The organism is Microcella pacifica (genome assembly GCF_009371975.2).
In the GTDB taxonomy this organism is placed as follows: Bacteria; Actinomycetota; Actinomycetes; order Actinomycetales; family Microbacteriaceae; genus Microcella; species Microcella pacifica.
This window is the reverse complement of record NZ_VIKT02000006.1, coordinates 8,422-122,817: the sequence shown is the minus strand read 5'-3', so window position 1 is coordinate 122,817 and position 114,396 is coordinate 8,422. Positions and strand designations below refer to the sequence as shown.

Sequence of the window (114,396 nt, the reverse complement as noted above, 5' to 3'; positions counted from 1 at the left end):
CGCGTCGACCACGACCGCGTGCGAACCTCGAGAGTTCATCGACGAACAGGAGCCGCTTCCTTGACTGGATAGGTCAACGCCGCGCGACACACACCACCGGTTCGCGCCGCCGAGACCCTCCCCTCACCGCCTCAACGGGCACCGCAACCGAGCCAGACGGCTCCGGCACGGCCCGCTGACCAGCACGGTGAACCGTCAGGTCGCGTCGAGCATCGTCCGCGACCCCGCTTACGGTCGCCGACGATGAAAGGACCGCACACCGTGCCTCCCAGCACCGTGCCGAGCACCACCCCCGCCGCGCCGAGCACCCCCCTCCCGACCAGCCCCACCGTCCCTCTGCTCGTCGACGTCGACACGGGCATCGACGACTCGCTCGCCCTGCTCTACCTGCTCGCGAGCCCCGAAGCCGAGATCCTCGGCATCACGTGCACGGCCGGCAACGTGCCCGCCCGACAGGTGGCGATCAACAACCTCGCGTGGCTCGACCTGTGCGACGCGCCCGAGATCGAAGTGGCCCTCGGCAGCGAAGTGCCCGTGCTCGCCCCGCTCATGACGACGGAGGAGACCCACGGCCCGCAGGGCATCGGCTATGCCGAGCTGCCCGCGCCGACGCGCACGATCAGCGAGCGCCACGCCACCGAGGTGTGGATCGAGACGGCCCGGGCGCATCCCGGTGAGGTGGTCGGCCTCGTGACCGGCCCGCTCACGAACCTCGCGCTCGCCCTGCGCCTCGAGCCGGAGCTGCCCCGCCTGCTTAAGCGCCTCGTGATCATGGGCGGCGCCTTCCACCACTCCGGCAACACGACGCCCGTGAGCGAGTGGAACATCGCCGTCGACCCCGAGAGCGCGAAGATGGTGTTCGACGCGTTCAGCGGCCTGCCCGCCGACCGCCGCCCCATCGTGTGCGCGCTCGACGTGACCGAACGCATCGAGATGAAGCCGGAGCATCTGCGTCGCATCGCCGACCAGATCGGTGATGAGGATGCTGCGCTCACGCCCGACAGCGCCTTCGGTTCCCGGTCTCGCGCCCGCAACCCCGTGCTGCGGCACCTCACCGACGCGGTGCGGTTCTACTTCGAATTCCACGTGACCCATGACCAGGGCTGGCTCGCCCACATGCACGACCCGTTCGCCGCCGCCGTCGCCCTGCACCCCGAGCTCGCGACCCTGCGCGCAGCGACCGTCGACGTCGAGCTCGGGGGCACCCTCGCGCGAGGCCAGACCATCGCCGACTTCGCGGGCCTGTGGGGCCGCGACCCCAACGCCGCGATCGTGGTCGACACCGACCCCGCGGCGTTCTTCGACCACCTCATCGAGCGCGTCTCCGCCCTGGCGACGCGCGTCGGCGAGGCGGAGGAGGGTGGTGAGCGGCAGCCGTGAGGCCCACGCCCGTCACCCTTTCCACCCCCGCGGCATGGCGCCGCACGTCATCGAGTGCAAGGAGGCATTCATGAGCAGCACCACCAGCGCAGCGGTTGATCCCAACCGCACGCGCAACCGTATTTTCGTCGGGTTGGGGGCCGCCGTCATCGTGGCGACGTACCTCTACCTCATCCTCGCCCAGCCGACCGAGCTGGCCGAGGGCGGTCTCGGCACCTCGGCGCTCATCGCGCTGGCCGGGTACCTCATCGGAGCCGCGCTCATCGCGGTCGGGGCGATCCACCGACTGCCGACGGCGACCCTGAGCCTCATCCCCATCGCGATCGTCATCAACATCGCGGTCGGTCAGCTCGCGGCGACCCTCGGCCTGCCGGTGTACCTCGACTCGATCGGCACGGTGCTCGTAGGCGTGCTCGCCGGCCCCGCCGCCGGCGCGGTCACGGGTGCGCTGACGAACGTCATCTGGGGTCTCACCATCGGACCGATCGCGCTGCCCTTCGCGGTGACCGCGGTCGTCATCGGTGTGCTCGCGGGCTACGCGGCTCGACTCGGCATGTTCCGCCGGTTCTACCTCGCGCCGGTCGCGGGCTTCGTGACGGGCATCGTCGCGGCGCTCGTCTCGGCTCCCATCGCGGCGTTCATCTTCGGTGGTGCGACGAGCGGCGGCACGGGTGCTCTCGTGGCGGCGTTCCAGGCGTTCGGCAACTCGCTGCTCGCCTCGACGACGCTGCAGGGTCTGCTGAGCGACCCGCTCGACAAGACGATCACGTTCACGGTCGTCGTGCTGATCCTGTTCGCCCTGCCGGGCAGGTTGCGCAGCAGGTTCCCGTTCGTGCGGCAGTACAACGTGTTCGGCAAGGTGACCCCGGTCGCCCCCGCCGAGCCGGCCGCACCGAAGGCCTGAGCCGCCCACCGGCGGCCTCGACCCCTTCGGGATAACCAGACAGGACAGCACGAAGCGATGACGACGACGACCCTCTACCTGGAGCGCACCTCTGCTCTGCACCGCCTGAACCCCGTGACGAAGCTCGTGGCTCTGCTCTCGATCATCCTCGCGGTCTTCGCGGTGCCGCACTGGTGGATTCCCCTGGGGATCGTCGCCGTCGTCATCGTGCCTGCCGCCGTACTCGGTCGAGTCGGCGGCAGGCTGCTGCGCCTGTTCCTCATTCTTCTTCTGCCGCTCCTGGTGGTGCTGTTCCTCATCCAGGGCCTGTTCTACCCGGACGGCTCCACGGTGCTGTGGGAGTGGGGCCTCGCCCAGCTCACCACCGAGGGGCTGCTGTTCGCGATCACCATCGGCTCGCGCCTCACGGCCCTCGTGCTCGGCTCGCTCGTCTTCGTGCTCACGACTGACCCGGCCCGCCTCATGAGCGCCCTCACGCAGGTGGGCATGAGCCCCAAGATCGCGTACGTGATCAGCGCGAGCCTGCAGATCATTCCGGCCTTCCAGGCGCGTGCGCAGAGCATCCTGCTCGCCCAGCAGGCCAGGGGTCTCGCGATCGTCGGCAGCCCCCTCAAGCGGGCGCGCGCCCTGCTGCCCCTGCTGGGGCCCCTCATTCTGGGCATGATCACCGACGTCGACGAACGGTCGACGGCCATGGAGGCGCGCGCGTTCGGCGCGACGCCGAAGCCGACGAGCCTCATCATCGTGCCCGACCCGGTCGGCGAGCGCGTGGCTCGCTGGCTGATGTTCCTCAGTGCGATCGCCGTGGTCGTGCTCGTCGTCGTGGGGGTGATCGCGTGACCGAGCGCGAGAGCGTTAAGGAGGCGACGATGGCGAATGCGAATGCGCCCATGATCGAGCTGAGCGGCGTCGGCTTCGCCTACGAGGATGCCGAGCGCTTCACGCTCGCGAACCTCGACCTGCGCATCGATGCCGGAACAGTGACGGGCATCGTCGGCGCATCCGGGGCGGGCAAGACGACCCTGGCGAAGACGATCGCCGGGTTCATCCCGCTCAACGAGGGCGGCACGTACCGGGGCGCCGCGAGCGTCGCCGGCCGTGTGCTCGCCGAGGGAACGCTCTCCGAAGCGGCGGCGGCCGTGGGGCTCGTGACGCAGAACCCGTTCAACCAGATCTCGGGCGCACGCTTCACCGTGCGCGAGGAGCTCGCGTTCGGGCTCGAGAACCGCTCGGTGCCGCGCGACGAGATGGAGCGCCGCGTCGACGAGGTGGCCGCGCGCCTGCGCCTGGAGCCGCTGCTCGACCGCTCGCCGTACGCGCTCTCGGGCGGGCAGATGCAGCTCGTCGCGATCGCTTCGATGGTCATCATGCAGCCGCCCGTGCTCGTCATGGACGAGCCGACCTCGCAGCTCGACCCGGCCGGCACGCGCCTCGTCTACGACGTGCTGAGCACCCTGAGCGACGGCGGCACGACCGTCGTCATCATCGAGCACAAGACCGAGCTGCTGCACGAGCACTGCGACTCGATCGCCGTGCTCGCCGGCGGGCTCATCGTGCAGCACGGCACCCCCGGCGCGGTGCTCGCCGACGACCGGCTCACGAGCTGGGGGGTCGGCGAGACGCGCGTCACGACAGCGGCGAGACTCGCACGCGAGCGCGGGCTGCTGCCCGTCGAGCGCGCCCTGCCGATCGGGGTCGATGATGCCGTCGAGGCGTTCTCGACGCAGACGGGAGCGGCGTCGTGAGCGAGAGCGGGCACGCGGAATCGGCGGGCGCGGCGGCAGGCGCGGCAGCCGGCGCTGCGGCGGATGCATCGTCAGCCGGCGACATCGCGATCAGCGTGCGCGGGCTCGTGCACACCTACCCCTCCGGCGTCACGGCGCTGCAGGGCGTCGACCTCGACGTCGCCCCCGGCGAACGCGTCGCCATCGTCGGCCAAAACGGCGCAGGCAAGACGACCCTCGTGCGCCACCTCAACGGCATGGTGCGGCCGACGGAGGGCGAGGTGCGCATCGGCGACTGGTCGACGACGGAGAAGTCGATCGCCGAGCTCGCGCACCGCGTGGGCTACGTCTTCCAGAACCCCGACGAGCAGATCTTCGCCCGCACGGTCGCGACCGACGTGGGCTTCGGCCCCAAGAACCTCGGGTTCGACGAGGAGCGCGCGCAGCGGGCTGTCTCCGACGCGCTCGAGGCCGTGGGTCTCGCGCACGAGGCCGACGTGCACCCCCACCACCTGTCGCTGAGCGAGCGCAAGCGCATCGCGATCGCCGCGGTGCTCGCCATGCAGACGCCCATCGTCGTGCTCGACGAGCCGACCACCGGTCAGGACGACGCGGGCGTGCAGCTCATCGCCGCCATCGTCGGCTCCCTCATCGCGCAGGGCCGCACGGTCGTCGCGATCACGCACGACATGGACTTCTGCATCGAGAACTTCGACCGCGTCGTCGTCATGGCGCAGGGCGAGGTGCGCGCCGACGGCCCGGCCGAGGAGGTCTTCGCCGACGTCGCCGCGCTCGAGGCCGCGGCCGTCGAACCCCCGCAGCTGCTGCGGGTGGCGCGGGCACTCGGCTGGAGCGGAACGCCGCGGGATGCTCGCGCCTTCGTCGACCAGCTGGCTCAGCAGCGCGGCTCCGGGTCGAGCGCATGAGCGGGCTCACCTTGCTCGCGCTGCTCGCGAGCGGCTTCCTCGGCGTGAGCGACTTTCTCGGCGGCGTGCTGTCGCGGCGCATCCCGCTCATGGTCGTTCTGCTCGTCTCGCAGGTCGTCGCTGCGATCGCGCTGAGCACGCGCCTGATCGTCGAGCCCTTCGACCCGAACGCCTCCGACGCCATTCTGTGGGGCGTCATCGGCGGCGCCGCGACCGCGGTCGGCGTCTCGTGCCTGTTCCGCGGCCTCGCGATCGGCACGATGGGCGTCGTCGCGCCCATCACGTCGCTCAGCGTGGCCGTTCCGGTCATCGTGGGTCTCGCCGGCGGGGACCCGGTGTCGTGGCTGCTCGGCATCGGCCTCGCCGTCGCCGTCGTCGGCACGGTGCTGGCCTCGGGGCCGGAGGTGCGCGCCGGAGCGCTGGAGGGCCGCCGCAATCGTCTTCTCTCCGTCGTGTTCGCCGTGCTCTCGGCGTTCGGCTTCGGCCTCGCCAACGTGTCGGTCGCCTACGGCAGCGTGCAGGGCGTCAGCACGACGCTCGTCGTCAACATGCTCGTCGTGCTCGGCCTCTACCTCGTCGGGTTCTCCATCTGGGTGCACATCCGCCTGCGCGGTGCGGCGGCCCGCCTGCACGCGGGGCAGACGGCGAGCCCCGCCCTGCTGCCGGTGCCCATCCGCGCGCGCGACTGGGTCGGCATGGCGGCGATCGGCGTGCTCGGCTACGCGGCCCAGCTCTCCTTCGCGCTCGCGAGTCTGGACGGCGCGCTGAGTGTCGTCGCGGTGCTCGCGTCGCTGTACCCGGTCGTCACGGTGCTGCTCGGCTGGAAGCTGCTCGGGGAGCGTCTGCTACGCATCCAGATCGCGGGCGTCGCCATGGTCTTCCTCGGGGTCTCGACGATCGCGGCCTCCGCCTAGCGCGAAGCAGCGGGGCCGCGCGGCCGTATCCTCGAAAGCACCATGGCTGCTCCCGCGTCGACACCGCTGACCGTCGACGCCCCGGCACAGCGCGCGCGCCGCTGGCGGCCCGAGATCCAGGCCCTGCGAGCCTTCGCGGTCGTCGCGGTCATCCTGTACCACGCCTGGCCGGCGCGCATGCCGGGCGGGTACATCGGCGTCGACGTGTTCTTCGTCGTCTCGGGGTACCTGATCCTCGGGCACCTGGGGCATCGGCTCATCTCCACCGGTCGACTCGACCTGGCCGACTTCTGGGCTCGGCGCATGCGGAGGCTGGCTCCTGCGGCGCTGCTCGTGCTCGGGTGCACGGGCGCCGCCGTCGTGGCCGTCGTGCCCCTCAGCCTGCAGGACGAGCAGCTCGCCCAGCTCGCGGCGAGCGCCGTGGCCCTCGGCAACTGGGCGCTCCTCGCGCAGGAGGCCGACTACCTGCAGGCTGGTCAGGCCGTCGCGCCCGGGCAGCACTTCTGGTCGCTCAGCATCGAGGAGCAGCTCTACGTGGCCGCGCCCCTCCTGCTGCTCGCCACCGTGCTGCTCGTCTCCGCGGTCGCCCGAAGACGCGCCCAGACCGCTCGGCCAACTCAGCCCGCGCAGCCGGACGCGCAACGAGAGCTGCGTCTGCGCCGCGGCGTGGTGCTCAGCATCGTGATTGGAGCGCTCGCGCTCAGCATCGCCCTGTCGACGCTCGCCGTCGCCACGGGGCAGCCCGACGCCTTCCTCGGCACGGGTGGCCGCGTCTGGGAGTTCGCCGCCGGCGGGGTGCTCGCGCTGCTCACCCGCCGGGGGCCAGGTCGAGTGGGACATGCTTCCCCGCTCGACGGGCAGGCACGGCAGCAGGCAGAGCAGGCAGAGAACGCGGGGCGAGCACGGTCGGCGGCGCGCTGGGCCGGTTGGATCCTCCTCGGCGCGAGCACCCTGCTGTACGGCCCCGAGACTCCCTTCCCCGGCGTCGGCGCCCTGCCCGTCGTTGCGGGCACCCTCCTCATCATCGCGGCCGGCACACCCTTGCAGCCTCGGGGCATCGCGTGGCTCGCCGCATGGCGCCCCGTGCAGTGGGTCGGCGGTGTCTCCTACGCCGCCTACCTGTGGCACTGGCCGCTCATCGTGCTGCTGCCCTGGGTGACGCTGCATCCGTTGACGGCGCTCGAGAAGGTGGCCATCGTTGCGGCCACGCTCGTGCTCGCGTGGCTCAGCACGCGCTGGATCGAGAACCCCGTGCGGTTCGGTGCCGCATCGCGGGCGCCGTCGCTGCGGGTGATCGGCATCGGGGGTCTCGCGAGCCTGCTCGTCGCCGGCGCCCTCTGGGGCGGCGCTCAGACGGCGCAGGCGCGCGCGGCAGGTGCGGGGGATGCGGCCGAGGTCACGCGTGGCCTCGGGTTCCCGCCGTCACAGGACCCCGCTGCGCCCGACCCGTCGGCCGAGGCGCCCCTTAGCCCCGCGGAGTGCTTCGGTGCACCCGCCCTCACGAACCCCGCGTGCGACGGTGTGCTCGAGGCCACGGGGTTCACCCCGACGGTCGAAGCCGCCTCCGGGGATCGCGCGATCATCTACTCCTCCGACTGCCGCACGAGTCTCGACAGCGACGAGGTGCTCGACTGCGCCTTCGGGCCGGTCGACGGGCGCCCCGTCGTGCTCGTCGGCGACTCGCACTCCGCCGTCTGGTTTCCGGCTCTCGAGCCGATCGCCGAGCGCGAGGGCTGGCGCCTCACCGTCTACTTCCGCGGCGCCTGCGCCTTCTCGACGGCCGACCGCGGCAGCGCCCAGAACAGGGCCCGCACCGAGGCGTGCCTGCGCTGGGTCGATGGCGTCTCCGCGCGGCTCGCCGAGGGCGATGCCCCCGACCTCGTCCTCACGGCCGCCTCCACGGGGGCCACCTACCGCGACGCCGACGGCGAGGAGTCCGCCGAGGCGGGCGTCGACGGCTTCATCGAGGCATGGCGCCCTCTCATCGATCGCGGCTCCCGGCTCGTCGTGCTCGCCGAGCCGCCTCTTCTCGGCGACGACGGCGAGCGGTGCCAGCTCGCTCGACCCGAGAATCCGCTACCGTGCTCGCCCGCGCGCGCGAGCGCACTGGACTTCAGCGACCTGGCGGTCGAGGCCGGGCGGGAGCTCGACGCGGTGATCCTCGACCTGCGCGACGCGTTCTGCACGCCGACCGTGTGCCCGACGGTCATCGGCGGTGCGCTCGTCTACCGCGACGCCGACCATTTCACGGCGACCTATGGGGCGACCCTCACGGCGGCCGTCGACGAGCGGCTGCAAGCGGCGGGGCTCCTGCAGTAGTCGCTCGCACTCTCGGCCGGCGCGCCGCCGTCGGGTGCCTCTCATGCACGCACGACAGCGCATCCCCGCATTCTTGTGGCATATCGCCAAGCCTTCCCGCCTCCCTCTGGTCGATAGGCTGACATCGTGACCGACTCTGCCCCCGCCCCCGCCCCCGACCTGTCGACGACGGCCGGCAAGATCGCCGACCTCAAGGTGCGTTACCACGAGGCCGTGACCGCGAGCGGCGAGGCCGCGATCGAGAAGCAGCACGCCAAGGGCAAGATGACCGCCCGCGAGCGCATCGACACGCTTCTCGACCACGGCAGCTTCGTCGAGCTCGACGAGTTCGTGCGGCACCGCACGCACGCCTTCGGCATGGGCGCCAAGCGACCGTACGGCGATGCGGTCGTCACGGGCACCGGCACGATCCACGGTCGCCAGGTGGCCGTCTACAGCCAGGACTTCACGATCTTCGGCGGCTCGCTCGGCGAAGTCGCGGGCGAGAAGATCATCAAGGTCATGGAGCTCGCCCTCAAGACGGGCGTGCCCATCATCGGCATTCTCGACTCGGGCGGAGCGCGCATCCAGGAGGGCGTCGTCGCGCTCGGCAAGTACGGCGAGATCTTCCGCCGCAACACGGCGGCGAGCGGCGTGATCCCGCAGATCTCGATCATCTGCGGGCCCGCCGCGGGCGGCGCCGTGTACTCCCCCGCTCTCACCGACTTCGTCATCATGGTCGACAAGACGAGCCAGATGTTCGTCACCGGCCCCGACGTCATCAAGACCGTCACGGGCGAGGACGTCGGCATGGAGGAGCTGGGCGGCGCGCTCACCCACAACCGCACCTCCGGCGTCTCGCACTACCTCGCGAGCGACGAGAGCGACGCCTTCGACTACGCACGGGCCCTGCTGAGCTACCTGCCCGACAACAACCTCGCCGAGCTGCCGCAGTACGAATCCTCGGCCGAGCTCGAGATCACCGACGCCGATCGCCGGCTCAACACGATGGTGCCCGACAGCCCCAACCAGCCGTACGACGTCGTCGACATCATCGACCACGTCGTCGACGACGGCTCCTTCCTCGAGGTGCAGCCCCTCTTCGCCCCCAACATCGTCGTGGGCTTCGCTCGCGTGGAGGGCCGCAGCGTCGGGGTCATCGCCAACCAGCCCAACGCGATGGCGGGCACGCTCAACATCGACGCGGGCGAGAAGGCCAGCCGCTTCGTGCGCTTCTGCGACGCCTTCTCGATTCCCGTGCTCACCCTCGTCGACGTGCCCGGATACCTGCCCGGCACCGATCAGGAGTGGCAGGGCGTCATCCGCCGCGGCGCAAAGCTGCTCTACGCCTACGCCGAGGCCACCGTGCCGCTCATCACCGTCATCACCCGCAAGGCCTATGGCGGCGCCTACATCGTCATGGGCTCCAAGCAGCTCGGAGCCGACATGAACCTCGCCTGGCCCACCGCCGAGATCGCCGTCATGGGCGGGCAGGGCGCGGTGAACATCCTGTACCGCAACGAGATCAAGGCGGCCGAAGCAGCCGGTGAGGATGTCGCGGCCGTGCGCGCACGGCTCGCGAACGAGTACACGTACGACGTGGCGAGCCCGTTCCTCGCCGCCGAGCGCGGTGAGTTGGATGGCATCATCGAGCCTGCCGCCACTCGCGTGTCGATCATCAAGGCGCTGCGGGCTCTCAAGACGAAGCGCGCGAGCCTGCCGGCGAAGAAGCACGGGAACATCCCGCTGTGACCGGCGACGAGTCAGCGGTCTCGGCCGAGAGCGAGACGGCGCCCCGCGTCACGGTCCTCACGGGTAGCCCGACCGAGGTCGAGCTCGCCGCCGCCCACGCCGTGATCAGCGCCGTGCTCGCCGAGCAGCACGAGCGCGGAGTGGAACGCGTGGAGCCGCCCATCGACCAGTGGTCGTCGCGCGCGCACGCCCTGCGCCAGCCGCTCGCCCCCGGGCCCGGCGCCTGGGCGGCCTCGCGCCGCATGCGCGGCTGAGCCCCGCACCGTGCGCCCGACACCCTGAACCCCGTACCCTGTGTCCCGCGCCCTGAGCCCTGAGCCCTGAGCACGGTGCTCTGACCCCCCCCCGAACGAGGGGTTTGTCCCCCGTTCTCACGGACATACCCCTCGTACTACCCCCGTTTTCCGGGGTTCTTGTCCCCCGTTCTTGCGAAATTGTCCCCTAGGTGTCCCCCAAAGTGACGACTGTCCTCCGGCAGGAGGAGTGGCAGAGTACTTATTGCTAGGTGTCGCTCATGGAGCACACCGCCCATCACACGCCGCTCGGGTAAGCGGCGAGAGATTGGGGGGCGAGTTAGGTTGACATTCGGGTTGTCGATCTAACTCGATACGTAGCGAAGGGCCGGAGTTGGGTACTCCGGCCCTTCGATCGTTAACGGGCCCGCGTGCGGCGTCAGCGCACGAAGGCGCTGTGAACCACGCCCCGCATCGACGCCGGTCGGCGTGAGCGCGCTACGGGGCGGACGTCGGCGCCGAGGATGGCACCGAGACCGGCGCCGCCGAGAGAGACCGCGGAATCTCGAGCCAGAGCGCGACCTCTTCGTCGTCTTCGTCGTCCTCGTACCCCGAGCCCGCGTCGTCGTAGCCGTGACTGCCGTACCGGTCGGCGGCGGTGGCCAACCCTGCGAGCTCCGGCACGGGGCTCAACCCGACCACCGTCACCGCGATATCGGACTCGGCGGGAGCCGTGCGCGCGATGACCCGCTGCGCGCTCGTCGTGCGCAGTGCTTCGGCGAGAGTGTTGAGCACGGCATCCCGAGAGCGATCGTCAAGGTCGTCGAGTCCGCCCTCATCGAAGAGCGTGACCGCCACACCGCGCCGCCGCGCCGCCATGACCTCGTGGCGCATCGCATCGTTGAGCAGGCTGCGACCGCGGATCTCGTCACGGATGGCGCCCTCGAGGTTGAGGCACTCCTGACGCTGCTCGTCGGTCAGCTCGCCACCCGTCGACTCGATGATGCGCAGCATGGGCGCGGCCATCGTGCCCGTCTGGCCCAGCCGGAACTGCCGCTCGTACAGGTGGGCCTCCTGCGCCGCCTGCCAATCGGTCGCCTCGCGCTCGGCCTGTGCGAACCGAGCAGCATCGCGCGACGCCTTGAGCATCGCGACCGAGAGGATGTGCGACACGGCGACCCACGACACGCTGCCGATGGCGCCCGTGCCGAGCAGGAGCACGACGCCCCCCATTCCGCCGCCCCAGATCACCGTCTGCACGACGAGCGCCACGATGCCCGCCCAGGCGTAGCTGTGGCGCCGGCGCGTCGACGTGATCGTCATGAGCGTGCCGATCGCCGCCACGTACCAGGTCGAGTAGCCGAGCCCGCCCTCGCGAGCCGGGTCGAGCTGCGGCGTGACGAGCAGCGTCATGAGGACGCAGACGAGGACGTTGCTCGCGGCCATCCAGTGCGGCATGCGCGAGGGACCCGAGGGCAGGAGGCTCACCGTCGACATGAGCGCGTACAGGATCATCGCGATCATGACCGGCAGCGGATTCGCGGGGATGTCGATCGCGTAGAGGCCCAGCACGATGATGTAGCCCGAGAAGAGCGCCGCCATCGTGACGACGAGGGCCCGGGGCACGCCGATTCTCATCGATCGACCTCCTCGCGCAGATCGCCCTCGAGATCTGCCGTCGCGTCCTCGGTCGGCACGAGCACCGGCCAGGTCAGCAGGATCGTGGTGCCCTTGCCCGGTGCGGACTCCAACTGCGCGTGACCGCCGGCGTTGATCGTGCGGGCCAGGATCGAGCGCTGCACGCCCAGACGACCCTCGGCGACCGCCGAGGGGTCGAACCCGGCACCCGAGTCGCCGATCTCGATCTCGATCATGCCGCCCTCTGCGCCGCTGATGCGCACCCAGCGCTTCACCTCCGGCCCGCCGGCGTGCTGCACGCTGTTGACCATCGCCTGCACGGCGGCCGAGTACAGGGCCTCCGCCTGCGCAGCGGGGATGATGCGCGTGTCGATGGAGCGCATCCGGATCGAGAACGGAGACTGCATGCCGCGCGCAGCCTCGACGATGCGATCGCACAGCGACCGGAATCGCACCGTGCTGCCGTCGTCGGGTGTCACGAGCGCGGCCTCGCGCAGGTGGCGCATCGCGTTGGAGGCCATGGCGCTCGCGAGCCTCTTCTCCTGCGGCCCCTCGGCCCGAGCCGCCGAGAGCAGGGTCGTGAGCACGCTGTCATGCACGATCGAGTCGACCTGCACGCGCTCCACCTCCGTCGCGTGCTGGCGCACGGCCCGCGAGTAGCGGTCGAGGGCCATGCCCTGCGCGTCGTCGACCGAGCTCGCCGCCGCGCGCAGCATCGTCACGAGCACGAGCACGGCCCCACCGAGGATGATCGCGTAGACCGCGTTGAAGAGCCCGAGCTGCCACGGCCCGCCGCCGCCCTCCGGCAGCGCGCGGATCACACCGTAGATCGTCGGCACGATGAACAGGTAGATCGTGGCGCCGCGGACCGTGAACCCGATCGCCGCCGCGGCGGTCGCCACCGTCGTCAGCTGGTACAGCCAGTGGTCGCCGCGCTGCGCGACCTCCGGGTCGGCGAGGAAGAAGGGCCAGGTGAGCAGGGCGACGACGTACACGCCCGCGACGATGCGGTTCGCTCCGACCACGAACCGCTTCAGGGTCGTGCACAGGAGCGAGAAGACGAGGGAGCCGAACAGCAAGGAGACCGTGATCGCCGACCAGAGGGGCTGGCCCAGCGAGTACTGGCCGAGCAGGGTCGGCACGGCCTGCAGGCCGAACACGATGCCGAACCAGGCCACCGATCGCGAGATGACGGTGTCGACGCGCTTGCGACTGATCGGGTTGCGCGGCTGCTTCGACACGCTCAGCGCGGTCGGGGCAGCGACCTCAGGCCGACTCATCACCGTCCGGGTCGAGGCCCGGCAGAATGCCGTCCTCCACCGCGCGGCGCAGCAGGTCGACCTTCGTCGGCGCCGGACGGCCGACCTCGACGTACTTCGCCCGAATACGGTCGAGGTACTCGCGAGCCGTCGAGTAGCCGATACCGAGCTGCTGGGCGGCGAGCTTGAGCGGCAGCCCGGAGGCGTAGAGGTGCAGGATCTCGCGCTCGCGCCGCCCGAGCTGCGCCTTCGCGAAGTCGCGGTCGGCATCGATCGCGCTCGCCCACTCGAGGTTGTTGAGCACTTCGCCGCGCGCGACCGTCTCCGCCGCGGCGATGACCGCGCGGGTCGCCGACGACTTGGGGATCACGCCGGCCGCACCCGCGGCGAGCGCCTCGCGCACGCTCGCGACGCGATCGGCGATGGAGTGCACGAGCACGGCCGAGCCGGTGGCCTGCACCGACTTGACGTTGTCGGTCACGCTCGAGCCGTCGCCGAGGGAGAGGTCGAGGACGACCACGTCGACCTCGCGACCGTCGAGGTTCTCGACGAACTCGGGAACGGTCGCCGCCGAGAGCACGAAGTCGAAGCCTGCATTCGTGAACGCCGCCTGCAGCCCGAGGCGCACCGATTCGTGGTCGTCGACGACGGCGACGCGCACTGCGCTCTCGGTCTCGGCAACCACGTATCTGCCCATCTTCTGTCGGGATCAGTGCTCAGCGCACTCCGGTGGGGGACGATCGGGTGCTCTGCTGCCTTCATCGTAGCGGCAGGGGGCCGCCTCCCTCGGGGCACGGCGCGCCCGAAGGGCGAACACCGCGCAAGAATGATGAAACCGAATCAGTCCCGAATGAGCGTCGCGACAGCCTCGACGTGGTGCGTGTGCGGGAACAGATCGAAGGCCCGGATGCGCGCCAGCCGGTAGCCGTGCGCCTCGGCGAGAGCGACATCCCGTGCGAGCGCCACCGGATCGCACGCCACGTACACGAGTTGCGCGGGAGCCAGCCGACCGAGAGCGGCCATGACGTCGACACCCGCACCCGACCGCGGCGGGTCGAGCACGACAGTCGCGCCGTCGAGCGGCGAACGGTCTCCCGCGGTGCGCTCCTGCAGCGCCCGCAGCCAGCGGTCGACGCGGCCCGACTCGGCGCCGGCACCCAGCCACTCGGCGAGGTTCTCCGAGGCGTGATCGGTCGCGCGCGGGTCGGCCTCGACGCTCGTGATGCGCGTCGAGGGGCCGAAACGGTCGGCGACCGCCGCTGCGAGCAGACCCACCCCGCCGTACAGGTCGAGGTTCCCCGCCCGAGGGTCGAACAGCTCGACGTCCACGGCGTCCTGCACGGCGCGCGTGAGCGTCGCCGGAGCCTCGCGGTGCACCTGCCAGAACCCGGTGTCGTCGAGCGCGAAGGAACGGTCACCGACGCGCTCGTGGATGACCGTCGGCTTCTGCTCGCCGATGACGAGCCGCGCGTCCGAGCCGTTCGGCACGAGCACATCGACGGTGTCGAACCCCGAGAAGCGCTCCTCGAACGGCGTCGCGGCCTGCACCGCGTCGGTCGCGAGCGGAGCATCCGTCACCGGGATCACCGTGTGCGAGCGCGCCGCCATGGGCCCCAACCGGCCCTCCTCGTCCACGTGCAGGCGGATGCGCGTGCGCCAGCCGAGACCGCCACGATCGTCGTCCCCGGGCAGAGCCTCCACCTCGACATCGACCTCGAGGCCGGCCATGCGCTGCAGGGCCTCGACGAGGATGCCGCGCTTGAGCTCGCGCTGATGAGCGAGTGCGATGTGGCCGAACTCGGCGCCGCCCGCACGGCGACCCGGCGGGTTCTCGATGCCGGCCGCGCTCCACACGTGGGGTCGACGATGCTCGCTCGGCTCGAGCACCTCCACCGTGTCGGCGCGCCAGAAGCTCTTCTTGCGGTCGTCGCTGATGCGCGCTCGAACCGTCTCGCCCGGGATCGCGTCGCTCACGAACACGACGCGGCCATCGAGGCGCCCGACGGCGACACCGCCGTGCGCCATGCGCTCGAGCGTCAGCTCGACGTCACGGCCTGCATTCTCTCCCACAGTGCTCCTCACCCACGCTGCGCTTCTCGATCCACGCTGTTCAGCCAATCCCACCAGCCTACGAGGCCAGCGCAACTCGGGGGCGATCGAGTGTGAGGGTTCGCCCAGGTGCGTAGCATCGGCAGGGTGCGCCTGTACCTCGCCTCCACCTCCCCGGCCCGCCTCGCCACCCTCCGCGCTGCGGGTATCGAGCCCGTCGCGATCGCACCGGGCGTCGACGAGGAGGCCGCCGTGGCCGAGGCGGAGGCGCGCACGGGCCGCGCCCTCGAGCCAGCCGAGCTCGTGCAGCTGCTCGCCCGGCTCAAGTGCGAGGCCGTCCTCGATCCCGAGGTGCTCGCCGCCGCCGGCCTCGAACCGGTCGACCTCGACGGCTTCCTCTTCGGCGGCGACTCGGCCTTCGAGCTCGACGGCACCATCTACGGCAAGCCCCACGAGCCGCACATCGCCCGCGAGCGGTGGCTGCAGCAGCGCGGGCGCAGCGGGGTGCTGCACTCGGGCCACTGGCTCATCGACCACCGCGGCGGTGCGGTGCGTGCGGCGGTGGGCCGAGCATCCCGTGCCGTCGTGCACTTCGCCGACGACATCGAGACGTACGAGATCGACGCCTACATCGCTACCGGCGAGCCGCTGAAAGTCGCCGGAGCGTTCACGATCGACGCGCGCGGGGCCGGATTCATCGACCGCATCGAGGGCGACCCGCACACGGTGGTCGGGCTGTCGATCCCCCTGCTGCGCCGACTCGTGCACGAGCTCGGCGGGCGCTGGACGGAGCTCTGGAACCGCTGAGCCGTCGACTCGCGCAGCGTAGTCGCCAAGTGCTCGCGCATCCTTTTGTGGACCATGCCCAAACCGCGGCGCCCCGCCCGGCAATAGGCTGAGGGATCATGGCCCGCATCAGCAAGGTTCTCATCGCCAATCGCGGCGAAATCGCCGTCCGCGTCATCCGCGCCGCCCGCGACGCCGGTCTCGGCACGGTCGCCGTCTACGCCGACCAGGATCGGGATGCCCGGCACGTGCGCCTCGCCGACGAGGCGTACGCCCTCGGCGGGTCGACGAGCGCCGAGACGTACCTCGTCGTCGACAAGATCCTCAGCGTCGCCCGCCGCTCGGGCGCCGACGCCGTGCACCCCGGCTACGGCTTCCTCGCCGAGAACGCCGACTTCGCGCGCGCCGTCATCGACGCCGGGCTCATCTGGATCGGGCCCAGCCCCGAGGCGATCGAGAAGCTCGGCGACAAGGTGAGCGCGCGGCACATCGCCGAGAAAGTCGGTGCGCCCCTGGCGCCCGGCACGCTCAACCCCGTGAGCGGCGCCGATGAGGTGCTCGCGTTCGTCGACGAGCACGGCCTGCCCGTCGCCATCAAGGCCGCGTTCGGAGGCGGCGGCCGCGGCCTCAAGGTCGCCCGCACGCGCGAGGAGGTCGCCGAGCAGTTCGACTCGGCCACCCGCGAGGCCGTCGCAGCCTTCGGCCGCGGGGAGTGCTTCGTCGAGAAGTACCTCGACAAGCCGCGCCACGTCGAGACCCAGTGCCTCGCCGACGCGCACGGGAACGTCGTCGTCATCTCCACGCGCGACTGCTCCCTGCAGCGCCGCCACCAGAAGCTCGTCGAGGAGGCGCCCGCGCCGTTCCTCACCGAGGAGCAGACGTCGTTGCTGTACTCGTCGTCGAAGGCGATCCTGCGCGAGGTCGGCTACCTCGGTGCCGGCACGTGCGAGTTCCTCATCGGCTCCGACGGTACCGTCTCGTTCCTCGAGGTCAACACGCGCCTCCAGGTGGAGCACCCCGTCTCGGAGGAGGTCACGGGCATCGACCTCGTGCGCGAGCAGTTCCGCCTCGCCGAAGGTGAGGAGATCGGCTACGACGACCCCGTCGCCCGCGGGCACTCAATCGAGTTCCGCATCAACGGGGAGGACCCCGGGCTGAACTTCATGCCCATGCCGGGCCCCGTGCACGCCCTGCGCTTCCCCGGCGGCCCCGGAGTGCGCGTCGACTCGGGTGTCACGACCGGCGACGTCATCTCGGGCGCGTTCGACTCGCTGCTCGCCAAGCTCATCGTCACCGGCAAGACGCGTGAGGATGCCCTCGAGCGCTCCCGCAGGGCCCTCGCCGAGTTCGAGGTGGCCGGCCTGCCCACCGTGCTGCCCTTCCACCGCGCGATCGTCGACGACCCGGCCTTCGCGCCCGCCGACGGCGCCCCGTTCACCGTCTTCACGCGCTGGATCGAGACGGAGTTCGACAACCAGCTCGAGCCCTGGAGCGGCTCGCTCGCCGAGCCGACCGCCGAGCCCGCACCGCGGCACACCGTGGTCGTCGAGGTCGGCGGCAAGCGGCTGGAAGTGTCACTGCCGGAGACGCTCATGCCGAGCGGAGCATCCCGCACCGCGACCGCCCTCGCGGCACCGCCCAAGCGCCGCACGGGCGTCGGCGTGGCGGCGGCCGCCGGCGGCGACGCCGTCGCGAGCCCCATGCAGGCGACCGTCGTGAAGCTCGCCGTGACGGAAGGGGACCACGTGGTGGCGGGCGACCTCGTGGTCGTGCTCGAGGCTATGAAGATGGAGCAGCCGATGACCGCGCACAAGGACGGCACGGTCAGCTCGATCGGCGTCTCGGTCGGCGAGACCGTCGCGGGCGGGCACGTGCTGCTCACCATCGCCGACGCGTAGGCCGCCGCGCCGAGCCACCCCGCAGCGCGGAGTGCGCTACTCGCGGGCGACGTGCATCGCGCGCGCAGCATCCGTGATGCCGCCCGAGAGGGAGGGGTACACGCTGTAGGCGCGCGCGAGCTGGTCCACCGTGAGCCGGTGCTCGACCGCGAGGGCGATCGGCAGGATGAGCTCGGAGGCCCGCGGGCCCACCACGACCCCGCCGATGACGGTGCCCGAGGTCTTCGCGGCGATCAGCTTGATGAAGCCGTCGGTGACGCCCTGCATCTTCGCGCGCGGGTTCGTCTCGAGCATGAGCTTGTGCACGATGCCGCGCGTCTCGCCGTCCTCGATCTGCTTCTGCGAGAACCCCACGGTCGCGATCTCGGGCGACGTGAAGATGTTGGATGTCACGTTCCGCAGCTTGATCGGCGTGACCGCGTCACCCATCGCGTGGTACACCGCCGTGCGGCCCTGCATCGACGCGACCGAGGCGAGCGGCAGCGAGTCGGAGCAGTCGCCGACCGCGTACACGCTCGGCATGGAGGTGCGCGCCACCCGGTTGACCTTCACGTGCCCCGAGTCGGTGAGTTGCACGCCCGCCTCCTCCAGGCCGATGCCAGCCGTGTTGGGCACCGAGCCGACGGCCATGAGCACGTGCGAGGCCTCGAGCGTCTCGCCGTCGGTGAGCGTCACGGTGACGCCCTCGCCCGTGTTGACGACCGACTGGGCGCGCGAGTTGGCGAGCAGCGTCATGCCGTTGCGGCGGAACACCGCCTCGATGAGGGCGGCCGCATCGGCGTCCTCCCCCGGCAGGACCTGGTCACGGCTCGAGACGAGCGTGACCTTCGCGCCGAGCGCCGTGTACGCCGAGGCGAACTCGGCGCCCGTCACGCCCGAACCGACGACGATGAGGTGCTCGGGCACGTCGGGCAGCCCGTAGAGCTGAGTCCAGGTGAGGATGCGCTCGCCATCCGGCTTCGCGGTCGGCAGCTCGCGCGGTGACGCCCCGACGGCGACGACGACGGTGTCGGCGTCGCACTGGTCGAAGTCCTTGCGCTTGCTGCCGCTCCCGGCCGAGACGACGACGCGCTGCGGCCCCTCGAGGCGCCCGTCGCCGATGATGATGCGCACGCCCGCGGCCTCCAGCTGCTCGCGCATGTCGTCGGACTGGTCCTGCGCGAGCCGCAGCAGCCGCTGGTTGACCTGCGTGAGGTTGACGGCGACCTCGGGCTTGGACGCGCGGCCCGACTCGCCGCGCGCGAAGAACTGCACGCCCAGGTCGGTGGCGTCGGAGATCGCGGTGGCGGCGTCGGCCGTGGCAATGAGCGTCTTGGAGGGGACGACGTCGGTGAGCACGGCGGCGCCTCCGACGCCGACGCGCTCGATGAGGGTGACGTCGGCGCCGAGCTGCGCGCCCGTGAGGGCCGCCTCGTAGCCGCCGGGGCCCCCGCCCAGGACGACGATGCGCTGCGTGCGGTCGAAGGAAGTAGCCATTGCTCCATTGTGGCACCGAGCATCCGGCGTCTCTCGTTCAGCACCGCCTGCGCGAACGCGCGCGACTGAGCACAGCCCCGCTCACCCGCGCATCACTACCATGAGGGCATGTCCCACCACGCACCGCACAACCCTCTCGACGACCCCTCCGCCGACCCGTTCGAGGTCGCCGCCCAGGCTGCCGCGCAACTCGCCGAGGTTACCGGCGTCGAGCGCCACGACATCGCCCTCACCCTCGGCTCCGGCTGGGCGAAGGCCGCCGACCTCATCGGCGAGACGACGCACACGATCGCCGCCTCCGACATCGCCGGCTTCTCGAAGCCCGCGCTCGAGGGCCACGTCGGCACCCTGCGCTCGATCCTGCTGCCGAGCGGCAAGCGCGCCCTCGTCATCGGCGCCCGCACCCACTACTACGAGGGCCACGGCGTTCGGCGCGTCGTGCACTCGGTGCGCACGGCGGCCGCGGCGGGAGCATCCACGATGATCCTCACGAACGGCGCCGGAGGCATCAAGCCGCACTGGACCCCCGGCACTCCCGTGCTCATCAGCGACCACCTGAACCTCACGGGCGACTCGCCCCTCGAGGGGGCCACCTTCATCGACCTGACCGACCTCTATTCGCAACGGCTGCGCGACCTCGCCCGCACGGTCGACGCCGACCTCGACGAGGGCGTCTACGTGCAGAACCGCGGGCCGCATTACGAGACTCCCGCCGAAGTGCAGATGGCGAAGACGCTCGGCGGCCACATCGTGGGCATGTCGACGGCGCTCGAGGCGATCGCCGCGCGCCAGGCGGGTATGGAGGTGCTGGGCCTCTCGCTCATCACGAACCTCGCGGCGGGCATCTCGCCGAACCCGCTCAGTCACCAGGAGGTCATCGAGGCAGGTCGGGATGCTGAGCCGGTGATCAGCGCCCTCCTCGCGCGCATCGTGGCCGAACTGTAGGGCCGGGCACCATGACGCACCTCGACGACGCCAAGAACTGGCTCGCGCAAGACCCTGACCCGATCACGCGAGACGAGCTCGCAGCCCTCATCGACGGCGCCGAGCTCGGCGAGGCGACCGCGATCGCGGGGCTGCGCGACCGCTTCGGCTCACGGCTCGCGTTCGGCACGGCCGGGCTGCGCGGCGAGCTCGGCGCTGGGCCGAACCGCATGAACCGCGTGCTCGTCGCGCAGGCGGCCGCGGGGCTCGCGCGGTTCCTCCTCGACCGGGCGGACCGCCCCGAGGGCGGCGCACCGAGCGTCGTCATCGGCTTCGACGGCCGTACCAACAGCGACGTGTTCGCGCGCGACAGCGCCGAGATCATGGCGGGCGCGGGCGTGCGGGTGACCCTTCTGCCGCGCATGCTGCCGACCCCTGTGCTGGCCTTCGCCGTGCGCCATCTCGACGTGAGCGCGGGCGTCATGGTGACGGCGAGCCACAACCCGCCGCGCGACAACGGCTACAAGGTGTACCTCGGCGACGACGACCAGGGGGCGCAGATCGTGCCGCCGAGCGACGGGCTCATCCACGAGGCGATCCTCGAGGTGGCCCGCAGCGTCGCCGTGGGCGACCTGCCCCGTTCGAGCGAGTTCGAGGTGGCGGGCGAGAGCGTGCTCGACGCGTACGTCGAGCGCACGGCGGCGATCGCGGGTGGCGAGCAGCGCGAACCCTTTGTGGCTGTGCCCTTCGTGTACACCCCGATGCACGGCGTCGGGTGGGAGGTCTCCCAGCGCGTCTTCGCCGCCGCAGGCCTGGGCGAGCCGACGGTCGTCGCCGAGCAGGTGGAGCCCGACGGCGGCTTCCCGACCGTGTCGTTCCCCAACCCGGAGGAGCCGGGTGCCCTCGACCTCGCGATCGCCACGGCGAACCGCGCGGGCGCCGAGCTCATCATCGCGCACGACCCGGACGCCGACCGACTCGCGGTCGCCGTGCCGCGCCCCGAGTCGGCGACGGCGGACAGCGCCGGATGGCGGCGTCTCAGTGGCAACGAGGTCGGCGCCCTGCTGGGATGGCGGGCCGCGGAGCGTCTGCAGCGCGAGGGGCAGGACGGCGCACTCGCAGCATCCCTCGTCTCCTCTCCTGCTCTCGGTGCGATCGCGCGCCACTACGGCCTCGACTACCGCGACACGCTCACGGGCTTCAAGTGGATCTCGCGCACCCCCCGCCTGCGCTTCGGCTACGAGGAGGCGCTCGGCTACCTCGTGAACCCGGGCACCGTGCGCGACAAGGACGGCATCTCGGCCTCGGTCGAGTTCCTCACGATGGTCGGCGAGCTCGCCGCGGCCGGCCGCACCCTCACCGACCGCCAGAACGACTTCGACGCTCTGTTCGGGGCGTTCGCGAGCGCCCAGGTGTCGCTGCGGGTGACCGACCTGAGCCGCATCGGCCAGATCATGTCGGCTCTGCGCGAGCAGGCGCCCGCCGAGATCGGCGGCGTGCGGGTGAGGGAGGTCGACGACTTCATCCGCGGCTTCGGCGACTACCCGCCCGGCGACATTCTGCGGTTCTGGATGCACGGCGGCGCCCGCGTCATCGTGCGGCCGAGCGGCACCGAGCCCAAAGTGAAGGTCTACATCGACGCGTCGAGCGAGCAGGGCTCGGTGACCGAGCGCCGTGCGGCCGCGCAGGCCGAGGTCGCCGCGCTCGAAGCCGGCATGCGCGCCCTCGTCGCCTGAGCCGCGGCACCACGCTCCTCCGCGACGCAGAGCCTAGGGTGGAGGGGTGACCCGCGCCCCGCTGCTGCCGCCCGCCGTCGCGGGAATCTGGTTCGCGGCGCTGCTGCTGTGGTCGGCGGGGCTGGGGGTCTCGGCGCTCGCCCTGCCCGGCGGCTCGACCCTCACCTCGGTCGCCGTGGCGCTCGGCGCGGTCGGGCTCGCCACCCTCTACAACCGCCGCGGCGCCGACCGGCTCGACCGCACGGCGGCGGTCGCGACGATCGTCATCTCGACGGCGAGCGCGCTCGCCACGGTGGGCATCATCGCCCTCATCAACGTGGGCCCCGCTCGACCGATCGGCACTCTCGACGTGGTCTCGGCCGCGATCGTGACCGTGACGGCGGCTGCGGCCGCCGCATCCACCTCGGTGCTCATCCGCCCGCACGTCGACGCGTTCGCCGCCCACATCTGGGCGGGCATCGGCGGGGTCGGCCTCGGCGTGCCGCTCATGGTCGCGGGCGTCTCGCCGGCGTTCGTCATGGCCGCCGCGGTGGGGCTCGGCATCGCCGACCGTGCGCACTACGCGCGCGTCGCCCGCGAGCTGGAGGTTCGCGCGCAGATCGAGCGCGAGATGATCGAGCGCGGCCAGGCGCAGGGGCGCAACATCGGCGTCTCCGGGCTGCCCGGCCTGCCGCTGTTCGTGACCGCACCAGCCGATACCCGCCCGTGGTCGCGCCGCGAGCGCCGGGCGACGATCGCCCTCGGCATCGCCGCGCTGACCCTTGTCGTCGTCGCGTGGACGGTGGGCATTGTGCTCGCCGAGGAGGGCGTGCTGCGGCAGGGCCAGGGCTTCGCGGTCGCCTCGCTCGGCGCCGCGGCACTGCTCGCGCAGTCGGTGCTGCTGCTGCGCCGTTGGCCCGAGCTGCGCGTGGTCGCCTGGGCCAGCATCGGGATGCTCGGCATCGCCTCGACCGCCATCATCGTCTCCCCCGCCGACGCCGTGTACTTCTCGGCGCTCGCGCTGCAGTCCGTCGCGGTCGCCCTCGCCGTGGGGTGGTCGCACCACGCCGTGCGCGGTTCCGGCCCCGCCGGAGCGGCGATGGTCGCGACGACCGCGGCGATCGCGTGGTGGATCGGCATCGCGAGCACGGGCGGAATCCTGCTCGCCTTCGTCGCCGTCGTGACGGTGCTCGTCTCGCTGCGCAGAAAGGTACGCCCATGACCACCGCATCCCCGACTCCCGAGCCCTCGGGCTCTGACGCGGACTCCCTGCTGGAGCGCATCTCCCGCGCGCCGGGCCGCAGAGCCGGCATCGTCGCGGCCGTTGTGGCCGTCGTGCTCCTCCTGGTGCCCGCGCTCGAGCTCGTGCTCCTCGACGAGAGAACTGACCCGGTCCCCGCCGTGCAGATCTTCCTAGGGCTCAATGCGATCGCGCTGCTCGGCTTTCTGCCGCTCCTGCACGCGGCGCACGCCGCGACGGCGCGCACCGGACGGCCCGGCTGGCTGCTCCCGGTCGCCTACCTCGTGCTGCTCATCCGACCGGTCGTGCTCGTGATCGAGATCGCCAACGCCCCGACAGCGGTCTTCGCCGGCCTCGGGTTCTTCTACGCCCTCCTCGGCACCACGGGCGTCGCCGCGGGTCTCGCCGCGGTCGCCCTGCAACCGACGCACGACGCTCAGGGCGAGCCGGTCGGCAGCCCGCTGCGCTCCCTCGTCGTCGGCGTCGGCGCGGGGCTCCTCGTGGCCCTCACGCTCTTCGCGTTCGCCCCCTATGTCGCGCCCCTGACGGCTCTCGGCCTCGCGGTCGCCCTGTCACTGCGCAAGCCGCCGCTGCCACCGGACCCCTGGGAGCAGCGCGGCGAGAAGGACTAGAACGGACAGCCTTCCTGAACTTCGGAGTGACATGAGCCTGGTTCGCCCCACTCCGAAGTTGTGGAAGGGGCGCAACAGTGCGGAACGAGCGGGGCCCGCTACCCGACCGCGTCGGTCAGCTTCTGCGTGAGCTCATCGGTGTCGAAGTAGTTGTGCACGACGACGACGTCGGCGTGCGTGCGCCCGATCGCCTCGACGAACTCCTCGCTCGTGAGGATCACCTGGGCGTCGGCGGCGACGCGCGCGACCGAGTCGATGTCAGCGGCGACCACGGTCGCGGTCACGCCGAGCCGTTGCAGCACGCGCTCGGCGTTCACCTTGAGGATGCCGCTCGAGCCGATGCCGGCACCGCAGATGGCGACGATCTTCACGCCGACACCTCCCTGACCCGCGGCATCACGACACGCGGCGTCATGACACTCGGCGGCCTTCGAGGATGGCGCGAGCATCCTCACGATTCGTCGCTCGGGCGAGCGCCTGGATGGCCGCCGAGTCGTTGAAGGCGTTCGCGAGGTCGGCGACGGCGCTCAGGTGGGCGTCGGCGGCGACCCCGGCGAGGCCGATGACGACGGAGACCGGGTCGTTGTGCGCGTGACCGAACTCGACCGGCTCGGCGAGCGTGACGACCGAAAGTCCGTCCTGGCGCACCTCGGGGCCGGGGCGCGCGTGCGCCAGAGCGAGGCCGGGCGCGATGACGATGTACGGGCCGTGGGTCTCCACGAGGCGCAGCATCGCCTCCGTGTACTCGGCGGTCGTGCAGCCGCTGTCGACGAGGGCGTCGCCGGCCAGGCGCACGGCGGCGCGCCAGTCGGCGGCGTGCGCCTGCAGCACGATGGCGCGGTCGGCGAGGGAGGGCAGACTCATGCGTGCTCCTCGAAGCCGGCGATGATCGTGTCCATGAGCGCCTCGCGGTCCTCGACGGGGAGGAAGGCCGCCTGGGCGGCGTTCAGCTGCAGGGCGAGGATGTCGTCGAGGTCGTAGTCGAAGGTCTCGGCGACGAGGCGCAGCTCGCGGCTGAGGGTCGTGGCGCTCATGAGGCGGTTGTCGGTGTTGACGGTGACGCGGAACCCGAGCTGGGTGAACAGGTCGAGCGGGTGGTCCTCCATCGCGTCGCCCCACGCGGCGATCGCGCCGGTCTGCAGGTTCGAGCTGGGGCTCGTCTCGAGCGCGATGCCGCGGTCTTTCACCCACTCGGCGATGCGGCCGAGGCTCGCGCGCGTCATCTCGCCCTCGTCGACGAGCGTGATGTCTTCGAGCAGGCGCACGCCGTGGCCGAGGCGCAGGGCGTGGCCGTCGCGCAGCGCCCCGCGGATGCTCTCGATGCCGTCCGCCTCGCCGGCGTGGATCGTGACGGGGAAGAACTCGTCGGCGAGCAGCTCGAACGCGTCGCGCATACGAGAGGGCGGGAACCCTGCTTCGGCGCCCGCGATGTCGAAGCCGACCGTGCCCGTGTCGCGGTGACGCAGCGCGAGCTGGGCGATCTCGAGGCCGCGATCGGCGTGGCGCATGGCGCTGACCAGCTGGCCGACGCGGAGGCTCGTGCCGGCGCCGCGCGCCGCCTCGACGCCCTCGTCCAGGCCCTGCTGCACGGCCTCGACTGCCTCGTCGAGGCTCAGGCCCTGCTGCAGGTGCTGCTCGGGGGCCCAGCGGATCTCGCCCCACACGACGCCATCCGCCGCCAGGTCTTCGACGAACTCGCGGGCGACGCGCACGAGGGCGTCGCGGGTCTGCATGACGGCGATCGTGACGTCGAACGTCGTGAGGTACTGCACGAGCGACCCCGAGTTGGCCTGCGTGGCGAACCACTCGCCGAGCGACTCGGCGTCGGTGGCGCCCGCGGGAAGCTCGTAGCCGATCTCGGCCGCGAGCTCGACGATCGTCGCGGGGCGCAGGCCGCCGTCGAGGTGGTCGTGCAGCGACACCTTCGGCAGCGCCTCCAGGGCGAGGTCGGTGCCGGGAAGGAGGTTCTGCGTCGCCGTTGTCATGCTCCCAACCTACCGGTCGTTACCTCCCTGTGACCCCCGGTATCCACCCGAGTGCCTGCGAGATGTCTCGGGCGGCACTGCGAGCCTGTTGCACGACCTGGGTGTGCGCGACGGTGCTGAAGCTCGTGCTCACGTACGGCACGGTGAGCGCGGCGATCGTCGCGCCGGTAGCACCGCGCACGGCGGCCACGACGTCGGTGATGCCGGGCTGCAGAGCGTCGGCCCGCACGAGCTCGTCGCGGTCGCCCGCGAGCACCTCCCCCGTCGCGGTGCCCGCGACGTCGAACAGCGCGCCGACCCGCACCCGGTAGCCGAAGTCAGCGGGCGACTCCACCTGCGCGACGACCCGTACGCGGTCGCCTTCGAGCACGGCGAGGTTGCACGACTGCCGCACGCTGTCGGCGAGCTCGCGCATGATCGGCAGCGCCACGGCCTCCAGGCCCCGCAGGGGCGCATGCCGGTGAGCGAGGTCGAACAGCCGCGTGCCGAGCAGGTACCGACCGCCACGCTCGCGCACGAGGTAGCCGCGCCTCTCGAGGGAGACGAGCACGCGGAATATCTGACCGACACTGCGCCCCGTGGCCTCGGCGATCTCCGACTGCGCGAGCCCCGCTGGCTCGTCGGCGAGCAGCTCGAGAATGTCGAGCGCCTTGTCGAGCGCCGGTACCGCGTAGCCGGGCTGCGTCACCGGTCCGCGCCCATGACGGCGAGCATCCGTCTGGCGATATCGCGATCGATGTCGTCGGGCACCGGCTGGGCGCCGGGAGCGAGCGATGCCGCGCTCGTCGCGACACGCTCCAGGGAGAGCGCCTGCAGCAGGAAGCCGAGGTCCATCGCCTCGAGCGAGTTGCCCTTGGGCTCGCGCCCGGCGAGGTTGACCATGCGACCCTCGGCGAGCAGGATCACGTGGCGCCCACCTGGCAGGTCCACGCGCTCGATCGCCTCGTCGAGCACCGTGCGCGCGGTGGACCGCGCGTACAGGGCGGCCACGTCGATCTCCCAGGGCACGTGACCGGCGTTGGCGAGCACGGTGCCGTCGGCGAGCCGGTCGAGCACGGCGGGTGTGACGACGTCGGGATGCCCGGTCGCGGTGACGACGACCTCCGCCCACTCGGCGAGCTCCTCGATCGGGCCGACCCGGTAGCCGTCCCACGCGGCCTCGAAGGCGACGAGCTCGTCGATCTCGGCGACGGCGACCTTGCCGCCCATCGCCCGCAGGTACTGCGCGATGCCGCGACCGCACCAGCCGTAGCCGGCGACGAGGAAGCGTCGGCCGGCGAGGCGCAGGTTGGTGATGCGCATGAGGCTCTCGACGACGGACTGGCCGACGGAGTGCTTGTTCTCGCCGATCGCCTTGAGGCGCGAGTCGTTGATGACGAGCATGGGGAACGGGATGCTCTGCGCAAGCTCGGCGCGCAGCCGCAGCCCTCCGCTCGTCGTCTCCTCCGTTCCGCCGATGATGCCGGTGCCGCCCGTCGGGTCTCCCCCGGAGACGGCCGCGGGGTCGACGCGAGCGGCGGCGAGCGCGGCGAGGTCTGCCCCGTTGTCGAGCAGGATGCTCGGCCGCGCCGCATCGACGGCGGCGACGTTCGCGTGGTGGTCGTCGAGGGTGTCGGCGCGCCGCCCGTGCACGGTCATGCCGAGGGTGCGCAGGTAGGCGACCACGTCGTCCTGCGTCGAGCCGTGGTTGCCGGTCGCGACGATCTCGGCGCCGCCGGTCTGGAGGGTCTCGAGCAGCACCGCCGTCTTGGGCTCGAGGTGCAGGCTCATGCCGATGAGGTGGCCGTCGAAGGGTCGGCTCGCCGCGAGGGCGTCGCGCGCCTCGGCGAGCAGGGGCATGCGCGAGCGGATCCAGTCGATGCGGGCAGCGCCGCGGGCGGCGAGCGCCGCCGAGTCCGGCGCCTCCGCTGCGCCGTGGTTGATGCGGGCGGGTCTGCTCGTGCTGCTGTCCGTGCTCATGAGCGCACTCTACACAGGTGCAAGACGCTTTCATATATGCAGAATGTCGCTAGGCTGGGCCCATGCCTGAGAAGATCATCCTGGACTGCGACCCCGGCCACGACGACGCGGTCGCCCTCATGCTCGCCCACGGCTCGCCCGACATCGAGCTGCTCGCCGTCACGACCGTCATGGGCAACCAGACGATCGAGAAGGTGACGCGCAACGCGCTCGCCGTCGCCCGCGTCATCGGCCTCGACTCGGTGCCGTTCGCCCGCGGGTCGGAGCGTCCGCTCGTGCGCGAGGTCGAGACGGCTCCCGACATCCACGGGGAGTCGGGGCTCGACGGGCCCGTGCTGCCCGAACCGGCCATCGAGCTCGACGGCCGCCACGCCGTCGACCTGATCATCGACACCGTCATGGCGCACGAGCCCGGCACCGTCACGCTCGTGCCGACCGGCGCCCTCACCAACATCGCGCTCGCCGTGCGGCGCGAGCCGCGCATCGTCGAGCGGGTCAAGCAGGTCGTGCTCATGGGCGGCGGCGTGCACATCGGCAACTGGAGCGCCACGAGCGAGTTCAACATCGTCATCGACCCGGAGGCCGCGCACATCGTGTTCACGGCGGGCTGGCCGCTGACGATGGTCGGGCTCGACGTCACGCACCAGGCACTCGCGACCGACGAGGTCGCGGCCCGCATCGCCGCGATCGGCACCGGCCCGGCCCGCTTCACGGGCGAGCTGCTGGAGTTCTTCGCGCACTCGTACCAGGACGCCCAGGGCTTCGACCACCCTCCCGTGCACGACCCCTGCGCCGTGGCCTACGTCATCGACCCGAGCATCGTGCGCACGGTGCGGGCCCCGCTCGACGTCGAGCTCACCGGCACGCTCACCCTCGGCATGACGGTGGCCGACCTGCGGGCACCGGCGCCGGAGAGCTGCCCCACCCAGGTCGCGATGGACCTCGACGCCGACCGCTTCTGGGACCTCGTGATCGACGCCCTCGAGCGCATCGGCGCGGTGGAGCTCTAGCGGCCCGCGCCCGTCGCCGGCGGGTCGACGAGTGAGCCGAGCAGGCCGATGAGCGCCTGCTCGACGAGTGCGGGCGGCAACGCCTCGATGAGCGCCGTGAGCCCGGCCGCCTCCTCGGGCAGCGAGCCGTCGGGCCCGATGCCCGCCTGCGCGAGGACGCTGGAGAGCACGGCGGGGTCGAGGTCGGCGTCGGCCGAGCCGGCACTCGCGAGACTCGCGAGCAGCTCGGCGGGGAGCGCCTCGAGCACGGGCGCGGCGTCGGCCGGGGGCAGGCCGCGAACCTCGTCGGCCGCCTCGCGCAGAGCGGCCACGAGCGGCTCGAGCACCCCGGCGGTGACGGGCGTCACCGTGACGTGGGTGCTGCGCGGCAGCAGCGTGCCGTCGGACTGCGTGAACCCCGGCTGCTGCTGCAGCAGCCACCCGTGGCGCCGCACCACGTCCGCCCAGCGGTGCGGGTCGACGCGCTCCTCCGCCGGTCGGCCCGCATCGGTGACGACCGCGAAGAGCGGCCCCACCGGTTCGCCGAGGATCGTGAGGCCGTCGATGCTCTCGATCGCGCCACGCAGAGCTCTGGTCGCCTCGAGCGTGCGCGCGACGAGCTCCGCGTATCCCTCGTCTCCCAGCCGCCGGGTGATCGCCCAGGCCGCCGCCAGGACGCCCGCCGAGCGCGAGCCCAGCATCGTGGGATTGACCACGGGGTACCCCGGCCAGCCCGTCGTCGCGAAGTACTGCGCGTCTCGGCGCCGCCGATCGCGGTGCAGGAGGAGGCTCGCACCCTTGGGCACGTAGCCGTACTTGTGCAGGTCGGCGGAGATGCTCGTGACGCCGGGCAGGCGGAAGTCCCACGGTGCCACGTCGGGCCACCACGGCAGCGCCAGCCCGCCGATGCACGCGTCGACGTGGCACGAGAGCCCGTGCTCGCGGGCGGCCGCGGCGACCTCCGCGATGGGGTCGAGTGCCGCGTGCGGATACGACGGCGCCGAGACGACGACGAGCGCGACATCGGGGCCGAGCCTCGCGATGATGTCGTCGGCGCGCACGGCGCCGGTGGCGACATCCACGGGCACGAGGTCGAGCTCGAGGCCGAAGTAGTGCGCGGCCTTGTGGAAGGCCGCGTGGGCCGTCGTCGGCGCGACGAGCCGCGGGCGCGCGTGCTCGCCATTCTCCCGGCGCCACAGGTCGCGCGCGGTCTTGACGGCGAGCAGGCAGCTCTCGGTGCCGCCCGTCGTCACCGTGCCGACGACCTCGTCGTCACCGTGCGTGATGCTCCGACCGAAGGCGACGAGATCGGATTCCAGTCGGGCGACGGAGGGGAACACGGTCGGGTCGAGCCCGTTGACGGACTGGAACAGACGGATGGCGGAGGCCGCGAGCTCATCGAGCTCGGCCGAGCCAGAGTCGTAGACGTACGAGAGCACTCGACCGCCGTGCGTGGGCGCGTCACCGGCCCGCAGTCCCTCCAGCTCGGCGAGGATCTCGCGCGGCTGCGGCCCAGCACCGGTCATCGCGCGCTCCCCGCTTCGCCACCATCGCTCGCACGGACGCCCGACGGCGCAGGGACGTCGATGTCGCTGCGGCTCAGTCCGTAGCCACGCAGAACCAGGATGCTCAGCGCCACGAGCACGGCCGGGATCACGCTGAACGCCATGACGATGCCGAGCGTCGCACTCGCGGGCTGCACGACGACGACGTCCGCCGTCGACTCGAGGTAGCCGGTCGCCCCGAGGACGAGCGCGAGGAGGGTCGCGCCGAGCGCCATGCCCGCGGTCTCCCCCGCCGTCCACACGCCGCTCACGACGCCGGCGCGCTCCCGGCCCCGCCGTCGACCGTCGTGGGCGATGACGTCGGGCAGCATCGCGAGCGGAAGCGCCTGCATGCCCGCGTAGGCGGCTCCCGCGATGCCGACGGGCACGTAGATCCACGGGCCGGGGGCGATCACCGCGACGACGATGCTGAGCGCCGCGACGCCGAACAGCAGCGACGCGGCGAGGTAGCTGCGCTCCTTGCCGAAGCGCCGGGCGAGACGACCCCACACGGGGGTGACGAGCACGGCCGGCGCGATGAGCGCGAGGAAGAGGAGCGTCACAGCGTCCTCGCTCACGAGAACCCACGTGGCGACGTACTGCGCGGCGGCGAGCATGAGACCCGTCGCGAGGGCCTGCAGCACGAAGCCGCCGAGCAGCCGCCGCAGCGGCCGGCTCTCCCGCAGCGCGACGATCGCCTGACGATACGCGTCGGCGACCCTCGCCGGGGCCGGCTCGACGACCGCGACGCCACGAGGCGCGGTGAACGACGAGGCCGTGAGCCCGAGGGAGATGACGAGCCCCGCGACCACGCCCATGAGGAGGTAGCCGAGCCGCGGGTCGTCGCCGAGACCGCGCAGCACGGGGCCTCCCGCGCCGAACAGGAGGATCGCGACTGTCAGGACGACGACGCGCCAGGTGAGGAGGCGCGTGCGGCCGTCGTAGTCGCCGGAGATCTCGACAGGGAGGGCGATATAGGGCACCTGGAAGAGGCTGAAGGCGGTGGTGGAGAGCACGAAGGCGATGAGCACCCACAGCGCGGCAAGGCTGCCGGTGAGCTCAGCCGGCACGGCGAAGGTCGCCGCGAAGAACACCGGGAGGCTCAGCGCGCCGACGAGCATGAGCGTGCGGCGGGTTCCCGAGCGCTGGCGCATACGGTCGCTCAGCGCGCCGATGACAGGGTCGATGATGACGTCCCACAGCTTGGCGAGAGTGACGATGAGCCCCGCGACAAGCGCGGTGATGCCGAGCGAATCGGTCATGTAGTAGAGGAGCACGAGGCCGGGCAGAGTGCCGAACCCTCCCGTGCCGAGCGAGCCGATCGCGTAGCCGGCGACCGTGCGCCTCGTGAGCGACGGGTGGTGCGGAGTCGGGCGCTGCGCTGCGGTCCTCGAGGGCATGCTGCGAGCTTATCGGCGGGGCGGGATGCCCGGCACGGGCTGCTCGATCACGCGGGCTACTCGACTGGCCCTACTCGACGACGCCCGCGATGAGCGGGCCGCCCGTGTGCACCTCGTCGCCCGCCGAGCCGATGCGGTAGGCGCCCTCGAGCGCCTCGAGCGCGCGGGCGAACCGGCCCGCGTCGGAGGTCAGCATCGTGAAGAGCGGCTGCCCCGCCTCGACCGTGTCGCCCGGCTTGGCGTGCAGGTCGATGCCTGCGCTGTGGTCGACCGGGTCCTCCTTGCGCGCACGCCCGGCGCCGAGGCGCCACGCGGCGATGCCGAAGGGCAGGGCCTCCTGCTCGACGAGCACCCCTGAGGTCTCGGCGTGCACGGTGTGGGACTCCGGGGCGACGGGGAGCGGAGCATCCGGGTCGCCGCCCTGCGCCGCGATCATGCCGCGCCAGGCATCCATCGCGCGGCCGTCCTGCAACGCCGCTTCGACGTCGGCATCGGTGACGCCCGCGAGCTCGAGCATGTGCCGCGCGAGCTCGACCGTGAGCTCGACCACGTCGGCAGGCCCGCCGCCCGCGAGCACCTCGACCGATTCACGCACCTCGTTGGCGTTGCCGATCGCGAGACCGAGCGGCACGTTCATGTTGGTGAGCACGGCGCGCGTCGCCACCCCGGCGTCCTCGCCGAGCCGCACCATGACCTGGGCGAGCTCGCGCGACTTCTCGATGTCTTTCAGGAACGCGCCAGAGCCGAACTTCACGTCGAGCACGAGCGCGGCGGTGCCCTCGGCGATCTTCTTCGACATGATCGACGAGGCGATGAGCGGAATGCACTCGACAGTGCCGGTGATGTCGCGCAACGAGTAGAGCTTGCCGTCGGCGGGAGCGAGGCCCGAACCGGCCGCGCACACGACGGCGCCCACATCGTCGAGCTGCCGCATCATCTCATCGACCGTGATGCTGGCACGCCAGCCCGGGATGCTCTCGAGCTTGTCGAGCGTGCCCCCGGTGTGGCCCAGCCCGCGGCCGGAGAGCTGCGGCACGGCGACGCCGAACGAGGCGACCAGCGGCGCGAGGGGCAGCGTGATCTTGTCGCCGACCCCGCCGGTCGAGTGCTTGTCTGTGGTCTTCTTGTCGAGGCCCGAGAAGTCGAGGCGCGTGCCGGAGGCGACCATCGCCAGGGTGAGCGCGCTGACCTCCTCGCGCTCCATGCCGTTGAGGAAGATCGCCATCGTCATGGCCGACATCTGCTCGTCGGCGATGTAGCCACGGGTATAGGCGTCGACCATCCAGTCGATCTGGGCCGTCGTCAGGGTGCCGCGGTCGCGCTTGGTGCGGATGAGGTCGACGACGTCGAACGGCTCAAGGGCCATGGGTGGTGCTCCTGTTAGTCGTGGGTTGAGCGATAGGTCTCGAGGGTGCGGGGGCCGAAGGCGTCGGGCAGCACCTCGTCGATGGTCTTGATGCCGGAGACGGTCTCCAGCAGCATGCCTTCGGCGGAGTGCTCGTACAGCAGCTGGCGGCAGCGCCCGCAGGGCATGAGCGCACCGCCGTCACCGTCGACGCACGTGAAGGCGACGAGACGACCGCCGCCGGTCATGTGCAGGGTGGAGACGAGAGCGCACTCGGCGCACAGCGTGAGGCCGTACGAGGCGTTCTCGACGTTGCACCCTGCGATCACGCGGCCGTCGTCGACGATCGCGGCCACGCCGACGGGGAACTCCGAGTACGGCACATAGGCCTTCGTCATCGCGTCGAGGGCGACCTCGCGAAGGCCATCCCAGTCGATGTCAGCCATGGTGGCCTCCCCCTATTTGATGTACGGCTTGCCGGAGGCCGCTGGCGGGCGGGACATGCCCACGAGCCCGGCGACCGCGAAGATCGTGACGATGTACGGCAGCATGAGCATGAACTCGCTCGGCACCGGCGACCCGACGATCGAGAGCGTCGACTGCAGGTTCGTCGCGAAGCCGAACAGCAGCGCCGCGAGCGTCGCCCGAATCGGATCCCATCGACCGAAGATGACCGCCGCGAGGGCGATGAAGCCCGCACCGTTGGTCATCTCCTTGGCGAAGGAGCCGACGGCCGCGAGGGTGAAGAACGCACCTCCACCACCGGCGATGGCACCCGCGAGGAGGACGTTCCAGAACCGCGTGGCCTTGACGTTGATGCCGACGGTGTCGGCGGCCTTCGGGTGCTCGCCCACGGAGCGCAGGCGCAGACCCCAGCGGGTCTTGAACAGCGCGAACCACACGGTGGGCACGAGCACGAACATGATGTAGACGATGAGCGTCTGGTTGAACAGGATCGGCCCGAGCACCGGGATGTCGCTCAGCAGCGGGATCGCGACCCTCTCGAACTTGTCTGGTGAGTTGAAGAGCTCCGGGTTGTCGACCATGTACGTCGAGTAGAAGAAGCTCGTCAGACCGATGACGAGAACGTTGAGCACGACGCCGACGATCACCTGGTCGACGAGGTACTTGATGGCGAACGAGGCGAGGATGACCGACACGAGCGCCCCGGCGATCATCGCTCCCAGCAGACCGAGCATGGGCTGCCCCGTGAGCGTGCCGATCATCGCGGCGACGAACGCGCCCGCGAGCAGCTGCGCCTCGATCGCGATGTTGACGACGCCGACGCGCTCGGAGATCACGCCGCCGAGCGCTCCGAAGATGAGCGGCGTGCTCACGGTGAGCGCACCGGCGAGGAGCCCGACGAGGGGGACGGTCGCCCCTGCTGCGGCCCACGTGAGGAACCCGAGCAGGAAGACGAGCGCGAACACGGTCGTGAGCCACAGCGGTACCTTGCGGGCCGCGCGCACGAGCAGGAACGCGCCGACGGCCGCAGCCGCCATGAGGATCACCGCGACGATGCCGGTCGCATAGGAGGGCAGGATGAGCGCGGGCAACTGGATGGCGTCGCGGCCATCGCTGAGGCGGTAGGTGGTGTCGCCGCCGCGGCCGAGGCCGAGGAAGAGCGCCGCCCCGATGACGGTGAAGATCGCGAACGCGATGGGCGCCTTCCAGCTGCGCACGGTCACGGACGTGCTCTCAGCGGTCGACGGGGCGGGGGTCGTGGTCACGGCGCTCATCGGGCCGCCTCCTTCGTGCGGGAGATCGACGGGACTCGCCAGCGGAACGAGGAATCCGGGGTCGGCAATCGGAAGATCGCACGCACGAGGGGCGGTGCGGCGATGAAGAGCACGATGAACGACTGCACGACGAGGACGATGTCGACGGGAATGCCCTCGGCCGCCTGCATCGTGTAGCTGCCGGCCTTCAGAGCACCGAAGAGGATGCCCGCGAAGAACACTCCCCAGGGCTTCGAGCGGCCCAGCAGGGCGACGGTGATGGCGTCGAACCCGATGCCTGCGTCGAGGCCGGCGGCGAAGCCGCCGGTGAAGTTGCCGAGCACCTGGTAGACGCCCGCGAGGCCGACGAGGGCTCCCGCGATGAGCATGACCTTGACGTAGACGCTGCCCACGTTGATGCCGGCGACGCGCGCCGCGTGGGGGTTTTCGCCGACGGCGCGAAACTGGAAGCCCATCGCCGAGCGGTTGAGCAGGTACCAGACGTAGATCGTGGCGAGCACGACGAGGATGAAGCCCAGGTTGAGGTTGTACTGCGGCCCGAGGAGGTCGGGGAACACCGCGGTCTCGAGCATGGGGCCGCTCTTGGGGTTGTTCTGGCCGGGAGCCTGGAGCGCCCCCTCGGTACGCAGAAGGTAGGAGACGAGATAGAACGCCACGTAGTTGAGCATGATCGTGACGATCACCTCATGCGCTCCCGTGCGCGCCTTGAGCAGACCGACGAGCCCGCCCCACAGAGCGCCGCCGATGATGCCGACCACGAGCGCCACGATGAGGTGGATCACGGGCGGCATCGGGATGTACGCGCCGACGTAGCCCGCCGCAGCCGCCGCGATGAGCATCTGGCCACGGCCACCGATGTTGAACAGGCCGACCCGGAAGGCGAGGGCGACGCCGAGGCCGGCCGCGATGAGCGGCGTGGCGTTGGCGAGCGTCTCGGTGATGGGGCGGAAGGCCGCGACGAGGTCGTCGGGGCGCAGGTAGTTGAAGATCGAGCCGCGGAAGAGCGCTGCGTAGGCTCCACCGACCGCGTCGGCGATGGCGCGCAACGTGTCGGCGGGGCGGGAGAAGAAGTAGCCGGCAGCCTCCTGCACACCCTCGTCGGTCATGACGATGAGGAGGCCGCCAAAGATGAGCGCGAGCAGGACGGCGAGGACGGAGATCGCGGCGCTGCCGCCGAAGATCTCCTTGAGGATCTGCGTGCTGCGCGGAGGCGGCGGCACGTCGCTCGCACCGTGCTGCGCGCCGGCGGCATCCGTCGTTTCCGGCGTGAGGGGCTCGGCACCGGCCGTGTCGGCCGGGTGCCCCTTCGCCGAGGGGGAGGCCGCCGCGCCGCCGAGCGCCGCGTCCTTCGGGTCGTTGGTGTTGCTCACGCCGCCACCTCCGCGGGGGTCTCTCCGGCCATCATGAGCCCGAGCACGTCGCGCGGGGTGTCGCCGGGAACGATGCCGATGATGCGACCGCGGTACATGACCGCGATGCGATCGGCGAGGGCCGTCACTTCGTCGAGCTCGGTCGACACGACGATGACGGGCACGCCCTCATCGCGCGTCGCGACGATGCGCTTGTGCACGAACTCGATCGAGCCGACGTCGAGCCCGCGCGTGGGCTGGGCCGCGATGAGCAGGCTGAGCTCGCGGCTGAGCTCGCGCGCCAGCACCACCTTCTGCTGATTGCCGCCCGAGAGGCTGCCAGCGGGCGAGGTGATGCCCTGCGTGCGCACGTCGAACTCTTCCACGCGCTCGGTCGCGAACTGGGCGAGGTGCGCGAGCTGTAGCGTGCCGCGCTTCACGAAGGGCGCCCCGGTCGAGCGATCGAGCATGAGGTTCTCGGCGATCGTGAACGTGCCCACGAGGCCGTCCTCGGTGCGATCCTCCGGCACGAACCCGACACCGGCGTCGAGCACGCCCCGCGTGCCGCGCTCCAGCAGCTCGGTGCCATCGAGCGTCACCGAGCCGCTCACGTGCGACTGCAGACCCATGATCGCCTCGGTGAGCTCGGTCTGCCCATTGCCCTGCACGCCGGCGATGGCGAGGATCTCGCCCTTCCGGATCGTGAACGAGACGTCGTTGACGAGGATCTGGCCGATCGAGTCGGTGACCGTGAGGCCCGACACGATGAGAGCGTCGTCGCCGGCTTTCGCGGGTGCCTTGTCGACGGTGAGATCGACGGCGCGGCCCACCATGAGGGAGGCGAGCTCGGCGTTGGTCGCGGTCGGCTCGGCCTCGCCGACGACCTTCCCCAGCCGGATGACGGTGATGCGGTCGGCGACCTCGCGCACCTCGCGCAGCTTGTGGGTGATGAAGACGATCGAGGTGCCCTCGTCCTTGAGCTGGCGCATGATCTCCATGAGCTCGTCCGTCTCCTGCGGCGTGAGCACGGCCGTGGGCTCGTCGAAGACGAGCACGTTCGCGTTGCGGGAGAGGGCCTTGATGATCTCGACGCGCTGCTGCACGCCCACGGGGAGGTCTTCGATGCGGGCATCCGGATCGATGTCGAAGCCGAAGCGCTGCGAGATCTCGCGCACGGTCGCGCGGGCCGCCTCGAGGTCGAGCCGACCGCCGAACTGCGTGGACTCGTGACCGAGCATGACGTTCTCGGCGACGGTGAAGACGGGGATGAGCATGAAGTGCTGGTGCACCATGCCGATGCCGGCCGCCATGGCGTCTCCCGGCCCCGAGAAGTGCTGCACCTCGTCGTCGAGGAGGATCTGCCCCTCCTCGGCCTGGTAGAGGCCGTAGAGCACGTTCATGAGGGTCGACTTGCCCGCGCCGTTCTCCCCGAGCAGGGCGTGGATCTCGCCGGGCTCGACGGTGAGGTCGATGTGGTCGTTGGCGACGAGCGCGCCGAAGCGCTTGGTGATGCCTCGCAGCTCGAGTTTCATCTCTCGGCCTTCCTGCGCCGTCGAGATGCGGCGCTGCTGTGCAACCGGTGAGGCTCGCGGGCGTCGCGCAGGGCGACGTCGGTGTGCCTGTCAGATTCCACTGTAAGGGAGCAGGGCGACACGAATCTGAGCGATTCAGTGCTCATGTGAGCGCTTCGCGCTCCGGTGATCCCGGGATGCCCGGCAACGCATCGAGGGAGGCCAGCAGCGCTGACCTCCCTCGATGTGACGCGACTGAGGGGCCGTAGCCCCTCGCCGACTACTGGCCCGGCGTGGCGGGCGAGGTGACCTCGATCGAGCCGTCGATGATGCCGGCGATGACCTCATCGATCTGACCCGAGAGCTCGGCGTCGACGAGCGACTCGAAGTCGTGGAACGACGCGAGACCGACGCCCTCGTTCTCGAGCGTCCCCACGTACGGGCTGTTCTCGAAGTCGCCGTTCGCCGCAGCGATCACGACGTCGTAGACACCCACAGCGATGTTCTTGAGCACCGAGGTGAGCAGCAGGTCGGCGACCGAGGGGTCGGAGACGTAGACGTCGGAGTCGACACCGATCAGGGCGATGTCGCGGCCGGAGTCGCGGATCGCCTCAGCGGCGCTCTGGTAGATCGGGCCACCGACGGGCAGGAGCACGTCGACGTTCTGGTCGATGAGACCCTGAGCCGTCGTGAGCGCCTCGGTGCCGGGGGCGAAGCCACCGGTGAAGGCACCGGTCTGAGCCTCGAAGTCCCAGCCGAGCGCCTGGACGTCGGTGCCGTTGACCTCGTTGTGGTACTCGACGCCCTGGACGAAGCCGTCCATGAAGATCGTCACCGGCGGGATCTGGATGCCGCCGAAGGTGCCGACGACGCCGGTCTCCGAGTAGCTGGCCGCCGCGTAGCCGGCGAGGAACGCCGCCTGGACGGTGTCGAACTGGATGGGCTTGACGTTGTCGCCCTCGACGAACTCGTCGATGATGGCGAAGTTGATGTCGGGGTTCGCGGCCGACGCGTTGGCCGTGGCCTCGGCGAGCAGGAAGCCGACCGTGATGATGATGTCGCAGCCCTCGGCGACGAGGCCCTCGACGTTGGGCTCGTAGGCGTTCTCGTCAGCCGACTCGACGGCGTTGAACTCCACGCCGAGCTCGGCGGCGGCCTCCTCGAGACCGTTGAATGCCGCCTCGTTGAACGAGCGGTCGTCGAAGCCTCCGGCGTCCGACACCATGCAGGGATAGAAGTCGAGCGCCTCGGTCTCCTCGGGAGCCTCCTCCTCGGGAGCTGCCGCGCAGCCGGCGAGCACGAGCGCGCTCGCACCGAGCAGGGCGAGCCCGCTGAACGCGCGCTTACGGGTGGTGTTGATCACTGTGTCCTCCAAAATTGCCGCCCCGCTACCGATGGCGGGACTCATGGGGCCACGTTAGCGAACGGGAGGCCCGCTCAGCAGGGCCGAAGGGCCCAGGTGACCGAAGCGTTACGAATCCGCGACGAGACCGTCATGTGCCGGAAATCCGCGGGATTCCAGGGGTCCCGGTGCGCTCGTGCGTGCGCGCGTGCTCGAATGAGCAAGGCCGCGACGGTCGTCGACGCCTCGCCCGCCGACCGCGACAGCACCGCGCGTGCTAGAGGAGCGCGTGCTAGAGCAGGTCGTCGCGACCGGACTGCTTGATCGCGTCGACGACCGACTTGACGCGCTGAGCGTTCTCGCGCGTGGTCACGAGCAGGGCATCCGACGTATCGACCACGACGATGTCCTGCACGCCGATGAGCGAGATGAGGCGGGAGGTGCGCGAGACGACGACGCCGCTCGAGGAGTCGGCGAGGACGCGCGCGCCCTCACCGAGGATCGCCAGATCGCCCACGCGGCCGTTCGAGAGCAGCTTGGCGAGCGAGGAAAAGTCGCCGACGTCGTCCCACGGGAAGGTGCCGCGCACGACCGCGAGCCGACCTCCCGCCGCCGCGGGCTCGGCCACGGAGTAGTCGATCGCGATCTTCAGCAGACCCGGCCAGACCGCGTCGACGACCTGCGAGCGCACGGGGGTGTCCCACGCCGCCGCGATGCGCACGAGGCCCGTGTGCAGCTCGGGCTGCGACTGCGCGAGCTCCTCGAGCAGCCGGTCGGCGCGCGCGATGAACATGCCGCCGTTCCACAGGTACTCCCCCGAGGCGACGTACTCGGTCGCCGTGGCGAGGTCGGGCTTCTCGACGAAGCGCGTCACGAGCTGCGCGTGCGGGGCCCCCTCGATGGCGAGCGGTTCGCCGCAGCAGATGTAGCCGAAGCCGACGGAGGGCTCCGTGGGGGTCATCCCGATCGTCGTGACGTACCCCTCCCGCGCGACGGCCACCGCCTCGCTCACCGCGTGACGGAAGGCGACGGCATCGCCGATCACGTGATCGGCCGCGAAGGAGCCGATCACGACCTCGGGGTTGCGCCGCACGAGGATCGCCGCGGCGAGGCCGATCGCAGCCGAGGAGTCCTTCGGCTCGCTCTCGAGCACGATGTTCGCGTCCGTCAGCTCCGGCAGCTGCGCCTCCACGGCCGCGCGGTGCGCCCGACCCGTGACGACCATGATGCCGTCGCTGCCGGTGAGCGGCAGCACGCGATTCCAGGTATCGCGCAGCAGTGTGTGGCCGCTGCCTGTCAGGTCGTGCAGAAACTTGGGGGCCTCCGCACGGGAGAGCGGCCACAGGCGGGAGCCGACGCCGCCCGCCGGGATCACCGCGTGGAAGTCCGGCAGCGCAGTGGCAGTCGCTCGCATGCCCGTCACCCTATCGGCAACCGCCGTTCACGAAGGGGCCACCTGGCGCGCGGAGCATGGGCTCAGCGAAGGCCGGTGAAGGGATGCCCGACATGCGTGTAGCCGTGGTGAGTGAGAGCTTCCTGCCGACCGTGAACGGGGTCACGACCTCCGTCGCCCGCGTGCTCGAGCACCTACAGCGCCGCGGCCACGAGGCCCTCGTCATCGCCCCCGCCGCCGGTTCCCCGAGCGAGTACGCCGGCGCCGCCGTGCACGAAGTGCCCGCTGTGCTGTACCGCCGCTTCCCCGTCGGCATCCCCACCCCGCTCGTGCACCGCACGCTCGCCGACTTCGCCCCCGACGTCGTGCACGCCGCCTCACCATTCCTCCTCGGCGCGCACGCCATCGGCGAGGCCTCGCGCCTGGGCATCCCGAGCGTCGCCGTCTTCCAGACCGACGTCGCCGGCTACGCGCGCCGCAACCGGCTCAGCGCCGCCGAGGGCTTCGCCTGGCGCGTGGTGAACCTCGTGCACGACAAGGCCGACCTCACGCTCGCCCCCTCGAGCGCCGCCATGAGCGACCTCGCGGCGGCCGGCGTGCAGCGCCTCGCTAGGTGGGGCCGCGGCGTCGACCTCGACGGTTACCACCCGCGCACGCGGTTCGAGCCCGAGGTCGCGCAGCTGCGGCGCTCGTGGGCGCCGAACGACGAGCTCATCGTCGGCTACGTCGGGCGGCTCGCACCCGAGAAGCAGGTCGAAGCGTTCTCGGCGCTGCGCGGTGTGCCGGGCATCCGGATCGTCATCGTCGGCGGCGGCCCCTCCGAGTCGAGCGTGCGCCGCGCGCTCGCCGGCATGCCCGTCACCTTCACCGGTCCGCTGCACGGTCGCGAGCTCGCGCGCGCCTACGCCGCCTTCGACGTGTTCGCGCACACGGGCACCGAGGAGACGTTCGGTCAGACCATTCAAGAGGCGCAGGCGAGCGGCACACCCGTGATCGCACCTCGCTCCGGCGGGCCGATCGACCTCATCGAGCACGGCGTGAGCGGCCTGCTCACCGATCCCGACGACCCCCGATCCCTCGCCCGTGCGGTGACCGCCCTCACGGGCGACGCCGGCCGCCGCGCGCGTCTCGGCGAGGCGGGTCGCCGATCGGTGCTCGGGCGCACCTGGGAGTCGTTCGGTGACCAGCTGCTCTCGCACTACGAGAGCGTCGGCGCGCGCGGCCCCGTGCTGACGCGAGCACTCAGAAAAGTCGACGTAGACTGACCTCTATCGGCGGCCACCAGTCGAGAAAACGGAGTCCGAAGGACCCCGCGAGCACGTTCTGACGCGGAGCGCGCTCGTCGTCACCGTTCCCCAAGGAGGGTTTCTCGTGCCAGCGAAGGCAATGCCCGCAACAGAAGGGGCTGCCGCAGCGGACAGCTCTTCGGCGACCATGACCGTGCCAGCACCCCGACCGTCGGTGATCCCCGGCGGCACGCTGTACCGGGGCAATGAGGGCATGTGGTCGTGGGTCCTGCACCGCATCACCGGCGTGGCCATCTACTTCTTCCTGCTCGTGCACATTCTCGACACGGCACTCGTGCGGGTGAGCCCGGAGGCCTACAACGCGGTCATCGGCGCCTACAAGACGCCGCTCATGGGCATCGCCGAGCTCGGCCTCGTCGCGGCCGTCGTCTTCCACGCGTTCAACGGGCTGCGCATCATCCTCGTGGACTTCTGGGGCGTCGGCACTCGCCACCAGAAGGCGATGTTCTACATCGTCATCGCCCTGAGCGTCGTCGTGATGGCCGCCTTCACGCCGCGCCACCTCATCAGCGTGTTCGGAGGCTGACCATGACCACCACGGACGTTTCGCAGCTCGACGCTCCTCGCAGCCCCCACGCCCGCACCCGCCGAGGCATCAACCTCGAGAAGTGGGGATGGATCTACATGCGCGTCTCGGGAGTGATCCTGGTCGTGCTGATCTTCGGGCACCTCTTCGTGAACCTCGTGCTCGGTGACGGTGTCAGCCAGATCGATTTCGCCTTCGTCGCGGGCAAGCTCTCCGACCCGTTCTGGCAGTGGTACGACTTCTTCCTGCTGTGGTTCGCCCTCATCCACGGCTCGAACGGCATGCGGACCATCATCAACGACTACGTGTCCGCTCCGCGGGTGCGCACCATCCTCCTGGGGGCACTCGCCTCGTCCGCAGCAGTGCTGCTCATCCTCGGCACTCTGGTGATCTTCACCTTCGACCCCTGCCCAGCCGGCGCCGATCCCGCCCTCGTCGCATCCTTCTGTGGAGACCTTTCGTGAGCCCTGATTCCGCCAGCACCCTCGCCCCCGCACCCACGACGGTGCACCAGCACCAGTTCGACGTCGTCATCGTCGGCGCCGGTGGCGCGGGCATGCGCGCCGCCATCGAGGCCGGGCCCAACGCGAAGACCGCCGTCATCTCGAAGCTGTACCCCACGCGCTCGCACACGGGGGCCGCGCAGGGCGGCATGGCCGCCGCCCTCGCGAACGTCGAGGAGGACAGCTGGGAGTGGCACACCTTCGACACGGTCAAGGGGGGCGACTACCTCGTCGACCAGGACGCGGCGGAGATCCTCGCGAAGGAGGCCATCGACGCGATCATCGACCTCGAGAACATGGGACTGCCGTTCAACCGCACCCCCGAGGGCAAGATCGACCAGCGCCGCTTCGGCGGGCATACGCGCGACCACGGCAAGGCGCCCGTCCGTCGAGCCTGCTACGCCGCCGACCGCACGGGGCACATGATCCTGCAGACGCTGTTCCAGAACTGCGTCAAGCTCGGCATCGAGTTCTACAACGAGTTCTACGTGCTCGACCTCGTCATGAGCGAGGGTCGTGCCGCGGGAGTCGTCGCCTACGAGCTCGCGACCGGCGATCTGCACGTCTTCCACGCCAAGAGCATTGTCTTCGCCACCGGCGGCTTCGGCAAGATCTACAAGACCACCTCGAACGCCCACACGCTCACGGGCGACGGCGTTGGCATCATCTGGCGCAAGGGCATCCCGCTCGAGGACATGGAGTTCTTCCAGTTCCACCCGACCGGGCTCGCGGGACTCGGCATCCTCCTCACCGAGGGTGCGCGCGGCGAGGGCGCGATCCTGCGCAACGCGAGCGGCGAGCGCTTCATGGAGCGCTACGCCCCCACCATCAAGGACCTCGCGCCGCGCGACATCATCTCGCGCTGCATGGTGCAGGAGGTCGCGGAGGGTCGCGGAGCAGGGCCCGAGAAGGACTACGTGCTGCTCGACTGCACGCACCTCGGCGCCGAAGTGCTCGAGACCAAGCTGCCCGACATCACGGAATTCGCCCGCACCTACCTCGGCGTCGACCCCGTGCACGAGCCCGTGCCGGTCATGCCGACGGCGCACTACGCGATGGGTGGCATTCCGACCAACATCAAGGCCGAGGTGCTCGCCGACAACAACACCGTCATCCCCGGCCTCTACGCGGCCGGCGAGTGCGCGTGCGTGTCGGTGCACGGCTCCAACCGTCTCGGCACGAACTCTCTGCTCGACATCAACGTGTTCGGCAAGCGCGCCGGCACGTACGCGGTCGAGTACGCGAACCAGGCCGAGTTCGCTCCCCTGCCCGACGACCCCGCCAAGGAGGTGCGCGAGCTCGTGGAGCGCATCCGCACCGCCGACGGCTCGGAGCGCATCGCCGCGCTGCGTCGGGAGCTTCAGGAGGAGATGGACCGCAACGCTCAGGTGTTCCGCACCGACGAATCGCTCGGCGAGGTGACCCAGACGATCGCGAAGCTGCGCGACAAGTACCAGAACATCGGCATCCAGGACCGCGGCAAGCGCTTCAACACCGACCTGCTCGAGGCGATCGAGCTGGGATTCCTGCTCGACATCGCCGAGGTCGTCGTCTACTCGGCGCGCAACCGCAAGGAGAGTCGCGGCGGCCACATGCGCGACGACTTCCCCGACCGGAACGACGCCGACTACATGCAGCACACGATGGCCTACCTCACGGGCGACCCGCGCTCGGGCGTCGCCGAGGACCACATTCGACTGGACTGGAAGCCGGTCACGATCACGCACTACCAGCCCATGGAGAGGAAGTACTGATGGCGACCGCCGCCCCCGAAGCTCCCGCAGCGGACTCCGCTGCCGTGCAGGCCTTCACCGTCACCCTCATCGTGCGCCGCTTCAACCCGGAGCAGGACACCGAGCCGTACTGGGAGGACTTCGACGTCGAGATGTACTCGACCGATCGAGTTCTCGACGCCCTCCACAAGATCAAGTGGGATCAGGATGGCACGCTCGCCTTCCGGCGATCGTGCGCCCACGGCATCTGCGGCTCCGACGCCATGCGCATCAACGGGCGCAACCGGCTCGCGTGCAAGACCCTCATCAAGGATCTCGACATCACGAAGCCGATCTACGTCGAGGCGATCAAGGGCCTGCCGCTCGAGAAGGACCTCATCGTCGACATGGAGCCGTTCTTCGAGTCGTACCGCCAGGTGCAGCCATTCCTTATGGCGAACTCGAAGCCCGACAAGGAGCGCATCCAGTCGATCGAGGAGCGCGCCCGCTTCGACGACACGACCAAGTGCATCCTGTGCGCCGCGTGCACCTCGTCGTGCCCCGTGTTCTGGACCGACGGGCAGTACTTCGGCCCCGCCGCGATCGTCAACGCCCACCGCTTCATCTTCGACAGCCGCGACGACAACGCTCAGGTGCGCCTCGACATCCTCAACGACAAGGAGGGCGTCTGGCGCTGCCGCACGACCTTCAACTGCACCGAGGCCTGCCCGCGCGGCATCGAGGTCACCAAGGCGATCGCCGAGGTCAAGCAGGCGATCCTGAAGGGCGCCCCGTAGGCTTCTTCCATGCCTCGCACGTCCGCCTCCCGCGCCCCGCTGGAGCCTGATAAGGAGGAGTCGCCGTCGTTCAAGGACCGCGCGATGGGGCTCCTGACGACCGTCCTGCAGTCCCGACCGGTGCGCGTCGTGCAGCACTACACGGCGAAGCGCGGGCCCATCCTGGCGTCGGGCTTGGCGTTCCAGGCGATCTTCGCCGTCTTCGCGGCCCTGTGGATCGGCTTCGCGATCGCCGGTGTCGTGATCGCGACGAACCTCGGGCTGCGCGACTCGCTCATCGACGTGCTCGCTCAGACGGTGCCGGGTCTCATCACGACGGACAGCCAGGAGGGCATCGTCGACCCGGAGGATCTGCTCGCGGCGAGCGTGGACGCCTTCAGCTGGCAGGGCGCGATCGCGGCCGTGGTGCTGCTGCTCGCCGCGCTCAACTGGCTGGCCTCGGCGCGCGAGGCGGTGCGCTCGATCTTCGATCTGCCGCTCCTGGACCAGAATGTCGCCCTGCTGAAGCTCAAGGACCTCGGTCTCGCGGTCGGCTTCGGCGCCCTGCTGGTGCTCTCCGCAGTGCTCTCGGTCGTGAGCACGCTAGCGTTGGACACCGTGCTCGAATGGGTGGGCATCCGCGATTCGACGACGAGCACCGTCGTCGGCCGCATCATCACCCTGGGCGTCATGTTCCTGCTCGACGCGGTCGTGCTCGCCGCACTGTACCGGGTGCTCGCGGGCGTGCGCATCCCGCTGCGCCGGCTGCGGCAGGGCGCCCTCATCGGCGCGGTCGCCCTGGGCGGCCTCAAGGTGCTCGGTAACAGCCTGCTGGGTGGCGCGAGCAACAACCCGCTCATCGCGAGCTTCGCCGTCTTCATCGGTCTGCTCATCTGGTTCAACCTGGTGTGCCAGGTCGTGCTCGCGGCAGCCGCGTGGGTCGCCGTCGGCATCAAGGACGACCGCATCGTGCTCGACGAGGACTACCTCGCGACGCGGCTGAAGCAGGCCCGCGAGCTGCTCGACTACTACGACCCTGAGCCGGAGGACCCGCCAGGCTTCTGGCAGCGCCTGAAAGGCCGCTTCTCGCGCTCGTGAGCGCCGGGCGGCCGGTCTCGCACGTCGGGCGTGCTTCGTAGACTGGAGGCATGACTTCACCGGTGCGCATCGCGAGTGTCAACGTCAACGGAGTGCGCGCCGCGTACCGTAAGGGCATGGGCGACTGGCTGGATGCCCGGGGCGTCGACATCCTCGCCCTCCAAGAGGTGCGTGCCTCGACCGACGACGTGACCGGCCTCCTGGGCGACGACTGGTTCGTGCTGCACGATGCCGCCACGGCGAAGGGCCGCGCGGGCGTCGCGCTCGCCGCCCGCCGCGAGTTCAGCGCTCACCGCGTCGCGCTCGGCGACGACGACTTCGACAGCGCCGGGCGCTGGCTCGAGGCCGACCTCGACCTCGGCGGCACGACCCTCACGGTGGTGTCGACCTACGTGCACTCGGGCGAGGTCGACACCCCCAAGCAGGTCGAGAAGTACCGCTTCCTCGACGCCATGGAGGCTCGACTGCCCGAGCTCGCCGCGCACAGCCGGTACGCGCTCGTCGTCGGCGACCTCAACGTCGGGCATCGCGAGCTCGACATCAAGAACTGGCGAGGCAACCGCAAGAACGCCGGCTTCCTGCCGCGCGAACGGGCGTACTTCGACCGTTTCTTCGGGGCACTCGATGAGCCCATCGAGGGCGTTGATGGCTCTACGGGACCGGGGCTCGGCTGGGTCGACGTCGGCCGCCGCTGGGCCGGCGAGGTCGACGGGCCGTACACCTGGTGGTCGCAGCGCGGCCAGGCCTTCGACAACAACACCGGGTGGCGCATCGACTACCACGTCGCCACGCCCGCACTCGCCGAGACCGTGCAGTCGTACGCCGTCGACCGCGCCGCCTCGTGGGACACGCGGTGGAGCGACCACGCGCCCGTGGTGGTGGACTACCTGTTGCCGTAGCTTGCGGGAACTGACGAGGCATAGCCTCGTCGGCGCTGGCGTCGCACGATCGCGATGCGATCGCCAAAGCTCCAGCGCGCTCGTCGGTTCACGTGAGCCGGGCATCCACTGCGACAATATACCTATGAGCCTCCCCCGCCTGTTCTCGGGCATGCAGCCCTCCGCCGCCAGCCTGCACCTCGGCAACTACGCCGGCGCCCTGCTGCAGTGGCGCGAGATGCAGTCGACCCACGACGCGATCTTCTGCGTCGTCGACCTCCACGCGATCACCGTTCCGCAGGATCCGACCGAGCTGCGCGAGCGCACCCGCCGCACGGCCGCGCAGTACATCGCCGCGGGCATCGACCCCGAGCACTCGACGCTCTTCGTGCAGTCGCACGTGCGGGCGCACGCCGAACTGGCGTGGGTGCTCAACACGATCACGGGCTTCGGCGAGGCCTCGCGCATGACCCAGTTCAAAGACAAGGCGGCGCGGGGCGGTCTCGACTCTGCCTCCGTCGGGCTCTTCACCTACCCGATTCTGCAGGCCGCCGACGTGCTGCTCTACGACGCGGCCGTGGTGCCCGTCGGGGAGGACCAGCGTCAGCACGTCGAGCTCATGCGCGACCTCGCGGGGCGCTTCAACTCGCGATTCGGTGAGACGCTCGTCGTACCCGAGGTGCGCATCCTCAAGGAGACCGCGAAGATCTACGACCTGCAGAATCCCGGCGCGAAGATGTCGAAGTCGGGCGAGAGCCCCGCGGGCATTCTGTGGCTGCTCGACGACGAGAAGGTGCTGACGAAGAAGATCAAGTCGGCCGTCACCGACTCGGAGGGCGTCGTGCGGTTCGACCCGGCCGAGAAGCCGGGGGTGTCGAACCTGCTGTCGATCCTCGCGATCGTGACCGAGCGCACGGTGGCCGACGTCGAGGCCGACTTCGACGGGCTGCAGTACGGCGCCCTCAAGGGCGCGGTCGCCGAGGCCGTGGTCGAGGCGTTCAGGCCGATCCGGGAGCGCACCCTCGAACTGCTCGACGACCCCGCCGAGCTGGACCGCCTGCTCGCCGTGAACGCCTCCCGTGCCGAGAGCATCGCCGACGCGACGCTCGCGCGCGTGTACGACGCCGTCGGCTTCCTTCCCCGCGCGTGAGCGGCGCCGCACCCGACATCCGGGTGGTCCTGTTCGACCTGGATGACACGCTCATGGCGCACTCGCGCGCTGTCGACCTCGCGATCGCACTCGCGCAGCGGGCCGCGGGCGGCCAGTTCGCCACCGACGAGAAAGCGGCCGTGCAGGCTCGCTGGCGCGAGCTCGAAGAGCTGCACTACGCGCGCTACCTCAGCGGCGAGCTCGACTACGAGGGGCAGCGCATCCACCGCGCCCGCGACCTGCATGCTCCCTACGGCATTCGTCTCGACGACGATGCGGCCCTCGCCTGGTTCGCCGAGTACCTGCACGGATACCGCGACAGCTGGACCCTCTTCGACGACGTGCTGCCCGCACTCGACGCCCTCGAGTCGGCGGTGCCGAGCATCCGGTTCGGCATCATCACGAACGGCGACCTCGCCTTCCAGACCGACAAGCTGCACCGCATCGACCTGTGGAACCGCCTCGACCTGACCCCCGTGCGGCGCGACGGAGCCGTCGACGACTCAGGCCGACGCGGCCGCCTCATCGCCTCCGGCGAGCTGGGCACGACCAAGCCCGACCCGGCGATCTTCGCCGCGGCCGCCTCCGCACTCGGCGCCCCCGCCTCGGCGTGCGCCTACGTCGGCGACCGCGTGCGCACTGACGCCGTCGGCGCGCACGAGGCGGGGATGCTTGGCGTCTGGCTCGACCGCGGTGCGCACCGCAACGACACGACCTCCGAGTCGCACGTCACCCTCCCCGCCGGTGTGCCGAGCATCCGCAGCCTGCGCGACCTGCCCGCCCTGCTCGCCCCCTGAATCCACCGCCCTGTTCGCAACTCAGGCAAAATCAACATGAGTGACAGTTCCACCGTGCACATGGGTCAGCTCTGCCGGAGTTGCGAGCGGCGGTGGCGCAGCGATTGACTCGCCGTGCCCGTCGAGCGAACTGCCGAAAGAGCCGCCAGTACCACCTGGTCGCGGCTATTCATTGCCTGGTCGTAGCTCACGCGAATGACGGTGTAGCCGAGACGGGCGAGCGCCAGATCGCGTCGATAGTCCTCGGCGCGCTGCACCGCAGTCGAATGCCACAACTCGCTGTTGACCTCGACGACTACCTTCGTGCCGACGAGCAGGTCTACGCGACCCACGCCCGGAATCCTGACTTGAGGGGTGACTCGAAGACCTGCGTCGCGCAGGGCCAGCCGCACGAGTGTCTCTGTACCTGAGCCGGCTCGTCCATCGGCGAGCGCCAGCCACGGTCGCCGACGAGCTGACAGGAGTCCCGCGACAGCGTCCAACTCGAACCCGCCCACGGCGCCCGCCGCGAGAGCGCTGTCGAGCACGGCGATGGCGAGCTCGCGCGGCAGGCAGCCCAGCACCTGGAGGATCGCATCCTGTGCCCCCACGCGCCACGAGGATGCTGCAGCCGGATGCGTCAGAGGTTTCCAGTGGGTGCTGAGTCGAGCCCGGTCGGCGTGCGCGAGTGGTACGCGCCGACTATCCGGGCTGCGCAGCCGAGATGCCTGATGAGGCAGCCAGACCTCCGTGATTCGACTCTCGGGTACCCAGAAGCCAAAGGTCTCGGCCGCCGTCGTGCAGGCCGCAAGGCCGCCTACACGAAGGGCTCGAATGACGTGCCTCGGGGCGGAGGCTGGACAGTAGACGCCTCGGCGAGCGCGAACAACCACCCCAGCGTGTACTGACGAGGCGATAGCGCGGGGGCTGACCCCGGTGACGAGGAGGTCTCGACGAGTGAGGCACAGAGTGTCGCGGGCGCTGAAGGCGGAGAGAGCATCCATCGCACCACTGTGATGGCACCTGGGCCTCCCTTCGTGGCTCACTAGCGATCTGGGTCGAGGTGACCGCTCGCACAGCCTGTGCAGGGACGGCCGTTCGCAACTCAGGCAGGATCGACCTGGGTGGCAGGTCAACCGCTCACTTCTGTCACCTCAGCCTGAGTTGCGAACATGCGCGAGCGCTCGAGCACCCCTCGGCCGGCTCGCCGACGTACCGTGCGCGTTGCCGCGCCGTGCCGCGCTGCGGGCTACGCCTCGCTGTCGTCGTCGACCCAGTCGAAGGTGCGGGTGACCGCCTTCTTCCACAGGCGCAGGCGACGCTCGCGCTCTTCCTCGCTCATGCGCGGCTCCCAGCGCTTATCCTCACGCCACAGCTCCCGCAGCTCGTCGCGGGACTCCCAGAAGCCCACGGCGAGCCCAGCCGCATAGGCGGCGCCGAGCGCAGTGGTCTCGGCGACGGCGGGCCGCACGACGGGGATGCCGAGGATGTCGGCCTGGAACTGCATGAGCAATTCGTTGGCGGTCATCCCGCCATCGACCTTGAGCTCGGCGATCGGCACATCCGTGCCGGCGTCGGCGGCGTCGAGCACCTCGCGCGACTGGAACGCCGTCGACTCGAGCGCCGCGCGCGCGAGGTGCGCCTTCGTGACGTAGCGGGTGAGGCCCACGATCGCGCCGCGGGCATCGGGCCGCCAGTACGGGGCGAAGAGCCCCGAGAACGCGGGCACGATGTACGCGCCGCCGTTGTCCTCGACCGAGAGCGCGAGCTTCTCCACCTCGGGCGCCGAGGAGATGAGGCCGAGGTTGTCGCGCAGCCACTGCACGAGCGAGCCCGTCACGGCGATCGAGCCTTCGAGTGCGTAGCGCGGTGCTTCGTCGCCGAGCCGGTAGGCGACCGTCGTGATGAGCCCGTGCTCGCTGCGCACGATCTCCTCACCCGTGTTCACAATGAGAAAGTTGCCGGTGCCGTAGGTGTTCTTCGACTCGCCGGCATCGAATGCCGCCTGACCGAAGGTGGCCGCCTGCTGATCGCCGAGGATGCCCGCCACGGGCACCTCGCGCAGCAGCGAGTGCGTCGACGCGCGGCCGTAGACCTCGGCAGAGGAGCGGATCTCGGGCAGCATCGAGCGAGGCACTCCGAAGGCCTCGAGCAGCGCGTCGTCCCAGTCGAGCGAGCGCAGGTCCATGAGCAGCGTGCGGCTCGCGTTGGTGACGTCGGTCGCGTGCACGCCACCCTCGGTGCCGCCCGTGAGGTTCCAGAGCACCCACGTGTCGGTCGTGCCGAAGAGCAGCTCGCCGGCCTCGGCACGCTCACGGGCCCCCTCGACGTTCTCGAGGATCCACGCGATCTTGCTCGCGCTGAAGTAGGTGGCGAGCGGCAGGCCCGTCGTCTCCGCGAAGCGCCGCACGTCGCCGTCGGCGATGCGGTCGACGAGGTGCTGCGTGCGCGTGTCCTGCCACACGATGGCGTTGTAGATGGGCTTGCCCGTCGCGCGGTCCCACACGACGGCGGTCTCGCGCTGGTTGGTGATGCCGATCGCGGCGACGTCGTGGCGTGTGAGGTTGGCCTTGGAGAGGGCCTGGCCGATCGCCTCGCGCGTGTTGTTCCAGATCTCGCTCGCGTCGTGCTCGACCCAGCCCGCGTGCGGGAAGATCTGCTCGTGCTCGAGCTGCCCGACGGAGACGATCGCTCCACCGTGGTCGATGATGATCGCGCGGGTGCTCGTGGTGCCCTGGTCGATGGCGACGATGTGCTGGCTCACGTTCGGTTCCTTCCTGGGGCGGGCGACGGTGCCTCGATCCCGGTGACTCCGTGCTTCTCACGCAGCAGTTCTGCTGTCTCGGCGATCTCCTCCGCGATGCGTCCAGCATCCCATCCGAGCGGCACGGCGGCGAGTTCGGCGAGCTCGGCGAGCAGGGGGTACCCGACTTCTCCGATGAACGCCATCGAGGTGCGCCGCATCACGATGTCGCTCAGCCGCACGACCCGCTCCGCCTCGATGAGGTGGAGCATCTCGGTGCGGGAGTAGCCGGGAGCGCTGGCGAGGGGGGCATCACCCTCTGTCTCGATGCGCCGAAGAATCTGCTCAGCGCTCGTGCCGTAGCGGTCCAGGAGGGTCTCGACGCGGTCGCGCGGGATGCCCGGCGCGACGCGCTCGCTCCACGCGAGCCGAGCATCCGCCGTCGTGGGGTAGCCGACGGCCCCACCGATGAGGCGGCCGTCCGTGCTCACGCCGCGATCGCGGCCGAGCAGCGCGAGCACGCGGTCGCTCAGCTGCTCGCCGAGCGCGCGGAAGGTCGTCCACTTGCCGCCGATGAGGCTCAGCACGGTGGTCGTGGCAACCCGGCGCGATTCGACGCGGTAGTCGCGCGAGATCTGGCCGGTCGAGTCGGCGTCCTGCCGGGGCAGGGGGCGCACGCCGGAGAAGCGGAAGACGATCTGGTCGCGATCGACCTGGATCGCGGGGAAGACGTGACGGATGAGCCCGAAGAAGTAGTCGACCTCGTCCTCGGTGCAGACGATGGGGTCGCCCATGTCGTGCGGCAGGTCGGTCGTGCCGACGAGAACGCGCCCCTTGAGGGGGTAGATGAGCACGATGCGGCCGTCGGTGAACTCGAAGAAGATCTCCCGCCCCGCGCACGCGGCGAGCAGCTCGGGGTGGTCGAGCACGATGTGCGAGCCCTTCGTGCCGCCCATGTACTGGGAGGCATCGCCGAGTGCCTCATTGGTGAGGTCCGTCCACGGCCCCGAAGCGTTGACGACGACCGAGGGATGCACCTCCCACGTCTCGCCGCCGATGACGTCGCGCAGGCTCACGACGCCGTCGACGTCCATGCCGATGGCCTCCACGTAGTTGAGGGCCTGCGCGTGGTCACCGGCGTCGAGACCGTCGGTGAGCACGTCGAGGGCGAGGCGCTCGGGATCGTGCATCGAGGCGTCGTAGTAGGTGGCCGTCCACCGCACATCGTCGCGCAGCTCGGGCAGGAGCTGCTTCGAGGCCGTCGCACCGCGGAACTGGTGGCGGGGCACCCTGCCGCCGTCGCGCGAGAACAGGTCGTAGATCGTGAGCCCGGCCTTGATGATGAGCGCCCCGCGCTCTCGGCGCTTCCTCGGGCGCAGGCCGAGGAACTTGAGGGGCGCCTGGATGATCGACGAGAACGTCGAGAAGATCGGGATGGTCGTGGCCAGCGGGCGCACGTAGTGCGGGGCGAGACGCAGCAGGGCGTTGCGCTCGTGCACGGACTCCTGGACGAGGCGGAACTCGCCGTTCTCGAGGTACCGGATGCCGCCGTGGATCATGTGGGACGAGGCAGCGGATGCTCCCGAGCAGAAGTCGCCGCGGTCGACCAGCAGCACGCTCACGCCGTTGAGGGCGAGATCGCGGAAGGTCGCAATGCCGTTGATGCCGGCGCCGATCACGAGGACGTCGACCGCCGAGGCCTTCTCGCGGATGTCGGCGAGCAGTTCTGAACGCGCGGGTGTCGCGGCTGATGCGGTCATCGGATCGGAGGGCCCATCGGTCGGGGAGGTCGGGGGTCGCACCCATCTTGGTCAGAACGACACATCTACCCAAAGCGTATGCACAAACGTGCACGCAATCAGGCGACAGTGCGATCGCTCTGCGCCGACTCCGATACGCGACCGTCCGGCTCCACCACGCGACTCGCCAGACTCTCGTCGAGCACGAGATCGGTGATGAGCCCTGCCGCGAGCGCACCGCGCAGGCTCGCGAGCTTCTGCACGCCGGAGACGACGCACACCCGTCGTGCCACCTTGCGCAACCGGTCGAGACTGGGGCCCGATGCACGACTGTTCAGGGCGATGTCGCTCGACGTGCCATCAGGTCGGTAGAACACCGTGGCCACGTCGCCGACGGCGCCGTCCTCACTGAGGCTGCGGTAGTCCTCGGCGTCGAGATAGCCGCCGATGTACACCTGGCTCGGAATCTCCGCGAACGGGGAGCCGAGCCCGAAGATGGCCAGGTCGAGACGAGCCTGGATATCGAGCAGTCGCTTGGTGCTCCGCTCCCGCCACAGCCCCTCCTTCGTGCGCGGATCATCGAAGAACGCGGGGACGGGAAATTGCTGGATCTGCGCGGAGTAAGCAGAACTAAAGCGCTGCAAGATCTCGCTCGCGTAGTCGATGCCCGTGGTCTGGGTGTTGCCGGCGCCGTTCAGTTGCACGACCACGGTGTTGTGCACCGGTTTCGCGACGAGGTGCCGACTGATGGCACCCACCGTCGAGCCCCAGGCGACGCCGATGATCATGTTCGAGTCGACGAATCCCCCGAGGATTCGTCCCGCCGTCATCGCGACGCGCTCGAGACGATCAATATCGCTGATCGATTCGGGCATCGGCACCACATGCGCCGTGACCCCGAACCTGGAGTGGATATCCTGCTCGAGAGCGGAGCCCCGATCGAACGGCGAGGTAATGCGAATGTCGACCAGGCCGCTCTCCCGCGCGAAGCTCAACAGCCTCGAGACCGACGAGCGTGAGGTGCGCAGCTCCGTCGCGATGGCGCCCATCGTGAGGTCTTGCAGGTAGTACATCTTGGCGGCCTTGAGCGCACTCGCTGCCTTGAGCGCCTCGCTGCTGGTCTGCGGCATCGCGCCGGCACCTCCTGAACGAATGTGCAACTGCTCTGGTCGAACATGCAGGTGGTCACTCTATGGCACAGAACGTCCGCGTCCCAGCCCGACGCACGTTTGTGCAGATTGGTTCCAGAGCGCGTCTCATGCCGCGACACCGCCTTAGTGTTCGTATGCGGACGCGATCCTCCACCGTCTGCCCACCCCGTTCACGGCGCTCTCGCAGCGCGTCGCCCACCGGGCGCGTGACAGTTCACAACAAAGGAGTTTGAACTCGATATGAGACAAGCACTCTTCAAGCGCAACGGCTTCTGGCTCGCCCTCGCGCTCATCTTCGCCCTGATCTCCGGGATCGGTGCATCACTGGTCCAGACCGCTGGCGGCAACGTGAAGGTCGACGACCTGAAGTGGGAGACCGCCTCCGGTCGAACTCTGAACGCGCTGCTGTTCACGCCGGCCAACGCCACGGCCGAGAGCCCGGCGCCCGCCATCGTCGTGAGCCACGGCTGGTGGAACAACCGCGAGATGCAGACCCCGAACTACGTCGAGCTCGCGCGCCGCGGTTACGTCGTCATGTCCATCGACATGTACGGGCACGGCAACTCCGACCCGCTCCCCGTGGACGAGATCGCCGTCGGCGGCACCGGCATGTACGACGCCGTGCTGCTTCTGGCCGACCTGCCCTACGTCGATCGCGACGCCATCGGCGTCACCGGGCACTCCAACGGCGCCCGTGCCGCGAACTTCTCGGTACCGCTCGATGACGCCTCGGGCGACCCGCTCATCTCCTCGATTCTGCTGGTCGACAACGACCCGCTCTACGTCGACGGCGATGGCATCTACACGAACGTGTACGGCTCGCGCGACGTCGGCCTCATCCAGGCGCAGTACGACGAGTTCTTCTTCCGCAGCTACGACGAGAACGGCGTTCAGCTGACCGCGCCGCGCGATTACCTCGGCACGCCCAACGCGCAGTCGTTCCTCAACTTCGGAGCCGACCCCGCCGACCTCACCGAGGAGCGCGAGGGCAGCACGATCTACACGGAGAACATCGACGGCACCGAAGCGGTCCGCGTGATCTACTCTCTGCCGCAGACGCACCCGTGGAGCACCACGTCGAGCACGGCGGTCGGGCACCTCGTCGACTACTTCGAGGAGACCCTCCCGGCGCCGGCCCCGCTCGATGCGGGCAACCAGCTCTGGCAGCTCAAGGAGTTCTTCACCGCCCTCGGCCTCGTCGGCTTCGGCATCATGCTCGTCGCGATCCCGCGCGCGCTCCTGACGACGTCGGCCTTCCGCCGACTCGCGGTCGCGCCCGCCGAGATCGCGCCGCTCGCCGGGCGCGTGCCGAAGATCTGGTTCTGGGCGGGACTCGCCGTCTCCGTCGTGATCTCCGCGTGGAGCTACGTCCTCGTCAGCCAGACGCCCGAGGTGCTCGGCATCACCTTCAACGCGGTGCCGTCATTCGTCCCCACGGGCTCCGTGTTCTTCATCGGAGTGTGGGCGGCGATCAACGGACTCGCGGCCGCGATCATCATGATCGGTGCCTACTTCGCCTTCGGGCGGAAGTCGGGCATGAGCCTGCGCGGCTCGGGAGTGCTGCCCGGCTGGAAGAACTTCTTCCACGGCATCGGCCTGGCGCTCACCACCGTGTTCCTCATGTACGCGGTCGTGTTCCTGGTCGACTACTTGTTCAAGACTGACTTCCGCCTCTGGGTGATCGGTGTGAAGTGGTTCACCCCGGACAAGTTCGGCTACGCCCTGGTCGTGCTGCCGCTGTTCCTGCTCTACTTCGTGGCGAACTCGATCGCGATCAACGCGTTCAACCGCGTCACGGTGGCGGGACGCGAGTGGGTCAACACGGCGATCCTCGCCCTGGCGAACTCGCTCGGCCCGATCATCCTGGTCGTCGCGCAGTACACGACGTTCGCGGTCACGGGCAACCTGATCCCGGGCTTCGGGGGTATCTTCAGCATCTGGCTGTTCCCGGTGATCCTGATCCTCGCGGTGGCGGCGATCGTGTCGCGCAAGCTGTACCGCGCGACCGGCAACCCGTACATCGCCGGGTTCCTCAACGCCACGGTCGTGGTGCTCATCTCGGTGTCGAACACGCTGGTCATCACTTACTAGCGTCAGCACACCCGGTGGCCCCCGCGCAGCACAGCGCGGGGGCCAATGTCGTGCCGGGAGTTCCCAGCCCACACGCGGGAATACTCCAGGGCTTCCGATGTTGACTACCCTGAAGACACGAACGTGTTCCGGGGTCGGTGAAAGTCCGAGCCGGCGGTGAGAGTCCGCGACCCGCGAGCGACGAGCAGTCGCGAACGGTTGAACCGGTGGAACTCCGGTACCGACGGTGAGAGTCCGGAGGGGAGGAGCACGCGAGCGGCAGCCTGCCGCCGCGACCCCGGAGAACCCTGACGACGCAGAGGACCCGGGAAGACCAGCGGATGACCAGCACAGACGCGCCGCACGACGGCGCGGCACTCGAGGGCTCGGCCGTCGACGCGCGCGTCGAGGCCGCCATGCGTCGCGCCCTGAGTCTGGCGCAGCACGGCCCCGTCACGGGGGGTAACCCCCAGGTCGGCTGCGTGCTGTTGGACGCGCACGGCGAGATCGTCGCGGAGGGTTGGCATCGCGGCGCCGGTACCGCCCACGCCGAAGTGGATGCTCTCGCCCAGCTCGACGACGCTCGCGATCTGACCGCCCAGGGGCTGGCCTCGTCCGACCCTCGCGCCGCGGGCCTCACCGCCGTCGTGACGCTCGAGCCCTGCAACCACACCGGCCGCACGGGCCCGTGCGCCCAGGCCCTCATCGACGCGGGCATTGCGCGGGTCGTGTACGCGATCGATGACCCCGACGCGCGAGCGGGCGGCGGCGCAGAGCGCCTCCGTGCAGCGGGCATCCCGGTCATCGGCGGCGTGCTCGCGGAGGAGGCGACCGACCTGCTCACCCCGTGGCTCACGAGCGTGCGGCTGGGCCGCCCGTGGGTCACCGTCAAGTGGGCGTCGACCCTCGACGGTCGCACTGCCGCGGCCGACGGCTCGAGCCAGTGGATCACCGGCACCGCGTCGCGCCAGCGCGTGCATGATCAGCGCGCCGCCCACGACGCGATCGCCGTCGGCACAGGCACCGTCCTCTCCGACGACCCCTCCCTCACGGCTCGCGGTGACGGCGGCGAGCTGCTGCCTCACCAGCCCCTCCCCGTCGTCTTCGGAGAGACACCCGTACCCGCCACCGCGCGACTGCGCGAACACCCGGCGGGCCTCATCGAGGTGGGCCATCGTGACCTGGAGTCTGCGCTGAGCGCTCTCACCGAGCGCGGCGTGCGCCGGCTCTACGTGGAGGGTGGGCCGACCCTCGCGAGCGCGTTCCTGCGCGCTGGACTCGTCGACGAGGTGCTCGTGTACCTGGCGCCCCTGCTGCTCGGCGGGCCGCGGCTCGCCCTCGACGACCTGGGCATCGGCACCATCGCGGAGGGACTGCGGCTGAACATCCGCTCCGTCGAGTCCCTGGGCACCGACCTGCTCGTGACCGCCCGCCCCCAGTCTGCGCCCGGCTCTCACGCCGCCGACCGCTCGACCCTCGAGGAGAGGTAGCACCATGTTCACCGGACTGATCGAAGAACTCGGCGAGATCGTCGCCCTCGCGCCCCACGGCGACGCCGCACGCCTGACCGTGCGCGGACCCCTCGCGACGAGCGACGCGACCCATGGCGACTCCATCAGCGTGATGGGAGTGTGCCTCACCGTCGTCGAGCAGGGCGCCGACTGGTTCACGGCCGACGTCATGGGCCAGACCCTCGCGATGTCGACGATCGGCTCCTGGACGGCGGGGGCCGCCGTGAACCTCGAGCGCGCCGCCGCTGTCGGCGACCGCCTCGGCGGTCACATCGTGCAAGGGCACATCGACGGTACGACGACCGTGCTCGAGGTGCGCGAGGCGGGGCAGTGGCGCGTGCTGCGCTTCTCTCTCGACGCCGCGCACGCGCCGCTCGTCGTCGACAAGGGCTCGATCGCCGTCGACGGCGTCAGCCTCACGGTCAGCGCGGTCGGCGACGAGTGGTTCGAAGTGTCGCTCATCCCGGAGACGCTGAGTGCGACGACCCTCGGCAGCCTCGAGGTCGACGACGCGGCGAACCTCGAGACGGACATCCTCGCCCGGCACATCGCACGCCTCGCCCAGTTCGGGGCCGGCGCGCACGACAGAGAGGACCTCTCATGAGCATCGGCACGATTCCTGAGGCGCTGGACGCCCTGCGGCAGGGCCGGCCCGTGCTCGTGGCCGATGACGAGAACCGCGAGAACGAGGGCGACGTCATCATCTCGGCCGAGCTGGCGACCGCGCAGTGGGTGGCGTGGTCCATCCGCCACACCAGTGGGTTCCTATGTGCGCCGATGACGGCCGAGATCGCCGACTCCCTCGCCCTGCCCCTCATGGTGCCGGACAGGGAGAGCGAGGACCCCCGCCACACCGCCTACACCGTCACCGTCGACGCCGCAGAGGGTCTCACCACCGGCATCAGCGCCGGCGACCGTGCCCGCACCCTGCGCGTGCTCGCCGACGCCTCCTCCACCCCCGCGAGCCTGCACCGCCCCGGCCACATCGTGCCCCTGCGCGCCCGCCCCGGCGGCGTGCGCGAGCGCGCCGGGCACACCGAGGCCGCAGTAGACCTCATGGTGCTCGCCGGTCTGCGCCCGGTCGCCGCGATCGGGGAGGTCATCGCCGACACCGGTGACATGATGCGGCTGCCCGAGCTGATCCGCTTCGGCGAGGAGGAGGGCCTCGTGGTCATCACGATCGTCGACCTCATCGCCTTCCTGAACTCGGGCGAGACCTACGTGCCGGCCTCCGCCGAGCCGCGCAGCACGCGCCCCAGCAGCGTCTCCTTCGAGGTCGAGACGACCGTACCCACCAGCCACGGCCCGTTCACGATGCGCGCCTACCGCGACCGCAAGACCGGCGCCGACCACGTCGCCATCATCAGCGGGATGCCCCGCGACGACATGATCGTGCGCGTCCACTCCGAGTGCCTTACCGGGGAAGCCTTCGGCTCTCTCAAGTGCGAGTGCGGGCCCCAGCTCGACGCCGCACTGGACACGATCCAACGCGAGGGAGGCGCGGTGCTCTACCTGCGCGGCCACGAAGGGCGCGGCATCGGCCTCATCAACAAGCTGCGCGCCTACCGACTCCAGGAAGAGGGCTACGACACCCTCGACGCCAACCTCGCCCTCGGCCTACCCGCCGACTCCCGCGACTACGAAGCGGCCGGCGACATGCTGCACGACCTCGGCGTGCACCGCGTACGCCTTCTCTCCAACAACCCCGAGAAGCAGCGCCAGCTCGTGCAGTACGGCATCGAGGTGAGCGAGCTCGTGCCGCTCCTCGTCGGAGTGGGCCTCGACAACGAGGGCTACCTCGGCGCGAAGCGCGACCGCATGGGGCACCGACTGCCGGAGACCATCACGAGCGCACCCGTGCTCTCCACCCTGGAAGGAACCACCCCATGAGCGGCGCAGGAGCACCCACCCTCACCACCGACGGCACCGGCCTGACAATCGCGATCGTCGCCGGGCAGTGGCACGCCGAGATCTCCGACGGCCTGCGTGCCGGAGCCCGTCGCGCCCTCGAAGCCGCGGGCGCCACCGTCGTCGAGTACGCCGTGCCGGGCTCGTTCGAGCTGCCCGTCGTGAGCAAGGCCGTGCTCGACGCCGGTGCAGACGCCGTCGTCGCCCTCGGCGTCATCATCCGCGGCGGCACACCGCACTTCGAGTACGTGAGCGCCGCCGCCACCGACGGCCTCACCCGCGTCGCGCTCGACACCGGCAAGCCCGTCGGCTTCGGCGTGCTCACCCTCGACGACGAACAGCAAGGCCTCGACCGCGCCGGCCTGCCCGGTTCGAAGGAAGACAAGGGCGCCGAAGCCGCCGAAGCCGCCATCGCGGCCGTGCACGCGCTGCGCGCCGCGCACCGCCTCGGCGTCTAGGCCCGAGACGTGCGGGGATCGCGCGGCTCTAGCAGCTCACCCAGCGGGCGGCGGCCCGCGTGAAGCTGTACGGCTCGTTCGGCACCCCACCGTGCGTCATCGCGAACAGGATGCACGTGCCCGCCATGCTGCCCGTGTTACCCGGCTTGTACAGCGACGCCCGGTGACCACTGGAATCCCACCACTTCTGCGCCACGGTCGACCCCGTGTTGCCCGACCCGCCCGCAAGGTTCCCATCGCAACCCACACTGGGCACACCATCACTGCGCTGCGAGCCGATGTGACCCCACGCGCTCATCGGGTCGGTGCTGGGATCCTCCGCCATCCAGAACAGACGCTGCTCCATGCACGAGTCGTACCGAATATTGCCGAACGGCACCGGCGGCAGACAGTTCGCCACCCGGATCTCGTTGTACCGCGCCGCGAACGACGCCAGGTCGTCACTCGTGGTGCCGGCGACGCCCAGCGCGGACGTCGCACTCGGTGCACCCGCGGTGCTGCCGGAGATCGGGGCGGAGCACGCGGGAGTGGCGAGCTCGCTCGGTAGCGGCGCCGGCAGCGCGCGGTAGACCACGTCGGATTCCTCCGTGACGGTCCGGTTGGCGGGCGCGGGCGCGCTCGCCGACGACGTCGCCCCGCCGGACGAGGTGCGCTCCGGCTCCGGCGCGCTCCCGGCGCCGTCGGTCGCGTCCTCGCGAGGCTCGTCCTGCGTGACGTCCTCCGTCGATGCCACGGCCGCGGGCGCATCCTCGGCGTCCAGCACGGTCGGCGACGGTGTCGGGCTCGGAACGGACGCGGGCGACACGGCCTCGATGAGGCTCGCGCTCGGCGCTCCACCGGGTGCCGTCGACGGCGTGGCGGTGATCGCCGCCGGGATCGCCGGAATCGCCACGATGATGACCGCCGCGATGGCGGCCCCTGAAAATACTGAACGCAACACGCTGTGCTCCCCCCGAAGCTTGGCCTTGCCGGCAGCCCCCCGGCTGCTGATCCCACGCTATGCCCGCGGCCACCCGCGCACCAAGTGCGGGCAGTCGAAAAACGAACGGATGACCCGCGAACTGGGGTCACGGCCGAGGACTGGCGACCCCCGGTCGGGGGTACTGAACTGTTCGGAGAGCCCTCGGAGTCGGATTGCCTGCGCAAGCGGCGAAGGCGATGCGCTGCGAGTCAGCCCGGCGAGCGCGCGTCAGCGCAGGAAGAGCGCACGCAGCCGCCGCGTCGCGACGACGATGCCGACGGCGATCATGACGCCGAAGTAGCCGAGGTGCACCCACAGCATGGGCGAGAGGGCGCCCGTCGTGACACCGCGGATGAGCTCGACGCCGTGCCACAGCGGCAGCGCCTGGATCACCCACTGGATGACGTGCGGGTACACCGAGATGGGGTAGAACGTCGCCGAGAAGAGGAACATCGGCAGCATGATGAAGGTGACCCACTCCACCTGCTGGAAGGTCGTGAAGTAGCTCGTGATGGCCATGCCGACGCTCGCGAAGCCGAAGGCGATGACGAGCACGGCGGGCAGCGCGAGCAGAGCGGTCCACGCGAGGTTGAGCCCGAGCACCTGCATGACGACCATGAAGCCGACCGCGTACATGGCACCCCGCAGCAGGGCGAGCAGGATCTCGCCGAGCGCGACATCGAGCGGCCCGAGCGAGGTCGTGAGCATGCCCTGGTAGAGCTTGGCGTAGTTGAGCTTGAAGAAGACGTTCCAGGTCGAGTCGTAGACGGCGCCGTTCATCGCCGACACCGCGAGCAGAGCGGGAGCGATGTACGCCGCGTACGACACCTCAGCACCCGTCGAGGTCTGCACGGTGCCGACGAGCGCGCCGAAGCCGATGCCGAGCGAGAGCAGGTAGAAGACGGGCTCGAAGAACCCGCTGAAGACGACGAGGTAGTTGGTGCTGCGGGTCGCGAGAAGACCACGATGGATGACCGCCCGCGTGTTGCCCGCATACAGGGCGCCGCGCTGCGCGCGCACGGCGGTCATCGGTTCAACCGCCGCACGAAGTGGCGACGCGTCGCCCACAGGCCCACGACGATGATGCCGCTCAGGTAGCCCACGTGCGTCACGGTGAGCCACAGCGACTCCTCGAGCCCGTACGTGGCGACGCGGCCGAGCTCGGCGCCGTGCCACAGCGGCGAGATCCAGCCGATCGGCTGCAGGTAGACGGGCAGCTGCTCGAGGGGGAAGAACGTGCCCGAGAAGAGGAAGAGCGGCATGATGCCGAACCGCTGGATCATGGCCATCTGCCCGCGATCGTCCTTGATGGTCGAGGTGTAGCTCGAGAGCACGAGCCCGATCGCCATGCCCGTGAGCACGGCGGAGCCGATCGCGAGCACTCCCCAGGCGGACGGCACGGCCCCGAAGGCGAGGATGACGCCGAAGTAGATCGTGACGGTCATGATCATGCGCGCGAGGATCGCGAGCATGATGCCGTTCACGATCTGCCCACCCGTGAGCGGGGCGGCGTTCATGCCGAAGAAGGTGGGGTTCCACTTGAACCCCATGAGCACGGGGTACGTCGTCTCGTTGGCCGCGATCGTCATCGCCGCCGTCGCCATGAGTGCGGGGGCCACGAACTCGAGGTAGCTCACTCCCGCGACACCCTGCGGCACGAGGCTCGCGAGCCCCACCCCGAGGGCGAAGAGGTAGATGAGCGGGTTGCCGAAGCTCTGGAAGACCGCCTCGCCGACGTAGCCCTTCATCGCGAGGAGCCGGTGCTCGGCGACGTACCAGCTGCCCCAGCGGCGCGGCGCGACGCCCGCGGTGAGCGCGCGCCGGGCATCCTCTCGATCGATGCGACCGGTCGTGTCTGCGGCAGTCACTCGATCAGGCTCCGCCCCGTGAGGCGCAGGAATACGTCTTCGAGGCTCGAGCGGCGCACGAGCGAGGTGATCGGGTGCAGGCCGCGCTCGGTCAGCGCGACGAGGTCGGCCTCTCCGTTAGCGCTGTAGATGAGCAGGCGATCGGGCAGCACCTCGATGCGCTCACCGAGCCCGACGATCTGCTCGGCGACGTGCGCGTTCCGGTCGCTGCCGAAGCGCACCTCGAGCACCTCGCGGCTGGAGTGCTCGCGAATCAGCTGAGCGGGCGAGCCCTCGGCCATGATGCGGCCCTTGTCGACGACCACGAGCCGGTCGCACAGCTGCTCGGCCTCGTCCATGTAGTGCGTGGTCAGCACGAGCGTCGTGCCCTGCTCCTTGAGGCGGAACAGACGATCCCACAGGATGTGCCGCGCCTGCGGGTCGAGGCCCGTCGTCGGCTCATCCAGAAGCAGGATGCGCGGCTCGTTGATGAGCGCACGCGCGATCGTGAGGCGGCGCTTCATTCCGCCCGAGAGGTCGTCGACCTTCGACTTGGCCCGGTCGGCGAGCTGGGCGAACTCGAGCAGGGCGTCGGCGCGCTCGGCGACGAGGGCGCGCGGCAGCCCGAAGTACCGCCCGTAGACAAGCAGGTTGTCGCGCACGCGCAGATCCATGTCGAGGTTGTCCTGCTGCGGCACGACGCCGAGCTGCGAGCGGATGTCGGGGCCGTGATGCTCCGGGTCGAGGCCCAGGATCGTCAGGTCGCCGCTCGTGCGCGTCGACACCGCGCCCACCATGCGCATCGTCGTCGACTTGCCGGCGCCGTTCGGCCCGAGCAACCCGAACGACTCCCCGGGCGCGACCTCGAAATCGATGCTGTCGACGGCGGCGACACCGCCGTAGGTCTTGGTGAGGGCGGTCGCGGAGATGACGGACTCTGGCACGAGATCAGAGCCTAGACCCGGGCGGCTGACACTGCCGCACGGCTCGCTCATGGCCGGAGTCGGGCAGGATCATGGCATGAGCTCGAGCGCACCCCCGGCCCCCACGACCCCCCGACGCAGCCTTCTCGGACGGCCCGTCGACGACGGCCCACGCGCGAGCTTCAGCCAGCTCATGCCCTACCTGCTCGAGCACCGCACGGTGCTCTCCTGGGTCATCGTCATCAGCGTGCTCGGTGCGGGCGCCTCCCTCGCGCAGCCCCTCCTCGTCGCCCAGGTCATCTCTACGGTCGAGGAGGGCGGCGAGCTCGGCGGCCTCGTGGCCCTGCTCGTCGGCCTCGTCGTGCTCGCCGGCCTCCTCAGCGGATTCGGCCACTACCTGCTGCAGCGCACGGGCGAGGGCGTCGTGCTCTCCAGTCGCCGCACGCTCGTGCGCCGACTGCTGCATCTGCCGATCAGCGAGTTCGACCAGCGCCGCACGGGCGACCTCGTGAGCCGCGTCGGCAGTGACACGACCCTGCTGCGCGCCGTGCTCACGCAAGGGCTCGTCGAGGCGATCGGCGGCAGCCTCACCTTCCTCGGCGCCCTCGTGGCGATGATCATCATCGATCCCGTGCTGCTGCTGCTCACGGTGCTCGTGATCGCGGTGTCGGTCGTCACCGTCGTGCTGCTCTCGGCGCGCATCCGCATCGCCAGCCGCAAGGCGCAGGAGAAGGTGGGAGACCTCGCCGCGGCCGTCGAACGGGCCATCTCCTCCGTGCGCACGGTGCGCGCCGCGAATGCGACCGAGCGCGAGATCACGACCATCCACGAGGATGCTCGAGGCGCGTGGCTCCAGGGCATCAAGGTCGCCAAGATCTCCGCGCTCGTCGTGCCGATCTCCTCGATCGCGCTGCAGATCTCGTTCCTCGTGGTGCTCGGCGTGGGCGGCTACCGCGTCGCGGCCGGCGACATCGAGATCGCCGAGCTCGTCGCCTTCATCCTGTTCCTCTTCCTCCTCATCGGCCCGCTCGGGCAGGCCTTCGGGGCGATCACGAGCGTCAACAGCGCGCTCGGAGCGCTCGGGCGCATCCAGGAGATCATCGGCCTGCCCAGCGAGGCGGAGGGCGACACCGACGTGGCACCTGCCGCGGCGACCGCCGACCGTGCCGCGATCGCGTTCGACGACGTGCACTTCCGCTACCCGGAGGCCGCGCGCAAGACCGAGCAGGAGAAGGTGATAGCTGAGGTCGTCGGCGACGCGAGCGACGGCGGTGACCGTGAGAGGACAGTGCTCGACGGGGTCACCTTCTCGGTGCCGCAGGGCTCGCGCACGGCGCTTGTGGGGCCGAGCGGTGCGGGCAAGTCGACGATCCTGTCGCTCATCGAGCGGTTCTACGACCCGACCGAGGGCGTCATCCGCATGGAGGGCGTCGACATCCGCGCGCTCGATCGCACCGAGCTGCGCGGCCGCATCGGCTATGTCGAGCAGGATGCTCCCGTGCTCGCCGGTACCCTGCGCGACAACCTCCTGCTCGGCTCACCGATGGCGAGCGACGACGACTGCGTCGCGGTGCTCGAACGGGTCAACCTGCTCGAGGTGCTGCAGCGCAGCGACCAGGGTCTCGACGCGCAGGTGGGCGAGAGCGGGGTCATGCTCTCCGGCGGCGAGCGCCAGCGCCTCGCCATCGCCCGGGCACTCCTCGCCGCTCCCTCGATCCTGCTGCTCGACGAGTCGACGTCATCGCTGGACGGCGTCAACGAGCGGCTCATGCGCGAGGCGATCGACGCTGTCTCGGCCGACCGCACACTCATCGTCATCGCGCACCGGCTGTCGACGGTCGTCGACAGCGATCAGATCGTCGTGCTCGAGCACGGACGCGTGATCGGCACCGGCGTGCACGCGGACCTCGTGCGCGACGTGCCCCTGTACCGCGAGCTCGCGCAGCACCAGCTGCTCACGTAGACCGCGCCGCGCACGGGCTCAATCGGTACTGACCTCCACGTGGCCGCCCTCGGTCGCGATCTCCGAGAGCGCAGCCTCGCTCGACTCGGCGGCGACTCCCGCGACCAGATTGCGCAGGACGCGCACGGAGCGCCCGTGCTGCAGGGCGTCGAGGGCCGAGGCGCGCACGCAGTAGTCGGTCGCGAGCCCCACGACGTCGATCTCGGTCACCTCGAGCTCATCGAGTGCCTGCGGCACGGATCGCCCGTCGTCGGTCGTCCCCTCGAAGATCGAATAGGCGGGCACCCCCTGCCCCTTGCGCACGTGGATGTCGATGAGGCCCGTGTCGATGCTCTCGTGGTACTCGGCGCCGTCGGTGCCGGCCACGCAGTGCACCGGCCAGGTCAGCACGAAATCGGGGTCGGCATCCGTCGCGAAGTGCCCGCCGTTGTCGTTGTCGCCGTCATGCCAGTCTCGTGAGGCGATGACGACGTCGTAGAGGTCGGGATGCCGTCGCACGTGCTCGGTGATCGCCGCCGCGACGGCCGCACCGCCGTCGACGCCGAGAGCACCACCCTCGGTGAAGTCGTTCTGCACGTCGATGATGAACAGGGCGCGAGCCATGTCGCCTCCAAGTCGAATCGGTCGGTCAGGTGGTGGAGAGGGTGTTGCCGCAGGTGTACACACCCGTGGTCACCGTGTCGAGGGCGGCCCGAGCGTTGCCCTGAATGCCCTCGCCGACGGCGAAGAACCCGAAGGTCAGGCGCGTGCCGTCCTGAGCGGTCACGATACCGGCGAGGGAGTACGACGTGTCGATCCAGCCGGTCTTCGCGGCGACCGCGCCCCGCGCGATCGCGTTCGCGCCGGTGAAGCGGCTCGAGAGGGACCCGAACTGGCCGGCGACCGGCAGCCCCTGCGCGATGTGGCTCAGAGAGCCCTCACCGTCGGCGATGCGCACCATGAGACGCGTCACGTACGAGGGGGGCACAGCGTTGAGATGGCTGAGGCCCGAGCCGTCGCGGATCGTCAGGCCGGTGACCGGCACTCCGTACTCGTCCAGCGCGATGCGGTAGGCCGAGGTGAGGGATGCCGCCGAGCCGTCGAGCCCCAGGTTCTTCGAGACGACGCGCGCGAGCATCTCGCCGAGAGCGTTGTCGCTCGTGAGGAGCATCTGAGGGATGAGCGTGCTCACCGGCTGCGAGCGCACCACACCGAGCGTGTCGGTGTCGGGCGCCGAGCCGAGGCTCGTGATCGGCGTGCCTCCGGCGTTGCCCGCGACGGCGAGCGCCTGCGCGAAGGCCTGCCCCGCACGGGCGACCGGGTCGGTCGAGCGGGGGCTCGTGCCCGCGACGGGGTTCGCGCGATCGGCGTCGACCTGCAGCGCGGTCACCTCGGACTGGTATCCGATCGTCTGCTCGCTGCGCGCCCAGGAGGGGTCCCACTTGTCGGCGGGGTCCCAGTAGGTCGCGTCGAGGACGACCTCGCGAATCGCCGGGGCATCGGGATGCGCGGCGGCGTAGGCGGCGACCGTCTGCGCAGCGAGGTCGGCAAGCTTCGGCGCTCCACGGTAGAAGCTCTCCTGCCCCGGGGGGAGCCTGCTGAGGGTCGCATCGCCACCGCCGACCAGGGCGACCGTGCCCGGCTCGACGCCGTCGACGACTCGTGTGGTCAACCGGTGGTCGGGGCCGAGCGTCGCGAGGGCGGCTGCTGCCGTGAGCACTTTGAGCACGCTCGCCGTCCGCACGGGACGGTCGGCGGCGCGGTCGAACAGGATCTCGCCGGTATCGGCGTTGACGACCGACCCGGAGAGCTCGCGCAAGCGGCCGTCGCGGGCGAGGGCGTCGATCGAGCAGGAGCGGATGCCCTGCGCGGCCACGAGCTCGTCGGGTACCGGTCGAGGGTCGGGCTCGGGCGTGGCTGTCGGGGTCGGTGTGGGGGTCGGCACGGCCACCGGCTCGGCAGAGCCCACCGCGACGCCCGCGAAGAGGGAGCCCGTGCCGAGGACGACGAACGCGACCGTGAGGGCGGTGGCCACGAGGGCGCGGGGGTGTCGGCGGCCCGGTGTGGCATCCGGCTCCGTCATGCGGTCATGGTACCCCTCGGGATGCAGCCCCTGAGGGGCCGCGTCACTCTCCCGGATACCGCAGCCCGATCTGCGCGCGAATCTCGTCGAGGACGCCCATGATGGCGACGGACTCCTCGATCGGCAGCGAGGCGGGGGCCTGCCCGGCCGCGCGCCGCTCGAGCTCCCAGGCCTGGAACTCCATGCCCCGCGTGCTCAGGGGGTGCTCGAAGCGCTCGACGATGGAGCCGTCGGCGCCGTAGTGGGTGAACGAGGTCGCCGTGTACCAGACCGGATCGATGTCGATCCACCCCTCGGTTCCCAGGATCGAGGCTCGGTTGGGGCCCTTGGTGTCGAGCACCGAGTGCAGCACGGCCTGACGGCCGTCCTCGTGCACGAACTGCATCGCGGTCTGACGGTCCACGCCCGTCGGGGTCATGGTGGCGGCGGCCGCGATCGACGTGGGGAGGCCCAGGATGTCGACCGCGAGCGACACCGGGTAGATGCCGAGGTCGAGCAGCGCTCCGCCCCCCAGGTCGGGGTTCTGCAGCCGGTGCTTCGGGTCGGTCGAGATGGACTGCGAGTGATCGGCGAGCACGGTGCGAACGTCGCCGAGCGCTCCCGCATCCAGAATCTCATGAATGCGCACCATGTGCGGCAGGAAGCGCGTCCACATCGCCTCCATGATGACGACACCGCGCTCCGCAGCGCGGTCGGCGAGCTCGCGCGCCTGAGCGGCGTTGACCGTGAAGGACTTCTCGACGAGCACGTGCTTTCCCGCCTCGATGGCGAGGAGAGCGCATTCGTGGTGCATCGGGTGCGGTGTGGCGACGTAGACCGCGTCCACGGTGTCATCCCTGACGAGCGCCTCGTAGCTGCCGTGCGCGTGCGGAATGTCGAATCGTGCCGCGAAGTCGTCGGCCGATGACTGCGATCGCGAGCCGGCGGCGGTGACCGTGAAGCCGCTCGCCGTCAGGTCGGACGTGAAGGCGCGGGCGATGCCACCCGTCGCAAGAATTCCCCAGCGCAGTCCCGGAGCCATGTCAGACCTCTCTCGCGATCGGCATCGGCACCGGCCGCGAGTAGCCAGCCTACTGGAGGTGGCGCTAGCAGTTGACCCAGCGTGCAGCGGCGCGCGTGAAGCTGTACGGCTCGTTCGGCACCCCACCGTGCGTCATCGCGAACAGGATGCACGTACCCGCCATGCTGCCCGTGCTACCCGGCTTGTACAGCGACGCCCGGTGACCACTGGAATCCCACCACTTCTGCGCCACGGTCGACCCCGTGTTGCCCGACCCGCCCGCAAGGTTCCCATCGCAACCCACACTGGGCACACCATCACTGCGCTGCGAGCCGATGTGACCCCACGCGCTCATCGGGTCGGTGCTGGGATCCTCCGCCATCCAGAACAGACGCTGCTCCATGCACGAGTCGTACCGAATATTGCCGAACGGCACCGGCGGCAGACAGTTCGCCACCCGGATCTCGTTGTACCGCGCCGCGAACGACGCCAGGTCGGAGGACGTCGTGCCCGCGACGCCGCCGGCCGAGGTCGTGGCGGGCGCGCCGCCGGCGGAGCCGCCGATCGCTGCCGGGCAGGCGGGCGGCTCCGGCGCGGGCGGTGGCTTCGGGGCCGCGGGAGGCTCGCTCGAGCCCGACCCGCCCGAGGAACCGCCGGACGACGAGCCCTCGCCGGAAGAGGTGCCCGCTGCGGAGCTGCCGGAGGAGCCGCTGCTCGACCCGCTCGACCCGGAGGAGGTGTCGACGGCGACGGGCTTCTGCGCGGAGTGCTCGGTGTCGCTGTCGCGAGAATCGTCGTCGGCGGCCTCGTCGGTGGCGCGTTCGACCATCTCGATGATCCGGATGCTCGACTCGTCCGCCGACCCGCGTGTCTCGATCCCGGAGATCACGGGCGAACTGCTCGCGGCTCCCGCGGAGCCGCTCGCGACGCCGGCCGCCTCGCCGCTCGTACCCCCGAAAATCGGCACGATGACGAGAAGAACCGTCGTGAGAGCGCTTCCCGCGATCACGGATCGAAACATGTGAGGCTCCCCCCGAGCTGGATGGCTCGAACCTGTGGATAGACGGCCCCCCGGCCGCTGCTGCCACGGTATGGCGCTCCTTCGCCTCCCGACAAGTGCGTGTCGTCGCAAAACGAACAGATCACCCGCGAAGTGGGGGCGTCCACGGCGCCCACCGTCCCCCGAACGAGGCACAGGGAGGGGGTCGAAGAGGGTGGAAGACAGTGGTGCCGGCTGCGGGCGTGGAGCGGCGCTCCACGCTGAGAACGACTCCAGCGCGGCCCCGAGCGCGAGGGTGGAGAACAGTGGTGCCGGCTGCGGGCGTGGAGCGGCGCTCCACGCTGAGAACGACTCCAGCGCGGCCCCGAGCGCGAGGGTGGAGAACAGTGGTGCCGGCTGCGGGACTTGAACCCGCAACCTTCCGATTACAAGTCGGGTGCGCTACCAGTTGCGCCAAGCCGGCGAGCGCGCTCGCGAGGAGCGACGCCGAGTGAAGACTACCGCCGTACCGCTACGGGCTCGGTGTGGGGGTCGGCGTGGGGTTGGTCGCGAACTCGGCCCCGGCTGCCTCGAGGACGAACTGCGAGAACTCGGATTGCTCGAAGGGGTAGCGGAATTCAAAGAGGTCGCCGTTGACGAACACCGCGGGGGTGCCCGAGATGCTCTCCACACTCGTGTCGGAGATGGGAAGCGGACCCTCCAGGGCACGCTCCGTGGCGGCCTGCACCCAGTCGCGGAAGCGAAGGTCGTCCACGCACTGCTCGACGGCGTTGAGGGTGACGGTGCTCGCGTCCACGCCGGCCCGCGCGGCCAGCTCGACGAGCTCCTCATCCGTGAGCCCGGGTGTGCCCTCCTCCGGCTGGTTGACGAAGAGCGCCTCGTGGAAGTCGAGGTAGCGGTTCGGCGCGTAGTTGGCGACGCACGCGGCCGCATTGGCCGATCGCAGGGAGTACCGGGTGCCCGCGGAGAGGTTGGTCAAGGTCGAGAGCGGGTGGTACTCGACGGTGGCCGCGCCCGACTCGATGAGGGTGCGGATGAGCTCGCCGTTCTCGGCGTCGAATTCCGCGCAGCGAGGGCAGAGGTAGTCGACGAAGACCTGAATCTCCACGACGCCGGCGGGATTCGGCTCGGAGGGGATCGGCCTCGCCCCCGCAGGGCGAGACGGCGTCGCGACGGCCTCGAAGTTCTGGCCGATCTTGATGCCGTCGCTCGCCATGTTGAGGGGCCCGTCGCCCTCCGGCCGCACCGAGTTGGTGAGCACGAGCGCGACGACCGCGATGATCGCGACCACGACCACGGCGATGCTGCCCTGCACAATCCAGAGAGTGCGCCTCTCCTTCTTGCGCTGCGATTCGCGCAGCACGCGGGCCTTCTCGCGGGCCTCGGCGCGCCTCTCGCCCCGAGTCGGGGTGTGCGCGGGAGGTGGGGCCTCGTTCATGCAACCTCGCTCACAGGGATGGGACGTTCTTCGCCGTCCGTCGTTGGGCGGCGCCGTCGGGCGCCCCCACGATGGTACCCGCCGTCGGGGGCCCTCACCCCCCACGCGAGGGTCGTGCCATACTGATTCTTGGTGACCGAGGGCGTTCCACCGCCCGCGGGCATCATCCATTCACTACGGATCGTCCGGCACGTACCTGCCGGTGAAGGAGAAAGTTCACAATGGCAACCGTCACCTATGACAAGGCAACACGGCTCTACCCGGGCTCGGAGACTCCCGCGGTCGACTCCCTCGACCTCGACATCGCCGACGGCGAGTTCCTCGTTCTCGTCGGACCCTCCGGCTGCGGAAAGTCCACCTCCCTGCGCATGCTCGCCGGCCTCGAAGAGGTCAACGACGGCAACATCTTCATCGGCGAGCGCAACGTCACCGACCTTCCGCCGAAGGATCGCGACATCGCGATGGTCTTCCAGAACTACGCCCTCTACCCGCACATGACGGTGGCCGAGAACATGGGCTTCGCGCTCAAGATCGCGGGCATCAACAAGGACGAGCGCGCCAACCGCGTGCTCGAGGCGGCGAAGTTGCTCGACCTCGAGCCCTACCTCGACCGCAAGCCGAAGGCGCTCTCGGGCGGCCAGCGCCAGCGCGTCGCCATGGGCCGTGCCATCGTGCGTCAGCCCCAGGTGTTCCTCATGGACGAGCCGCTCTCGAACCTCGATGCGAAGCTGCGCGTGCAGACCCGCACCCAGATCGCGTCGCTGCAGCGCCGCCTCGGCGTCACGACCGTCTACGTCACGCACGACCAGACGGAGGCCCTGACGATGGGCGACCGCATCTGCGTGCTCAAGGACGGCGTGCTGCAGCAGGTGGGAAGCCCCAGCGACCTCTACGAGACGCCGACCAACGTCTTCGTCGCCGGCTTCATCGGCTCCCCCGCGATGAACCTCTTCCCGGCTGCCGTCGCCGACGGCGGTGTTCAGTTCGGCTCGGCGATCGCCCCCGTCTCGCGCGATGTGCTCTCCTCCACGAGCGAGAAGACCGTCACCGTGGGCGTCCGCCCCGAAGACCTCATCATCAACACGAAGGGCGAGGGCCTCTCGGTCGAGATCGACCTCGTCGAGGAACTCGGCGCTGACGGCTACCTCTACGGCCACATCGACGTCGAAGGACAGCGCGTCGACATCGTCGCCCGCGTCGACGGCCGCTCGCACCCGCACAGCGGCGAGACCGTGTTCCTCACGCCGGAGCCGAAGCACGTGCACGTGTTCGACACCGCGTCGGGCAAGCGCCTGAACAAGGAGCCGATCAGCGCCAACTAGGCCGCACGGTTCGCGCAGAGTCCGAGGGCGGGCGGTGTCTCACGACACCCCCGCCCTTCGCTCTTTCCGAAACACGAACGGCACTCCACCGGAGCCTCCCGAGTCCCGTCGACGACACCACGAGAGAGACCCATCACCGTGAGCGCATCCCTCAGCATCACCTCCGCGGTCACCGACCCGGGGTTGCTCGATCTGCCCTGGCACGAGCCACTCGACGTCTGGCCCGACGACGCGATCGCCACTCTCCCCAAAGGCATCTCCCGCCACCTCGTGCGCTTCGTGCACCTGAGCGACTACGTGGTCGCGATCAAGGAGACGACGGAGGAGATGGCGCGGCGCGAGTACGACGTGCTGCGCACGCTGCAGCGCATGGACATCCCGTGCGTCGAGCCCGTGGCCGTCATCACGGGGCGCCTGGACGAGAAGGGTGAGCCGCTCATGCCCGTGCTCGTCACGCGGCACCTGCGGTTCTCCCTCCCCTATCGCGCCCTGTACTCGCAGACCCTGCGCACCGATACCGCGACGCGTCTCGTGGATGCTCTCGCCGTGCTGCTCGTACGGCTCCACATCGCCGGCTTCTTCTGGGGCGACGTCTCGCTCTCCAACACCCTCTTCCGGCGCGACGCCGGCTCCTTCGCCGCCTACCTCGTCGATGCCGAGACGGGTCAGCTCTACTCCGGGGGCCTCTCCAACGGCCAGCGCGAGAACGACCTGGAGATCGCCCGCGTCAACATCGCGGGCGAGCTGCTCGACCTGGAGGCCGGTGGGCGACTCGATGAGAGCATCGACGCGATCGAGACGAGCAACGGCATCATCGAGTCGTACCGCTCGCTGTGGAAGGAGCTCACCGGCTGGGAGTCCTTCGACAAGACCGAGCGCTGGCGCATCAACCAGCGGGTCGAACGGCTCAACGACCTCGGGTTCGACATCGAGGAGCTCGCGATCACGACGGACGGCGCGAGCACGCAAGTGCGCATTCAGCCCAAGGTCGTGGATGCGGGCCACCACACGAGGCGCCTGCTGCGACTCACCGGCATCGACGCGGGAGAGAACCAGGCCAGGCGACTGCTCAACGACCTCGACGCGTACACCGCCTCCACGTACCCGGGCAGGAAGGTGGACGATGAGGTCGTCGCGCACGAGTGGCTCGCGCGCGTCTTCGAGCCCGTCGTGCGCGCCATACCGAAGGACCTGCGCGGCAAGCTCGAGGCGCCCGAGGTCTTCCACCAGCTCCTCGAGCACCGCTGGTACCTCTCGCAGAACGAGTCGCGCGCCATCCCGCTCGCCGAAGCGCTCAGCTCCTACATCGACACCGTGCTGCGCCATCGTCGCGACGAAGCGACCGTGATCGCACCGGTGACCGAGACGATCTCGATGCCCGCGCTCGACACCGCGGCCATTCCGCTGAGCGACGACGACGTGGTCGGCGGCTCCTGGCGAGACAAGGTGTGAGCCGCCGCCGAGGGGAACCTGCCTCGTAGCCCCCCTCGGCCGCGGTGAGCGATCACGCCAGGATCGTGAGCGGGTGCTCGATGCGGGAGACGAAGGCGGCGAGCCAGCGCGCGGCGAGCGCGCCATCCCACGCCCGGTGGTCGGCCGACAGCGTGACCGACATGACCGAGCCGACCTCGAGAGCACCGTCGACGACGACGGGCATCTGGCGGGCGGCACCGACGGCGAGGATGCCCGCTTGGGGCGGGTTGATGATGGCGCTGAACGACTGCGTGCCGAACATGCCGAGGTTCGAGACGGCGAAGCTGCCGCCCTCCATCTCGTCGGGGCGCAGCTTGCCGCCGCGCCCGCGCTCGGCGAGGTCGGCGATCTGCGCACCGAGCGCCGAGACGCTCAGCCCCTCGACGCCGCGAACGATGGGCACGACGAGACCGTCGTCGAGCGAGACCGCGATGCCGATGTCGACGGAACCGTGCTGCAGCATGCCGTCATCGCTCCACGTGCGATTCGCCTCGGGCACGTCGCGGAAGGCTCCCGCGACCGCCTTGACGACGAGGTCGTTGACGCTCACCTTCACGGTGCCCGCTGCGTTGATCTCGGCGCGCATCGCGAGCAGCGCATCCACGCGGCAGTCGGCCGTGAGATAGAAGTGCGGCACCTGGTTCTTGCTCTCGGTGAGCCGACGCGCGATCGTCTTGCGCATGCGGCTGTGCGGCACGAGCTCAGGCTCGGCACCCGGCGCCGTCGCAGCAGGCGGCGACGTCTGCGCGGGGGCGCTCGCGGGCGGCGCGCTGGCCGGTGAGGCTGGGGCGGGAGCCGATGCGCTGGGAGCATCGGTGAGCAGCGCCTCGATGTCGCGGCGCACGATGCGACCGTCGGGGCCGGAGCCCTGCACCTCGTCGAGGGAGAGCCCGTGCTCGCGCGCGAGACGGCGCACGAGAGGGCTGATGAACCGCCGACCCGCCGTGGGCTCGTCGGTCGCGGGCGCAGCGGGGGTGCTGCTGGCGCTGGGCGCATCCGCCGCAGATGCGGACGGGGCGGCAGCGGGAGCCGATGCGGGGGCCGGGGATGACGGGGACTGCACGGCGGCCTCCGCGACGGGGGCCGCCGACTCGGGGTCGGTAGCGGAGGGGGACACGGCCGGGGTCTCGGCGGCGGGTTCCGCGTCGGGAGCCGCGGGCTCGGGCTCGGCCGACTCGCCGGCCTGCCCGACGACGGCGATGGGCGCACCGACATCGATCGAGTCGCCCTCGGCGACGAGTAGCTCGAGCACCGTGCCGGCCGTCTCGGCCGTGTACTCGACGACGGCCTTCTCGGTCTCGATCTCGGCGAAGGGCTGACCGACCGCGATCTCGTCACCCGCGGCGACGAGCCACTTCTGCACGGCCGCCTCGGTGACGTTCGCCAGCACCTCCGGCATGCGGATGGTCGTCGACATCAGGCTGCCCCTCCCGCGTGGCGGCGTACGGTCTCGAGACCGGCGACGACCTCCTCCGTGCGCGCGATCGCGGCGCGCTCGAGTACTCGCGAGATCGAGGGCGACGACTCGGCGCCCGTCACGCGCTGCACGGGCTGGTCGAGCCAGTCGAACAGGCGCCTCTGAATCTCGTCGGCGAGCCAGCCGCCGTACGACGTGCCGACCGCTCCCTGCTCGACGATGAGCACGGCGTTGGTCTTCTTGACGCTCGTCTCGATCGTCTCCCAGTCGAGGGAGGCACGGTCGAGCCAGCGCAGGTCGATGAGCTCAGCATCCACGCCCGTCTGCTCGATCGCTTCCAGGCTGTGCTTGACCATCGAGAGGTAGCTGATGACCGTGACGTCCTTGCCCTCCCGGCGCACCGCGGCGTTGCCGGGCGGGATGATGTAGTCGAGGTCGCCCGCGATGATCTCGTCCTTCTCGCCGTACAGGTCCACGTGCTCGATCACGAGCACCGGGTCGCCGAGCGCGAGAGCCGCGTTCATGAGGCCGACGTAGTCGGCCGCGGTCGAGGGGGCGACGATGCGCCAGCCGGCACTCGTCGCGAAGATGCCCGCCGGGTCCATGAGGTGCTGCGAGCCGTAGCCCGAGCCCATCGCGACCTTCGTGCGCAGCACGAGAGGAACGGGGTTCTGACCGCCGAACATGTGCCGGGCCTTGCCGATCTGGTTGAAGACCTGGTCGGCGGCGACCCAAAGGAAGTCCGGGTACATGAACTCGATGACGGGCACGAAGCGGCCGTCGAGGGCGAGTCCACCGCCGAGACCCGCGAAAGCGTTCTCGCTGATCGGCGTGCCGAGGGTTCGCTCGGGGAAGGCGGTGGCGAGGCCCTTCGTGGCGCCGTTCGTGCCGCCCTTGAGGCGATGCACGTCCTCGCCGAGAACAAGGATGCGCTCGTCCTCCCCCATGCGGCGCTCCATGACGCCCGCGACAGCGTCGACGAACTTCATCGACTCGCGCTCGCGCGTGTCGGTGAGCGGCTCGACCGCGCGCAGCTCCGCAAGCTCGCTCGCGTCCCCCCGCACGCCCACGTCGACGAAGTCGGGGTCGGGCCAGAGCTCGGGGCGGATGCGCCGCTTGCCCTGGCTGTCGGGGTCGGCCTCGAGCAGATTGTCGGTGGCCGCATCCATCGCCGCGATCGCCTGGTCGCGCACCTGCTGCACGCCCGCCTCATCGATGAGGCCGAGCTTGATCATCTCGCGCGCGACGCGGTCGAGCGGATCGCGCTTCTTCCACTCGGCCTCCTCCTCCTTCGTGCGGTAGCCGAAGGCGCTGCCCGGGTACGGCCCGTTCTGGTGGAAGAAGCGGTAGACCTCGGCCTCGACGACCGCGGGGCCGCCCCCGCTGCGCATGACCTCGGCGGCCTGCTCCATCGCGAGGTGCACGGCGAGCGGATCCATGCCGTCGACGCGCCAGGACGGGATGCCGAAGCCCTGGCCGCGCACGGAGAGCCGCGTATCCGCGACGCTCTCCTCGATGCGGGTCGCGACGGCGTAGAGGTTGTTCTCGACGAAGAAGCACACTGGGAGCTTCCACGCCGCGGCGAGGTTCATCGACTCGAGCACCGAGCCGATCTGCGCCGCACCGTCGCCGAAGTAGTTGATCGTCAGATCGGTCGTGCCCGAGTGCTTCTGCGCGTAGGCGTTGCCCGTCGCCATGGGCGCGCCGCCGCCCACGATCGCGTTCGTGCCGAGCGCGCCGGCCTCGAACCACTGCAAGTGCATCGAGCCTCCGCGACCGGCGCAGAAGCCCTGCGCGAGACCGAGGATCTCGGCGAGTGTGCGCTGCAGCACGCCCTGGAGGGTGTCGTCGACGAGGCTCGTGAGATCGAGCTTGCCCTGGCTCACGTGCGTGATCGCCTTGGCGAGGAACTGGTGGTGGCCGCGATGCGATCCGTTGACCGCGTCGGTCGTGCGCAGACCCACGATCGAGCCGACCGCGCCGCCCTCCTGCCCGATGCTCGAGTGGGCGGGGCCGTGCACGAGGCCCTCCCCGGCGAGCTCGAGCACGCGCTCCTCGAAGGCGCGGATGAGGTGCAGCTGCCCGAGCATGGTCGCGAGCAGGGCGGGGTCGGCGTTCTTCCAGTCGGCCGCTGTCGTCGACAGCTCGACCCACGGTGCGGTCGATTCCAAACGTCGTTGTCTCGGCATGGCCGTTCCTTCGTCGAAGCGTGTACCCGCCGAACTGCGGCGGTCGGTGTTGCCACAGTAGACGGGATTGCATCCAATCACAAGATTTTTCGCGCACTATCCTGGTCAGGACGCCACCCATGCGGGTATATTGCATCCACGACGAGCGTGCGCGAGGAAGGGACGACGATGCGGGGACTACCGGGACTCCGGGGCATGGAGCACATCGGCTTCACCGTTCCCGACCTCGAGGAGGCCGACGACTTCTTCGTGAACGTGATCGGGTGCGAGCGCGTCTACTCGCTCGGCCCCTACGTGCGCGACGACGACTGGATGGCGACGAACCTGAACGTCCACCCCCGCACGACCATCCCCGAGCTGCGCTTCTACCGCTGCGGCCACGGCTCCAACTTCGAGATCTTCCAGTACGACGCCGCCGACGGCCAGCTGCCTCAGCCCCGCAACAGCGACATCGGCGGCCACCACCTGGCCTTCTACGTCGACGACTTCGAGGCGGGCCTGCAGCACTTGCGCGACCACGGTGTGCGCATCCTCGGCGAACCGACCGACAGCAAGAACGCGAGCGAGGGGCAGCGGTGGGTGTACTTCCTCAGCCCGTGGGGCATGCAGCTCGAACTCGTGAGCTACCCGAACGGCAAGGCGTACGAGCGGGATGCGCCCGTGCTGCTGTGGAACCCGAAGGACCCGTCGGCGTGAGCGAATCGACCGCTGCACCCCTCGTGCCGACCACGAGCATCCCGACCCCGCAGACGCGCGACGGCAATGCGAGCCTGCGCGTCGCCCGCGGGCTGCGGGAGGCGATCGTCGCCGGCGAGTACCCGCCCGGCTCCCGACTGCGTCAGGAGGAGATCGCCGAGCGGTTCGGGGCGAGTCGCGTTCCCGTGCGCGAGGCCCTCAAAGTTCTCGAGGCGGACGGCCTCATCACGCTCGTCGCCAACGCCGGCGCCTGGGTCTCGCAGCTCACTCTCGCCGAGTGCGAGGAGGTCTACCAGACCCGCGAGCGCGTGGAGCCGCTCCTCCTCCGGCTCGCCGCCGGCAGCATCACCGACGAGACGCTCGATGAGCTCGACTCCCTCGCCGAGGCGATGGTCGCCACCGACGATGTCGAGGAGTTCCTGCGCCTCGACCGCGCGTTCCACCTGGCGATGTACGCGGGCGCCCGCACCCTCGTGCTGAGCGACCTCGTGGAGCGGCTGTGGAACTCCACCCAGCCCTACCGGCGCGCGTACACGCTCATGATCGACGCCCACAGCCAGCGCATCGTCCACGACGAGCACCACATGCTCGTGACGGCACTGCGCGAGGCTGATGTCGACAGTGCCGAGAGGATCCTCGAGGGGCACATCCGTCGCACGCGCCGTCGCCTCGCCGCGCACCCGCAGCTCTTCGCCGACACCACGACAGACCGACCCACGACACCACGACAGACGACACCACGACAGAAGGGGCCATCATGGCCATCGCAGTGATCAACCCGACCACCGGCGCGACGGAGCGCACCCTCGAGCCGCACGACGCCGACGAGATCGAGCGGCGGGTCGCAGCGGCCCACGCCGCTGCACAGGCGCTGCGCGGCGAGACCTACGCGCAGCGCGCCGCGTGGATGCGCGCCGCCGCCGACGTGCTCGAGTCAGAGGCTGAGGACGTCGCGGTCATGATCACGCGCGAGATGGGCAAGCCCATCGCCCAGTCGCGCGCCGAGGCGCACAAGTGCGTGAAGAACATGCGCTTCTACGCCGACCGTGCCGAGGAGTTCCTCGCCGACGAGCCGCTCGACGACCCGTCGAGCGTCGGGGCGAGCGCCGCCTGGGCACGATACGAGCCGCTCGGCGCCGTGCTCGCCGTCATGCCGTGGAACTACCCGCTGTGGCAGGTCATCCGCTTCGCGGCGCCGGCCCTCATGGCGGGCAACTCGGGCGTGCTCAAGCACGCCTCGAACGTGCCCGAGTCGGCGCTGTACCTCGACACGCTCTTCACGCGCGGAGGCTTCCCCGAAGGGTCGTTCACGACCCTGCTGATCGGCGCATCCGCCGTGGACGCCGTCATCGACGACCCCCGCATCACGGCGGTCACGCTCACGGGGTCCGAGCCCGCCGGCCGCTCGGTGGGCGCGCGCGCCGGCGGCCAGGTCAAGAAGGCCGTTCTCGAGCTGGGAGGCTCCGACCCGTTCATCGTCATGCCGTCGGCCGATCTCGACAAGGCCGTCTCCACGGCGGTGACCGCCCGCATCAACAACAACGGGCAGTCCTGCATCGCCGGCAAGCGCTTCATCATCCACAGCGACGTCTATGACGCCTTCGTCTCGGGCTTCACCGACGCGATGGCCGCCCTCACGGTCGGCGACCCGATGGACGAGTCGGTTCAGGTGGGCCCGCTCGCGACGCGCAGCGGTCGCGATGAGCTCGCCGAGCTCGTCGACGACGCGGTCGAGAAGGGCGCCACGCTCCTCACGGGTGGCTCGGCTCCCGAGGGCGACGGCTGGTTCTACGCGCCGACCGTGCTCGCTGACCTGCCGGAGGGGGCGCGTCTCGTTATGGAGGAGGCGTTCGGCCCGGTCGCGACCGTGTACCGCGCCGAGAGCGCCGAGCACGCCGTCGAGATCGCCAACCAGACGACGTTCGGCCTGAGCTCGTCGGCGTGGACGGAGGACGCGCAGGAGCAGGAGTACTTCCAGTCCGCTCTCGACGCGGGTGCTGTCTTCATCAACGGCATGACGATCTCGTACCCGGAGCTGCCGTTCGGCGGCATCAAGGACTCGGGCTTCGGGCGCGAGCTCGCGGCGGCGGGCATCCGCGAGTTCTGCAACCTCAAGACGGTCTGGAAGGCCTGACGGAGGGACGGCGCCCGGCGCGCCTGCCGGGGCTAGAAGCCGTGGAGGTGCGTCGCCGTGCCGGCGGCGGAGGGGAAGTCCTCCTGCGTGCCGTCGTCGAGCCGGTCGAGCACGAACCAGACCGCCTGCACCTCAGCCTCCTCGCTGTTCCAGAATCGATGCGGGATGCTCGAGTCGAACGCGATCGAATCCCCCACTTCGAGCACCGAGCGCCCGAAGCCGACCTGCACGTTGAGTCGACCGCGCACGATGATGCCGTACTCGCGGCCGTCGTGGCGGATGAAGTCTGCGGGAGGTTCGGCCCCGGGCGCCGGAGCGTAGATGACCTCGATGAACTCGGCCTTCGTCTCGGGCTTCGCCGTGAGTCGCTCCCAGCGGGGGCCGGAGCTCATGCTGATCGTCGGTCGGTCGGTGGACCGCAGCACGATCCCGGCCTCCTCGAGCGAGGTGTCGGGAGAGGTCGCGACGACGTCGTCCGCCGGCAGCTCGGCCGGCTCCTCGCCGGGAGCGGGAGTCTCCTCGAAGAGGCTGTCCATGGAGATGCCCAGCTCGCTCACGACGTTGTAGAGGGCGCGCACGCTGAAGGAGGCGAGGCCGCGCTCGACCTGGGAGACGTGGCTGGCCGAGACCTGCACTCGGCGCGAGAGCTCGCGGACGCTCATCCCGATGCTCTCGCGAGCCAGTCGGATGCGCTCACCGACGACGGCCCACTCGGTGTCGTTATCGCCCTGGCTCATGCCGTCCTCTCACTGCGTGTGCATACCCAGTGTATTCGGGTGACGGGCTATGTGCACTCCAGGAGAACATTCGTGCGGCGCGCTCGACCTTCAGTCGCCTCGAGCGTCCGGGCGCATCGCCTTCATCTCCCGCAGCACGTCGACGGCCGAGGTGATGGAGCGCGCACCCTCGTCCTCGTCGCCGTGCCCGAGATCGGCGAGCGTCTGATAGGCCATCTCGCGCCGCCCGATCACGAACCAGATGCCGCGAGCGGGCGCATCCGTCTGATTCGTATACAGGTGCGGGCGGTTCGCATCGAAGCAGAACGAGTCGCCCGGAGCGAGCTCGTAGGTCTCGAAGTCGATGCGCAGGGTGAGACGCCCTTCGAGCAGCACACCGTACTCGAGCGCGGCGTGGCGCATCATCTTGCCCTCGACGGAGGACGAGCCGGCCGGCGCGTAGGTCACGATGAGCGGGTCGGCGACAGAGGAGTCCCCGACCGCCAGGCGCTCCCACGTGACGCCGTTCTCCATCTCGATGACCGGGTTGTCTTCGCGTCGCTGCACGACGGAGTCGCTGGTGCGACCCTCGTGCCGCACGGCGGATCCCGTGGAGTCACCCAGACCTAGCGGGGCCGAGTCGGTGCGCTGATGCCCCATGAGACCGTCCAGCGAGATGCCCAGATAGTTGACCAGGGCATACAGGGTGCTGACCGAGGGCTGAGTCTTGCCCGTCTCCACCTGCGAGAGCAGACTCGCGGACACTCCGACGGCCGAGGCAACCGCGCGCAGGCTGAGTTTGCGCGACTCGCGAACCCGCCGCAGCTCCGCGCCGACATCGAACTGCATGGTCGCACCTTTCGAAATCGGTCGCCGAGTGCTGAGGATCCACCAGGTCGACAGTGGGGGTGAACGTTGACTAGTTGCTGAGCATAGTCGAAATACTCGGCGCGCTCGCGGCGCCATCCCCAGATTCAGCGGATCCCCGGGAGAGATCACGCCCGCCGTGGACCATCACTATTGTACACTCTTACTGAACGACTGACCGTCCGACAGAGGAGGATCACCGTGGATCCCGACGATGACCGCACGCACCCTCGCACCGAGCGTGCCGCATGACCGCCGCGACGCACCCGATCGCCTTTCTTGGCCTCGGCGCCATGGGCGCAGGAATGGCGACGCGCCTCGCCGACCAGGGGTTCGCGGTCACCGTGTGGAACCGCAGCCCAGCGGCCGCGCACGAGCTGGCCTCCCATGTCAGCGTCACGGCGTGCGACTCCCCTACCGCCGCCTTCGAGTCCGTCACCGTGGTGCACTCGATGCTCGCCGATGACGCGGCGCTGCTCGCGGTCTTCGACGATGAGCTTCTCGCGAGCGTCCCGGCGGGTCGCGTGCATGTGAACCATGCAACCATCAGCCCGGCGGCGGCCCGCGAACTGGCCGACCGGCATGCGCGCCACGGTGTCGGATACGTGCAGGCCCCCGTGCTCGGCCGCTCCACGATCGTCACCTCGGGCGGCCTGCTCGTCGTCGCCTCTGGCGATCCGGATGCTGTCGCCGCAGCACAGGCGTCGCTTGAGGCGCTCGGCCAGCAAACCTGGAACCTCGGCGACGACGTCGCCATGGCCGCCATCGTGAAGATCGCCGTCAACTACAGCCTCATCAGTGCGCTGCAGTCGATCGCGGAATCGGTCTCGTTGGTCGAATCCGCCGGCATCGACTCTGAGGAGTTCGTGCGGATCCTCACGCACACGGCGTTCAGCGGGGCCGCGCATAAGGGCTACGGGCCGCTCATCGCCGCCCAGCGCTACGAGCCCGTCGGTTTCGCGATGTCGCTGGGGCTGAAAGATCTGGGTCTCGCCGAGTCGGCCGCGGCCGAGCGCGGTGTCACGCTGCCGCTCGCCCCCGTGCTGCACGAACTGTTCGAGGCGGCTGTTTCCGACCCCGCGCTGAGCGAACTCGACTGGTCGGCCGTGGCTGAGATCACCCGTCGCCGCAGCGGGCTGACGACCCCGTGAGATCGAAGGGCGGCGGAAGACCCGAATTCATCCCGCCGCCCCTCGAGACTGTGTCGGTCTAACGCCCCCCGCGGCCGTCGACTGTATTCATGTGGGACTGCGAATCGCGCAGGGTCGACAGTTCGCCGCCCACTGAGTAGTAGCGCTTGCCTGCCACCAGCAACTCCTCGGCCGGGAACTTCGTGATGACCTCGCACCCGTCATTGGTGACGACGACCTCTTCCTCGATGCGGGCAGCACCCCAGCCATCCGCCGCCGGCCAATAGGTCTCCAGGGCGAACACCATGCCCTCTTCGAGAACCTCGGGGTGATCGAACGACGTCAGACGCGAAAAGATCGGCTTCTCCCAGATCGACAGGCCGACACCGTGGCCGTACTGCAGGGCAAACGCTGCCTCCTCGTCAGGGAAGCCGAACTCCTCAGCCTTCGGCCACACGGCGACCACGTCGGCGGTCGTCGCACCAGGTCGAACGAGAGCAATCGCGCGGTCCATGTACTCGCGGGCTCTGGTGTACGCATCCTTCTGAGCCTGACTCGCGGAACCCACCGCAAACGTGCGGTAGTAGCAGGTGCGGTAGCCGTTGTAACTGTGCAGGATGTCGAAGAACGCCGGGTCACCCGGTCGAATCAGTCGGTCACTGAACACGTGGGGGTGCGGAGAGCAGCGTTCGCCCGAGATCGCGTTGACTCCCTCGACGTACTCCGACCCCAGGTCGTAGAGAGTCTTCGCCACGAGGCCGACAGTCTCGTTCTCGCGCACCCCCGGTCGCAAGAACTCGTACAAGTTCTCGTACGCGGCGTCCACCATCGATGCGGCCTGCGTGAGCAACCGAATCTCGTCACCGGTCTTGATGCGGCGCGCCTCCATGAATACCTGCTGGCCGTCAACGACCTGGATGCCCTCCTTCTGCAGCGCGAACAGAATGGGCAATTCGATCACGTCGACACCGAGCGGTTCGTTGGCGAGCCCGAACTTCTCCAGCTCGCGCTTGATCTTGCGGGCCACTTCCTCGGCGATTCCGGCATCAGGCGGGAACGCGCCCCGCAGAGTAGAGATGCCCGCCCGCGAGCCCGACTCAAGCCTTGGGCGCGTCGCCCCATGGTGCGGTGCGTGAGGGTCGGCGTCGGCTTCCGAATGTGTGTGGTCAAGCCACGGGTTGTAGAGCGAGTGGTGCTTTGCAGCCGACCCGAAGTCCCACACGATGGGATCGGTCTTGCGCGTGATGAGGGCGAATCGGATGAGCTTGTCCATAGCCCACGTGCCGATGTGCGTCGCCGACATGTAGCGGATGTTGGAGAAGTCGAACGCAAGCAGGGCACCGACGTCTGACGCGTCTAGCTGGGCCTTCAGACGCAGGAGCCGATCGGTGCGGAGTCGGTCGAAATCGACCCGTGCCTCCCAGTCGACAGCGTTCATGCCGGTGGTGCCGGTGCTCTTCATGGTGGTCGCCTTCTTGGTCAGTGATGATGTGTGGGGAACGGTTGCGGACGCGGGCTAGGAGCCTCGAGGGATGGCTTCGCGCGCTCGGCGCCGCCAGGCCACGATGATCGGGATGAGGGCAGCGAGAATCACGAAGACGCCCAGCAACCAGTACTGCCACGAAAGACCGAGGGACAAAAAGCTCAACGCACTCGTGATCGTCTGCAGCAGCAAGCCGGCAGCAGCCACCGCAATCGCGGAACCTGACCCTCCGAAGATGCTCGCTCCCGCGATCACGATCGCCGTCACCGAGGTCAGGGTGAGTGCCTGCCCGGTATTGGCATCCCCGATTCCGGTGCGCGTGTAGAGGAGCAGACCGGCAACGGCGGAGAGAACGCCAGCCAGCACAGCGGCAAGGAACCGCATGCGGTCGACGTCCACGCCCATCCGGTTCGCCTTGACCGGATCCGATCCCGCAGCGCGGAGTCCGCGACCAATGGTGGTGCGCTCGATCACGAACCAGAGACCGACTGCGATGAGCACCGCGACCATGAGCACAACCGGAACGCCGGCAAGTGCCGTACCCACGGCTGCCATGATGTCGCCGGTCGCAGACCCCCCGGGAGCGGGTCGCAGAACCTGTGCGACGCCGACGACCGCGATGGAGGTGACCAGAGTGGCGATGACCGGCGGCAGATTGAGCCGCGTGACGAGCAGCCCGTTCACGACGCCCACCGCAGCACCTGCGAGCAGGGCGAGGGCGACGCCCAGGGCGAACACCCCCGGCCCACCTTGCCCGAAGTAGGAGATGACGACGGTGGCAAGAGCCACCACTGACCCGATGCTGAGGTCGATTCCACCCGTCATCACGACGACGAGCTGCGCGAGCCCGACCAGGATGATGACCGAGGTCGCCGCAAGGAGCTGACTGACGCTCAAAGGGTTCAGGAATGCTGACGAGACTACGGTCGTCGACAGACTGAGAACCAGTGCCAAGGCGAGCAGAACAGCGGCCTGAGTACCACCCGGGCCCAGCGGGCTCCGGCGTCGGCGGCCGCTCTGGGCCGTGATCGTGGTGGACTCTGACGTGTCTGTGGAGAGCACCGCCGTGCCGGTGATGGCGCGCTCGGTCACGTCATCACCATTGAGCACCGTCTGCACGCGACCGCGTGAGAACACGACCACACGATCACAAAGACCCTCGAGCTCAACCGCGTCTGTCGACAGGACGATCACGGTTGTTCCGGCCGCGGCCATCGCGCGAAGGAAGGCGTAGATCTCGACGCGAGCCCCAGCGTCGACGCCCTGAGTGGGATCCTCGACCAGGAGCACTCGTGGGTTGCCCAGACGTGCACGAGCGAGCAGCACCTTCTGCTGACTCCCGCCCGAGAGAGAGGTGATGGGCGCCTCAAGCGTGGGGGTCTTCACCGCGAGACCCTCAACGGCCTGGCGAGTGAGCCGATATTCCTGCGCCCGATTGATGACGCCGAACGGCATCGCCTCCCGCAACGAGGGAGCGACGACGTTCTCACGAATCGTCATGGTTCCGAACATCGCCTCACCAAGGCGGTCGCCCGGCAGATAGACAACACCCGCAGTCTTCGCGCTGCGCGGTGAGCGCAACGAGACCTGCTTTCCGGCGAGGGATACGGTTCCCGCGGTGTGTCGGTGCCCGCCGAGCGCCCGCAACACATCGCGCTGACCATTGCCCTCGACGCCGGCAAGACCCAGGATCTCACCGGGCAGGGCATCGAAGGAGACGGATGAGAAGCCGAGGCCACTCAGATCGGTGACGGCAACGACTGCGTCCGTCGTTCCGTCATCGATGCGCTTGTCGGGGAAAGTCGTCTCCAGAGTTCTGCCGACGATGAGCTCGACGATCTGCTCCTCGTCATAGTCGGCGACCAGTCCACGACCGACCACCTTGCCGTCACGGAGCACCGTCAGATCGTCGCCGATCTCCACAACTTCAGGAATGCGATGCGTGATGTAGACGATTGCGGTTCCGGCGGCGAGGAGTGCTTCGATGCGCTCGAAGAGCCAGCGCGTCTCCTCCGGTCCAAGAGCTTCCGTCGGCTCATCGAGAACGAGAACCCCCGGATCACTGGCAAGCGCAGCCGCGATCTCGACGAGATGCGCGTCTCGGAGCGAAAGATGCGATATCAAGGCGCCCGGATCGATCCTCAAGCCGAGCTCGCGAAAGTGGTCCGTCAGCCAGGTCACCGCCTTGGTGCGCGGGGGGCGCTTCGACTCGGGCAAGAGAAGCAGAACGGCATCCACGACCGAAAGAGAGGGAGCGAGCGCGGGAGTCTGGTACACGATTGCAAGACCGCGCTCTCGAGCGTCCCGAGTGTTCACTCGAGGCAACTCTTCGCCGGCCAGGCCGATCGTGCCGGAATCCGGCACGACCGACCCAGCAGCGATTCCGACGAGCGTGGACTTCCCGGCCCCGTTCTCACCGAGGATGGCGTGCACTCGGCCACGGGTGACCGTAACCGACACGTCGTCGAGCGCGCGCACACCCGGATACACCTTGGTGATGCCGGAGAGAATGAGGGGGGCGTCCATGATCATCGTTCTTTCGTGACTAGCTGAACAGGGCGGCGATCTCGTCTGCGGTCAGCAGAGTCGACGGCGTGGCGTCCGGCGGCGAGTCGGGCAGGCAGGCCTCGTTCGGCGCGAGTGCACCGTCGACGATGCCGGCCGAGTCCTCGAAGATCGGCAGCTCGATGAACGAGGCCTCCGAGTTCGACAGACCCTGGAATGCGGCGACGGCCTTGCGCAGACCGATGCGACCCACCCAGGTGCGCGACGACACGGTCGCGAGCTCGTACGTCGGGTTGTCAGCCTTGAGCGTCTCGAACCCGCAGCTCAGCGAGTTGTCGTCAGTCGTAGCGATCGGCGGAACCGAAATGCCCGCCGCCTCGTAGGCACGAATGACGCCGGCAGCGACCGCACCGTAATCGATGATGATCGCGTCGATCTGCTCGCCCTGTCCCAGCAGGCCGGCCATCACCTGCTGAGCCTCTGCAGGGTCCCAGTTGGTGGCGATCGGCTCGTCGTTCAAGAGGGTCACCTGGGGCGCTGACGAGAGCGCCGTCTGGACGCCAGTGAACTGCTGAGTCGACACAAGGTTGCCCGCGGGGCCGCCGAGGAAGACGACGTTGCCGCCCTCATCACCGAGTACGTCAACGGCCCATCCGCCCCACGACTCGCCCACGAATTCGGTCGACCAGTCAGCGTAGTCAAGGAAGTCGGTGCCAGCGGCGCCCTGCGGGTCGGAAGCGATCGCGACCACGTACGAACCGGCCGAGACTGCCTGACGCATCGCGGGCAGGTGCGCCTCGCCGGGCCCGGCAGTGGGAACCACCAGGATGATGTCAGTGCCCTTCGCTGCCAGGCTGGTGATGCCGCTGGTAGTCGCCTCCAGGTCGAACCGGCCCGCCACATACTCGACACTCGTGATCGCGTCGCATCGTGCGGCCTCGCTCTCGATCTCAGCGAGAACGGTCTTCGACCAGCTGTTGAGACCACCGCCGTCGACGACGCCGAGAGTCATCTCCTCCGCGCCCTCAGGGCAGAAGTCCTCGATCGAGCCGAACTGGTCAGTCGTTCCGAAGGTACCCGAGGCGATGTCGGCGGTGAGGTTGCTCCGCTCGTCTCCCTCTCCGCCATCGCTTCCCTCGCTGACGTTGGTCGACGTGCAGCCGGCCAGAATCAGGGCGGAGACAGCCGCGGCAGATACTGCCCCGAACGCTGTCCGCTTGGACGTCATTGTCATGCTCACGTTGTGCTCCTCGTTGAGTTGGTGGTGCTGGGGTTGGGGGTGGTGCTGGATCGCCGGAGAAGTCCTTTCAGCCGTCCGGCGTTGCCACCCAGTTGCAGCTGGGCGACGATCCCGACGCCGATGATGAGCGCCTGGACGATGTTCTGCACGGCAGTGGCCTGCGTGAAGACTTGGACGAGTTGGGCGAGCTGGGCCAGGAAGAGTGCTCCCAGAGCCGTGCCCACGACGCTGCCGCGACCACCCGTGAGAGCGGTACCTCCCAGGACCACGGCAGCAATGCTCGGCAGCAGGTACTCGTTGCCGGCCGTGAGGGTCGGCGTTCTCAACAGTCCGGCGAGCAACACTCCACCAGCCGCCGCGAGCGCGGCCGCCAGCCAGTAGGCCGACACGATGTAGCCACGCGTCGAGATGCCGATGTTCGCAGCACTGCGAGGGTTCTCCCCGACCAACTCAAACCGTCGACCGAGTCGCGTTCCCTTCAGCAGCACGTGAACGGTGAGCACGATGATGATCGCGACGATGGCCAGGGCAGGGATGCCCCACAGCCGGCTCAGCGCGAAGCCGCTCAGTGTCGGGGTGGTCTGCGAGCCGAACCCACCGGAAATCGCCTGGACCGCACCGAGAATGAGGGCGTTGGTGGCGATGGTGACCACGAGCGGAGGAAGTCCGAAGTACGCGATCACAAGTCCGCTGAGAAGCCCGAACAACGAGGTCGCCACGATCGCGACAACGATCGCCGTCTGAAGACCCCACGCGTCGTCGCCGCCGAAGCGCGCAACGATCAACGCACCCAGGGTGACCGCGCCCGGTATGGAGAGATCGAGACCGCCCTGCTGGATGACCAACGTCTGCCCCACCGCGACGATGGCGATGAGTGCGGCGAACGGCAGCATCGACAGAAGCGCGGGTGAACTCAGACTGCCCGGCGCAATCAGGGGGCTGATCGCGAAGAGTGCGACAACGGCGATCAACGACCGGGATCCGGGCCACGACAGAACTGTCTTCAGAGCACCATCCCGATCACGGATCGCTGGCCGTTGCGCCACATTCTCCGTGGCCATCTCGGACATGGACGTCAGCCCTGCTGAGTCGCGAGGTCGGGGTGCCAGGTGCCGTCGAGCTTCGCCTCGGGCATCTCACCCACGATGTAGTCGCGCGATTCCTGTGCACGCGCACGCAGAGCGTCGATGTCGACACCCACCAGAACACCATCCTTCTTGACCTGCGTCCCCTGCACGAAGACGTCGCGCACGAGGCCGGGGTGAGCGGAGTAGACGACGGCGCCGATGGGGTTGTTCATCGGCGTGAGCGCAAGCGAACGACCATCGAGAACGACGAGATCAGCAGCCTTGCCTACCTCGAGCGATCCCGTACGGTCATCCAGTCCTGCCGCGTGAGCGCCGTCAATGGTCGCGAATCGCATTACATCGGTCACGCTCAGTCCGATGCGCTCGAGCACTTCACCGGTCTCGACGCTCGGTGCGTTGTCTAGAGCACGCTGCATGCCGATGGCAGTGCGCATCGTGCCGTACATGTCGCCGCCGTTGGAGCTGCAGACGTCAATGGAGAAGGTCGGGCGGATGCCGGCCTTCAGCAGACGCCCGGTCGCGGGAAAGCCGTGGCCCATCTGCATCTCCACATCGGGGGAGACGGACGCTGTGCCACCGGAATCGGCGATCATGGCCAGCTCGTCGTCGCCGAGAGTGCAGCAGTGCACGTACGTGATGCGGTTGGAGAGCAGGCCGTCGCGCTTGAGCTGTCGAATCGGACCGGATTTGCCCCAGTAGCCGTCGCCGACGTGCACCGTGACGCGCAGGTCGAGATCCTGGGCCAGCCGGAAGTCGTGTTCGTTGACTTCGGGGGTCGTGAACTGCGGGCCGCGCAGAGCGAGCGCCATCGTCACAAGACCGTCATCGCTCGCGAAGTGCTCGTCCCGCACACGCCGCGCGTCATCCGCCGGGTGATTGTGAGGGGAGGGCAACGGAGCACCCCACTGCTTCGACCCCCCACCGTGCGCGAAGACGGCGCGCATGCCGGTGTCCTTTAGCGCCTGCACTGCGGCATCTGCGTGGGCGGGTGTGGCGAGGTTGTGGGACCAGTCCACGAGCGTGGTGATGCCGCTGTCCAGCGCCTCGAGGGCACCGAGATAGTTGCCGGTGTACGTGTCCTCAGGGCGGAAGTACTTGCTCAGGCCGGTGTGCAGACCTGCAAGGTACTCCGTGAGCGACCAGTCCGAGGCGACGTGTCGCACAACCGACTGCCAGGTGTGGCGGTGGGTGTCGACGAAACCGGGGTGAACGATGCGGCCGTGTACGTCGATGACGGCCGCGTCACCCGCGGCGAGGTCTTTGCCGATCGCTTCAATGTTCCCATCGACCCCGATGAGGACGTCGGTGTCGGTCAGGACCTCTCCGGCCCGGGCCGAGGTGATTACGGTGCCGCCACGCAGCAGGGTTCGCGTGCTCATGTCGTCATTGACTCCTTCATCGGGCGACGCGTCGCCGTCAGCGCCTCGTCGCGGGGTGTGCTGGAGTCAGAGTAGAAGCACGATGAACACGTGTCAAGTGTGGCTTACCACTATGTACAATGAAGGTGCATTTATCGCGCCAGATGAGCCTCCTGCGCCTGAGGGCCGCGCGAGAAAATCACCCAGAGTGCACAGCGCGGCGAGGGCGCCGCGCCGCGGGGTCCACAAGGGTCTTGATCCTGCTCGACGTCCCACGACGCAAAGGGTCCAGTCCCTCCGCCACGGTCTGCTCCAGAGTGATCACCTCCGGCGCCACCATGTCCCACAGGCTGGACGCTTCGAGCAGACGCACCGCGTCGGGAATATCTTCTGCGAACACCAGCGCATTGGTTCCCACGACCGAAATCTCGCGAACGGTCCACTCTCCCAGGGGTGCGGCAATGTCGCTGCGCTGGATGCCGACCGGCACCAGGGTGCCACCGCGCCTCAGTAGCGACAGTGCCGTGGCGAACCCGGACGCGGTGCCGCTGACCTCGAACACCGTATCGATCCGAGATCGGAGTTCGTCGACGAGTGCACCTGCGTCACCGCGCGCTGGATTGAAGGTCGCCTGGGCGCCCAACCTGCGCGCGAGCTCGAGCCGGTCGTCATCGATATCGAGGACGATGACCCGCCGCGCCCACTGCACTGCGACGGCGGTGAGGAATGTACCGATGCCACCCGCTCCGACGATGGCGACGACATCATCTGCGCCGACGGCCCCTTGACGCGCAGCGTGCACGGCGATCGCCATGGGCTGGGTCAGGGCCAGCGTGTCGAGAGTCAGTGTCGATTCCGATACGTCGTGCAGAATCTCGCGGGGGACGACCACATACTCGGCGAGTCCACCATCTATGGTCAGTCCTGCCGTGCGATAGCTGTCGCACAGATTTGTGCGACCTCGCCCGCAAGGCTCGCATTCACCGCACGACACCCCCGCCCCACACACCACCCGCGCACCCTCAGAGAAGTCATCAACGCCCTCCCCGACGGCATCGACGACGCCCACGAACTCATGGCCGAGGATCACGGGCGGGCGGGTGAGGACCGGGCCATGGTCCAGTTCAGCGGCATCGCTGCCGCAGACACCGCACGCTGCCACAGCTACGCGCACCTCTCCCGGGCCGGGCTCGGGAATCCGTGAGTCGACGAGCCGAAGGTCCTCGGTGCCGTAGTAGACCAGTGACCGCATCCTCATCGCCCCTCATGCTCGGGTTCCGCCGGGTCGACCGCTCCTCCCCTCCGCATAAAGGGGCTCCTGACGACCGACGCGGCAGACGTGTTTCGCAAGACTGTACGACATGTGCAGTCCGGTGGCATAGCCGAATTCTTGTGCATTGCAATCCTCGGTGCGGGCGCCAACGGTGCTGGCACCAGTTCCGACCTGGTGCGCGCGGGCCTCGACGTCACCTTTGTCGAGCAGTGGCCCGCTCAGGTATCGGGCGCGAGGACGGGCTGCGGGTCGTCATGCCCGATCACCAGACAGTGACCACCGTCAGGATGCTCGACCTCTACGACATCGCTGCGCTTCGGGCGCCTTTCGATCTCGTCCTGATGCTGGTGAAGTTGTGCGACACGGCGTGGGTGGCTCGACGCTCGTCTCGACCGCGGCATTGGGGCTGCCCATGTTGGCAGCGATGGATAGTCCCGGCATGCGCGATCTCATGATTCGCGCCGGCAACGAGGCGCTCGCCGTTGGTCTTGCACTGGGCTATCGGGCTTTGCCGATCTTCGGACTCAGCGAGGATGATCTGCACCACCCAGACATGATCGTCGAGGTTTTCCTGGACCCGTTCTATGCGGGGTTCGTGCTTCCGCACACGACAACGACGATCTGGCACGACTGGCGGAAGGCGCAGCGGAGCGAAGCCCCCGAAAAGCAAGCGTCCCTCCACCCTCGATCTCTCGTCGCGCTACTTATCGTCGTCGAGGTAGGTGTAGGGGTTCGCGATGGGCTCGTCCTCGGGCAGTGCGGGGTTCATCCACTCGGCCCAGGCCTCCTCGCCCAACTCGCCCCGCACATGTTCGACCGACGCCGCGACCCGATCAGCAACGGGCTTCAGGGGCAGACCGATGCGCTCGCCGTCGTACTTGACGACCTTCCCGTTCACGACGACGGTGTGCACGTCGGCGGTGCCCGCCTGGTACACGACGTGAGCGTAAGGGTTGAGGATCGGCGTCATGGCCGGTGACTCATCGTTCTTGAGCAGGACGAGGTCAGACTTCTTGCCGACCGTGATCGACCCGAGCTTGTCGGCCATCCCGAGGGTGTGAGCCCCGCCCATGGTCGCCTGCCACACCGCGTCCTCCGCCTTCATGCGGTTCACGTTGACGGTCTCCCCCTGCGACTGGGCCTCGAGGTGGTCCCGCGAGCGGAACGAACTGAGCGTGGCGCGCATGGCCGAGAAGAAGTCGGCACTCCACCACACGCTCGTATCCATCGACAACGATGCGGTGATGCCGTACTTCTTGGCGACCCAGGCAGAGGGGTAGCCCTGGCCGGCGCTCTGCTCGCTCTCGGTCGAGATCGAGATCGTGCCGCCGGTTGCGGCGATCTTGTGATAGCTGTCGGGCCCGAGCGAACTCGCGTGCACGTAGGTCACGGTGTCGTCCATGAAGCCGTTCTCGTACATGTAGTCGATGTTCGGGTCGCCGTTGACGCCCCAGACTCCCGCGTGCGTCGTGACCCGCAGACCCAGGTCGCGCGCGGCCTCGAACGCAGCTTTCTCGTGAAAGTCGGGGCCCGAGTTCACGTCGAAGGCCACCTGCAGGCCCATCATGTCGTCGGCCCTGAAGTTCTTCACCCACGACTGGAAGCCCGGCTCGTTCATCCACTCCCACGGGGCGCCGAGGTAGTTGCCGTAGGCGAGAACGAATCGACCCGGGATGCTCCGCAACGCGTCCACGGCCGCATCGGCGTACTCCGGCGTGCGCAGGGCGTGCGACCAATCGACGGTCGTCGTGACACCTTCGTCGATCGACTCAAGCGCGCTGAGCTGGTTGCCCGCCGCGATGTCCTCCGCGCGGAAGACGTGACCCCACGTGAGGTAGTAGAAGACGAAGTACTGGCTGAGCGCCCAGTCGCCGCCATACCCGCGCAGCGCCGTCTGCCACATGTGCCGGTGGGTGTCGATCATGCCGGGCATGAGGATCCCGCCCCGCGCGTCGACCTCGAGCGTGCCCTCGGGAACATCGAGCTGGTGGCCAACGCCAGCGATGGTGTCATTCGTGATCAGTACGTCCGCGTCCTCCAGCACGCCTGCGCTGTCCACAGTGATTACCGTCGCGTTGCGGAAGACGACCGGCCGGCCGACCGCGAAATCTTCGGCGTGGAGAGTGGCGTCGGTCATGAGTTCCTCCTCATTGAGCAATTCAATTGGGGTGCACGTCTGTGTGCAGCTCTACTGGAATAGTAAGTCCATGCGCATGGATATATCCAGTGGCAGATCAATGCCTAGGTCAGCCGCCACCCGCGGTCCACGTTGAGGCTCGTGCCTGAGACTCCGTGGTTGTCGAGCAAGAACATCGTCGCTCCCACGATGTCGGCCATCGTCGCAAGCTGGCCGCCCGGCGTGCGCGACTCGTAGCCCTCGAGCACCGCGGCAGGCTTGTCAGCCCAAAAGGGACTGTCGCCGATGATCCCGGGGTGGAGGCCGTTGACCCGCATGGGCGCGAGCTCAAGCGCCATCGAGTGCACGAGGCCCTCCACGCCGCCGTTGATGGTTGCGACGGTCGTCGACCCCGGGTACGGGGCGTCTTTGGCGCGCCCGCCGAACAGCACGACGCCCGTGGCGACGCTGGGCTCGAGCCGGTCGAGCAGGGCATGGACAGTCTCGGTGTAGCCGACGAGCTTGAGGGTCACGAGTCGACGAGCACGAGCAACGTCGTACTCGCGCACCGTGTTCGCGTCGCGCTCGATTGCAGCGAGCACGAGTCCGTGCACCTCGCCGACGACGGCGAGGCTCGACGCGATCGTCTCGGGTTCGGAGATGTCGACGGCGATGCCCGTCGCTCCGTCGCCGATCGACCGGGCGATCTCTTCCGCCCGACTCTGCTCGCGCCCCGTGAGGATCACGCGGTCGCCCCGACCGACGACCTCCTTGGCGATCTCGAGACCGATTCCGGATGTTCCGCCGACGACGACGACGGTGCGCTGGGTCACTGCTCCTCCTCGAGCTTCTCCGTCAGGTAGTTCCAGTCGCGGGCGAACCGATAGGCATGCCGAGCCGGCATCTGCGGCGACTGCGTCTCGAGCCAGCGCACGGGCTCGCCGACCGCTCGGAAGGAGTGCACGCAGCCGACGCCGGCCCATGCGATGTCGCCGGGCTTCATGCGCACCTCGTGGCCGTCGAACGTCGCATCGACCTCGCCATCGAGGATGAGGTAGGCCTCTTCGAGCGGGTGATCGTGAGGGCCGGCGACGCCGTCGGGTTCGTACTGCACCATGAACATCGTGTGCAGCACCGAGCCGAGATCGCTGTCGACCATCATCTTGAGCGAGATGCCGCTGTACACGAGCAGCGCGGTGCGCATGCTCGCCGACTGCGCCAGCAGCTCCTGCGACTGCCTGCCCGGGTTCATCTGCTCGGTCGTGATCGCGCCGAAGGATCGAGTGCGCGGATCGCGCGGGTCGACCGTCACGGGCTCCGCCGGCGCGACGTCGGCCACGCGGTAGGTGTCGTAGCCGTGCTGCTCGCGCGGCGGGGGCGAGTAGATGTCGCTCCACACGGCTGTCGCGTCGCCGATGGACTGCCAGGAGTGCGGAACGCCAAGCGGAATGACGCCGTAGTCGCCGGCGACGAGGTGAACCGTCGCCTCGGGCGTCACGAGGATGACCTCGCCCTCGACGAGGTGGAACGACTCCTCGAAGGAGTGGACGTGGGTCGGGATCTCTCCGCCGGGCTCGAGACGGGACATCCCGAAATCGGTGTGAGCGGCGCCGTCCTCGAACCCGACCGCGCGCCAGCGGGCGTAGCCGCTCGAGTCGGGCGCGAGCGCGCCGGGGTCTCGGTAATCGGCGTCGGCGACCGTGCGCACGACGTAGCGATCCGTCATCATTGACTCCTCTGATCCATCAGCGTGAGCGGACGATCCGTTCAGCACAGATGAACAGAGTCAAAGCGATAGTGGGCCTTCTGTCAAGCGGCGTACAGGGCGGCGATGAGCTGCGGGGCGTTCTCCGGCGACGGCACGAGCTCACCCTGCTCCACGCGCTGCGCGAGCCTCAGCACCGCCTCGTTGACCGGCGCTCGCTCACCGCGGGCCGCGCTCGTCGCGACGACGTACCCGCTGAAGGCGTCGAGCTCGGCTCGGCGGCCCTTCTCCCAGTCCTGCAGCACTGCCACGCGCGTATCGGGCTTCGAGAAGTGCGAGAGCACGCGATCGAGCAGGTCGAGGGAGTACTGGTCCGAGTCGGGAACATCCTGTGCGGCGATGCCGAGGCTCGGCAGCATCGTGATGCCGAGGTCGATCGCGAGAGCGTAGGCCTCGCGCGACATCGCATCCATGACCGGCCGGATGCCGGGCATGTGCGCCGCCTCGAGAAGGGGGACGCCGAGCAGGCCCGAGGGCAGCATCTCCGGGATGTTGGCGATGAGCTTCATCCACTTGGCCGAACGGATGTCGTCGGTCACCTCCGTGACCGCCGCGTGCGCGAGCACGGCCGCTACCTGGTCGAGGCGTTCCGTGGGCTGGCCGTCGAGCGTGCCGACGGAGAACCACGTGTCGGCCGGGGCGACCTGGCGCGTGATGACCCCGGGCTCGCGCATGTTCGCCGCGATGCCGAGCACGCACCCGATCGTGCGCTCGGATCCCACGATCTCGGCGCAGTCGTCGATCGTCATGCCGTTCTGCAGCCCCACGAAGACGGAGTCGGGCGTCAGGAGCGGCCTCATGAGCTCGGCGACCCAGCGCGTGTCGTACGACTTGACGGCGGTGAGCACGATGTCGAAGGGCTCCCGCACCTCGGCGACCTGGCACACGTGCAGGGCCCGCACGGGGGTGACCTGAGTCTCCGTGGGCAGGTGAACTGTCAGACCGTGAGCATTCATGGCCGCGACATGATCGGGCCACTGGTCGATGAGGGTCGCATCCAGCCCCGCCCGCACAAGATCCGCGGCGACCGATCCGCCGACCGCTCCCGTGCCGACGACGGCGATCCTCAGGTCATCGAGCTTCATTGCGCACTCCCTCGGCGTTCAGTAGAGATGAACGTTGCGATCGTACACGGCGCCCGTATTTGGCGCGAGAGCACACCTAACCGGCGGAGCGCCTCCGCGCGACCTCGTACAGCGTGACACTCGCCGCGATGCCCGCGTTGAGCGACTCGGTCGCCGCGGAGATCGGAATCGACACGATCGCGTCGCACGTCTCGCTCACGATGCGCGAGAGCCCTTTGCCCTCGCTGCCGACGACGATGACGATCGGCTGATCGGCCAGCTCGAGCTGCGGCAACGACATGTCGCCGCCGCCGTCGAGGCCGAGGATGAAGAGCCCCTCGGCCTTGAGCGACTTGAGGGTCTGGGTGAGGTTGGGTGCCATCGCGACGGGCGTGCGCGCGGCGGCACCGGCCGACGTCTTCCACGCCGCCGCCGTCACGCCCGCGGAGCGACGCTGAGGAACGACGACGCCGTGGCCGCCGAACGCTGCCGTCGAGCGGATGATCGCACCGAGGTTGCGCGGGTCGGTCACGCCGTCGAGCGCGACGATGAGCGGCACCTCGCCGCGGTCCGTCGCGCGCGAGACGAGATCGAGCGGGTGCGCGTACTCGTACGCCGGCACCGAGATCGCGATGCCCTGGTTCACGGAATTGTCGCCCGTCATGCGGTCGAGCTCGGGGCGCATGATCTCGAGCACGGCGATGCCGCGCTTCGTGGCGAGCGAGAGCGACTCGCGCACTCGATCGTCCATCTCGACGCGCGCCGCGACGTACAAGGCTGTCGCGGGCACCTTCGCGCGCAGGGCCTCGAGCACCGAGTTGCGACCGCTCACGACCTCCGCCGCGTCGCTGCCCTTCGCCGGCCGCCGCTTCTGCCGCTGCCCTCCCCCGTCTCCGCCGCCGCCCGAGCGCGACTTCGCCGCGGCCAGGCGCTCCTGCGCGGCCTTGCGCTTGCCGGCCGGGTGCCACGTGCGGTCCTCCGCCTTCGGGGTGGGGCCACGGCCCTCGAGGGCCTGACGGCCTTGGCCGCCCGACCCGACGGTCGCGCCCTTCTTGCCCTTGCGTGCGCCGGGGCGCTGCGGCTTAGCCATCGATACTCCAGTCTGTTGCCGTCGGTGAATCCTCGAGCACGATCCCCGCCGCGGCAAGGTCGTCACGAATACGATCGGCGGTCGTCCAATCACGCGATTCGCGCGCTGAGCGCCGCTCCACGATGAGGCGATCGACGAGGATGCTCAGGGCACGTCGCGCAGGGTCCGCATCGTCGGCGACACGGTCGCCGGGGGCGTCGAGCCCGAGCACGGCGACCATCGCCCGCGCGGCTCCCGCCGCCGTCGCGACCGCGGCGACGTCGTCTGCGTCGAGCGCGGCATTGCCGGTGCGCACCGTCTCGTGCAGCACGGCGAGGGCCTGCGGCATCGCGAGGTCGTCGTCGAGCGCCGCGGCGAAGTCCTCGGGCACCGTGAGCGGAGCATCCGCGAATCGGGTTCCGGCCACCCGACGCTCCGCGCGCGCGAGGAAGGACTCGATGCGGTCCAGCGCCGCCTCGGCCTCGACGAGCGCCCCCTCGTGGTAGTCGATGGTCGAGCGGTAGTGGGCCGAGCCGAGCCAGTAGCGCACGACAGCGGGGCGCGCTGTGGCGAGCAGGTCGCGCGCGAACACCGAGTTGCCGAGCGACTTCGACATCTTCTGGCCGCCGATCGTCACGAGCCCGTTGTGCACCCAGTGCCGCGCGAAGTCATGACCCGCCGCCGAGGACTGCGCGAGCTCGTTCTCGTGGTGGGGGAAGCGCAGGTCGAGCCCGCCGCCGTGGATGTCGAATGCCTCGCCCAGGTAGCGCGCGGCCATCGCCGAGCACTCGATGTGCCAGCCGGGGCGGCCGGCGCCCCACGGCGACTCCCAGTGGGCGCTCACGGGCTCGTGGGGCTTGGCGCCCTTCCACAGGGCGAAGTCGCGGGGGTCGCGCTTGGCGCGCGCCGGCGCGTCCTCGGCGTGCTCCATGTCGTCGGGCTTCTGCCGGGTGAGCTCGCCGTAGCGCGACCAGCTGCGCACGTCGAAGTAGACGTCGCCGCTGCCGTCCTCGGCCGGGTAGGCGTGGCCGGTCTCGACGAGGCGCGCGATGAGGTTCTGCATGGGGACGATGCTCGCGGTCGCCCGCGGCTCGTAGGTCGGCGCGAGGAGCCCCAGCGCCTGGTACGCCTCGGTGAACTCGAGCTCGACGCGGTAGGCCAGCGCGTACCACTCCTCGCCCTCCGAGGCGTCGAGAATCTTGTCGTCGATGTCGGTGACGTTCCTGATGAACGTCACCTGCAGCCCCCGGTGGGTGAACCAGCGCCGCCAGAGATCGTAGACGAGGGCGCTGCGCACGTGGCCGATGTGCGGCGACGACTGCACGGTGGGCCCGCAGACGTAGATGCCCACGTGCCCGGGCACTCGGGGCACGAAGTCGACGACGGCCTGCTGAAGGCTGTCGTACAGGCGGATGCTCACGCGCCCCAGCCTAACGGCGCGTGCGGAGGCAGCGGCGCGGTCAGGAGCACGGCGCAGCCCGGCGACCGCGCTCGGCGGGCGGAGCCGCACGCGCCGCAGGAGCGGCGGCGCGTTAGGAGACGCCGTGTAGCAGCGCAGTCGCGACCGCGGTCAGTCCTTCGCGGCGGCCGGTGAAGCCGAGCCCGTCGGAGGTGGTCGCGGCAACGCTCACGGGAGCGCCGAGCAGGCGGGAGAGGAGCGCTTCGACCTCGTGCCGTCGTGCCGCGAAACGGGGCCGTGCGGCGATCACCTGCACGGCGACGTTGACGACGTCGAACCCTGCGTCGCGCACGAGCTCGAGTGCGGCGGTCAGGAAGACTGCACCACGAGCATCCGCGAATCGGGGGTCGTCGACGCCGAAGCGCGACCCGATGTCGCCCAGCCCGGCCGCCGACAGCAGCGCGTCGCAGACGGCGTGCGCGATCGCGTCGCCGTCGCTGTGCCCGGCGAGGCCTGCTTCGTCGGGCCAGTAGAGCCCGCCGAGCCACAGCGGCTGGGAGTCGTCGTAGGCGTGCACGTCGACGCCGATGCCGGTGCGGATGGCGGGGCGGGCGCGCGCCAGCAGCAGCTCGGCCCGCCGCAGGTCCCACGGCGTGGTCACCTTGAAGGCGGCGTCGTCCCCCGCGACGGTGACAACGGGATGCCCGGCCGCGGCGTACACGGAGGCGTCGTCGGTGTGCCCGGGGCTCGCGATGGCGGCCGCGGCGCGGTAGGCCTCGAGCGGGAAGCCCTGGGGCGTCTGGATGGTGGCGAGCTCGGAACGGTCGACCTGGTCGCGCACGCGCCCGTCGGGGGTGGTGCGCGCGATCGTGTCGATGACGGGCAGGGCTGGGATCACGCCGACGCCGTCGGCCCGGACGCGCTCGACGACCCGCTCGAAGACGTCGGTCGGGGTGAGGGCGCGCGCGGCGTCGTGGATGAGCACGACGTCGACCGCGTCGGGCACGGCCGCGATGCCGGCGGCGACGGACTCCTGACGGGTGGCCCCGCCGACGACGATCGTGACGTGCTCGGAGGCGTGACCGGCGACGCGTCGGGCAATGCGGTCGGCCTCGTCACGGTGACTGAGCGGGGCGACGACGACGAGGTGAGCGGGCTCGGCCAGCGTGAAGATGCGTTCGAGGGCATGCTCAAGGAGGCTACGGCCGGCGAGCGGCACGAACGCCTTCGGTTCGGCGTGCCCGAGCCGGGTGCCGCTGCCGGCGGCGACGACGACGACGGCGAGGGTGGGCGCGCTCATGCGACCGAGCGTATCCGACACCGATGCTGACGCCGCCGCCGAGTGGGCGTCGACCGTCGGCAACGGCGGATCAGGAGGCGAGAACCTCGTCGAGAGTGCTCGAGGCCTTCTCTTCGTCGGTCTTCTCGGCGAGGGCGAGCTCCGAGATGAGGATCTGGCGAGCCTTGGCAAGCATGCGCTTCTCGCCCGCGCTCAGCCCGCGATCCTGGTCACGGCGCCAGAGATCGCGCACGACCTCGGAGACCTTGATGACATCGCCCGAAGCGAGCTTCTCGAGGTTGGCCTTGTAGCGGCGCGACCAGTTGGTCGGCTCTTCGGTGAAGGGAGCCCGCAGCACCTCGAAGACCTTGTCGAGGCCGTCCTGACCGATGACGTCGCGCACGCCCACGAGATCGACGTTCTCCGCCGGCACCTCGATGGTCAGGTCACCCTGTGTGACGTTGAGCTTGAGGTAGAGCTTCTCTTCACCCCTGATGGTTCGGTTCTTTACTTCGATGATCGTCGCCGCCCCGTGATGGGGGTACACGACCGTCTCGCCGACCTGAAAAATCATGGATGGTGGTCCTTCCGCAGAACATCGATTCTACCACAGGCATTTCTCAGATTCCCGGGCCGGTCGACCCCGCCCGAGCGCTCCCGCCGGGCGGCACCGCGACCGTCCCGGCCTCGCTAGACTGGAGGTCGGTCGCGCTCTCGCGGGCGACTCCCGCCCGCGCAGCGACCGCCGAGACGACGGCCACGGGAGGCTACGCACGTGAAGAACCGCTGGGCAGCAGCTACCGCACTCGCCGCCGCACTCATGCTCGGCACGACCGCGTGCACGTTCTCGGCCGAGATCGCCACGCAGAAGGACTACGACCCGAGCGACGGCGTGAGCACCGAGTTCGGCGAGCTCTCCGTGTACAACGCGATGCTCATCGGCGAGGATCCCGATGCGCTCAACCTCGTCATGACGGTGTTCAACCCGACCGACAGCGTGCGGCGGGTCGAGGTGCAGTGGTTCGTCGACGGCGAGCGCGTCACCGAGTCGATCTTCGCCGAGGCCTCCGGGCTCACCTCGGTCGGCGGGCCCGACCAGCCGTCCCTCCTCGTCACCGGTCTCGACACCGTCATCGGCGGGCTCGTACCGCTGTACTTCAGTACGAACACGGGGTCGGTGAGCGAGCTGCTCGTGCCGACCCTTCGTGGTGACCTCGAGGAGTACGACGAGTACGCCCCCGAGTTCGTCGTCGTGCCCGACGAGGAGTAGCCGCCTCCGGGGCGCTGCGGCTAGCCCTCGAAGCGGTACCCGAGGCCGCGCACCGTCACGAGGAGCCGCGGGTTCGAGGGGTCCTTCTCGATCTTCGAGCGGATCCGCTTGACGTGCACGTCGAGCGTCTTGGTGTCGCCGAAGTAGTCGGCTCCCCAGACGCGGTCGATGAGCTGACCCCGCGTGAGCACGCGGCCCGCGTTGCGCAGCAGCAGCTCGAGCAGCTCGAACTCCTTGAGCGGCATCGCGATCTCGCGGCCGTCGACGGTCACCTGGTGCCGATCGACATCCATGCGCACGCCGTTGGCCTCGAGCGCACTGTCGGCGAGGCCGTCGTCCTCGACCTGGCGGCGCAGGACGGCCCGGATGCGCGCCAGCAGTTCCCGAGTCGAGTACGGCTTCGTCACGTAGTCGTCGGCACCGAGCTCGAGACCCACGACGATGTCGACCTCGCTGTCCTTCGCGGTGAGCATGATGATGGGCACGCTCGAGCGCTGTCGCAGCTCGCGGCACACCTCGGTACCCGAGAGCCCGGGCAGCATGAGATCGAGCAGCACGAGGTCGGCCCCCGCGCGATCGAACTCGGTGATCGCCGCGAGGCCGTCCTCGACGACCGTCGGCTCGTAGCCCTCCCGGCCGAGAAGGTAGGCGAGCGGCTCGCTCAGCGAGGGCTCGTCTTCAACGATGAGGATGCGGGTCATGTGCGCGCTTTCGATCGAGTGGGTGCCGCCTCGAGGACGCGAGGCAGCCTGATGGTGAAGGTCGAGCCACGGCCCGGCTGGGACCAGACGCGAATCTCGCCGCCGTGATTCTGCACGACGTGCTTGACGATGCTGAGGCCCAGGCCCGTGCCGCCGGTGGAGCGCGACCGCGCCTGGTCGACGCGGAAGAAGCGTTCGAAGACGCGATCGAGCTCGTCATCGGGTATGCCGATGCCCTGATCGGTCACAGCGATCTCGATCGTGTCCTCCGTGCCGCTGACCCCGATGCCGACCCGGGAGGGTGGCACGGAGTACTGGATGGCGTTCGCGATGAGATTGTGGACGGCGGTCACGAGCATCGCCTCATCTCCCCAGACGCGCAAGCGCTTCTCACCGCCGCCGACGAGGGTGATGCCGAGGCTGTCAGCGGCGACGCGGTTCTTGTCGATCGCGGCCTGCACCACATCATCGACCTTCACCTCCTCGGCCGTGTCGAGCACGTCGATCGCCTGCAGCCGCGAGAGCTCGATGATCTCCTGCGTCATCGACGCGAGACGGTTGGCCTCGGTGGTCAGGCGCTGCGCGAAGGCGCGCACCTGGTCGGGGTCGTCCGAGGCCTGCTCGAGCGCCTCGGCGAGAAGCCCCACGGCGCCGATGGGCGTCTTGAGCTCGTGGGAGATGTTCGCCACGAAGTCGCGTCGTACGGCGTCGAGGCGATACGACTCGGTGCGGTCGTCGGCGATGAGCAGGATGAAGCGCGAGCCGAGACGGGCGACGCGCACGACGAGGTGCAGCGAGACATCGCCGAGTGGCCCTCTGCTGATCTCGAGCTCCTGGGTGACCGGCTCGCCCGTGCGGCGCACGTCGTCGACGATGCTCACGAGCGTCGGCTGTGCGAGGCTGCGGTGCCACACGAGACCGAGGGCGTACGCCCCCGGTGAGGCCGTGACGACATTGTTGCTCGGGTCGAGGACGACGGCGGCCGATTCAAGTGCGTCGATCACCTGATCGACGCCATCCGGAACCGACGAGGATGTGACCTCCGCCGCCACGCGACCGCGCCGGGCGGCGCTCACGACGATCGCGACAGCCCCGCCCCCGACGATCGCACCGATGGCGAGGGCGAGGGGCACGAGCAGTGCCGAGTCCATGAGGACTAGATTAGTGACAGTCATCGCACGGAGATCACGATCGGGCGGCCCGGTGAGGCCAGGCGCCGCAGTGTTCACACCGACGTCACCGGTCGTTCATCCGACGGCGACACTGTAGGTCGGTCCGCCCGTTGGGCCGTACGACTCGAAGAAGTAAGGATGTGTGCCCCATGCGCGAAGTGTTCCAGCAGGAGTTGCAGGAGGTGCAGGAGCGCCTCGTCGAGATCTCCGGACTGGTCGCGGTGTCCATCGACAACGCGACGCGCGCGTTCAACGAGTCGAACGTGGAGCTCGCCGAGACCGTCATCGCCGATGACGCCAAGATCGACGCGGCCTGCGCCGAGCTCGACGAGCTCGCCATCAACATCCTCGCCCGGCAGCAGCCGGTCGCCCGCGACCTTCGCATCGTCGTGAGCGCGCTGCGCATCAGTGCCTCGCTCGAGCGCATGGGAGACATGTCGGAGCACATCGCGCAGCTCGCGCGGTACCGGTTCCCCGACAAGGTCGTGCCCAAGAGCCTGCGCGGCACCTTCAAGGACATGGGTGCACTCGACGTCGTCATGGCGCGGATGCTCGTCGAGCTTCTCAAGACCGAGGACGTCACGATCGCTGAGGCGATCCGCAACGAGGACGACAAGGTCGACTCCCTGCACCTGAGCGTCTTCGATAAGGTGCTCGGCGAGAAGTGGAAGGGCGAGGCCGTCGACACCGTCGATGCGACCCTCGCGAGCCGCTACCACGAGCGCTTCGCCGACCACGCCGTCTCGATCGCCAAGAAGGTGCAGTACCTCGCCACGGGCGACTGGGTACCGACCGAGGTCTAGCGTTCCCTTTCCGTCTAGATGAGCGGGAACTGGTCGAGCACGACCACGCGTCCGTCGTCCCCGTCGGGGGCGAGGTCGAGCACGGCGATCGCACGCAGCTCCAGGCGCTCCCCGCGGTCGAGACGCTCCTCGGCCCCCACGGGCGCGTGAGGCTGATAGGCCCCGGCCACGATCGACGGGTCGTCGACGCGCACCCCGAGCTCGCGCAGCAGGAGCACGAGCGTCAGATGCGCCTCGATGAGCTCCTCGGCGTCGTCAAGCAGCGTGACCTCGATCTGGTCCGCGCCGATGACCTCGTCGTCGCCCCCGGTCGCCTCGAAGGGCCCGTAGCTCGCGTAGGCGGCCTCGACTGCGGCGACGATCTGATCCGGGTCCGCCTCGCTGCTCGCGGCCCCGAAGAGGCTCACGTGCAGGGGCAGGGCATCCGGCTCAAACTCGGCCTCGAGGGCGACCTCGTCGAGGAAGGCGACAACGGCGAAGCGCAGCACGGGCGCGGCCTGCTCGCCGCCTACTTCTTGCCCTGGCTCGCGACGGCGGCGGCGCCGGCCGCGGCCGCCTCGGGGTCGAGGTACTCCGCCGGCTTCACGGGCATGAAGTCGTCGCCGAGCTCGTACACGAGCGGAATGCCGGTCGGAATGTTGAGACCCGCGATGTCATCGTCGCCGATGCCGTCAAGGTGCTTCACGAGCGCCCGTAGAGAGTTGCCGTGCGCCGTGACGAGCACCGTGTGACCCGCGGCGAGGTCCTGGGTGATGTCGCTCTGCCAGTAGGGCAGCATGCGGTCGATGACGAGCTTGAGGCTCTCGGTGCGCGGCACCTCGCCGTCGATGCCCACGTAGCGCGGGTCGTGCACCTGGCTGTACTCGGCGTCGTCGTCGAGCACCGGCGGCGGAGTGTCGAAACTGCGTCGCCAGGTCATGAAGAGCTCCTCGCCGTGCTTCTCGAGGGTCTCGGCCTTGTTGAGGCCCTGCAGCGCACCGTAGTGGCGCTCGTTGAGGCGCCAGCTGCGCTTGACGGGCAGCCAGTCGAGGTCGGCGGTCTCGAGGGCGATATTGGCGGTGTGGATCGCACGCTTGAGCAGGGACGTGTAGAGGATGCGAGGCGCGAGCCCCGACTCCCTGATGAGCTCTCCCGCCCGCCGTGCCTCCTGCCTGCCCTGCTCGGTCAGTTCGACGTCGACCCAGCCGGTGAAGATGTTCTTCTCGTTCCAGACGGAGTGGCCGTGGCGTAGCAGGATGAGCGTGTGAGTCATGCCTCCAGCCTACCGAGGCCCCTCGACCGAGTTGAATAGGGGCACGGTGCAGGGGCGCGTGACGCGCGGGACGACGGGCACGAATCGCCTGCGTCGCATGGATCGCTGGATCGCCGCGCACCCCGCGCTGCGCCGTACGACCGACCCGCTCGTCGTCGACCTCGGCTTCGGCGCCTCCGCCTGGACCACGATCGAGCTGTTCTCGCGCCTGCGCGAGGTGCGACCGGATGCTCGGGTGACGGGTCTCGAGATCGATCCGGTACGGGTGCGGCTGGCTGCGCCGCACGTGCGCGAGGGGCTCGACTTCGCCGTCGGCGGGTTCGACGTGCCGCTCGACGGCGGGCGGCGGCCCGCCGTCATCCGCGCGGCGAATGTGCTGCGTCAGTACGACGAGCACGAGGGCGAGGGCGCCTGGCGGCTCATGCGAGAGCGCCTGCAGCCCGACGGGCTGCTGCTCGAGGGCACGAGCAACGAGGTCGGCCGCGTCGCCAGCTGGGTGGGTCTCGACCCGGAGGGGCCGCGCACCTTCACGATCTCGCTGCACCTCCCGAGCCTCGAGCGCCCCTCGATCGTGGCGCAACGGCTGCCGAAGGCGCTCATCCACCGCAACGTGCCCGGCGAGAGCGTGCACGCGCTGCTGCGGGATCTCGACGCGCACTGGGCACACCACGCCGCCCTGGGAGCCTTCTCGGCCCGCCAGCGCTGGGTGGCGACGGTGCGAGGCCTCCGCGCGGCGGGCTGGCCCGTGCGCGACACCGAGGTGCGGTGGCGGCTCGGCGAGCTCACCGTCGACTGGGCCGCCGTCGCCCCTCTGTCGTAGGGCCGCCAAGCGGTCGGTCAGAGGGGCGGCAGGGTCGCGCGCGCCTCCTCGGCGGGCATCCCGGCGGCCAGAAGCACGTCGAACGCGAGCGGCCGCAGCAGCACGATGACCACCTGGTCGGCCACGCTCGCACCCTCGATGCGGTCGGGGGCGAGACGCCCCGCGAGCTCGGCGGCGACCGCGCGCAGGGCGTAGCGCGCCGCGGGCTCGTGGTGGCTGCGGCCAAGCAGCCGAACGACCTCGGCGGCGCGCTCGACGACGTCGGCGAGGGCGCGGCGCTCCCCATGGTCGCGCACGAGCACGTCGATACGGCGGGCGAGCGCTCGCACGTGCCGCGTGACGAGGTCGGCGGTCTCGAGCAGCTGCGCCTCATCGCGCAGTCGCGCGCGGTGGCGGCGCAGCCACGGGCTCACGTCGGCGACCGCTCGAGCGCTCTCGAAGCTGCGCTCCCACTCGTCGATGAGTCGCTGGGTGCGCCGGGATCTCGCGAGCGCGAGGTCGGCGGCGGGCTCATCACCGTGGCGCAGCGCGGCGACGAGCCCCTCGAGGGACTGGTCGAGCACGGAGAACAGCGCGCGCGCCTCGTCTCGCACCCGCACGACGTCGAGCCGGGGAATGAGCGCGGTCGCGGCGAGCGCCATGGCCCCGCCGATGAGCCCATCGAGGCTGCGGGCGAACACTCCCGTCTCGGGGTCGGGCAGCAGGGCGACGAGCATCGACTGCACGGCGGCGGCGATCGCGAACGGGGCGGAGGGCGAGACCGCCCGCGCGACGATGAGCGTGGCGGCGAGGATGAGCGCGAGCTGCCCGATGCCGCGGCCGATGCCCGCGACGATGAGGGCAGAGACGATGATGCCGATGTTGATGCCGATGACGGTCTCGAGCACGCGGCGCGGGCGGGCGTCGCGTGCGAGACCGAGCGCGATGATCGTGACGGTCACGGCGACGACGGGCACCTCGTGCCCGAGACCGAAGCGGGCGATGAGGTACGCCGTCGTCGCGGCGACGACGATCTGCGCGATGCCCGACAGGGACCGCACGACCCGCTGCCCCGCGGCGCGCAGACCCAGCCTGCGGCGGATGCTCCGCTCGAGCCGGCGCAGCGGGTCGGGCATGCCGGCCATGGTCGTCGGCCTCGCCCGCTAGCGCTGCACGGCGCCGAGCCGCGGCATGCGGGGCACCCCCGCGGTCGCGCCGGCCTCGACGGGCACGATGACCTCCTGCGCGGCGGCGACGAGCTCGGCGGGCGACTCGCCCTCCTCATCAACGCGCACGACGAGCGGCGCCTGCGGGTCGAGTGTGCGCTTGACGACGGCGAGGCCGATCGGCCCGAGCTCGTGGTGGCGGGCGCTCGAGGTCACGGTGCCCACCTCCTTGTCGCCGTTCAGCACGATCGAGCCTTCGCCCGGCAGCACGCCGGCCGAGCCGTCGAGGTGCAGCAGCACGAGGCGGCGCGGCGGGTGCCCGAGGTTGTGCACCTTCGCGACGGTCTCCTGCCCGCGGTAGCAGCCCTTGGCGAGGTGCACGGCCGAGCGCATCCAGTCGAGCTCGTGCGGGATCGTGCGCTCGTCGGCCTCGGTCGCCTGACGCGGCCGCCATGCGGCGATGCGCAGGGCCTCGAGCGCGAGGGTGCCGGCGACGGCGAACTCGTCGGCGCGAGCCCGGTCGGCGAGCATCGAGAGCTCATCGCGCGCGACGAGAATCTCTGCGGCGGGGAACGCCCCTCCCGGATGCTCCGCCGACGCCGCGTATTGCCACCCGCCCTCCTGCACGGCCGTCCACGGGTCGCGCCACACGAGGGGCACGTCGTGCGGGGCGGCAGCGCTCACGAGCAGGGCACCACCCGCACCGTCGACGTCAGCGCCGCTCAGCTGCCCGAGCGTCGCCCACTCGGCGGAGACGTCGGCGACCTCGACCTGCATCATGAAGCGCATACGGTCGAGCCACGCGGCGAGGGGCGCGGCCTGCTCGCCGTCGAGGAGCAGCCACGTCGTGGTGCCGTCGTCGACGAGACGCATGCTGTGCTCGAGCCGGCCCTGCGGGTCGAGCAGCAGGGTCTCGGCGCTCGACCCCGGTGCGAGGTGCGCGATCGACTGCGAGGTGAGGGAGTCGAGCCAGCGGAGCCGGTCCTCCCCCGTGACGGTCACGACGCCGCGGTCGGAGAGGTCGACGATCGCGCGGCCCGCGGCGAGCATCCTCTGCTCAGCGACCGGCTCGCCGTAGTGGGCCGCGACGCTCCCTGAAGAATCGGCGACGGCGCCGGGAAGGGTGAGGAAGGGGGAGATCATGTCATTCCTGACGGTTGAGCGTGCCGGAGGCGTGCGTGCGCAGGTCGTTGCCGAGCGCGGCGATGTCCCACGCCCACAGCAGGCGGCCCTCGACGAGGCCGTAGAGGCGCGTCGCCGCGCTGTAGTCCTTCGCGCTCGCCGAGCGCATGACGGCGTCGGTCTGCAGGTCGATGCGAGCCGGCTGCGCGCGCCCCAGGTAGAGCTCGCTCACGCCGCCCGGGTGGATGATCGCGACCTCGACGTCGAAGAAGCCGTCCGCGGTGCGCAGGGCCTCGACCTCGTCCGCGGTGGCGAAGGGCCGCGCGCCGTCGCCGGGCAGCATTCCCGGGCCAGGGTCGCCCGGTTGCGCGGGCCGGTGCAGCCGCCAGTAGCCGGCCTCGGCGTTGAGGGGCGTGTTCGCCTCGTCGAGCAGCCAGGTCTGCGAGGAGTAGTTGAGGTACCCCAGGCCGTCGTGGCTGAAGCTCACGCGCTGGCCGAACTCGTGCTCGCGCAACTGGTCGCCATCGACGTAGTGCACGACGCCCGTGCCCTCCCACAGGCCCAGGAGCCAGGCGAGGGGAGCGAGCTCGGCGGGGAGGTCGGAGTCGAGTGAGATCACGATGTCACGAGCAGACGGTCGAGGGTACGCGGTCGCGGAGGGCGCGGAGCGCCGCTCAGCGCTGGCCGCGGTACAGGTTGACGAGCACGACGACGGAGACGAACCCGATCGCGAGGGTCGCCAACCCGAGGAGGCCGAGGAAGAAGATTTCGAGGGCGAGCAGCATGGCCCTAGTCTACGCCCGCGATGATGAGCAGAAGCCCCGTGGCGGCGGCGAGGATCAGCACGATACCGCTCGTCGTGACGAGCAGCCGGGTGACGAAGCCCTCCTTGAGCTGCAGGCTCACCTGCACCGCAAAGGTGACGAGCAGTGCGCCACCGGCGATCGCGGGCAGGGCATCCCCCCAGCGGTCGTCCGGCAGGAGAGTCGCGGCGAGCACGACCGCCACGACGACCGCGATCCACACGGGGATCGCCGTCGCCAGAGTGCGGGTCATGACCCCATGGTAGGCCGCTTGTAGACTGGCGGGGACACCGTGGAGGACACATGGCGCAGCTGCTCATCCTGACCTCGCAGGTGAACGCCGACGTTCTCCCCGCGCTCGGTCTGCTCAGCCACCGGGTTCGCCAGATCCCCGCTGAGCCGGCCGCTCTCGTCGGAGCGCCCGCCGCCGACGCCGTGATCGTCGACGCGCGCACCGATCTGGCCGCCGCGAAGTCGCTGTGCAAGATCCTCACGACGACGGGCGCCGGCTCGCCCCTCATCGTCGTGCTCACCGAGGGCGGTCTCACGGCGATCAACGCGGAGTGGGGCGTCGACGACGTCATCCTCGACACGGCGGGGCCCGCCGAGGTGGATGCCCGGCTCCGGCTCGTCATCGGTCGCCAGGCGATCGGCCCAGAGACCTCCATGATCCGCGCATCGGGCGTCGTCATCGACGAGGCGAGCTACTCGGCGAAGGTGCACGGCCGCACGCTCGACCTCACGTTCAAGGAGTTCGAGCTGCTGCGCTTCTTCGCCACCCACCCGAGCCGCGTCTTCACCCGCGAGCAGCTGCTGAGCGAGGTGTGGGGCTACGACTACTTCGGCGGCACCCGCACGGTCGACGTGCACGTGCGGCGCCTGCGCGCCAAGCTCGGCGACATGGAGTCGCTCATCGGCACGGTGCGCAACGTCGGCTACCGCTTCACTGTTCACGAGGATGACACCGAGCAGCAGACGGTATCCACCTGATCGTCAACGTGGTCACGTTCGTGCAAGCGTGCCCACACGCTGCACGCAGTGCGACTATCCGAACTTGCCCGAGACGTAGTCCTCGGTGTCCTTGATGCTGGGGTTCGAGAAGATGGTCGCGGTGTCGTCGACCTCGATGAGCTTGCCCGGCTTGCCGGTACCGGCGATGTTGAAGAATGCCGTGCGGTCGCTCACTCGGCTGGCCTGCTGCATGTTGTGCGTCACGATGACGATCGTGTAGTCCTGCTTGAGCTCCTCGATGAGGTCTTCGATCGCCAGGGTCGAGATGGGGTCGAGCGCCGAACAGGGCTCGTCCATGAGGATGACCTCGGGCTCTACGGCGATCGCGCGGGCGATGCACAGACGCTGCTGCTGTCCACCCGAGAGACCGTTGCCGGGACGGTCAAGGCGGTCCTTGACCTCGTTCCACAGGTTGGCCCCCTTGAGCGACTTCTCGACGAGCTCGTCGGCGTCGGACTTCGAGATGCGCTGGTTGTTGAGCTTCACACCCGCGAGAACGTTGTCTCGGATCGACATGGTCGGGAAGGGATTGGGCCGTTGGAAGACCATGCCCACCTGACGGCGCACACGTACGGGGTCGACCCCGGGGCCGTACAGGTTGTTGCCGTCGACGAGCACCTCTCCGTCCACCCATGCGCCGGGGATGACCTCGTGCATGCGGTTCAGTGTGCGGATGAACGTCGACTTGCCGCACCCGGAAGGGCCGATGAGCGCGGTGACGCTGCGAGGCTCGATGACGAGGTTGACACCCTCGACGGCCTTGAACTTGCTGTAGTAGACGTCGAGATCATTGACTTCAATGCGCTTTGACACGGTGGGTGCGTTCCTTACGATTATCGGCCGAGCTTGGGGGCGAAGATGCGGGCGACGAGTCGCGCTGCCAGGTTGAGGATCATGACGATCGCGATGAGCGTGAGGGCGCCCGCCCACGCGCGGTCGATGTAGGGCTGGAAGTCTGTGCCCTGGCTGATGTACGAGTAGTAGACGTACACCGGAAGGCTCTGCATGCGCCCTTCGGTGAGATCGAAGTTGAAGTTGTTGGAGAAACCGGCCGCGATGAGCAGGGGCGCAGTCTCGCCGATGACCCGGGCGATGGAGAGCATGACGCCTGTCGCGATGCCGGCTATCGCGGTCGGGATGACGACCTTGAGAATGGTGAGCCACTTGGGTACGCCAAGGGCGTAGGACGCCTCGCGCAATTCGTTGGGAACCAGTCGCAGTATGTCTTCGCTCGAGCGCACGACGACGGGAAGCATGAGGACCGTCAGGGCGGCAGCGCCTGATAGCCCCACGCGCGTGCCAGGGCCCAGGATGAGCTCGAAGAGCGCGAAGGCGAACAGACCGGCGACGATGGAGGGGATGCCCGTCATGACGTCGACGAGGAACGTGATCGCCTGGGCGAGACGGCCGCGCCCGTACTCCACGAGATAGATCGAGGTGAGCAGACCGATCGGCACAGAGATCAGGGTCGCCACGCCGGTCATGAGCAGCGTGCCGATGATCGCGTGCGCGGCTCCTCCGCCCTCGCCGAGCACGTTGCGCAACGACAGCGTGAAGAAGTCGAGGTCAATGCGCCCGCTGCCTTGAGCGACCACCGTGAACACGAGGGAGATGAGAGGCAGCATCGCCACGACGAAGGCCAGACCGACGAGGGCCGTGACGAACCGATCCTTGGCGCGACGCGAGCCTTCGATGAGTCGCGACACGATATAGACGAGAAGCACGTAGCCGACGACCCCGAAGAACACCGCACCTACGATGTTGAAGTCTTCTTCGCCTGAGCCGACCTGGAGCAGGGCGAACACGGCAGTAGAGGCGAGAAGGCTCCCCGCGAGGATGCCCCAGGGAGCGGCGGCGGGCAACCGACCAGCGGTCAGGGGGTTGACCGCAGCCTGAGGCGGGCTGACTGTGCTGACCATGATCAGTTGGCTCCCGAGAAGTCTTTGCGGCGGTTGACGATGTAGCGCGCGATGGAATTCACCACGAGGGTGATCGCGAAGAGGATGAGCCCGGTGGCGATGAGCACATTGACGTTGATGCCGTACGCCTCCGGGAATCTGAGAGCGACGTTCGCGGCGATCGTCAGGGGGTTGACGGACCCGATGAGGTCGAACACGATGACCCCGCTGCCTGAGAGCACCATCGCCACCGCCATCGTCTCACCGAGCGCTCGCCCGAGGCCGAGCATCGCACCGGCGATGACACCGGGCCGTCCGAAGGGAAGAACAACGGTGCGGATCATCTCCCAGCGGGTCGCACCGAGCGCGAGGGCCGCCTCCTCGTAGAGCGGAGGGGTCTGCAGGAACACCTCCCGCGAGATCGCGGTGATGATGGGAAGGATCATGACGGCGAGCACGATGGCCGCGGTGAGCATCGTGCGCCCGGTCCCTGATACGGGACCGGCGAACAGCGGGATCCACCCGAGGTTTTCTTCCAGCCAGACGAAGCTCGGCTGAATCGCGCCTGCCAGCACGTTCGCGCCCCACAGACCGAAGACCACCGAGGGGACGGCGGCCAGAAGATCGATGATGTAGCCGAGGCCCTGGGCCAGGCGGCGAGGCGCGTAGTGCGAGATGAACAGCGCGATGCCAATAGCAAGCGGCAGAGCCATGACGAGCGCGAGCGCCGCCGCCCACAGGGTTCCGAAGATCAGGGGAACGACGAACTCTACGAAGTTCTCGCCCTCTGTATAGATCGATACCGACTCCGGGTCGGCGAACATGCCCGGGATGCCCTGCAGCATGAGGAAGCCGGCTACGGCGGCGAGGATCGCGAGGATGAGACTGCCCGAGATGAGGGCGCTCGCGGAGAAGACCCGGTCGCCAGGCCGCTGCTTCGCCTTGGGGCGAATGATCTCAGGCGATGTCATGGGGGCTGTCTCCTCGGCTCCGGCGCGGATTCGCGGTCGTC

At 69.6% G+C, this 114,396-nt stretch carries 102 protein-coding genes, 1 tRNA gene, 1 pseudogene and 1 riboswitch; of the genes and pseudogenes, 41 read left to right on the top strand and 63 right to left on the bottom strand.

What is annotated here, in order from left to right; genetic code table 11:
• Positions 1–243: 243 nt before the first annotated feature.
• The 9 genes from FK219_RS05240 (at position 244) to FK219_RS13640 (ending at position 10,152) form a co-directional block, all read left to right on the top strand.
• Positions 244–1,380 carry a nucleoside hydrolase gene (locus FK219_RS05240; RefSeq protein WP_152582334.1) on the top strand — a complete coding sequence of 379 codons (1,137 nt, stop codon included), beginning with the start codon at positions 244–246 and terminating at the stop codon, positions 1,378–1,380.
• A gap of 70 nt (positions 1,381–1,450) precedes the next feature.
• Entirely contained in the window at positions 1,451–2,284 is an 834-nt protein-coding gene (locus FK219_RS05235; protein WP_152582333.1) for a histidine kinase, read from the top strand.
• A 57-nt stretch (positions 2,285–2,341) separates the two neighbouring features.
• The gene (locus tag FK219_RS05230) at positions 2,342–3,124 is read left to right on the top strand and encodes an energy-coupling factor transporter transmembrane component T family protein (RefSeq protein ID WP_152582332.1); all 783 of its coding nucleotides are present in this window, start codon (positions 2,342–2,344) and stop codon (positions 3,122–3,124) included.
• On the top strand, positions 3,121–4,029 hold the full coding sequence (locus FK219_RS05225) for an energy-coupling factor ABC transporter ATP-binding protein (RefSeq protein WP_210416778.1): 909 nt from the start codon (positions 3,121–3,123) through the stop codon (positions 4,027–4,029). The genes FK219_RS05230 and FK219_RS05225 overlap by 4 nt, the downstream gene beginning before the upstream one ends.
• Positions 4,026–4,934, top strand: coding sequence for an energy-coupling factor ABC transporter ATP-binding protein (locus FK219_RS05220; RefSeq protein ID WP_210416777.1), 909 nt, complete (start codon positions 4,026–4,028; stop codon positions 4,932–4,934). Before FK219_RS05225 ends, FK219_RS05220 begins: the two co-directional genes overlap by 4 nt.
• Positions 4,931–5,848 carry a DMT family transporter gene (locus FK219_RS05215; RefSeq protein WP_152582331.1) on the top strand — a complete coding sequence of 306 codons (918 nt, stop codon included), beginning with the start codon at positions 4,931–4,933 and terminating at the stop codon, positions 5,846–5,848. Before FK219_RS05220 ends, FK219_RS05215 begins: the two co-directional genes overlap by 4 nt.
• 42 nt (positions 5,849–5,890) lie before the next feature.
• On the top strand, positions 5,891–8,167 hold the full coding sequence (locus FK219_RS05210; RefSeq protein WP_152582330.1) for an acyltransferase family protein: 2,277 nt from the start codon (positions 5,891–5,893) through the stop codon (positions 8,165–8,167).
• A 126-nt stretch (positions 8,168–8,293) separates the two neighbouring features.
• A complete protein-coding gene (locus FK219_RS05205) occupies positions 8,294–9,898 on the top strand; it encodes an acyl-CoA carboxylase subunit beta (protein WP_152582329.1) in 1,605 nt (534 codons plus the stop codon).
• The gene (locus FK219_RS13640) at positions 9,895–10,152 is read left to right on the top strand and encodes an acyl-CoA carboxylase subunit epsilon (RefSeq protein ID WP_152582328.1); all 258 of its coding nucleotides are present in this window, start codon (positions 9,895–9,897) and stop codon (positions 10,150–10,152) included. The genes FK219_RS05205 and FK219_RS13640 overlap by 4 nt, the downstream gene beginning before the upstream one ends.
• 477 nt (positions 10,153–10,629) lie before the next feature.
• Here FK219_RS13640 and FK219_RS05195 read toward each other — a convergent pair whose 3' ends face one another.
• From FK219_RS05195 to FK219_RS05180, 4 genes are all read right to left on the bottom strand, one after another.
• Positions 10,630–11,769, bottom strand: coding sequence for a hypothetical protein (locus tag FK219_RS05195; RefSeq protein WP_152582327.1), 1,140 nt, complete (start codon positions 11,767–11,769; stop codon positions 10,630–10,632).
• Entirely contained in the window at positions 11,766–13,049 is a 1,284-nt protein-coding gene (locus FK219_RS05190; protein WP_179872478.1) for a sensor histidine kinase, read from the bottom strand. Before FK219_RS05190 ends, FK219_RS05195 begins: the two co-directional genes overlap by 4 nt.
• A complete protein-coding gene (locus FK219_RS05185; protein WP_224744453.1) occupies positions 13,036–13,713 on the bottom strand; it encodes a response regulator transcription factor in 678 nt (225 codons plus the stop codon). Before FK219_RS05185 ends, FK219_RS05190 begins: the two co-directional genes overlap by 14 nt.
• Positions 13,714–13,868: 155 nt before the next feature.
• Positions 13,869–15,098, bottom strand: coding sequence for a class I SAM-dependent RNA methyltransferase (locus tag FK219_RS05180; RefSeq protein ID WP_152582325.1), 1,230 nt, complete (start codon positions 15,096–15,098; stop codon positions 13,869–13,871).
• A gap of 126 nt (positions 15,099–15,224) precedes the next feature.
• Between FK219_RS05180 and FK219_RS05175 the strand changes: the two genes are divergently transcribed.
• Complete coding sequence (locus FK219_RS05175; RefSeq protein ID WP_152582324.1) at positions 15,225–15,884, top strand: Maf family protein; 660 nt, start codon at positions 15,225–15,227, stop codon at positions 15,882–15,884.
• 98 nt (positions 15,885–15,982) lie between these two features.
• Positions 15,983–17,761: an acetyl/propionyl/methylcrotonyl-CoA carboxylase subunit alpha gene (locus FK219_RS05170; protein ID WP_152582323.1), complete on the top strand. Its 1,779-nt coding sequence runs from the start codon at positions 15,983–15,985 to the stop codon at positions 17,759–17,761.
• Positions 17,762–17,797: 36 nt separating this feature from the next.
• Here FK219_RS05170 and FK219_RS05165 read toward each other — a convergent pair whose 3' ends face one another.
• Complete coding sequence (locus FK219_RS05165) at positions 17,798–19,237, bottom strand: NAD(P)H-quinone dehydrogenase (protein ID WP_152582322.1); 1,440 nt, start codon at positions 19,235–19,237, stop codon at positions 17,798–17,800.
• Between the two features lie 108 nt (positions 19,238–19,345).
• Here FK219_RS05165 and FK219_RS05160 point away from each other — a divergent pair, with 108 nt between their 5' ends.
• The 4 genes from FK219_RS05160 to FK219_RS05145 are packed head-to-tail and all read left to right on the top strand — an operon-like array spanning position 19,346 to position 23,748.
• A complete protein-coding gene (locus FK219_RS05160) occupies positions 19,346–20,182 on the top strand; it encodes a purine-nucleoside phosphorylase (RefSeq protein ID WP_152582321.1) in 837 nt (278 codons plus the stop codon).
• 11 nt (positions 20,183–20,193) lie between these two features.
• Positions 20,194–21,897, top strand: a complete 1,704-nt coding sequence (locus FK219_RS05155; protein WP_152582320.1) for a phospho-sugar mutase — start codon at positions 20,194–20,196, stop codon at positions 21,895–21,897.
• A gap of 46 nt (positions 21,898–21,943) precedes the next feature.
• A complete protein-coding gene (locus tag FK219_RS05150; protein ID WP_152582319.1) occupies positions 21,944–23,098 on the top strand; it encodes a hypothetical protein in 1,155 nt (384 codons plus the stop codon).
• A complete protein-coding gene (locus FK219_RS05145; RefSeq protein ID WP_152582318.1) occupies positions 23,095–23,748 on the top strand; it encodes a hypothetical protein in 654 nt (217 codons plus the stop codon). Before FK219_RS05150 ends, FK219_RS05145 begins: the two co-directional genes overlap by 4 nt.
• A gap of 98 nt (positions 23,749–23,846) precedes the next feature.
• Here FK219_RS05145 and FK219_RS05140 read toward each other — a convergent pair whose 3' ends face one another.
• The 5 genes from FK219_RS05140 to FK219_RS05120 are packed head-to-tail and all read right to left on the bottom strand — an operon-like array spanning position 23,847 to position 27,692.
• Positions 23,847–24,119 carry a PTS sugar transporter subunit IIB gene (locus tag FK219_RS05140; protein WP_152582317.1) on the bottom strand — a complete coding sequence of 91 codons (273 nt, stop codon included), beginning with the start codon at positions 24,117–24,119 and terminating at the stop codon, positions 23,847–23,849.
• A gap of 40 nt (positions 24,120–24,159) precedes the next feature.
• Complete coding sequence (locus FK219_RS05135) at positions 24,160–24,612, bottom strand: PTS sugar transporter subunit IIA (protein WP_152582316.1); 453 nt, start codon at positions 24,610–24,612, stop codon at positions 24,160–24,162.
• Positions 24,609–25,733, bottom strand: coding sequence for an adenosine deaminase (locus tag FK219_RS05130; protein WP_152582315.1), 1,125 nt, complete (start codon positions 25,731–25,733; stop codon positions 24,609–24,611). The genes FK219_RS05135 and FK219_RS05130 overlap by 4 nt, the downstream gene beginning before the upstream one ends.
• Positions 25,734–25,752: 19 nt before the next feature.
• Positions 25,753–26,421 carry an IclR family transcriptional regulator gene (locus tag FK219_RS05125; RefSeq protein ID WP_152582314.1) on the bottom strand — a complete coding sequence of 223 codons (669 nt, stop codon included), beginning with the start codon at positions 26,419–26,421 and terminating at the stop codon, positions 25,753–25,755.
• Positions 26,418–27,692: an adenosylhomocysteinase gene (locus FK219_RS05120; protein ID WP_152582313.1), complete on the bottom strand. Its 1,275-nt coding sequence runs from the start codon at positions 27,690–27,692 to the stop codon at positions 26,418–26,420. The genes FK219_RS05125 and FK219_RS05120 overlap by 4 nt, the downstream gene beginning before the upstream one ends.
• A gap of 62 nt (positions 27,693–27,754) precedes the next feature.
• Between FK219_RS05120 and uriH the strand changes: the two genes are divergently transcribed.
• The gene (uriH, locus tag FK219_RS05115) at positions 27,755–28,702 is read left to right on the top strand and encodes a uridine-preferring nucleoside hydrolase UriH (protein ID WP_152582312.1); all 948 of its coding nucleotides are present in this window, start codon (positions 27,755–27,757) and stop codon (positions 28,700–28,702) included.
• Here uriH and FK219_RS05110 read toward each other — a convergent pair.
• The 9 genes from FK219_RS05110 to FK219_RS05070 form a co-directional block, all read right to left on the bottom strand.
• The gene (locus FK219_RS05110) at positions 28,699–30,207 is read right to left on the bottom strand and encodes a pyridoxal phosphate-dependent decarboxylase family protein (protein ID WP_152582311.1); all 1,509 of its coding nucleotides are present in this window, start codon (positions 30,205–30,207) and stop codon (positions 28,699–28,701) included. The two genes, uriH and FK219_RS05110, sit on opposite strands and share 4 nt — an antisense overlap.
• Positions 30,204–31,625: an MFS transporter gene (locus FK219_RS05105; RefSeq protein ID WP_152582310.1), complete on the bottom strand. Its 1,422-nt coding sequence runs from the start codon at positions 31,623–31,625 to the stop codon at positions 30,204–30,206. Before FK219_RS05105 ends, FK219_RS05110 begins: the two co-directional genes overlap by 4 nt.
• Positions 31,626–31,695: 70 nt before the next feature.
• Positions 31,696–32,991: a thymidine phosphorylase gene (locus FK219_RS05100; RefSeq protein WP_152582309.1), complete on the bottom strand. Its 1,296-nt coding sequence runs from the start codon at positions 32,989–32,991 to the stop codon at positions 31,696–31,698.
• 14 nt (positions 32,992–33,005) lie between these two features.
• A complete protein-coding gene (locus tag FK219_RS05095; RefSeq protein WP_152582308.1) occupies positions 33,006–33,416 on the bottom strand; it encodes a cytidine deaminase in 411 nt (136 codons plus the stop codon).
• Positions 33,417–33,428: 12 nt separating this feature from the next.
• Positions 33,429–34,709 (bottom strand): ABC transporter permease, encoded by a 1,281-nt coding sequence (locus FK219_RS05090; RefSeq protein WP_152582307.1) that lies wholly within the window; start codon positions 34,707–34,709, stop codon positions 33,429–33,431.
• Entirely contained in the window at positions 34,706–36,079 is a 1,374-nt protein-coding gene (locus tag FK219_RS05085; protein ID WP_224744454.1) for an ABC transporter permease, read from the bottom strand. Before FK219_RS05085 ends, FK219_RS05090 begins: the two co-directional genes overlap by 4 nt.
• Entirely contained in the window at positions 36,076–37,590 is a 1,515-nt protein-coding gene (locus FK219_RS05080; protein ID WP_152582306.1) for an ABC transporter ATP-binding protein, read from the bottom strand. Before FK219_RS05080 ends, FK219_RS05085 begins: the two co-directional genes overlap by 4 nt.
• 259 nt (positions 37,591–37,849) lie before the next feature.
• Positions 37,850–38,977 carry a BMP family lipoprotein gene (locus tag FK219_RS05075; RefSeq protein WP_152582305.1) on the bottom strand — a complete coding sequence of 376 codons (1,128 nt, stop codon included), beginning with the start codon at positions 38,975–38,977 and terminating at the stop codon, positions 37,850–37,852.
• Between the two features lie 226 nt (positions 38,978–39,203).
• Positions 39,204–40,325: a mannose-1-phosphate guanylyltransferase gene (locus FK219_RS05070; RefSeq protein ID WP_152582304.1), complete on the bottom strand. Its 1,122-nt coding sequence runs from the start codon at positions 40,323–40,325 to the stop codon at positions 39,204–39,206.
• 92 nt (positions 40,326–40,417) lie between these two features.
• Here FK219_RS05070 and FK219_RS05065 point away from each other — a divergent pair, with 92 nt between their 5' ends.
• From FK219_RS05065 to FK219_RS05025, 9 genes are all read left to right on the top strand, one after another.
• Positions 40,418–41,569 carry a glycosyltransferase family 4 protein gene (locus FK219_RS05065; protein WP_152582303.1) on the top strand — a complete coding sequence of 384 codons (1,152 nt, stop codon included), beginning with the start codon at positions 40,418–40,420 and terminating at the stop codon, positions 41,567–41,569.
• A gap of 169 nt (positions 41,570–41,738) precedes the next feature.
• Positions 41,739–42,137 carry a succinate dehydrogenase, cytochrome b556 subunit gene (sdhC, locus tag FK219_RS05060; protein ID WP_152582302.1) on the top strand — a complete coding sequence of 133 codons (399 nt, stop codon included), beginning with the start codon at positions 41,739–41,741 and terminating at the stop codon, positions 42,135–42,137.
• 2 nt (positions 42,138–42,139) lie between these two features.
• Positions 42,140–42,601: a succinate dehydrogenase, hydrophobic membrane anchor protein gene (gene sdhD, locus FK219_RS05055; RefSeq protein WP_152582301.1), complete on the top strand. Its 462-nt coding sequence runs from the start codon at positions 42,140–42,142 to the stop codon at positions 42,599–42,601.
• Positions 42,598–44,394 (top strand): succinate dehydrogenase flavoprotein subunit, encoded by a 1,797-nt coding sequence (gene sdhA / locus FK219_RS05050; RefSeq protein WP_152582300.1) that lies wholly within the window; start codon positions 42,598–42,600, stop codon positions 44,392–44,394. The genes sdhD and sdhA overlap by 4 nt, the downstream gene beginning before the upstream one ends.
• Complete coding sequence (locus tag FK219_RS05045) at positions 44,394–45,149, top strand: succinate dehydrogenase iron-sulfur subunit (protein ID WP_152582299.1); 756 nt, start codon at positions 44,394–44,396, stop codon at positions 45,147–45,149. Before sdhA ends, FK219_RS05045 begins: the two co-directional genes overlap by 1 nt.
• 9 nt (positions 45,150–45,158) lie before the next feature.
• Complete coding sequence (locus tag FK219_RS05040; protein ID WP_152582298.1) at positions 45,159–46,226, top strand: YihY/virulence factor BrkB family protein; 1,068 nt, start codon at positions 45,159–45,161, stop codon at positions 46,224–46,226.
• 50 nt (positions 46,227–46,276) lie between these two features.
• Positions 46,277–47,125: an exodeoxyribonuclease III gene (locus FK219_RS05035; RefSeq protein ID WP_152582297.1), complete on the top strand. Its 849-nt coding sequence runs from the start codon at positions 46,277–46,279 to the stop codon at positions 47,123–47,125.
• Positions 47,126–47,249: 124 nt separating this feature from the next.
• On the top strand, positions 47,250–48,254 hold the full coding sequence (gene trpS, locus FK219_RS05030) for a tryptophan--tRNA ligase (protein ID WP_235923769.1): 1,005 nt from the start codon (positions 47,250–47,252) through the stop codon (positions 48,252–48,254).
• Positions 48,251–49,051 (top strand): HAD family hydrolase, encoded by an 801-nt coding sequence (locus FK219_RS05025; RefSeq protein ID WP_328821608.1) that lies wholly within the window; start codon positions 48,251–48,253, stop codon positions 49,049–49,051. Before trpS ends, FK219_RS05025 begins: the two co-directional genes overlap by 4 nt.
• Before the next feature lie 65 nt (positions 49,052–49,116).
• Here FK219_RS05025 and FK219_RS14080 read toward each other — a convergent pair whose 3' ends face one another.
• The 5 genes and pseudogenes from FK219_RS14080 to FK219_RS05005 all read right to left on the bottom strand — a co-directional run bounded on the left by FK219_RS14080 (position 49,117) and on the right by FK219_RS05005 (position 54,642).
• Positions 49,117–49,641 carry an endonuclease domain-containing protein gene (locus tag FK219_RS14080; RefSeq protein WP_328821607.1) on the bottom strand — a complete coding sequence of 175 codons (525 nt, stop codon included), beginning with the start codon at positions 49,639–49,641 and terminating at the stop codon, positions 49,117–49,119.
• Positions 49,642–49,899: 258 nt separating this feature from the next.
• Positions 49,900–50,034 (bottom strand): annotated as a pseudogene (locus FK219_RS14235) (type IV toxin-antitoxin system AbiEi family antitoxin domain-containing protein); the annotation flags it as partial.
• A gap of 245 nt (positions 50,035–50,279) precedes the next feature.
• Positions 50,280–51,794 carry a glycerol kinase GlpK gene (glpK, locus tag FK219_RS05015; RefSeq protein ID WP_152582295.1) on the bottom strand — a complete coding sequence of 505 codons (1,515 nt, stop codon included), beginning with the start codon at positions 51,792–51,794 and terminating at the stop codon, positions 50,280–50,282.
• Positions 51,791–53,533 carry a glycerol-3-phosphate dehydrogenase/oxidase gene (locus FK219_RS05010; protein ID WP_152582294.1) on the bottom strand — a complete coding sequence of 581 codons (1,743 nt, stop codon included), beginning with the start codon at positions 53,531–53,533 and terminating at the stop codon, positions 51,791–51,793. Before FK219_RS05010 ends, glpK begins: the two co-directional genes overlap by 4 nt.
• Positions 53,534–53,631: 98 nt before the next feature.
• Positions 53,632–54,642 carry a sugar-binding transcriptional regulator gene (locus tag FK219_RS05005; protein ID WP_152582293.1) on the bottom strand — a complete coding sequence of 337 codons (1,011 nt, stop codon included), beginning with the start codon at positions 54,640–54,642 and terminating at the stop codon, positions 53,632–53,634.
• Between the two features lie 261 nt (positions 54,643–54,903).
• Here FK219_RS05005 and FK219_RS05000 point away from each other — a divergent pair, with 261 nt between their 5' ends.
• From FK219_RS05000 to ribH, 5 genes are all read left to right on the top strand, one after another.
• Positions 54,904–56,754: an alpha/beta hydrolase family protein gene (locus FK219_RS05000; RefSeq protein ID WP_168212495.1), complete on the top strand. Its 1,851-nt coding sequence runs from the start codon at positions 54,904–54,906 to the stop codon at positions 56,752–56,754.
• Between the two features lie 120 nt (positions 56,755–56,874).
• A riboswitch (FMN riboswitch) is annotated at positions 56,875–57,008 on the top strand.
• 66 nt (positions 57,009–57,074) lie between these two features.
• Positions 57,075–58,223 carry a bifunctional diaminohydroxyphosphoribosylaminopyrimidine deaminase/5-amino-6-(5-phosphoribosylamino)uracil reductase RibD gene (ribD, locus tag FK219_RS04995; protein WP_407941883.1) on the top strand — a complete coding sequence of 383 codons (1,149 nt, stop codon included), beginning with the start codon at positions 57,075–57,077 and terminating at the stop codon, positions 58,221–58,223.
• A gap of 4 nt (positions 58,224–58,227) precedes the next feature.
• On the top strand, positions 58,228–58,848 hold the full coding sequence (locus tag FK219_RS04990) for a riboflavin synthase (RefSeq protein ID WP_152582292.1): 621 nt from the start codon (positions 58,228–58,230) through the stop codon (positions 58,846–58,848).
• A complete protein-coding gene (gene ribB / locus FK219_RS04985; RefSeq protein WP_152582291.1) occupies positions 58,845–60,134 on the top strand; it encodes a 3,4-dihydroxy-2-butanone-4-phosphate synthase in 1,290 nt (429 codons plus the stop codon). Before FK219_RS04990 ends, ribB begins: the two co-directional genes overlap by 4 nt.
• Complete coding sequence (ribH, locus tag FK219_RS04980) at positions 60,131–60,610, top strand: 6,7-dimethyl-8-ribityllumazine synthase (RefSeq protein ID WP_152582290.1); 480 nt, start codon at positions 60,131–60,133, stop codon at positions 60,608–60,610. Before ribB ends, ribH begins: the two co-directional genes overlap by 4 nt.
• A 28-nt stretch (positions 60,611–60,638) precedes the next feature.
• Here ribH and FK219_RS13440 read toward each other — a convergent pair whose 3' ends face one another.
• The 4 genes from FK219_RS13440 to FK219_RS04960 all read right to left on the bottom strand — a co-directional run bounded on the left by FK219_RS13440 (position 60,639) and on the right by FK219_RS04960 (position 64,362).
• On the bottom strand, positions 60,639–61,550 hold the full coding sequence (locus FK219_RS13440) for a hypothetical protein (RefSeq protein WP_210416776.1): 912 nt from the start codon (positions 61,548–61,550) through the stop codon (positions 60,639–60,641).
• Between the two features lie 249 nt (positions 61,551–61,799).
• The gene (locus FK219_RS04970; RefSeq protein ID WP_152582289.1) at positions 61,800–62,600 is read right to left on the bottom strand and encodes an ABC transporter permease; all 801 of its coding nucleotides are present in this window, start codon (positions 62,598–62,600) and stop codon (positions 61,800–61,802) included.
• Positions 62,597–63,439, bottom strand: coding sequence for an ABC transporter permease (locus FK219_RS04965; protein ID WP_328821606.1), 843 nt, complete (start codon positions 63,437–63,439; stop codon positions 62,597–62,599). The genes FK219_RS04970 and FK219_RS04965 overlap by 4 nt, the downstream gene beginning before the upstream one ends.
• A complete protein-coding gene (locus FK219_RS04960) occupies positions 63,436–64,362 on the bottom strand; it encodes an ABC transporter ATP-binding protein (protein ID WP_328821605.1) in 927 nt (308 codons plus the stop codon). The genes FK219_RS04965 and FK219_RS04960 overlap by 4 nt, the downstream gene beginning before the upstream one ends.
• 76 nt (positions 64,363–64,438) lie before the next feature.
• Here FK219_RS04960 and FK219_RS04955 point away from each other — a divergent pair, with 76 nt between their 5' ends.
• Positions 64,439–66,304 carry an ABC transporter ATP-binding protein gene (locus FK219_RS04955; protein ID WP_152582287.1) on the top strand — a complete coding sequence of 622 codons (1,866 nt, stop codon included), beginning with the start codon at positions 64,439–64,441 and terminating at the stop codon, positions 66,302–66,304.
• Between the two features lie 18 nt (positions 66,305–66,322).
• Here FK219_RS04955 and FK219_RS04950 read toward each other — a convergent pair whose 3' ends face one another.
• The 6 genes from FK219_RS04950 to FK219_RS04925 form a co-directional block, all read right to left on the bottom strand.
• The gene (locus FK219_RS04950; protein ID WP_152582286.1) at positions 66,323–66,907 is read right to left on the bottom strand and encodes an isochorismatase family protein; all 585 of its coding nucleotides are present in this window, start codon (positions 66,905–66,907) and stop codon (positions 66,323–66,325) included.
• Between the two features lie 25 nt (positions 66,908–66,932).
• Positions 66,933–68,366, bottom strand: a complete 1,434-nt coding sequence (gene dacB, locus FK219_RS04945; protein ID WP_152582285.1) for a D-alanyl-D-alanine carboxypeptidase/D-alanyl-D-alanine endopeptidase — start codon at positions 68,364–68,366, stop codon at positions 66,933–66,935.
• A gap of 43 nt (positions 68,367–68,409) precedes the next feature.
• Positions 68,410–69,387: a Gfo/Idh/MocA family protein gene (locus FK219_RS04940; RefSeq protein WP_152582284.1), complete on the bottom strand. Its 978-nt coding sequence runs from the start codon at positions 69,385–69,387 to the stop codon at positions 68,410–68,412.
• A 64-nt stretch (positions 69,388–69,451) separates the two neighbouring features.
• Complete coding sequence (locus FK219_RS04935) at positions 69,452–70,387, bottom strand: hypothetical protein (protein WP_152582283.1); 936 nt, start codon at positions 70,385–70,387, stop codon at positions 69,452–69,454.
• Positions 70,388–70,753: 366 nt separating this feature from the next.
• A tRNA-Thr gene (locus tag FK219_RS04930) sits at positions 70,754–70,829 on the bottom strand.
• Between the two features lie 48 nt (positions 70,830–70,877).
• Entirely contained in the window at positions 70,878–71,804 is a 927-nt protein-coding gene (locus FK219_RS04925; protein WP_165638058.1) for a DsbA family protein, read from the bottom strand.
• A 221-nt stretch (positions 71,805–72,025) separates the two neighbouring features.
• On the opposite strand from FK219_RS04925, the gene FK219_RS04920 reads away from it, so the two are divergent.
• Complete coding sequence (locus tag FK219_RS04920; protein ID WP_152582281.1) at positions 72,026–73,126, top strand: ABC transporter ATP-binding protein; 1,101 nt, start codon at positions 72,026–72,028, stop codon at positions 73,124–73,126.
• A 138-nt stretch (positions 73,127–73,264) separates the two neighbouring features.
• Positions 73,265–74,578, top strand: a complete 1,314-nt coding sequence (locus tag FK219_RS04915) for a DUF4032 domain-containing protein (RefSeq protein ID WP_152582280.1) — start codon at positions 73,265–73,267, stop codon at positions 74,576–74,578.
• Positions 74,579–74,630: 52 nt separating this feature from the next.
• Here FK219_RS04915 and FK219_RS04910 read toward each other — a convergent pair whose 3' ends face one another.
• Both FK219_RS04910 and FK219_RS04905 read right to left on the bottom strand, forming a co-directional pair.
• Positions 74,631–76,016 carry a dihydrolipoamide acetyltransferase family protein gene (locus FK219_RS04910; protein ID WP_152582279.1) on the bottom strand — a complete coding sequence of 462 codons (1,386 nt, stop codon included), beginning with the start codon at positions 76,014–76,016 and terminating at the stop codon, positions 74,631–74,633.
• Positions 76,016–78,205 carry an alpha-ketoacid dehydrogenase subunit alpha/beta gene (locus FK219_RS04905; protein WP_152582278.1) on the bottom strand — a complete coding sequence of 730 codons (2,190 nt, stop codon included), beginning with the start codon at positions 78,203–78,205 and terminating at the stop codon, positions 76,016–76,018. The genes FK219_RS04910 and FK219_RS04905 overlap by 1 nt, the downstream gene beginning before the upstream one ends.
• A gap of 195 nt (positions 78,206–78,400) precedes the next feature.
• On the opposite strand from FK219_RS04905, the gene FK219_RS04900 reads away from it, so the two are divergent.
• Genes FK219_RS04900 through FK219_RS04890 form a run of 3 tightly spaced genes read left to right on the top strand, consistent with a single transcriptional unit; the run spans position 78,401 to position 81,035 of the window.
• Positions 78,401–78,901, top strand: a complete 501-nt coding sequence (locus FK219_RS04900; RefSeq protein WP_235923768.1) for a VOC family protein — start codon at positions 78,401–78,403, stop codon at positions 78,899–78,901.
• Entirely contained in the window at positions 78,898–79,674 is a 777-nt protein-coding gene (locus tag FK219_RS04895; RefSeq protein ID WP_328821604.1) for a GntR family transcriptional regulator, read from the top strand. The genes FK219_RS04900 and FK219_RS04895 overlap by 4 nt, the downstream gene beginning before the upstream one ends.
• Positions 79,659–81,035 (top strand): NADP-dependent succinic semialdehyde dehydrogenase, encoded by a 1,377-nt coding sequence (locus FK219_RS04890; RefSeq protein WP_152582276.1) that lies wholly within the window; start codon positions 79,659–79,661, stop codon positions 81,033–81,035. Before FK219_RS04895 ends, FK219_RS04890 begins: the two co-directional genes overlap by 16 nt.
• 32 nt (positions 81,036–81,067) lie before the next feature.
• Here the strand turns inward: FK219_RS04890 and FK219_RS04885 are convergent, their stop codons facing one another.
• Together FK219_RS04885 and FK219_RS04880 are read right to left on the bottom strand one after the other, a co-directional pair.
• Positions 81,068–81,772 (bottom strand): helix-turn-helix domain-containing protein, encoded by a 705-nt coding sequence (locus FK219_RS04885; protein ID WP_152582275.1) that lies wholly within the window; start codon positions 81,770–81,772, stop codon positions 81,068–81,070.
• A gap of 90 nt (positions 81,773–81,862) precedes the next feature.
• Positions 81,863–82,600 (bottom strand): helix-turn-helix domain-containing protein, encoded by a 738-nt coding sequence (locus FK219_RS04880; protein WP_152582274.1) that lies wholly within the window; start codon positions 82,598–82,600, stop codon positions 81,863–81,865.
• Between the two features lie 266 nt (positions 82,601–82,866).
• On the opposite strand from FK219_RS04880, the gene FK219_RS04875 reads away from it, so the two are divergent.
• Entirely contained in the window at positions 82,867–83,769 is a 903-nt protein-coding gene (locus tag FK219_RS04875) for an NAD(P)-dependent oxidoreductase (RefSeq protein ID WP_152582273.1), read from the top strand.
• A gap of 58 nt (positions 83,770–83,827) precedes the next feature.
• Here the strand turns inward: FK219_RS04875 and FK219_RS04870 are convergent, their stop codons facing one another.
• From FK219_RS04870 to FK219_RS04805, 14 genes are all read right to left on the bottom strand, one after another.
• Positions 83,828–85,210: a M24 family metallopeptidase gene (locus tag FK219_RS04870; protein WP_152582272.1), complete on the bottom strand. Its 1,383-nt coding sequence runs from the start codon at positions 85,208–85,210 to the stop codon at positions 83,828–83,830.
• Between the two features lie 54 nt (positions 85,211–85,264).
• Positions 85,265–87,757 carry an ATP-binding cassette domain-containing protein gene (locus FK219_RS04865; RefSeq protein WP_165638057.1) on the bottom strand — a complete coding sequence of 831 codons (2,493 nt, stop codon included), beginning with the start codon at positions 87,755–87,757 and terminating at the stop codon, positions 85,265–85,267.
• A gap of 19 nt (positions 87,758–87,776) precedes the next feature.
• Complete coding sequence (locus tag FK219_RS04860) at positions 87,777–88,970, bottom strand: substrate-binding domain-containing protein (RefSeq protein ID WP_235923770.1); 1,194 nt, start codon at positions 88,968–88,970, stop codon at positions 87,777–87,779.
• 2 nt (positions 88,971–88,972) lie between these two features.
• Complete coding sequence (locus FK219_RS04855) at positions 88,973–90,046, bottom strand: ABC transporter permease (RefSeq protein ID WP_152582269.1); 1,074 nt, start codon at positions 90,044–90,046, stop codon at positions 88,973–88,975.
• A 5-nt stretch (positions 90,047–90,051) separates the two neighbouring features.
• Positions 90,052–91,443 (bottom strand): amidohydrolase family protein, encoded by a 1,392-nt coding sequence (locus tag FK219_RS04850; protein ID WP_152582268.1) that lies wholly within the window; start codon positions 91,441–91,443, stop codon positions 90,052–90,054.
• Positions 91,444–91,621: 178 nt separating this feature from the next.
• Positions 91,622–92,674, bottom strand: coding sequence for a zinc-dependent alcohol dehydrogenase (locus FK219_RS04845; protein WP_165638056.1), 1,053 nt, complete (start codon positions 92,672–92,674; stop codon positions 91,622–91,624).
• A 721-nt stretch (positions 92,675–93,395) separates the two neighbouring features.
• Positions 93,396–94,832, bottom strand: a complete 1,437-nt coding sequence (locus FK219_RS04840) for an amidohydrolase family protein (RefSeq protein WP_152582266.1) — start codon at positions 94,830–94,832, stop codon at positions 93,396–93,398.
• Between the two features lie 104 nt (positions 94,833–94,936).
• Complete coding sequence (locus FK219_RS04835; protein WP_152582265.1) at positions 94,937–95,644, bottom strand: SDR family NAD(P)-dependent oxidoreductase; 708 nt, start codon at positions 95,642–95,644, stop codon at positions 94,937–94,939.
• Positions 95,641–96,537, bottom strand: a complete 897-nt coding sequence (locus FK219_RS04830; RefSeq protein WP_152582264.1) for a cupin domain-containing protein — start codon at positions 96,535–96,537, stop codon at positions 95,641–95,643. Before FK219_RS04830 ends, FK219_RS04835 begins: the two co-directional genes overlap by 4 nt.
• An 83-nt stretch (positions 96,538–96,620) precedes the next feature.
• A complete protein-coding gene (locus FK219_RS04825) occupies positions 96,621–97,661 on the bottom strand; it encodes a ketopantoate reductase family protein (RefSeq protein WP_152582263.1) in 1,041 nt (346 codons plus the stop codon).
• Positions 97,662–97,737: 76 nt separating this feature from the next.
• Complete coding sequence (gene rlmB, locus FK219_RS04820) at positions 97,738–98,730, bottom strand: 23S rRNA (guanosine(2251)-2'-O)-methyltransferase RlmB (protein ID WP_152582262.1); 993 nt, start codon at positions 98,728–98,730, stop codon at positions 97,738–97,740.
• Complete coding sequence (gene cysS, locus FK219_RS04815) at positions 98,723–100,129, bottom strand: cysteine--tRNA ligase (RefSeq protein WP_152582261.1); 1,407 nt, start codon at positions 100,127–100,129, stop codon at positions 98,723–98,725. Before cysS ends, rlmB begins: the two co-directional genes overlap by 8 nt.
• A gap of 112 nt (positions 100,130–100,241) precedes the next feature.
• The gene (gene ispD, locus FK219_RS04810) at positions 100,242–101,408 is read right to left on the bottom strand and encodes a 2-C-methyl-D-erythritol 4-phosphate cytidylyltransferase (protein WP_152582260.1); all 1,167 of its coding nucleotides are present in this window, start codon (positions 101,406–101,408) and stop codon (positions 100,242–100,244) included.
• A gap of 70 nt (positions 101,409–101,478) precedes the next feature.
• Complete coding sequence (locus FK219_RS04805; protein ID WP_152582259.1) at positions 101,479–101,961, bottom strand: CarD family transcriptional regulator; 483 nt, start codon at positions 101,959–101,961, stop codon at positions 101,479–101,481.
• 201 nt (positions 101,962–102,162) lie between these two features.
• Here FK219_RS04805 and FK219_RS04800 point away from each other — a divergent pair, with 201 nt between their 5' ends.
• Positions 102,163–102,657 carry a hypothetical protein gene (locus FK219_RS04800; protein WP_152582258.1) on the top strand — a complete coding sequence of 165 codons (495 nt, stop codon included), beginning with the start codon at positions 102,163–102,165 and terminating at the stop codon, positions 102,655–102,657.
• Between the two features lie 20 nt (positions 102,658–102,677).
• Here FK219_RS04800 and FK219_RS04795 read toward each other — a convergent pair whose 3' ends face one another.
• Together FK219_RS04795 and FK219_RS04790 are read right to left on the bottom strand one after the other, a co-directional pair.
• Positions 102,678–103,358 carry a response regulator transcription factor gene (locus tag FK219_RS04795; RefSeq protein WP_152582257.1) on the bottom strand — a complete coding sequence of 227 codons (681 nt, stop codon included), beginning with the start codon at positions 103,356–103,358 and terminating at the stop codon, positions 102,678–102,680.
• Entirely contained in the window at positions 103,355–104,509 is a 1,155-nt protein-coding gene (locus tag FK219_RS04790; protein WP_152582256.1) for a sensor histidine kinase, read from the bottom strand. Before FK219_RS04790 ends, FK219_RS04795 begins: the two co-directional genes overlap by 4 nt.
• 170 nt (positions 104,510–104,679) lie before the next feature.
• On the opposite strand from FK219_RS04790, the gene phoU reads away from it, so the two are divergent.
• On the top strand, positions 104,680–105,333 hold the full coding sequence (gene phoU / locus FK219_RS04785) for a phosphate signaling complex protein PhoU (RefSeq protein WP_152582255.1): 654 nt from the start codon (positions 104,680–104,682) through the stop codon (positions 105,331–105,333).
• Between the two features lie 14 nt (positions 105,334–105,347).
• On the opposite strand, the gene FK219_RS04780 is transcribed toward phoU, so the two are convergent.
• Together FK219_RS04780 and FK219_RS04775 are read right to left on the bottom strand one after the other, a co-directional pair.
• Positions 105,348–105,821, bottom strand: a complete 474-nt coding sequence (locus FK219_RS04780; protein WP_152582254.1) for a hypothetical protein — start codon at positions 105,819–105,821, stop codon at positions 105,348–105,350.
• A 20-nt stretch (positions 105,822–105,841) separates the two neighbouring features.
• Positions 105,842–106,585, bottom strand: coding sequence for a phosphoglyceromutase (locus FK219_RS04775; RefSeq protein ID WP_152582253.1), 744 nt, complete (start codon positions 106,583–106,585; stop codon positions 105,842–105,844).
• Positions 106,586–106,682: 97 nt separating this feature from the next.
• On the opposite strand from FK219_RS04775, the gene FK219_RS04770 reads away from it, so the two are divergent.
• Entirely contained in the window at positions 106,683–107,405 is a 723-nt protein-coding gene (locus tag FK219_RS04770; protein ID WP_235923767.1) for a methyltransferase domain-containing protein, read from the top strand.
• Between the two features lie 17 nt (positions 107,406–107,422).
• Here FK219_RS04770 and FK219_RS04765 read toward each other — a convergent pair whose 3' ends face one another.
• From FK219_RS04765 to FK219_RS04750, 4 genes are all read right to left on the bottom strand, one after another.
• Positions 107,423–108,520: an FUSC family protein gene (locus FK219_RS04765; RefSeq protein WP_152582252.1), complete on the bottom strand. Its 1,098-nt coding sequence runs from the start codon at positions 108,518–108,520 to the stop codon at positions 107,423–107,425.
• Between the two features lie 27 nt (positions 108,521–108,547).
• A complete protein-coding gene (gene ygfZ / locus FK219_RS04760) occupies positions 108,548–109,693 on the bottom strand; it encodes a CAF17-like 4Fe-4S cluster assembly/insertion protein YgfZ (protein WP_152582251.1) in 1,146 nt (381 codons plus the stop codon).
• Between the two features lies 1 nt (position 109,694).
• On the bottom strand, positions 109,695–110,291 hold the full coding sequence (locus FK219_RS04755) for an FABP family protein (RefSeq protein WP_152582250.1): 597 nt from the start codon (positions 110,289–110,291) through the stop codon (positions 109,695–109,697).
• Positions 110,292–110,461: 170 nt separating this feature from the next.
• Positions 110,462–110,728 (bottom strand): hypothetical protein, encoded by a 267-nt coding sequence (locus FK219_RS04750; protein WP_152582249.1) that lies wholly within the window; start codon positions 110,726–110,728, stop codon positions 110,462–110,464.
• Between the two features lie 50 nt (positions 110,729–110,778).
• On the opposite strand from FK219_RS04750, the gene FK219_RS04745 reads away from it, so the two are divergent.
• Positions 110,779–111,465, top strand: a complete 687-nt coding sequence (locus FK219_RS04745) for a response regulator transcription factor (protein WP_152582248.1) — start codon at positions 110,779–110,781, stop codon at positions 111,463–111,465.
• Between the two features lie 54 nt (positions 111,466–111,519).
• On the opposite strand, the gene pstB is transcribed toward FK219_RS04745, so the two are convergent.
• From pstB to pstC, 3 genes are read right to left on the bottom strand one after another with little or no spacing between them, the layout of a single operon-like run.
• A complete protein-coding gene (pstB, locus tag FK219_RS04740) occupies positions 111,520–112,299 on the bottom strand; it encodes a phosphate ABC transporter ATP-binding protein PstB (RefSeq protein ID WP_152582247.1) in 780 nt (259 codons plus the stop codon).
• A gap of 20 nt (positions 112,300–112,319) precedes the next feature.
• Positions 112,320–113,405 (bottom strand): phosphate ABC transporter permease PstA, encoded by a 1,086-nt coding sequence (gene pstA, locus FK219_RS04735; RefSeq protein ID WP_152582246.1) that lies wholly within the window; start codon positions 113,403–113,405, stop codon positions 112,320–112,322.
• 2 nt (positions 113,406–113,407) lie between these two features.
• Complete coding sequence (gene pstC, locus FK219_RS04730; protein WP_152582245.1) at positions 113,408–114,355, bottom strand: phosphate ABC transporter permease subunit PstC; 948 nt, start codon at positions 114,353–114,355, stop codon at positions 113,408–113,410.
• Positions 114,356–114,396: the final 41 nt, after the last annotated feature.

What these genes read in the sequence shown, in the direction of transcription:
- FK219_RS05100 (WP_152582309.1), bottom strand. Translation starts at nt 32,991, where the DNA reads ATGGCCCTTGAGCCGTTCGACGTCGTCGACCTCATCCGCACCAAGCGC.
- FK219_RS05075 (WP_152582305.1), bottom strand. Translation starts at nt 38,977, where the DNA reads ATGAGTCCCGCCATCGGTAGCGGGGCGGCAATTTTGGAGGACACAGTG.
- FK219_RS04890 (WP_152582276.1), top strand. Translation starts at nt 79,659, where the DNA reads ATGGCCATCGCAGTGATCAACCCGACCACCGGCGCGACGGAGCGCACC.
- FK219_RS04795 (WP_152582257.1), bottom strand. Translation starts at nt 103,358, where the DNA reads ATGACCCGCATCCTCATCGTTGAAGACGAGCCCTCGCTGAGCGAGCCG.
- FK219_RS04950 (WP_152582286.1), bottom strand. Translation starts at nt 66,907, where the DNA reads ATGGCTCGCGCCCTGTTCATCATCGACGTGCAGAACGACTTCACCGAG.
- ribB (WP_152582291.1), top strand. Translation starts at nt 58,845, where the DNA reads ATGAGCATCGGCACGATTCCTGAGGCGCTGGACGCCCTGCGGCAGGGC.
- FK219_RS05135 (WP_152582316.1), bottom strand. Translation starts at nt 24,612, where the DNA reads ATGAGTCTGCCCTCCCTCGCCGACCGCGCCATCGTGCTGCAGGCGCAC.
- FK219_RS04920 (WP_152582281.1), top strand. Translation starts at nt 72,026, where the DNA reads ATGGCAACCGTCACCTATGACAAGGCAACACGGCTCTACCCGGGCTCG.
- phoU (WP_152582255.1), top strand. Translation starts at nt 104,680, where the DNA reads ATGCGCGAAGTGTTCCAGCAGGAGTTGCAGGAGGTGCAGGAGCGCCTC.
- FK219_RS05235 (WP_152582333.1), top strand. Translation starts at nt 1,451, where the DNA reads ATGAGCAGCACCACCAGCGCAGCGGTTGATCCCAACCGCACGCGCAAC.
- FK219_RS05070 (WP_152582304.1), bottom strand. Translation starts at nt 40,325, where the DNA reads ATGCGAGCGACTGCCACTGCGCTGCCGGACTTCCACGCGGTGATCCCG.
- ygfZ (WP_152582251.1), bottom strand. Translation starts at nt 109,693, where the DNA reads ATGATCTCCCCCTTCCTCACCCTTCCCGGCGCCGTCGCCGATTCTTCA.
- FK219_RS05170 (WP_152582323.1), top strand. Translation starts at nt 15,983, where the DNA reads ATGGCCCGCATCAGCAAGGTTCTCATCGCCAATCGCGGCGAAATCGCC.
- FK219_RS04825 (WP_152582263.1), bottom strand. Translation starts at nt 97,661, where the DNA reads ATGAAGCTCGATGACCTGAGGATCGCCGTCGTCGGCACGGGAGCGGTC.
- ispD (WP_152582260.1), bottom strand. Translation starts at nt 101,408, where the DNA reads ATGAGCGCGCCCACCCTCGCCGTCGTCGTCGTCGCCGCCGGCAGCGGC.
- FK219_RS04850 (WP_152582268.1), bottom strand. Translation starts at nt 91,443, where the DNA reads ATGAGCACGCGAACCCTGCTGCGTGGCGGCACCGTAATCACCTCGGCC.
- FK219_RS04830 (WP_152582264.1), bottom strand. Translation starts at nt 96,537, where the DNA reads ATGACGGATCGCTACGTCGTGCGCACGGTCGCCGACGCCGATTACCGA.
- FK219_RS05230 (WP_152582332.1), top strand. Translation starts at nt 2,342, where the DNA reads ATGACGACGACGACCCTCTACCTGGAGCGCACCTCTGCTCTGCACCGC.
- FK219_RS05010 (WP_152582294.1), bottom strand. Translation starts at nt 53,533, where the DNA reads ATGACCGCATCAGCCGCGACACCCGCGCGTTCAGAACTGCTCGCCGAC.
- FK219_RS04865 (WP_165638057.1), bottom strand. Translation starts at nt 87,757, where the DNA reads ATGGACGCCCCCCTCATTCTCTCCGGCATCACCAAGGTGTATCCGGGT.
- FK219_RS05040 (WP_152582298.1), top strand. Translation starts at nt 45,159, where the DNA reads ATGCCTCGCACGTCCGCCTCCCGCGCCCCGCTGGAGCCTGATAAGGAG.
- pstA (WP_152582246.1), bottom strand. Translation starts at nt 113,405, where the DNA reads ATGGTCAGCACAGTCAGCCCGCCTCAGGCTGCGGTCAACCCCCTGACC.
- FK219_RS04910 (WP_152582279.1), bottom strand. Translation starts at nt 76,016, where the DNA reads ATGTCGACGACCATCCGCATGCCGGAGGTGCTGGCGAACGTCACCGAG.
- FK219_RS04925 (WP_165638058.1), bottom strand. Translation starts at nt 71,804, where the DNA reads ATGAACGAGGCCCCACCTCCCGCGCACACCCCGACTCGGGGCGAGAGG.
- trpS (WP_235923769.1), top strand. Translation starts at nt 47,250, where the DNA reads ATGAGCCTCCCCCGCCTGTTCTCGGGCATGCAGCCCTCCGCCGCCAGC.
- FK219_RS05105 (WP_152582310.1), bottom strand. Translation starts at nt 31,625, where the DNA reads ATGCCCTCGAGGACCGCAGCGCAGCGCCCGACTCCGCACCACCCGTCG.
- FK219_RS05035 (WP_152582297.1), top strand. Translation starts at nt 46,277, where the DNA reads ATGACTTCACCGGTGCGCATCGCGAGTGTCAACGTCAACGGAGTGCGC.
- FK219_RS05095 (WP_152582308.1), bottom strand. Translation starts at nt 33,416, where the DNA reads ATGGCTGACATCGACTGGGATGGCCTTCGCGAGGTCGCCCTCGACGCG.
- FK219_RS04885 (WP_152582275.1), bottom strand. Translation starts at nt 81,772, where the DNA reads ATGAGCCAGGGCGATAACGACACCGAGTGGGCCGTCGTCGGTGAGCGC.
- FK219_RS04765 (WP_152582252.1), bottom strand. Translation starts at nt 108,520, where the DNA reads ATGCCCGACCCGCTGCGCCGGCTCGAGCGGAGCATCCGCCGCAGGCTG.
- FK219_RS05130 (WP_152582315.1), bottom strand. Translation starts at nt 25,733, where the DNA reads ATGACAACGGCGACGCAGAACCTCCTTCCCGGCACCGACCTCGCCCTG.
- sdhD (WP_152582301.1), top strand. Translation starts at nt 42,140, where the DNA reads ATGACCACCACGGACGTTTCGCAGCTCGACGCTCCTCGCAGCCCCCAC.
- FK219_RS04905 (WP_152582278.1), bottom strand. Translation starts at nt 78,205, where the DNA reads ATGCCGAGACAACGACGTTTGGAATCGACCGCACCGTGGGTCGAGCTG.
- FK219_RS05165 (WP_152582322.1), bottom strand. Translation starts at nt 19,237, where the DNA reads ATGGCTACTTCCTTCGACCGCACGCAGCGCATCGTCGTCCTGGGCGGG.
- FK219_RS05145 (WP_152582318.1), top strand. Translation starts at nt 23,095, where the DNA reads ATGACCACCGCATCCCCGACTCCCGAGCCCTCGGGCTCTGACGCGGAC.
- ribD (WP_407941883.1), top strand. Translation starts at nt 57,075, where the DNA reads ATGACCAGCACAGACGCGCCGCACGACGGCGCGGCACTCGAGGGCTCG.
- FK219_RS04855 (WP_152582269.1), bottom strand. Translation starts at nt 90,046, where the DNA reads ATGTCCGAGATGGCCACGGAGAATGTGGCGCAACGGCCAGCGATCCGT.
- FK219_RS05155 (WP_152582320.1), top strand. Translation starts at nt 20,194, where the DNA reads ATGACGCACCTCGACGACGCCAAGAACTGGCTCGCGCAAGACCCTGAC.
- FK219_RS05160 (WP_152582321.1), top strand. Translation starts at nt 19,346, where the DNA reads ATGTCCCACCACGCACCGCACAACCCTCTCGACGACCCCTCCGCCGAC.
- FK219_RS04790 (WP_152582256.1), bottom strand. Translation starts at nt 104,509, where the DNA reads ATGGACTCGGCACTGCTCGTGCCCCTCGCCCTCGCCATCGGTGCGATC.
- FK219_RS05240 (WP_152582334.1), top strand. Translation starts at nt 244, where the DNA reads ATGAAAGGACCGCACACCGTGCCTCCCAGCACCGTGCCGAGCACCACC.
- FK219_RS04860 (WP_235923770.1), bottom strand. Translation starts at nt 88,970, where the DNA reads ATGACAATGACGTCCAAGCGGACAGCGTTCGGGGCAGTATCTGCCGCG.
- dacB (WP_152582285.1), bottom strand. Translation starts at nt 68,366, where the DNA reads ATGACGGAGCCGGATGCCACACCGGGCCGCCGACACCCCCGCGCCCTC.
- FK219_RS04990 (WP_152582292.1), top strand. Translation starts at nt 58,228, where the DNA reads ATGTTCACCGGACTGATCGAAGAACTCGGCGAGATCGTCGCCCTCGCG.
- FK219_RS05065 (WP_152582303.1), top strand. Translation starts at nt 40,418, where the DNA reads ATGCGTGTAGCCGTGGTGAGTGAGAGCTTCCTGCCGACCGTGAACGGG.
- FK219_RS05045 (WP_152582299.1), top strand. Translation starts at nt 44,394, where the DNA reads ATGGCGACCGCCGCCCCCGAAGCTCCCGCAGCGGACTCCGCTGCCGTG.
- FK219_RS04875 (WP_152582273.1), top strand. Translation starts at nt 82,867, where the DNA reads ATGACCGCCGCGACGCACCCGATCGCCTTTCTTGGCCTCGGCGCCATG.
- FK219_RS05000 (WP_168212495.1), top strand. Translation starts at nt 54,904, where the DNA reads ATGAGACAAGCACTCTTCAAGCGCAACGGCTTCTGGCTCGCCCTCGCG.
- FK219_RS05210 (WP_152582330.1), top strand. Translation starts at nt 5,891, where the DNA reads ATGGCTGCTCCCGCGTCGACACCGCTGACCGTCGACGCCCCGGCACAG.
- FK219_RS04935 (WP_152582283.1), bottom strand. Translation starts at nt 70,387, where the DNA reads ATGTTTCGATCCGTGATCGCGGGAAGCGCTCTCACGACGGTTCTTCTC.
- FK219_RS05195 (WP_152582327.1), bottom strand. Translation starts at nt 11,769, where the DNA reads ATGAGAATCGGCGTGCCCCGGGCCCTCGTCGTCACGATGGCGGCGCTC.
- FK219_RS04775 (WP_152582253.1), bottom strand. Translation starts at nt 106,585, where the DNA reads ATGACTCACACGCTCATCCTGCTACGCCACGGCCACTCCGTCTGGAAC.
- rlmB (WP_152582262.1), bottom strand. Translation starts at nt 98,730, where the DNA reads ATGGCTAAGCCGCAGCGCCCCGGCGCACGCAAGGGCAAGAAGGGCGCG.
- FK219_RS05080 (WP_152582306.1), bottom strand. Translation starts at nt 37,590, where the DNA reads ATGAAACTCGAGCTGCGAGGCATCACCAAGCGCTTCGGCGCGCTCGTC.
- FK219_RS04940 (WP_152582284.1), bottom strand. Translation starts at nt 69,387, where the DNA reads ATGGCTCCGGGACTGCGCTGGGGAATTCTTGCGACGGGTGGCATCGCC.
- FK219_RS04750 (WP_152582249.1), bottom strand. Translation starts at nt 110,728, where the DNA reads ATGACCCGCACTCTGGCGACGGCGATCCCCGTGTGGATCGCGGTCGTC.
- FK219_RS04770 (WP_235923767.1), top strand. Translation starts at nt 106,683, where the DNA reads ATGGATCGCTGGATCGCCGCGCACCCCGCGCTGCGCCGTACGACCGAC.
- FK219_RS05005 (WP_152582293.1), bottom strand. Translation starts at nt 54,642, where the DNA reads ATGCCGCAGACCAGCAGCGAGGCGCTCAAGGCAGCGAGTGCGCTCAAG.
- FK219_RS04805 (WP_152582259.1), bottom strand. Translation starts at nt 101,961, where the DNA reads ATGATTTTTCAGGTCGGCGAGACGGTCGTGTACCCCCATCACGGGGCG.
- pstC (WP_152582245.1), bottom strand. Translation starts at nt 114,355, where the DNA reads ATGACATCGCCTGAGATCATTCGCCCCAAGGCGAAGCAGCGGCCTGGC.
- FK219_RS04955 (WP_152582287.1), top strand. Translation starts at nt 64,439, where the DNA reads ATGAGCTCGAGCGCACCCCCGGCCCCCACGACCCCCCGACGCAGCCTT.
- FK219_RS05215 (WP_152582331.1), top strand. Translation starts at nt 4,931, where the DNA reads ATGAGCGGGCTCACCTTGCTCGCGCTGCTCGCGAGCGGCTTCCTCGGC.
- FK219_RS05090 (WP_152582307.1), bottom strand. Translation starts at nt 34,709, where the DNA reads ATGAGCGCCGTGACCACGACCCCCGCCCCGTCGACCGCTGAGAGCACG.
- FK219_RS05120 (WP_152582313.1), bottom strand. Translation starts at nt 27,692, where the DNA reads ATGAGCACGGACAGCAGCACGAGCAGACCCGCCCGCATCAACCACGGC.
- uriH (WP_152582312.1), top strand. Translation starts at nt 27,755, where the DNA reads ATGCCTGAGAAGATCATCCTGGACTGCGACCCCGGCCACGACGACGCG.
- sdhC (WP_152582302.1), top strand. Translation starts at nt 41,739, where the DNA reads ATGACCGTGCCAGCACCCCGACCGTCGGTGATCCCCGGCGGCACGCTG.
- FK219_RS04745 (WP_152582248.1), top strand. Translation starts at nt 110,779, where the DNA reads ATGGCGCAGCTGCTCATCCTGACCTCGCAGGTGAACGCCGACGTTCTC.
- ribH (WP_152582290.1), top strand. Translation starts at nt 60,131, where the DNA reads ATGAGCGGCGCAGGAGCACCCACCCTCACCACCGACGGCACCGGCCTG.
- FK219_RS04845 (WP_165638056.1), bottom strand. Translation starts at nt 92,674, where the DNA reads ATGCGGTCACTGGTCTACTACGGCACCGAGGACCTTCGGCTCGTCGAC.
- FK219_RS05110 (WP_152582311.1), bottom strand. Translation starts at nt 30,207, where the DNA reads ATGACCGGTGCTGGGCCGCAGCCGCGCGAGATCCTCGCCGAGCTGGAG.
- FK219_RS04900 (WP_235923768.1), top strand. Translation starts at nt 78,401, where the DNA reads ATGGAGCACATCGGCTTCACCGTTCCCGACCTCGAGGAGGCCGACGAC.
- FK219_RS04970 (WP_152582289.1), bottom strand. Translation starts at nt 62,600, where the DNA reads ATGACCGCCGTGCGCGCGCAGCGCGGCGCCCTGTATGCGGGCAACACG.
- FK219_RS04870 (WP_152582272.1), bottom strand. Translation starts at nt 85,210, where the DNA reads ATGAAGAGCACCGGCACCACCGGCATGAACGCTGTCGACTGGGAGGCA.
- FK219_RS04840 (WP_152582266.1), bottom strand. Translation starts at nt 94,832, where the DNA reads ATGACCGACGCCACTCTCCACGCCGAAGATTTCGCGGTCGGCCGGCCG.
- FK219_RS05190 (WP_179872478.1), bottom strand. Translation starts at nt 13,049, where the DNA reads ATGAGTCGGCCTGAGGTCGCTGCCCCGACCGCGCTGAGCGTGTCGAAG.
- FK219_RS04880 (WP_152582274.1), bottom strand. Translation starts at nt 82,600, where the DNA reads ATGCAGTTCGATGTCGGCGCGGAGCTGCGGCGGGTTCGCGAGTCGCGC.